This is a genomic window from Marinobacter salinexigens, assembly GCF_008370345.1.
Taxonomy (GTDB): Bacteria; Pseudomonadota; Gammaproteobacteria; order Pseudomonadales; family Oleiphilaceae; genus Marinobacter; species Marinobacter salinexigens.
Genome location: NZ_VTUU01000008.1, coordinates 57672 through 173014 on the forward strand (window position 1 = coordinate 57672; position 115343 = coordinate 173014).

The 115343-nt window shown below is 55.9% G+C and carries 106 protein-coding genes (2 of these 106 cut by a window edge); 42 read left to right on the forward strand and 64 right to left on the reverse strand.

The window, feature by feature from the left end:
- The 5 genes from FWJ25_RS15065 to FWJ25_RS15085 all read left to right on the forward strand — a co-directional run.
- Window positions 1–86 carry the final stretch of an ABC transporter ATP-binding protein gene (locus FWJ25_RS15065; RefSeq protein WP_149601090.1) on the forward strand. The gene continues 688 nt to the left of window position 1, outside the view, so only the last 86 of its 774 coding nucleotides appear in the window; its start codon lies off the left edge, out of view; it ends in the stop codon at window positions 84–86.
- A 55-nt stretch (window positions 87–141) separates the two neighbouring features.
- Entirely contained in the window at window positions 142–1020 is an 879-nt protein-coding gene (locus tag FWJ25_RS15070; protein WP_246166856.1) for an ABC transporter substrate-binding protein, read from the forward strand.
- Window positions 1010–3040 carry a Fe(3+)-hydroxamate ABC transporter permease FhuB gene (gene fhuB, locus FWJ25_RS15075; RefSeq protein ID WP_149601092.1) on the forward strand — a complete coding sequence of 677 codons (2031 nt, stop codon included), beginning with the start codon at window positions 1010–1012 and terminating at the stop codon, window positions 3038–3040. Before FWJ25_RS15070 ends, fhuB begins: the two co-directional genes overlap by 11 nt.
- A complete protein-coding gene (locus FWJ25_RS15080) occupies window positions 3027–3839 on the forward strand; it encodes a (2Fe-2S)-binding protein (protein WP_149601093.1) in 813 nt (270 codons plus the stop codon). Before fhuB ends, FWJ25_RS15080 begins: the two co-directional genes overlap by 14 nt.
- A gap of 200 nt (window positions 3840–4039) precedes the next feature.
- Complete coding sequence (locus FWJ25_RS15085) at window positions 4040–5161, forward strand: PQQ-dependent sugar dehydrogenase (RefSeq protein WP_149601094.1); 1122 nt, start codon at window positions 4040–4042, stop codon at window positions 5159–5161.
- On the opposite strand, the gene FWJ25_RS15090 is transcribed toward FWJ25_RS15085, so the two are convergent.
- Window positions 5155–5568: a GFA family protein gene (locus tag FWJ25_RS15090; RefSeq protein ID WP_149601095.1), complete on the reverse strand. Its 414-nt coding sequence runs from the start codon at window positions 5566–5568 to the stop codon at window positions 5155–5157. The two genes, FWJ25_RS15085 and FWJ25_RS15090, sit on opposite strands and share 7 nt — an antisense overlap.
- A 111-nt stretch (window positions 5569–5679) precedes the next feature.
- Here FWJ25_RS15090 and dkgB point away from each other — a divergent pair, with 111 nt between their 5' ends.
- Window positions 5680–6489 (forward strand): 2,5-didehydrogluconate reductase DkgB, encoded by an 810-nt coding sequence (dkgB, locus tag FWJ25_RS15095; RefSeq protein ID WP_149601096.1) that lies wholly within the window; start codon window positions 5680–5682, stop codon window positions 6487–6489.
- A gap of 6 nt (window positions 6490–6495) precedes the next feature.
- Here dkgB and FWJ25_RS15100 read toward each other — a convergent pair whose 3' ends face one another.
- The gene (locus FWJ25_RS15100) at window positions 6496–7266 is read right to left on the reverse strand and encodes a glutathione S-transferase N-terminal domain-containing protein (protein ID WP_149601097.1); all 771 of its coding nucleotides are present in this window, start codon (window positions 7264–7266) and stop codon (window positions 6496–6498) included.
- 286 nt (window positions 7267–7552) lie between these two features.
- On the opposite strand from FWJ25_RS15100, the gene dacB reads away from it, so the two are divergent.
- Window positions 7553–9106: a D-alanyl-D-alanine carboxypeptidase/D-alanyl-D-alanine endopeptidase gene (gene dacB, locus FWJ25_RS15105; protein WP_149601195.1), complete on the forward strand. Its 1554-nt coding sequence runs from the start codon at window positions 7553–7555 to the stop codon at window positions 9104–9106.
- Window positions 9107–9142: 36 nt separating this feature from the next.
- Here the strand turns inward: dacB and FWJ25_RS15110 are convergent, their stop codons facing one another.
- From FWJ25_RS15110 to FWJ25_RS15135, 6 genes are all read right to left on the reverse strand, one after another.
- On the reverse strand, window positions 9143–9391 hold the full coding sequence (locus FWJ25_RS15110; protein WP_149601098.1) for a DUF2798 domain-containing protein: 249 nt from the start codon (window positions 9389–9391) through the stop codon (window positions 9143–9145).
- 139 nt (window positions 9392–9530) lie between these two features.
- Complete coding sequence (locus FWJ25_RS15115) at window positions 9531–10301, reverse strand: SDR family oxidoreductase (protein WP_149601099.1); 771 nt, start codon at window positions 10299–10301, stop codon at window positions 9531–9533.
- A gap of 16 nt (window positions 10302–10317) precedes the next feature.
- Window positions 10318–11007, reverse strand: coding sequence for a histidine phosphatase family protein (locus tag FWJ25_RS15120; protein WP_149601100.1), 690 nt, complete (start codon window positions 11005–11007; stop codon window positions 10318–10320).
- Complete coding sequence (locus tag FWJ25_RS15125) at window positions 11007–12071, reverse strand: phosphotransferase family protein (RefSeq protein WP_149601101.1); 1065 nt, start codon at window positions 12069–12071, stop codon at window positions 11007–11009. Before FWJ25_RS15125 ends, FWJ25_RS15120 begins: the two co-directional genes overlap by 1 nt.
- Window positions 12072–12113: 42 nt before the next feature.
- Window positions 12114–12935: an SDR family oxidoreductase gene (locus FWJ25_RS15130; protein WP_149601102.1), complete on the reverse strand. Its 822-nt coding sequence runs from the start codon at window positions 12933–12935 to the stop codon at window positions 12114–12116.
- Window positions 12936–13295: 360 nt separating this feature from the next.
- Complete coding sequence (locus FWJ25_RS15135; protein WP_149601103.1) at window positions 13296–14504, reverse strand: acyl-CoA dehydrogenase family protein; 1209 nt, start codon at window positions 14502–14504, stop codon at window positions 13296–13298.
- 145 nt (window positions 14505–14649) lie between these two features.
- Here FWJ25_RS15135 and FWJ25_RS15140 point away from each other — a divergent pair, with 145 nt between their 5' ends.
- Entirely contained in the window at window positions 14650–15555 is a 906-nt protein-coding gene (locus FWJ25_RS15140) for a LysR family transcriptional regulator (RefSeq protein ID WP_149601104.1), read from the forward strand.
- On the opposite strand, the gene FWJ25_RS15145 is transcribed toward FWJ25_RS15140, so the two are convergent.
- On the reverse strand, window positions 15549–15905 hold the full coding sequence (locus tag FWJ25_RS15145) for a hypothetical protein (RefSeq protein WP_188093643.1): 357 nt from the start codon (window positions 15903–15905) through the stop codon (window positions 15549–15551). The two genes, FWJ25_RS15140 and FWJ25_RS15145, sit on opposite strands and share 7 nt — an antisense overlap.
- A gap of 180 nt (window positions 15906–16085) precedes the next feature.
- On the opposite strand from FWJ25_RS15145, the gene FWJ25_RS15150 reads away from it, so the two are divergent.
- Both FWJ25_RS15150 and FWJ25_RS15155 read left to right on the forward strand, forming a co-directional pair.
- Window positions 16086–17237, forward strand: coding sequence for an isocitrate/isopropylmalate dehydrogenase family protein (locus tag FWJ25_RS15150; protein ID WP_149601105.1), 1152 nt, complete (start codon window positions 16086–16088; stop codon window positions 17235–17237).
- A gap of 126 nt (window positions 17238–17363) precedes the next feature.
- On the forward strand, window positions 17364–18623 hold the full coding sequence (locus tag FWJ25_RS15155; protein WP_149601106.1) for an aspartate aminotransferase family protein: 1260 nt from the start codon (window positions 17364–17366) through the stop codon (window positions 18621–18623).
- A gap of 72 nt (window positions 18624–18695) precedes the next feature.
- On the opposite strand, the gene FWJ25_RS15160 is transcribed toward FWJ25_RS15155, so the two are convergent.
- Together FWJ25_RS15160 and FWJ25_RS15165 are read right to left on the reverse strand one after the other, a co-directional pair.
- On the reverse strand, window positions 18696–19265 hold the full coding sequence (locus FWJ25_RS15160; protein WP_149601107.1) for a YceB family lipoprotein: 570 nt from the start codon (window positions 19263–19265) through the stop codon (window positions 18696–18698).
- A gap of 150 nt (window positions 19266–19415) precedes the next feature.
- Window positions 19416–20642 (reverse strand): pyridoxal phosphate-dependent aminotransferase, encoded by a 1227-nt coding sequence (locus FWJ25_RS15165; RefSeq protein WP_149601108.1) that lies wholly within the window; start codon window positions 20640–20642, stop codon window positions 19416–19418.
- A 172-nt stretch (window positions 20643–20814) separates the two neighbouring features.
- On the opposite strand from FWJ25_RS15165, the gene FWJ25_RS15170 reads away from it, so the two are divergent.
- Window positions 20815–21795, forward strand: coding sequence for a D-2-hydroxyacid dehydrogenase (locus FWJ25_RS15170; protein ID WP_149601109.1), 981 nt, complete (start codon window positions 20815–20817; stop codon window positions 21793–21795).
- Window positions 21796–21863: 68 nt separating this feature from the next.
- On the opposite strand, the gene FWJ25_RS15175 is transcribed toward FWJ25_RS15170, so the two are convergent.
- The 4 genes from FWJ25_RS15175 to FWJ25_RS15190 all read right to left on the reverse strand — a co-directional run bounded on the left by FWJ25_RS15175 (window position 21864) and on the right by FWJ25_RS15190 (window position 27939).
- Window positions 21864–22529 (reverse strand): response regulator transcription factor, encoded by a 666-nt coding sequence (locus tag FWJ25_RS15175; RefSeq protein ID WP_149601110.1) that lies wholly within the window; start codon window positions 22527–22529, stop codon window positions 21864–21866.
- Between the two features lie 38 nt (window positions 22530–22567).
- Entirely contained in the window at window positions 22568–24517 is a 1950-nt protein-coding gene (gene acs, locus FWJ25_RS15180) for an acetate--CoA ligase (RefSeq protein ID WP_149601111.1), read from the reverse strand.
- Between the two features lie 343 nt (window positions 24518–24860).
- On the reverse strand, window positions 24861–26399 hold the full coding sequence (locus tag FWJ25_RS15185; protein WP_149601112.1) for a fatty acyl-CoA reductase: 1539 nt from the start codon (window positions 26397–26399) through the stop codon (window positions 24861–24863).
- A gap of 220 nt (window positions 26400–26619) precedes the next feature.
- Window positions 26620–27939, reverse strand: a complete 1320-nt coding sequence (locus tag FWJ25_RS15190) for a MinD/ParA family ATP-binding protein (RefSeq protein WP_149601113.1) — start codon at window positions 27937–27939, stop codon at window positions 26620–26622.
- 234 nt (window positions 27940–28173) lie between these two features.
- Between FWJ25_RS15190 and FWJ25_RS15195 the strand changes: the two genes are divergently transcribed.
- The 4 genes from FWJ25_RS15195 to FWJ25_RS15210 all read left to right on the forward strand — a co-directional run bounded on the left by FWJ25_RS15195 (window position 28174) and on the right by FWJ25_RS15210 (window position 34302).
- Entirely contained in the window at window positions 28174–30156 is a 1983-nt protein-coding gene (locus FWJ25_RS15195; RefSeq protein WP_149601114.1) for an HDOD domain-containing protein, read from the forward strand.
- A 24-nt stretch (window positions 30157–30180) separates the two neighbouring features.
- Window positions 30181–32361, forward strand: coding sequence for an EAL domain-containing protein (locus FWJ25_RS15200; protein ID WP_149601115.1), 2181 nt, complete (start codon window positions 30181–30183; stop codon window positions 32359–32361).
- Between the two features lie 234 nt (window positions 32362–32595).
- Window positions 32596–33249, forward strand: a complete 654-nt coding sequence (locus tag FWJ25_RS15205; RefSeq protein WP_149601116.1) for a class I SAM-dependent methyltransferase — start codon at window positions 32596–32598, stop codon at window positions 33247–33249.
- A 45-nt stretch (window positions 33250–33294) separates the two neighbouring features.
- Window positions 33295–34302, forward strand: a complete 1008-nt coding sequence (locus tag FWJ25_RS15210) for a DUF2156 domain-containing protein (protein WP_149601117.1) — start codon at window positions 33295–33297, stop codon at window positions 34300–34302.
- On the opposite strand, the gene murI is transcribed toward FWJ25_RS15210, so the two are convergent.
- Together murI and nudC are read right to left on the reverse strand one after the other, a co-directional pair.
- A complete protein-coding gene (gene murI, locus FWJ25_RS15215; protein ID WP_149601118.1) occupies window positions 34286–35137 on the reverse strand; it encodes a glutamate racemase in 852 nt (283 codons plus the stop codon). The genes FWJ25_RS15210 and murI overlap by 17 nt on opposite strands.
- A complete protein-coding gene (nudC, locus tag FWJ25_RS15220) occupies window positions 35134–35964 on the reverse strand; it encodes an NAD(+) diphosphatase (protein ID WP_246166858.1) in 831 nt (276 codons plus the stop codon). The genes murI and nudC overlap by 4 nt, the downstream gene beginning before the upstream one ends.
- Before the next feature lie 142 nt (window positions 35965–36106).
- Between nudC and plsB the strand changes: the two genes are divergently transcribed.
- Window positions 36107–38575 carry a glycerol-3-phosphate 1-O-acyltransferase PlsB gene (plsB, locus tag FWJ25_RS15225; RefSeq protein ID WP_149601120.1) on the forward strand — a complete coding sequence of 823 codons (2469 nt, stop codon included), beginning with the start codon at window positions 36107–36109 and terminating at the stop codon, window positions 38573–38575.
- A 12-nt stretch (window positions 38576–38587) separates the two neighbouring features.
- On the opposite strand, the gene FWJ25_RS15230 is transcribed toward plsB, so the two are convergent.
- The 6 genes from FWJ25_RS15230 to ppc all read right to left on the reverse strand — a co-directional run bounded on the left by FWJ25_RS15230 (window position 38588) and on the right by ppc (window position 45545).
- The gene (locus tag FWJ25_RS15230) at window positions 38588–39421 is read right to left on the reverse strand and encodes a class I SAM-dependent methyltransferase (protein WP_149601121.1); all 834 of its coding nucleotides are present in this window, start codon (window positions 39419–39421) and stop codon (window positions 38588–38590) included.
- Complete coding sequence (locus FWJ25_RS15235) at window positions 39421–39783, reverse strand: UDP pyrophosphate phosphatase (RefSeq protein ID WP_149601122.1); 363 nt, start codon at window positions 39781–39783, stop codon at window positions 39421–39423. Before FWJ25_RS15235 ends, FWJ25_RS15230 begins: the two co-directional genes overlap by 1 nt.
- An 86-nt stretch (window positions 39784–39869) precedes the next feature.
- Window positions 39870–40565, reverse strand: a complete 696-nt coding sequence (gene tsaB / locus FWJ25_RS15240; RefSeq protein WP_149601123.1) for a tRNA (adenosine(37)-N6)-threonylcarbamoyltransferase complex dimerization subunit type 1 TsaB — start codon at window positions 40563–40565, stop codon at window positions 39870–39872.
- A 22-nt stretch (window positions 40566–40587) separates the two neighbouring features.
- Window positions 40588–41238 carry an adenylate kinase gene (adk, locus tag FWJ25_RS15245; RefSeq protein ID WP_149601124.1) on the reverse strand — a complete coding sequence of 217 codons (651 nt, stop codon included), beginning with the start codon at window positions 41236–41238 and terminating at the stop codon, window positions 40588–40590.
- A 230-nt stretch (window positions 41239–41468) separates the two neighbouring features.
- A complete protein-coding gene (locus FWJ25_RS15250) occupies window positions 41469–42839 on the reverse strand; it encodes an HDOD domain-containing protein (RefSeq protein WP_149601125.1) in 1371 nt (456 codons plus the stop codon).
- A gap of 60 nt (window positions 42840–42899) precedes the next feature.
- Window positions 42900–45545 (reverse strand): phosphoenolpyruvate carboxylase, encoded by a 2646-nt coding sequence (gene ppc / locus FWJ25_RS15255; RefSeq protein WP_149601126.1) that lies wholly within the window; start codon window positions 45543–45545, stop codon window positions 42900–42902.
- 104 nt (window positions 45546–45649) lie between these two features.
- Here ppc and FWJ25_RS15260 point away from each other — a divergent pair, with 104 nt between their 5' ends.
- Window positions 45650–45883, forward strand: a complete 234-nt coding sequence (locus tag FWJ25_RS15260) for a hypothetical protein (protein WP_149601127.1) — start codon at window positions 45650–45652, stop codon at window positions 45881–45883.
- Window positions 45884–45951: 68 nt separating this feature from the next.
- Here FWJ25_RS15260 and FWJ25_RS15265 read toward each other — a convergent pair whose 3' ends face one another.
- The 5 genes from FWJ25_RS15265 to cysM form a co-directional block, all read right to left on the reverse strand.
- Window positions 45952–46296: a pilin assembly protein gene (locus FWJ25_RS15265; RefSeq protein ID WP_149601128.1), complete on the reverse strand. Its 345-nt coding sequence runs from the start codon at window positions 46294–46296 to the stop codon at window positions 45952–45954.
- 133 nt (window positions 46297–46429) lie between these two features.
- On the reverse strand, window positions 46430–47284 hold the full coding sequence (gene mazG / locus FWJ25_RS15270) for a nucleoside triphosphate pyrophosphohydrolase (RefSeq protein WP_149601129.1): 855 nt from the start codon (window positions 47282–47284) through the stop codon (window positions 46430–46432).
- Window positions 47281–49518, reverse strand: coding sequence for a GTP diphosphokinase (relA, locus tag FWJ25_RS15275; protein WP_149601197.1), 2238 nt, complete (start codon window positions 49516–49518; stop codon window positions 47281–47283). Before relA ends, mazG begins: the two co-directional genes overlap by 4 nt.
- A 48-nt stretch (window positions 49519–49566) precedes the next feature.
- Window positions 49567–50922, reverse strand: a complete 1356-nt coding sequence (gene rlmD, locus FWJ25_RS15280) for a 23S rRNA (uracil(1939)-C(5))-methyltransferase RlmD (RefSeq protein ID WP_149601130.1) — start codon at window positions 50920–50922, stop codon at window positions 49567–49569.
- A 27-nt stretch (window positions 50923–50949) separates the two neighbouring features.
- Window positions 50950–51843 carry a cysteine synthase CysM gene (cysM, locus tag FWJ25_RS15285; protein WP_149601131.1) on the reverse strand — a complete coding sequence of 298 codons (894 nt, stop codon included), beginning with the start codon at window positions 51841–51843 and terminating at the stop codon, window positions 50950–50952.
- 224 nt (window positions 51844–52067) lie between these two features.
- On the opposite strand from cysM, the gene FWJ25_RS15290 reads away from it, so the two are divergent.
- A complete protein-coding gene (locus tag FWJ25_RS15290; protein WP_149601132.1) occupies window positions 52068–54944 on the forward strand; it encodes an ATP-binding protein in 2877 nt (958 codons plus the stop codon).
- A gap of 7 nt (window positions 54945–54951) precedes the next feature.
- On the opposite strand, the gene pdxJ is transcribed toward FWJ25_RS15290, so the two are convergent.
- From pdxJ to rpoE, 13 genes are all read right to left on the reverse strand, one after another.
- The gene (gene pdxJ, locus FWJ25_RS15295; RefSeq protein WP_149601133.1) at window positions 54952–55692 is read right to left on the reverse strand and encodes a pyridoxine 5'-phosphate synthase; all 741 of its coding nucleotides are present in this window, start codon (window positions 55690–55692) and stop codon (window positions 54952–54954) included.
- Complete coding sequence (gene recO, locus FWJ25_RS15300) at window positions 55682–56410, reverse strand: DNA repair protein RecO (RefSeq protein ID WP_149601134.1); 729 nt, start codon at window positions 56408–56410, stop codon at window positions 55682–55684. The genes pdxJ and recO overlap by 11 nt, the downstream gene beginning before the upstream one ends.
- Before the next feature lie 7 nt (window positions 56411–56417).
- Window positions 56418–57335 (reverse strand): GTPase Era, encoded by a 918-nt coding sequence (gene era, locus FWJ25_RS15305; RefSeq protein ID WP_149601135.1) that lies wholly within the window; start codon window positions 57333–57335, stop codon window positions 56418–56420.
- Complete coding sequence (gene rnc, locus FWJ25_RS15310; protein ID WP_149601136.1) at window positions 57335–58024, reverse strand: ribonuclease III; 690 nt, start codon at window positions 58022–58024, stop codon at window positions 57335–57337. Before rnc ends, era begins: the two co-directional genes overlap by 1 nt.
- Entirely contained in the window at window positions 58021–58410 is a 390-nt protein-coding gene (locus FWJ25_RS15315; RefSeq protein ID WP_149601137.1) for a DUF4845 domain-containing protein, read from the reverse strand. The genes rnc and FWJ25_RS15315 overlap by 4 nt, the downstream gene beginning before the upstream one ends.
- 26 nt (window positions 58411–58436) lie before the next feature.
- Window positions 58437–59246 (reverse strand): signal peptidase I, encoded by an 810-nt coding sequence (gene lepB, locus FWJ25_RS15320; protein WP_149601138.1) that lies wholly within the window; start codon window positions 59244–59246, stop codon window positions 58437–58439.
- 11 nt (window positions 59247–59257) lie between these two features.
- Complete coding sequence (gene lepA, locus FWJ25_RS15325) at window positions 59258–61060, reverse strand: translation elongation factor 4 (RefSeq protein ID WP_149601139.1); 1803 nt, start codon at window positions 61058–61060, stop codon at window positions 59258–59260.
- A gap of 105 nt (window positions 61061–61165) precedes the next feature.
- Window positions 61166–63892, reverse strand: a complete 2727-nt coding sequence (locus FWJ25_RS15330; protein WP_149601140.1) for a bifunctional diguanylate cyclase/phosphodiesterase — start codon at window positions 63890–63892, stop codon at window positions 61166–61168.
- Between the two features lie 125 nt (window positions 63893–64017).
- Window positions 64018–65418 carry a DegQ family serine endoprotease gene (locus FWJ25_RS15335; RefSeq protein ID WP_438616573.1) on the reverse strand — a complete coding sequence of 467 codons (1401 nt, stop codon included), beginning with the start codon at window positions 65416–65418 and terminating at the stop codon, window positions 64018–64020.
- 156 nt (window positions 65419–65574) lie between these two features.
- Window positions 65575–66024 carry a SoxR reducing system RseC family protein gene (locus FWJ25_RS15340; RefSeq protein ID WP_149601142.1) on the reverse strand — a complete coding sequence of 150 codons (450 nt, stop codon included), beginning with the start codon at window positions 66022–66024 and terminating at the stop codon, window positions 65575–65577.
- The gene (locus FWJ25_RS15345) at window positions 66021–67022 is read right to left on the reverse strand and encodes a MucB/RseB C-terminal domain-containing protein (protein ID WP_149601143.1); all 1002 of its coding nucleotides are present in this window, start codon (window positions 67020–67022) and stop codon (window positions 66021–66023) included. Before FWJ25_RS15345 ends, FWJ25_RS15340 begins: the two co-directional genes overlap by 4 nt.
- A 42-nt stretch (window positions 67023–67064) precedes the next feature.
- Entirely contained in the window at window positions 67065–67625 is a 561-nt protein-coding gene (locus tag FWJ25_RS15350; protein ID WP_149601144.1) for a sigma-E factor negative regulatory protein, read from the reverse strand.
- A gap of 15 nt (window positions 67626–67640) precedes the next feature.
- Window positions 67641–68258 carry an RNA polymerase sigma factor RpoE gene (gene rpoE, locus FWJ25_RS15355; RefSeq protein ID WP_188093647.1) on the reverse strand — a complete coding sequence of 206 codons (618 nt, stop codon included), beginning with the start codon at window positions 68256–68258 and terminating at the stop codon, window positions 67641–67643.
- Window positions 68259–68462: 204 nt separating this feature from the next.
- On the opposite strand from rpoE, the gene nadB reads away from it, so the two are divergent.
- The 5 genes from nadB (at window position 68463) to FWJ25_RS15380 (ending at window position 72810) form a co-directional block, all read left to right on the forward strand.
- Window positions 68463–70067 carry an L-aspartate oxidase gene (gene nadB, locus FWJ25_RS15360; protein ID WP_188093644.1) on the forward strand — a complete coding sequence of 535 codons (1605 nt, stop codon included), beginning with the start codon at window positions 68463–68465 and terminating at the stop codon, window positions 70065–70067.
- Window positions 70068–70112: 45 nt separating this feature from the next.
- On the forward strand, window positions 70113–70385 hold the full coding sequence (locus FWJ25_RS15365; protein WP_149601147.1) for an FAD assembly factor SdhE: 273 nt from the start codon (window positions 70113–70115) through the stop codon (window positions 70383–70385).
- Complete coding sequence (locus tag FWJ25_RS15370) at window positions 70369–70860, forward strand: hypothetical protein (RefSeq protein WP_149601148.1); 492 nt, start codon at window positions 70369–70371, stop codon at window positions 70858–70860. Before FWJ25_RS15365 ends, FWJ25_RS15370 begins: the two co-directional genes overlap by 17 nt.
- Window positions 70857–71861, forward strand: coding sequence for a CAF17-like 4Fe-4S cluster assembly/insertion protein YgfZ (gene ygfZ / locus FWJ25_RS15375; protein WP_149601149.1), 1005 nt, complete (start codon window positions 70857–70859; stop codon window positions 71859–71861). The genes FWJ25_RS15370 and ygfZ overlap by 4 nt, the downstream gene beginning before the upstream one ends.
- Before the next feature lie 115 nt (window positions 71862–71976).
- A complete protein-coding gene (locus FWJ25_RS15380) occupies window positions 71977–72810 on the forward strand; it encodes an HDOD domain-containing protein (protein ID WP_149601150.1) in 834 nt (277 codons plus the stop codon).
- Window positions 72811–72813: 3 nt separating this feature from the next.
- On the opposite strand, the gene ung is transcribed toward FWJ25_RS15380, so the two are convergent.
- The 13 genes from ung to ffh all read right to left on the reverse strand — a co-directional run bounded on the left by ung (window position 72814) and on the right by ffh (window position 86454).
- Complete coding sequence (ung, locus tag FWJ25_RS15385; protein WP_149601151.1) at window positions 72814–73545, reverse strand: uracil-DNA glycosylase; 732 nt, start codon at window positions 73543–73545, stop codon at window positions 72814–72816.
- Window positions 73546–73548: 3 nt separating this feature from the next.
- Window positions 73549–75090, reverse strand: a complete 1542-nt coding sequence (lysS, locus tag FWJ25_RS15390) for a lysine--tRNA ligase (RefSeq protein ID WP_149601152.1) — start codon at window positions 75088–75090, stop codon at window positions 73549–73551.
- Between the two features lie 52 nt (window positions 75091–75142).
- Window positions 75143–76238 (reverse strand): peptide chain release factor 2 gene (gene prfB, locus FWJ25_RS15395; protein ID WP_149601153.1). Its coding sequence is split into 2 segments (ribosomal slippage): window positions 75143–76165 and window positions 76167–76238, totalling 1095 coding nucleotides; the frame shifts between segments, so codons are not numbered across the junction.
- Between the two features lie 236 nt (window positions 76239–76474).
- The gene (gene recJ, locus FWJ25_RS15400; RefSeq protein WP_149601154.1) at window positions 76475–78211 is read right to left on the reverse strand and encodes a single-stranded-DNA-specific exonuclease RecJ; all 1737 of its coding nucleotides are present in this window, start codon (window positions 78209–78211) and stop codon (window positions 76475–76477) included.
- Between the two features lie 6 nt (window positions 78212–78217).
- Window positions 78218–79618, reverse strand: a complete 1401-nt coding sequence (thrC, locus tag FWJ25_RS15405) for a threonine synthase (RefSeq protein WP_149601155.1) — start codon at window positions 79616–79618, stop codon at window positions 78218–78220.
- Between the two features lie 11 nt (window positions 79619–79629).
- Window positions 79630–80931, reverse strand: a complete 1302-nt coding sequence (locus tag FWJ25_RS15410) for a homoserine dehydrogenase (RefSeq protein WP_149601156.1) — start codon at window positions 80929–80931, stop codon at window positions 79630–79632.
- A 144-nt stretch (window positions 80932–81075) separates the two neighbouring features.
- The gene (locus FWJ25_RS15415) at window positions 81076–81822 is read right to left on the reverse strand and encodes a DsbC family protein (protein ID WP_149601157.1); all 747 of its coding nucleotides are present in this window, start codon (window positions 81820–81822) and stop codon (window positions 81076–81078) included.
- Window positions 81823–81942: 120 nt separating this feature from the next.
- The gene (gene xerD / locus FWJ25_RS15420) at window positions 81943–82845 is read right to left on the reverse strand and encodes a site-specific tyrosine recombinase XerD (RefSeq protein ID WP_149601158.1); all 903 of its coding nucleotides are present in this window, start codon (window positions 82843–82845) and stop codon (window positions 81943–81945) included.
- A 120-nt stretch (window positions 82846–82965) separates the two neighbouring features.
- Window positions 82966–83322 (reverse strand): 50S ribosomal protein L19, encoded by a 357-nt coding sequence (gene rplS / locus FWJ25_RS15425; protein WP_036131697.1) that lies wholly within the window; start codon window positions 83320–83322, stop codon window positions 82966–82968.
- Window positions 83323–83360: 38 nt separating this feature from the next.
- Window positions 83361–84107: a tRNA (guanosine(37)-N1)-methyltransferase TrmD gene (gene trmD, locus FWJ25_RS15430; protein ID WP_149601159.1), complete on the reverse strand. Its 747-nt coding sequence runs from the start codon at window positions 84105–84107 to the stop codon at window positions 83361–83363.
- Between the two features lie 3 nt (window positions 84108–84110).
- Window positions 84111–84638, reverse strand: a complete 528-nt coding sequence (rimM, locus tag FWJ25_RS15435) for a ribosome maturation factor RimM (RefSeq protein WP_149601160.1) — start codon at window positions 84636–84638, stop codon at window positions 84111–84113.
- 27 nt (window positions 84639–84665) lie between these two features.
- Complete coding sequence (gene rpsP / locus FWJ25_RS15440; protein ID WP_149601161.1) at window positions 84666–84905, reverse strand: 30S ribosomal protein S16; 240 nt, start codon at window positions 84903–84905, stop codon at window positions 84666–84668.
- 163 nt (window positions 84906–85068) lie between these two features.
- Window positions 85069–86454 carry a signal recognition particle protein gene (gene ffh, locus FWJ25_RS15445; protein WP_149601162.1) on the reverse strand — a complete coding sequence of 462 codons (1386 nt, stop codon included), beginning with the start codon at window positions 86452–86454 and terminating at the stop codon, window positions 85069–85071.
- A gap of 181 nt (window positions 86455–86635) precedes the next feature.
- Here ffh and FWJ25_RS15450 point away from each other — a divergent pair, with 181 nt between their 5' ends.
- The 4 genes from FWJ25_RS15450 (at window position 86636) to FWJ25_RS15465 (ending at window position 91906) form a co-directional block, all read left to right on the forward strand.
- Window positions 86636–87442, forward strand: a complete 807-nt coding sequence (locus FWJ25_RS15450) for a cytochrome C assembly family protein (protein WP_149601163.1) — start codon at window positions 86636–86638, stop codon at window positions 87440–87442.
- An 83-nt stretch (window positions 87443–87525) separates the two neighbouring features.
- Window positions 87526–88806, forward strand: coding sequence for an HlyC/CorC family transporter (locus tag FWJ25_RS15455; protein WP_149601164.1), 1281 nt, complete (start codon window positions 87526–87528; stop codon window positions 88804–88806).
- A gap of 146 nt (window positions 88807–88952) precedes the next feature.
- Window positions 88953–91169 (forward strand): DUF1631 domain-containing protein, encoded by a 2217-nt coding sequence (locus FWJ25_RS15460; RefSeq protein ID WP_149601165.1) that lies wholly within the window; start codon window positions 88953–88955, stop codon window positions 91167–91169.
- A gap of 5 nt (window positions 91170–91174) precedes the next feature.
- Complete coding sequence (locus FWJ25_RS15465) at window positions 91175–91906, forward strand: energy transducer TonB family protein (protein WP_149601166.1); 732 nt, start codon at window positions 91175–91177, stop codon at window positions 91904–91906.
- Between the two features lie 10 nt (window positions 91907–91916).
- Here the strand turns inward: FWJ25_RS15465 and grxD are convergent, their stop codons facing one another.
- Window positions 91917–92243 (reverse strand): Grx4 family monothiol glutaredoxin, encoded by a 327-nt coding sequence (gene grxD / locus FWJ25_RS15470; protein ID WP_149601167.1) that lies wholly within the window; start codon window positions 92241–92243, stop codon window positions 91917–91919.
- Between the two features lie 229 nt (window positions 92244–92472).
- Here grxD and argF point away from each other — a divergent pair, with 229 nt between their 5' ends.
- Both argF and FWJ25_RS15480 read left to right on the forward strand, forming a co-directional pair.
- On the forward strand, window positions 92473–93387 hold the full coding sequence (gene argF / locus FWJ25_RS15475) for an ornithine carbamoyltransferase (protein ID WP_149601168.1): 915 nt from the start codon (window positions 92473–92475) through the stop codon (window positions 93385–93387).
- Between the two features lie 3 nt (window positions 93388–93390).
- On the forward strand, window positions 93391–94464 hold the full coding sequence (locus FWJ25_RS15480; RefSeq protein WP_149601169.1) for an ABC transporter ATP-binding protein: 1074 nt from the start codon (window positions 93391–93393) through the stop codon (window positions 94462–94464).
- 6 nt (window positions 94465–94470) lie between these two features.
- Here the strand turns inward: FWJ25_RS15480 and glpK are convergent, their stop codons facing one another.
- From glpK to FWJ25_RS15495, 3 genes are all read right to left on the reverse strand, one after another.
- Complete coding sequence (gene glpK, locus FWJ25_RS15485) at window positions 94471–95952, reverse strand: glycerol kinase GlpK (protein ID WP_149601170.1); 1482 nt, start codon at window positions 95950–95952, stop codon at window positions 94471–94473.
- A 259-nt stretch (window positions 95953–96211) separates the two neighbouring features.
- A complete protein-coding gene (locus FWJ25_RS15490; protein WP_149601171.1) occupies window positions 96212–97780 on the reverse strand; it encodes an ATP-binding protein in 1569 nt (522 codons plus the stop codon).
- A gap of 66 nt (window positions 97781–97846) precedes the next feature.
- Window positions 97847–98587: a response regulator gene (locus FWJ25_RS15495; protein ID WP_149601172.1), complete on the reverse strand. Its 741-nt coding sequence runs from the start codon at window positions 98585–98587 to the stop codon at window positions 97847–97849.
- Window positions 98588–98835: 248 nt separating this feature from the next.
- Here FWJ25_RS15495 and FWJ25_RS15500 point away from each other — a divergent pair, with 248 nt between their 5' ends.
- Together FWJ25_RS15500 and FWJ25_RS15505 are read left to right on the forward strand one after the other, a co-directional pair.
- Entirely contained in the window at window positions 98836–99597 is a 762-nt protein-coding gene (locus FWJ25_RS15500; RefSeq protein WP_149601173.1) for a GNAT family N-acetyltransferase, read from the forward strand.
- A gap of 53 nt (window positions 99598–99650) precedes the next feature.
- The gene (locus FWJ25_RS15505) at window positions 99651–100481 is read left to right on the forward strand and encodes a lysophospholipid acyltransferase family protein (RefSeq protein WP_149601174.1); all 831 of its coding nucleotides are present in this window, start codon (window positions 99651–99653) and stop codon (window positions 100479–100481) included.
- On the opposite strand, the gene FWJ25_RS15510 is transcribed toward FWJ25_RS15505, so the two are convergent.
- The 4 genes from FWJ25_RS15510 to FWJ25_RS15525 form a co-directional block, all read right to left on the reverse strand.
- Window positions 100441–100911 (reverse strand): FKBP-type peptidyl-prolyl cis-trans isomerase, encoded by a 471-nt coding sequence (locus tag FWJ25_RS15510; protein WP_149601175.1) that lies wholly within the window; start codon window positions 100909–100911, stop codon window positions 100441–100443. The genes FWJ25_RS15505 and FWJ25_RS15510 overlap by 41 nt on opposite strands.
- Window positions 100912–100923: 12 nt before the next feature.
- The gene (locus tag FWJ25_RS15515; protein ID WP_149601176.1) at window positions 100924–103122 is read right to left on the reverse strand and encodes an acetyl-CoA hydrolase/transferase C-terminal domain-containing protein; all 2199 of its coding nucleotides are present in this window, start codon (window positions 103120–103122) and stop codon (window positions 100924–100926) included.
- Between the two features lie 130 nt (window positions 103123–103252).
- Window positions 103253–103576, reverse strand: coding sequence for a hypothetical protein (locus tag FWJ25_RS15520; RefSeq protein ID WP_149601177.1), 324 nt, complete (start codon window positions 103574–103576; stop codon window positions 103253–103255).
- A 224-nt stretch (window positions 103577–103800) separates the two neighbouring features.
- Window positions 103801–104838 (reverse strand): NADP(H)-dependent aldo-keto reductase, encoded by a 1038-nt coding sequence (locus FWJ25_RS15525; RefSeq protein WP_149601178.1) that lies wholly within the window; start codon window positions 104836–104838, stop codon window positions 103801–103803.
- A 114-nt stretch (window positions 104839–104952) separates the two neighbouring features.
- Between FWJ25_RS15525 and FWJ25_RS15530 the strand changes: the two genes are divergently transcribed.
- Together FWJ25_RS15530 and FWJ25_RS15535 are read left to right on the forward strand one after the other, a co-directional pair.
- A complete protein-coding gene (locus FWJ25_RS15530; RefSeq protein ID WP_149601179.1) occupies window positions 104953–106173 on the forward strand; it encodes a glycosyltransferase family 4 protein in 1221 nt (406 codons plus the stop codon).
- Window positions 106139–106711: a phosphatase PAP2 family protein gene (locus FWJ25_RS15535; RefSeq protein WP_149601180.1), complete on the forward strand. Its 573-nt coding sequence runs from the start codon at window positions 106139–106141 to the stop codon at window positions 106709–106711. Before FWJ25_RS15530 ends, FWJ25_RS15535 begins: the two co-directional genes overlap by 35 nt.
- Before the next feature lie 2 nt (window positions 106712–106713).
- Here the strand turns inward: FWJ25_RS15535 and dinB are convergent, their stop codons facing one another.
- Window positions 106714–107781 (reverse strand): DNA polymerase IV, encoded by a 1068-nt coding sequence (gene dinB, locus FWJ25_RS15540; protein ID WP_149601181.1) that lies wholly within the window; start codon window positions 107779–107781, stop codon window positions 106714–106716.
- Window positions 107782–108007: 226 nt separating this feature from the next.
- On the opposite strand from dinB, the gene FWJ25_RS15545 reads away from it, so the two are divergent.
- The 6 genes from FWJ25_RS15545 (at window position 108008) to minE (ending at window position 111570) form a co-directional block, all read left to right on the forward strand.
- Window positions 108008–108787, forward strand: a complete 780-nt coding sequence (locus tag FWJ25_RS15545; protein ID WP_149601182.1) for a PEP-CTERM sorting domain-containing protein — start codon at window positions 108008–108010, stop codon at window positions 108785–108787.
- A gap of 205 nt (window positions 108788–108992) precedes the next feature.
- Window positions 108993–109271 carry a DUF1244 domain-containing protein gene (locus tag FWJ25_RS15550; RefSeq protein ID WP_149601183.1) on the forward strand — a complete coding sequence of 93 codons (279 nt, stop codon included), beginning with the start codon at window positions 108993–108995 and terminating at the stop codon, window positions 109269–109271.
- A complete protein-coding gene (locus tag FWJ25_RS15555; protein ID WP_149601184.1) occupies window positions 109271–109651 on the forward strand; it encodes a HopJ type III effector protein in 381 nt (126 codons plus the stop codon). The genes FWJ25_RS15550 and FWJ25_RS15555 overlap by 1 nt, the downstream gene beginning before the upstream one ends.
- Window positions 109648–110433: a septum site-determining protein MinC gene (gene minC, locus FWJ25_RS15560; RefSeq protein ID WP_149601185.1), complete on the forward strand. Its 786-nt coding sequence runs from the start codon at window positions 109648–109650 to the stop codon at window positions 110431–110433. Before FWJ25_RS15555 ends, minC begins: the two co-directional genes overlap by 4 nt.
- A gap of 69 nt (window positions 110434–110502) precedes the next feature.
- On the forward strand, window positions 110503–111315 hold the full coding sequence (minD, locus tag FWJ25_RS15565; protein ID WP_149601186.1) for a septum site-determining protein MinD: 813 nt from the start codon (window positions 110503–110505) through the stop codon (window positions 111313–111315).
- Between the two features lie 3 nt (window positions 111316–111318).
- Window positions 111319–111570, forward strand: coding sequence for a cell division topological specificity factor MinE (gene minE, locus FWJ25_RS15570; RefSeq protein ID WP_149601187.1), 252 nt, complete (start codon window positions 111319–111321; stop codon window positions 111568–111570).
- An 18-nt stretch (window positions 111571–111588) separates the two neighbouring features.
- Here minE and FWJ25_RS15575 read toward each other — a convergent pair whose 3' ends face one another.
- Window positions 111589–112596: a DUF2804 domain-containing protein gene (locus FWJ25_RS15575; RefSeq protein WP_149601188.1), complete on the reverse strand. Its 1008-nt coding sequence runs from the start codon at window positions 112594–112596 to the stop codon at window positions 111589–111591.
- A gap of 137 nt (window positions 112597–112733) precedes the next feature.
- On the opposite strand from FWJ25_RS15575, the gene FWJ25_RS15580 reads away from it, so the two are divergent.
- The 3 genes from FWJ25_RS15580 to FWJ25_RS15590 form a co-directional block, all read left to right on the forward strand.
- A complete protein-coding gene (locus tag FWJ25_RS15580) occupies window positions 112734–113483 on the forward strand; it encodes an START domain-containing protein (protein ID WP_149601189.1) in 750 nt (249 codons plus the stop codon).
- A gap of 69 nt (window positions 113484–113552) precedes the next feature.
- Window positions 113553–114044, forward strand: coding sequence for a CBS domain-containing protein (locus tag FWJ25_RS15585; RefSeq protein ID WP_149601190.1), 492 nt, complete (start codon window positions 113553–113555; stop codon window positions 114042–114044).
- Between the two features lie 24 nt (window positions 114045–114068).
- Window positions 114069–115343: the 5' portion of a PhoH family protein gene (locus FWJ25_RS15590; protein ID WP_438616572.1), read on the forward strand. It continues 111 nt past the right edge of the window; the window shows 1275 of its 1386 coding nt (coding positions 1–1275); it begins with the start codon at window positions 114069–114071; the stop codon falls past the right edge of the window.

Below are 115343 nucleotides of genomic sequence, written 5' to 3' on the forward strand. Positions count from 1 at the left end.
ACAGCGGCGTACTTGAATCCATCTATGGCGTTGCTATGGGCGTTATGGAACGCGCACCCGGCCAGTGGGTGTCCTATGTGCACTGAGGGCAGGAGAATACCGGGCTGGCGCTCGTTTATAGCCGGACTATTGCTGTGCCTGGTGACAAGCCCGAGCCAGGCCACAAGCTGGCAACACGAGACTGGCACCCTGACTCTGGACGCCACACCTACCCGGATTGTCACCCTTAACTGGGCCGCAACGGAGGCCGTCCTGCTGCTGGGCATTACGCCCGTTGGGGTCGCAGACAAAGACGCCTATTCCTACTGGGTCCGCGAACCCGAACTACCGGATGACGTGCCCAATGTCGGTACCCGCACCGCCCCCAGCCTGGAAGCCATCGCCGAACTCAAGCCCGATCTGATCGTCACCAGTACAGAAATGGCCCCGGCGGCTGATCTGCTGGAGAAAATCGCACCGACCTACGTCATCAGTGTCTACAAGGACGGTTCCCAGCCGTTCGAAACAGCACGAAAAATGCTGGTAACTCTGGGTGAAATACTGGACCGCACAGCCCGTGCCAACGACGTTCTTCAGGGTATTGATCAAACACTGGCGCAACAACGACACCGGCTTGAAGAGCATGGCCTGAATGACAGACCCGTCGCCCTCGTGAACTTTATGGATGACCGCCATGTGCGGGTCTACGCCCCGAATGGTCTGTTCCAGACCGCCCTGGAAGCCCTCGGCCTTGAAAATGCCTGGCCTCATCCCGGAAGTTTCTGGGGCTTTTCTACAATTGGCCTGGAAGCCATTGCTCCCTACACCAGCAGCCGGCTGATTGTTCTGGAGCCAATCTGGCCGGGGCTGAAGGAACAACTGGCAGACAGCCCGTTCTGGACTTATCTGCCACCGGTTCAACGGGGCCAGGTCTATCAGATTGAAGCGGCATGGCCCTACGGTGGGGTGTTCCCGGTGAAACGTCTGGCAGTGGAGTTGACCGACGCATTGATTGCCGGGGGCAGCGACAATGTCCACTGATGTCCGCCCTCTTCCCGATTCGCCTCTCGCTTTACCCGGAAAGCTTCCTGTTTGGACAGCCATTCTCTGGCTGTTCGGGCTGACGGCTGCATCGATACCACTACTCGGTATCCTGACGCCTACAGAGCTGGTGTCCGCATTCTGGAGCTATAACAGCGACCAATACAGTACGGTTCTGGCCCATTTCAGCTGGGCACCCCGGGTTTCCGTCGCACTGCTGATCGGCTGCGCTCTGGGACTTGCCGGGGCAGTAACCCAACAAGTACTTGGCAACCCATTGGCGTCACCCTCCACATTAGGCGTTGAGGCGGGAGGCCAGTTTGGAATTACTCTGGCTACGCTGTTTTTCCCTGCGCTTCTGACCTTCAGCCCGGACCTTGCGGCCATTGCCGGTGGCCTTCTCGCTATCGGCCTCGTCATCGCACTGACATGGCGACTGGGCTTTTCACCGGTGACGGTGATTCTGGCCGGGCTGGTCATCACCTTCTTTATGGGGGCCCTCAACATGGCCTTCCTGCTGCTCAAAGGCGAGTGGCTTGGCAACCTGTTTATCTGGGGCGCCGGGTCCCTGGTCCAGAACAACTGGCAACTGTTTATGGACCTCTGGCCCCGGGTTCTGGTCATTGGTATCGCCCTTATTCTGCTCATGCGGCCGTTACAACTTCTGCAGCTGGGCCAGGCCTCCGCCAGCGCTCTCGGTGCACGTGTGGCCGCGGTACGCATGACTGCCCTGTTCCTGGTGGTACTGATGAGCGCAACCGTCGTCAGCCGGGTAGGCGTGGTTGCCTTTGTCGGCCTTGCCGCTCCGGTCCTGGCACGTCTGCTGGGGGCCCGCACCCTGCGCCAGAGATTGATCTGGAGCTCACTGCTGGGCAGTAGCCTGCTGTTACTGGCCGATACGCTCGCCCAATGGGCCTCGACCTGGGGCAACGGAGCTCTGGTGCCAACCGGTACCACAACCGCTCTGATCGGCGGCCCAATTATTCTCATTGCCTTGCAGAACGTCAGGAACACCCATCACATGCCCGGACAGGCGGCCAACCCGGCGGGCTTCCTGCCGGTTCGTCGTTCTACCCTGGCAACAGCCTCTGTGATCGGCGCGTTGCTGATCGCGGTATTCCTGGTATCCATGGGCTGGTCTCCCGGCCTCGACGAATGGCACTGGACGCCGGCATCGGAGTGGGGAGATGCCTGGGTCTGGCGCGGACCACGGCTGCTGGCAGCGGTGCTGGCGGGCGTAGCATTGGGGCTGGCCGGAACATTAATCCAGCGCATGACCAGCAATCCCATGGCGAGCCCGGAAATCCTGGGCATCAGCGGTGGTGCTGCCCTGGTGATGGTTGTGCTCGCTCTTGCAGGCATCCAGCTTGATCGTACCGGGCAGTTGGTAGCAGCCACAGCCGGAGCAGGAGCCGCTCTGGGCCTGCTCATCCTGCTGGCCCGCAAGCACCGCTTTGCCGGCAACCAGCTTTTGTTGGGCGGACTGGCACTCTACGTGTTCATGGATGCTGGAATTCGCATGGTAATGGCCTCCGGCAGTTCGGTAGCCACCGGTTTGCTGAACTGGATGTATGGTTCAACCTGGCTGGTCTCAGACCATGAAGCCATTGCGCTTCTCTCCCTGATCCTGTTGATCTGTGGCGGGCTGTTCCTGGTCGTGCGACCTCTGACCATTCTGCCATTGGGAGACAGCACCGCGTCCTCACTGGGGATTTCAGTCGGCAAGGCCCGCCTGCTCCTTCTCCTGCTCGCCGCGCTGCTGACGGCAGCCGCCACGGTGGTCATCGGACCACTGAGTTTCGTGGGACTGATAGCTCCTCACCTGGCAAGAGTCCTCGGCCAACAGACCGTCGGCCGCCAACTGGTGGTCGCAGCACTGGCTGGCGGGTTGCTACTGGCCGTTGCCGACTATCTGTCACGCACGGTGATCTTCCCCAACCAGTTGCCTGCGGGCCTTCTTGCTGCGTTGGTCGGGGGACTCTATTTCCTGTGGGGGTTGAGCCGTCATGGTCGCAGCTGAAGCCATGCCGTTGTCCTGGCCAGAGCGCTACAGCCAGCTACTGGTGGAGTCCGGTTTAGACTTCACAGAGGTTCTGGAAGAATCCGTACAGTCTCCAAATCTTGAACAGCCCGCCCTGTTCAGCCTGAGCCAATGCCTGGCAAAACCTGAACTCCTCCGTTCGCAACTGCGAAAGGACTACCCGGACACTGAAGATCCGCGTCAATTGCGTGCAGCTCTATCAGTGGTACATCAGGATCTGGCGCTGTCGGTTATTTCACCGCTGGTGATCAGGCTGTTTCTCCGGGGTGAAGCACCACTCCCCGACCCCGGCCGCATTTTTCTGGCTGCAGCGGGCGAACCATCGGCTACCTCGCGCTGGTTTCACGCAAGCCATGGCGACATGATAGGAGTTGAAGCGTTCATCTCCCGCATCGCAGCTATTGTGAACGACTGGTATCCGGTATTCAGGCAGGACCTGGGGGTCAGCCCCGGAGCTTACTGGAGCAGTGTGGGCCTGGCGCTAGGCGCGCCTTTTGCCGCGGTATGGAACCGGGCAAATCCGGAAGATCTCTGCACTCTGGCCAGCGAATGGCTGGAACGCTTCAGATGTGAGGCCAATCGCTACGTCAACTGGATTCCCTCGGAGTTCAACGGCGATACCTGTGCTTTGCCTCAGCGGAAGGGATGCTGCCTCAAGTACCTTCGCCCCGGCGGGGGCTACTGCGGAACTTGCGGCATCTACCGCAAAGAACGGTTGTCGGCCCTCAGGCAATCATCCCGTTGCCAACCACCAGGCCAGTGGCAACCACAAGAATAAAAATGCCGGCCCCTGCCGCGATTTTCAGTCCTTCAATCACTTCCTTTTCTACCGACATGGCATTCTCCCTGTGTGCAAAACTGAATGACAGATCAAACCTTTTACCGGATATTAAATGATAAGAATTATCATTTGCAACAATTAAAATGAACTATTTGGGGTTTGCTAACCTATACACAGGTAACCCGGAGAGTTTTCCCATGCCTACCTGCAAGCAGACACTGTTCATCAGTTACCTCCTGCTCACGCCCGTTCTGGCGTCAGCCAGTGAGACCTTCACAACGGACGAAGCGGATTTCCGACTGACCACTGTCGCCCGCGGACTGGAACACCCATGGAGTTTGGCTTTCCTGCCTGATGGAGACATTCTGGTTACCGAGCGGGAGGGCCGGCTTCGCAGAATTCATCAGAACCAGCTGGTCAAAGCACCGGTTGCCGGGCTTCCGGATCTGGTGGTATCCGGCCAGGGCGGATTGCTGGATCTTCAACTGCACCCGGACTTCGAATCGAACCATACCCTGTTCCTGAGCTATGCCCACCGTACAGCACAAGGCATGACAACCCGTGTGGCCAAAGCCACCCTCGAGGGAAATCGGCTCGTTGATGTCTCCGTCATTTTCGAAGCACTGCCCCGCTCAGGGACCTCACGGCATTTCGCCGGGCGAATGGCCTTCGACAACAGCGGGTATCTCTACATCGCAGTTGGCGACCGGGGCGACATGGACCGTGCTCAGGACACACAGGATGATGCCGGCGGCGTTCACCGCATTACCGTTACCGGAAGCCCCGCCCCTGGCAACCCCGGAATGGGCCGCTCCGACATAAACGACACACTGCTGACCTGGGGAAACCGCAACATTCAGGGAATGACGGTTCATCCTGACTCCGGCGCCATCTGGACCCACGAACACGGCCCTCGCGGTGGAGATGAAATCAACATTATCCGGCCAGGCACGAACTACGGCTGGCCGGAAATCACCTACGGCATCGGGTATACGGGACTCCCCATCAGCTCCCTGACGGAGAAACCCGGCATGGCTCAGCCGCTGCACTACTGGGACCCGTCCATCGCACCGTCCGGCATGGCGTTCTACACCGGAGATCAGTTCCCTGAGTGGCAAGGTGATCTGTTTGTGGGGGCGCTCAAAATGCGAAAACTTGTACGGCTGGAGATCCGGGATGGCAAGGTTCAGGAAGAGGAAGATATTCTTACGGGGCTGGGAGAACGAATTCGAGACGTCCGCAATGGACCGGACGGCTCTCTGTGGCTGCTGACGGATTCCAGCGACGGCAAAGTGCTCAGGCTGGATCCGGTTCAGTGAGGATCGTTGGTTCTTTCTGTTTTCTCAAACTGAGGCAGATCGTCGGTAATCTCGAACCAATCTGACTTGGACCCGACGAACACATGCTGGGCGGCGCTCTTGCCCAGCGGCTCGTTAATGACTCCAACACGAAGCCGGATGATACCGGGTATGGCGTCTACCCGGCTGTATAGCTGGCTGCCGCAACGATTGCAGAAAGCCCGATATTTACCGGGCCGTGATTCGAATTCGGTGATACGCTCTTCACCAGACACAACACGGAAGCGTATTTTCTGAACCGGCGCACTGGCTGAAAAGGCGCTTCCATGAGCACGACGGCATTGGCTGCAATGGCACAGTGCCACCGGTCCCATAGGGCCATCATATTCAAATGTGACATCACCACACAGGCACTTGCCGGTAAACATAATTGCGTCTCTTGAGCTGTTCATCGTGGCGCAGATGATACCGGCCAGGCAGTTGAAGAACCAGACCAGTGACACCACTTATAAAGTACCCATTTGCAACAGGAGGAGAGTATGCCGTTCAACACACTTCCCGGCATTGGCATGGGAACCTTCCGGCTCAGGGGAAACACTGCGCGCGAGGCGGTTAAAAGTGCCCTTTCTCTGGGCTACAGACACATAGACACGGCCCAGATGTATGAAAACGAGGCTGAGGTGGGAGACGGCATCACCTCGAGCGGCATTCCCCGGCGGGAAATCTTCATTACCACCAAGATCTGGCATGACCAGCTCCACGCCAGCGATCTGATCAACAGCCTGCATGACAGCCTGGCACGACTCAAAACCGATCACGTCGATCTTGCTCTGATTCACTGGCCCTCACCGGGTGATGCCGTGGCCATGGAGGAGTATCTGGGTGCCTTGAGGGATGCCCAGCGCGAAGGGCTTACCGATCATATCGGAATTTCGAACTTTACCTGTGCCCAGATGGACAAGGCGGTGGAGATACTGGGCGCATCCCGGATCCTGACCAATCAGGTGGAAGTTCACCCCTTCCTGGCCAACCGGAAAGTGGTTGAGCATGCCCAGACACTGGGTATTACCGTTACCGGTTACATGCCACTGGCGGTCGGCAAGGTAATGGAAGATGAGACCCTGATCCGTATCGCACAGGAACGCAACATCTCGCCGGCCCAGGTCGCTATCGCATGGGTGGCGTCCCGGGGCATCGTTCCGATTCCATCATCAACCAGACCCGCTCATCTGAAGGCCAATCTGGACGCTCTGAAACTGGAACTGACCGACGCCGAAATCGAGTCCATTAACGCGTTGGACCGTGGCGAGCGAATCGCCAATCCGGGCTTTGCCCCGGACTGGGACTGATGCACCTCAGCTGCCGTAGCAGGCGTCAAGGTATTTGAGGATGCGAGAGGATTCGAATAGGGATTCCCCGGTATTCGGGTCCTCCAGGTAGGGTACCTGGACTCGTCCATGTTGCTCGTAGAACGCATCCCGTTTCCCACCCGGTTGCGGCCTGTAGGCTCCCGGCTTGATGCGCTGACGGGCCGGGCCAATTTCGGTCCAGTGCTCTTTGCCAATATTGTGCAGAGTATAGGGAATTTCCAACTCGCAGAGTTTTTCCCGAACCAGGCGGGAAAACGGACTACCCTCAAAACTCCAGAGATGGAGCCCCTGCTCCGGACGTTTACCCGGCGAGGCATGCAAGCCCCGAAGTTCACTCACCCCCGAGCCCATGGAGCTCAATACCGGCTGCCAGGGCTTATGCCGGTATAGTTTCGGAACCGGACGTTTGCCGTACTCACGGAACAGATACTCGACAATATCGGCAGACTCGTAGAGTACCTTGCCGGTGTTCTCATCCACCAGCAGGGGGAAAAGCTGTTTCCCACCAACGGCCTCCGCCTCAGGGCGATATTGCTTTCCATCCTTCGGGCAGGGACGGATCTCGGCGTCCAGATGCAGCGCTGTCAGTGCTTCGCGTACTCGCCGGCAATACGGGCAGGCTTCAATATCGTAGAGAATCAGCGGCTTCTCCGGCTGTTCTGCAGCATTCACCACCAGGCATCCGCGCCAGGCGGTGAATGACGAGGTCGCAACTGACTCCAGAACGTTCACGTTGTGCCTTATAGCATTGAACATGTGCTTTCCTTGTTTCCGGTTCTTTGATTGCATTATCCCTTTTCCGGGCTGTCTTTAATTGGCCGGGGCGTCACAAATTAAATGTTGTCCAGCTAACCCCATGATTCCTAAGGGCACTTACATGACGTCACAAAAATTCAATATAAACAATGCCTCTACTGCCATTTTTTAACGTCATGTAGAGCTTTTCTGCATAGTACAACGACCAAAGATAGGCTAAGGTGAAGGGATAAAGAGTTAACGAATGGCCCTGGCAGGGTATGTGTTGAGGGTGAGGGTTACGGGAATGGGACGCGTTAAGCAAATACGCAGGACGGGCAACTCTGTATCCCGTTCTATACTCGCAGGCTGTGCCGCCACACTCCTGGCCGCAAGCCCTGCCCTTTCAGCGCAGGAAAAAGACACCGGTTTCCGTAATGCCCGTGTCTGGAACAGCGAGATGAGAGATTACGCTGAACAGGCCCTGCACAACGACCAGGCCCTGAGCGTCGCAGCTGTCCCTCTGAACGGCCCGGGCATTGAACAGTACATCAACGCCGACGAACTGATGAGCCCCGGCTCCATCATGAAGCTGGTCACCACCTACGCCGCCCTGGAAATCCTCGGTCCCACCCACCGCTGGGACACTGACTTCCTCACGGATGGCGAGATGGTGGGCGATACACTGCAGGGAAATCTCTATGTCCGCTTCGGTGGCGATCCCAAGCTGACCGTTGAACGTCTCTGGAGCACGCTCCGCGAACTTCACGATATGGGCATCACCAGAATTGAAGGTAATCTGGTTCTGGATGGTAGCTATTTCCGCGTGGATGGCGGCTTCCCTTCTTTCGAAGACAATGGCGACAACCCTCACAGGCCTTTTCTGGTTGAGCCATCGGCCTATCTCAGCAACCTGAACCTGCTGCATTTTCAGGTCCGATCAGACGAACGAGGCACTCAGGCCTGGACAACGCCTAGCCTGCCCGAAGTGGCGATTGATAACCGGGTGACCGCCATCGCCGAAGGCCCCTGCCCCAGCCGCAGGCGGTTTGAATGGGAACCGATCTTCCATAATGATCACCGGGTCACCGTTCGGGTAACGGGCGAACTGCCACAGGGTTGTCGAACAACCAGTTACCTGTCTCTACTACCTCACGAACAGTACAGCGCGTCGCTGATCCGTTCGGTGCTGGCAGAAACCGGAGTGACGGTAACGGGCGGCAACACAACCGGCGAAACCCCGGAAGACGCCCGACTGGTGATGAAAACTACGTCTCCGGATCTGGTCACCATGGTTCGAGACATTAACAAGTGGAGCAGCAACGTCATGGCTCGGCAGATGCTGCTGACCATCGGTGCGGAAAACCGTCAGGATAACGAAGACGACGACCGGGTTGCAGGAATCCGGGTTATTTACGACTGGCTTGAAGCGAAAGGTATCAATACGGCGGGTATGGTTATCGACAATGGCGCCGGCCTTTCCCGCCATGGCCGCATTACTGCCCGACAGGGGGTTGAGCTGCTGCAGCATGCCTGGAACAGCCCGTTCGCAGCCGACCTGATGGCATCCATGCCCATCACTGCCATGGATGGAACCATGGCCCGCCGGCTTCGGAACACCGGAATGGACGGCAGTGGCCGTATCAAGACAGGCTATCTGGAGAATGTGCGTTCAATCGCCGGGTTCACCCGCGATGAACAAAATACGACCTGGGCCGTTGTCGGTATGGTCAACAATGATCCGGCCTGGAATGGTCAGGCGGTACTGGACCGAGTCCTCTACTCTCTTCATTTCCGTCCGCCAACCGGAACGGCCATTTCCCAGGCAGACGCAGGCTCAACTGACACAACAGTTCATTAACAGCGCCTCCGCGCTTGCCAGAACCTAATCCCCGGATTATTTCTCCGGGGTCAGTCGGCGGAGTGTCGCTTCGGTCATCCGGCCAGCCAGTGGCGCAATAAATGTCACCAATGGAAATGCCACCGCCCAGGCGACCACCCAGGACGCCATCCAGCGCATAAAGAACCCGCTTCCCAGGCCCGTGTTAATCCAGGTAATGACTGCCGACATGAGGAGCGACATCATTCCCGACATATAAAAGCCAAAAACAAGTTGGCGTAAACGGCTTAGTCGGAAGTTACTCATGATTGCTCCTGTAGCGGCAAAAGCAGCGTGAATGGTCGGGCACGATGCATACCCGGTGGCGACAGAAGTTCGCATAATAATGAGCTTGCGAAACTTTTGCGACCATCCGTTTAGCTAACCGCACCCGCCCTATCACTGATCAGACCGTCAGGTAGCCACCATCGGAGTTAATGCAGGCGCCGGTTGTATAACTGGATGCACCGGAAACCAGGTACAGCACCGTGCCGGCCATTTCAGACGGATCAGCCACACGTTTCATGGGGATATGAGCCATTGCCTGTTTCTTGATGGCGTCGTTGGTTGTGAGGGCGCTGGCAAACTTGGTGTCGGTCAGGCCCGGCAGCAATGCATTTACCCGCACATTCTGCTGCCCAAGCTCCATAGCGAAGGACTTGGTCATGGAAATGACCGCAGCTTTAGTGACGGAATAAATCCCCTGGAAATGGCCGGGGTTAACACCGTTGACAGACGCAACGTTAACGATGGAACCTCCACCGTTCTTCTTCATCATTTGGGCACCACGGGCACACATGAAGAAGTATCCGCGGATATTCACATCTACCGTCTTCTGGAAGGCACCCACATCGGTATCTTCTACCGGCCCGAAATACGGGTTGGCGGCTGCGTTATTCACAAGGATATCGATCTTTCCGTGAGTCGTCCCAATGTGCTCCCAGATGCTCTCGATCTGTTCCATTTCGCCAATGTGGCAAGCATAGGCCTCGGCGCTGCCTCCGGCATCCCGGATGCTGCTGGCAACGGTTTCACAATCATCGATTTTGCGGCTGCTAACAATCACGTGCGCACCGTAATCCGCCAGAGTACGGGCGATACTTTCACCGATTCCACGACTCGCACCCGTGATCAGGGCTACCTTACCACTCAGGTCAAACAGGTCTTTGCTGCTCATTGAACTACCTCAATTGTTATCGGAATGTCACCAGGGCGGGGTCTTCCGCTTCCAGGTGGCTGTAATTATTGAAGACAGACAAGCTGCGACGGGGGCCGGAGTATAGAATGCGTGAGACACTGGTATTTGCGATCACGTTATTCATCGCCAGAGCTTTCTCATCCGACAGTTCCAGCAGGTGCTGGGCAATGACCGCAATGGGACCTCCAGAGGTCGACACCAGTATGTCACCGCCATCGGCATAACCCACCAGCTCGTCGAGAGATGAAATGACCCGTTGCTTGAATCCTTCCCAGGTTTCCGTGTATTCGCCGTCATGGTTACCGCTGATCCAGCGTGCCATAGCCTGCTCGAAGACCTGCTGAAACAGGCGGGCAGGCTTGGGAAACGCCGCCATATCCCGAGCCATGACCTGTCGATCGGCCCACTCGGGCCTTTGCCGCTCCACCACCTGCATGTGGTCAAACTCGTTCAGGCCTTTCACCGCCTGCATGTCAGGCAGGGCCTGACCGTAGCCTGCGGTGATCGCTTCAATGGTCTCCCGGTGACGTTCCATGTTGCCGCCAAAGACCGCATTCGGCACCACCTTGCCGGCCAACCATCGCCCTAGCACCTGCCCTTGCTCCCAACCTCGAGGCGAGAGCTGATCGTAGTTATCCTTGCCGAAACTGGCCTGGCCATGGCGAATCAGGTAGATGGTAGCCATTACAGGTCACTCTCCCCCATCAGCCGCAGACAACGCTTCTCCAGATAATTGGCAGCATGCCCAAAACCCGCAAACCGCTTATCTTTGGTCTGGCCGTGGTAATAGCGGTAGTAGATCTGCTGAATGATTACTGCGAGGCGGAACAACCCGTAGATCTCATAAAAATCGAAATTATTTGCCTGGAAACCGGACTTCTCCATGTAGTAATCGACCACTTCTCTTCGGGTCAGCATGCCTGGCCGGTGGGTCGGCTGGCGACGCAAAATCTGGAACGGGCCTTCATCGTCAGCCTGAATCCAGTAGGCCAGGCTGTTGCCCAAATCCATCAGCGGGTCACCGATGGTGGCCATTTCCCAGTCCAGAACACCGATAACTTCAAACGGGTTGTCCGGGTTGAGAACCACGTTGTCGAACCGGTAGTCGTTGTGGATGACAACCTGAGCAGTATCTGCCGGCATCTTGTCATTGAGCCAGCTCATCACTGTCTCAAAATCACCGACATCATCGGTGCGGGACTTGCGGAAGCGATCACTCCAGCCGCCAATCTGGCGCTGCACATAGCCCAATCCCTTCCCGAGCTTGTCCAGACCTGCGTCTTTGGCGTCCACCTTGTGCAGATCTACCAGCTTATCAATCACATTCAGGCAAAGCTTGCGGGTATCCGCTTCGTTCAACTCGAAATCTTTGGGGAAGTCCTGTCGGAGGATGATGCCTTTCAGGCGCTCCATCACGTAAAAATCGCAGCCCAGTACTTCATGGTCATCGCAGATGGCCACGATGTTCGGTACGTAGGGGTAAACCGGCTTTAAAGCCTGCATTACCCGGGCCTCACGCAACATGTCGTGGGCGGACCTGGCAATTTTTCCAAACGGTGGCCGGCGCAGTACGTAGGATTTGTCGCCGTAATCCACCTGATAAGTCAGGTTGGAAGCGCCGCCCGGGTACTGTTTGATGGTGGGGACACCGTTCAGACCGGGGATGGCCTGCTTCATAAACTGGTCGACAACGGCGACATCCAGTTCTTCACCTTCGCGGATATCCACTGCCTGGTCGATCTGTGTCATTCCTGTTCTCCTGTCATCCTGAGCTGCGGGGTACCCGGTTAATCAGGCCCTGGCCTTGCCACCCATCTTGCCCATCCAGCGTTTGCTTTCCTGATGCATCAACCAGTCAAATGCCCATGGAGCGTGACGCTTCAGAATCCACATCCGGCGCTCTTTGGCGTGAGGCAACACCCAGAAGTTCTTGTCCTTCACGCTTCGGAAGATGTCCTCCGCGACGTCGTCTGCCGTTATATTCGAGCGCTTCATCAGCTTGTTCACGTTTTGCTGCACACCCGGAATGTCGGAACGCATGGAGCTGGTGAGGTTAGTCTGGAAAAACGCCGGGCAGACGCAGCTGACATGGATGCCACCATCCCGGAGTTCCTGGCTCAGGGTCTCGGACAGCGCGATAACACCAGCCTTGGAAACGTTGTAGCTACCCATCAGCGGCGCCAGCATCAGGCCCGCCATGGACGCAATATTCACGAAGGCACCGGAACCCTGCTGTTTGAAAAGCGGAGTAAAGGCCTTGCAGCCCCTGACAACACCCATAACGTTGATATCAAGAATCCACTCCCAGTCGGAAATGGTGGTGTCTTCAATGGAGCCCGCGGAGGCTACACCAGCGTTGTTAACCACAATGTCCACTCCACCCCACTTCTGGACCAGTTCATCGCGAACCTTCTCGAAGTCGCTCAGGCGACGCACATCGCACTCCACGAAGTAGCCTTCACCGCCAGCGTTGCTGATCTCAGCTTCAACCTCAACACCCTGTTCAGGGCTGATATCCCCGATACAAACCTTCGCGCCCTCTTTGGCATAACGTAACGCGATTGCTCGCCCAAGGCCCGATGCGCCCCCTGTAATGAATACTCGCTGTGTCATTCTCGTTGTTCTCCGTTTGTTTTGGAGTTGTTCTTTTAATCCAGTCTTTTCCGATGAATTCGTGCCAGAGCTTCTGGTGGGAGTGCTTTTCAAAACCCGCTCCTTCGGCACGTCCATGTGACGCTTGAGCTCCGCCATCCATGGCTACGCACAGTTTTGAAAAGCACTCCCACCAGAAACTCCCAAACATTGTGCAGTCGGCGAACGAAGGCAACTGCAGTGCTCGCGAGAGCTGGCGGCAGGGCGGATCTGAAACTGTGCGGAGCCATGGATGGCGGAGCCCAAGCGTCACATGGACGTGCCGAAGGAGCGGGTTTCAGATCCGCCCTGCCGCCGGCTCGAAAACCACCTAAGCCAAATTCACTTGTACTTGCGAAGCTCCAGACGAGCAACCATTGCCCGGTGGACTTCATCAGGCCCATCAGCTAACCGCAATACCCGAGCATAGGCAAACAAGGCGGTCAGTGGGAAGTCGTCATCACTAACTCCCGCTCCACCGTGAATCTGAATCGCCTGATCAACAATCGTTTGTAGCATCGAAGGCACCACCGCCTTGATCATGGAAACTTCCTGCAGCGCCCCGAGGATTCCCTTGGTATCCAGGGCCCAGGCGCATTTGAGGGTCAGCAGGCGGGCCTGTTCTATGGACATTCGGGCATTGGCGATGATGTCCGGGTTACCACCGAGTTTTGCGATCGGCCGACCGAAGGCCTCTCTGGTCATGGCCCGCTTGATCAGCAACTCCAGGGTACGCTCGGCGGCGCCAATGGCTCGCATACAATGATGAACACGACCGGGACCAAGGCGTCCCTGGGCGATCTCAAAGCCACGGCCCGGGCCTGCAATGATGGCGCTTTTGGGGAGTCGAACATTGTCGAATACTACCTCTCCGTGGCCATAAGGCTCGTCGTAGGCACCAAATACCGGCAGCATGCGTTCTACGTTTACACCCGGGGTATCCAGAGGCACCAGAACCATCGAATGCTGGCGATGTTTGTGGGCTTCAGGGTCGGTAAGGCCCATGAAGATGCCGACCTTGCAGTCCGGATGACCAATGCCGGTGCTCCACCATTTGCGACCGTTCAGGACAACTTCGTCGCCCTCAACAATCGCAGTCGCTTCCATATTCGTAGCATCCGAGGAAGCCACACCGGGTTCGGTCATACAAAACGCGGAGCGGATCTCGCCGCTCATCAGGCGCGGCAGCCATTCGGCCTTTTGCTCTTCGGAGCCATAGTGGATCAGCACTTCCATGTTGCCAGTGTCGGGCGCGTTACAGTTAAAGATTTCCGGAGCGATGAAGCTACGCCCGGTTTCTTCAGCAATCAGGGCGTAATCCGAGTTGAGCAGACCGCAACCGTATTTGTCATCGGGGAAGAACATGTTCCAGAGCCCCTGGGCTTTGGCTTTTTCCTTCAGCTCCCGGATAACAGGCAATACCACCCAGCGGTTTTCCTGGGACGCCAGTTCCTTGTGGTACTGGGCTTCGATAGGATAAATCTCTTCCTTCATGAACTGCTTCACGCGGTTGAGATAATCCTGACCTCTCTCGGAAATGTTGAAATCCATCGACCGATCCTCGCTGACAAATCGGGGCAGCTGTGCCCGAAACGTTAAATAGGAGCTCAGTCTAGGGTCAGCCGAACTATTACGCGACTGAATTATTCTAATCGTTTATCATTAGCAGGACTTATCTGGAAGATGGATTTCCTGTATGGCCCTGAACCGACTCGACCTTAACCTGCTGCACGTTTTCGACACGATCTATCGCGAGGGTAGTCTGACCCGGGCTGCCAAGGCACTGCATTTAACGCAGCCCGCTGTCAGCCATTCGCTATCCCGACTGCGGGATCATTTTGACGACCCGCTGTTCACCCGGCAGGGCAATCAGATGGTGCCGACCCCCCTGGCGCGTCGGTTTCTCGAGTCCATGCGCCCGGGGCTCACTCAGATCCAGAGCGCGGTTAATCAGTTTCATGCATTCGATCCCGCCAATCAGCGAAAAACCTATGCCCTGGGCCTGAGGGACATTCTGGAATCCACATTCCTTCCCCAGCTAATGAAGCGCCTGGCACCTTACCCGGAGCTGGAGATCACCAGCCAGCGTATTGCCCGTCGGGATATGGAGACACATCTGGCAGCCGGCAAACTGGATTTTGCTGTCGACGTGCTGTTACCCGTCAGCAATCAGACGTCACATGAGCTTCTGCGTCGGGATCGGCTGGTGGTTCTTGCCCGAAAGGGCCACCCATTGATGGCGAACGGTCTGACGATGGAGAACTACCTGAAAGCGAAGCACGTGTTGGTATCTTCACGAACAGAGGGGCCAGGCATTGAAGATTTCGAGTTGTCCCGACTCGGGGCACACCGCAACATTCGTCTTCGCTGCCAGCATTACTTTGCCGCCTGCCGGGTAGTGGAAGAGACCGACCTGCTGCTGACCATGCCGGAAACCTATGCCCGGCTTATTGCTGAAAGGTCCGATATTTTACTGATGGCTCCGCCAGCGGAACTGCCATCCATCGACGTGCACCTTTACTGGCACAAAGCCTATGAGAAAGAGCCCGCACTGGTGTGGTTCCGACAACAACTCAGGGATCACGTGGACAGCGATCAGTAAGCGCCTACTGCCATAAGGAAACCGAAGAAACCCACTGCTGTAATACCAAGAGCGGCGGCCACAATCCCGAAGCCCCACCAGATAGCTGCTCCGTCCGATATGTCCACTCCGTGGCCCCTGAGGGTACGATAGAACGCCCAGGGGCCAAGCACGAATGCCCCTACCACGGCAAACAGCAGGCCAACGCTGATACCGGCGAAGGTCCAGGTCGCCAAGACTGTTGCACGATCCTGAACGTTGTCCGTCACACCATGGTGTTCAAGGAATTTCCTGCAGAAAAACCAAAGCAGCGCGAACAACGCGACAACAAATACCAGCCCGCCAATAAGGGTAATAATGCGATATAGCACAGTGTGATTCCTGTCAGTCGGCGGCATTGGCCGGCCGGGAAAACCATAGAGTCCAACGCCTTACATTACCCGCTAAAGCCCTCGCACGCTATTACCCACTTCGACGGTGGCATCCGCCGCTGCCACGACTACACTGGGGTTTGGTAACCGAATAGCCTGTTCGCAGAAGGAGTCACAGGAATGGCCGACACTATACGCATCGCAGTCACCCCGGGCGACGGGATTGGTCCTGAGGTGGTGGGCGAGGCAGTCAGATGTCTGGAGGCCCTCCGCACCAAACACGGATTGGACCTGGAGTGGACCCGCTTTCCCTGGCCCTCTCACGCCTGGCATGAAGAGCATGGCGAAGCCTGGCCAGAAGACGCCCTGGAGCAGTTGCAGAAATTCGACGCGATTCTGCTCGGTGCGCTGGGAGACCCCGGCCCCATGGATGATCCGGAGCGCTACCTTCTGCCTGACAGCATTTCCCTGTCGCCACTATTGGATATGCGCAAGGGCTTCGATCAGTGGGTCTGCGAGCGCCCTGCCCGGCTGCTTCCCGGAGCTCGGCAGTATCTGGCGGATGACCGCGCGAAAGACATCGACATGCTGGTGATTCGGGAAAATTCCGAAGGCGAATACGTGAGTCAGGGTGGCCGGCTTCGTAAGGGCACCCCGGATGAAATTGCGACCCAGATGGAAGTTTTCACCCGCAAGGCAACCGACCGCATCATTCGCTACGGTTTTGAACAGGCCCGATTGCGGGCAGATGACCGGGTCAGGGACGGACGGACGCGGACATTCCGGACGCTGGACGGACGAACCTGCGAGAGTCAGGTTTGCCTGATCACCAAGCGTAACGCACTGCGACACTGGGGTGATATGTACACCGAAGCCTTTGAGGAAATCAGCCAGGAATATCCCGACGTAGCAATCCACCATGAACTGGTGGATGCGGCATGTATGAAGTTTGTGCAGAGCCCATGGGCCTTTGACGTAGTTGTCGCCAGCAATCTGCAAGGCGACATTCTCACCGACCTTGCTGCGGTGCTGTCAGGAGGCATGGGGGTAGCACCATCCTGCAACCTTAACCCGACGGATCCGGACATGCCCTCGATGTTCGAACCCACGCACGGCAGTGCACCGGACATTGCCGGCCAGGGTCTGGCTGATCCGACAGCCATGCTGTTTACCACCGCCCGGATGCTCGAATGGCTGGGCCGCAAGGATCCAAAACTCGCCGTCGCCGGCGAGGCGCTGTTCAACGCAGTTGCCGCGGACCTGGCCGAACATTCCTGTCAGCGCCGGGGCACCCGCGAAATAGGCTCGGCTATCTGCCAGCGGCTGGCCTGAACAATCGCAGCAAAAAATTCTCTGAGCGATGAAATAAACGTCAATTAAATTCGCTATTTGGTTTTAAAAACCGGGAGATAGCAACTAGGCTGCTAGAGGAACCAAACACACTTCGGGAGGTATATCGTGACCGACCACAAAGGCAAGTTGTCACCACTGCTCAAGCAGGCTACCGGCATCACTGCCGCCAAAGGCGAAGGCGCCTACATTATTGATCCGGAAGGACGCCGGTATCTGGATTTCACTTCCGGTATTGGGGTTACCAGTACCGGTCACTGTCACCCGAAGGTCGTGGAGGCGGCCCAGAAACAGGTCGCCACGATGATTCATGCACAGGCAACAACTGTCATGAATCCCAGGCTCCCGGAGCTTGCGGAGAAGCTGGGCGAGTTGACCCCCGACCCACTCAATGCCTTCTTTTTCTCCAATGCAGGCACAGAAGTGGCCGAAGGTGCTATCCGGCTAGTTCGTCAGGTCACCGGCCGCCCGAACATTATCGTTTTCCATGGCGGTTTCCATGGCCGGACCATGGGCTCCCTCTCGCTGACCACATCCAGTGTTGGCTTGCGCGCCGGTGTCAGCCCGATGATGGGGGGCGTTGTCGTAGCCCCATTCCCCCACGCCTTCCACTATGGCTGGGACATTGAAGAAGCCACCGACTTCTGCCTGAAAGAGCTCGACCGCATTTTTGTCACTTATTCCGCCCCCCAGGAGACTGCGGCCATGCTGATCGAGCCGGTGCAAGGGGAAGGCGGTTATGTGCCCGCAAATACCCGCTTCATGAAGGGGCTTCGCGAACGCTGTGACAAACACGGCATCATGCTGGTTTTCGATGAAGTTCAGGCGGGCTTTGGCCGCAGTGGCAAGTTCTGGGCCCATGATCACTTCGGCGTAACGCCCGATGCCATCATGATTGCCAAAGGCCTCGCCAGCGGCTTCCCCATTTCGGCCCTGGCTGCTTCTGAAGAAACCATGTCCCGCGGTTGGCCAGGCTCCCAGGGCGGCACCTACGGCGGGAATGCGGTGTCAGCTGCAGCGGCCATTGCGACCATTGACGTCATCCGCGAAGAGGGCCTCGTTGAGAATGCTGATCGCATGGGTAAACGCCTCTGGGACAACCTGCACGTGCTCAAGAAGGATTATTCGGACATGGCCGATATCCGTGGCATGGGCCTGATGCTGGGCGTCGAGATGCGCAGGAATAACGCTCCGGATGGTGACCGGGCCGCCGGCATTCTCAAGGAATGCGAAAAGCGTGGACTGCTCATGCTGCGCTGTGGCCCCTACGGGGAGATCGTACGCTGGCTGCCACCGTTGATTGTTAACGAGGCCCAGATCGATGAAGCAACCAGTATCTTTGAAGAAGCTCTGAAAGCCACAGCCTGATCATTCGGTTCAGGAAAATGAAAAGGCAGACCGTACATGGTCTGCCTTTTTCATCAACAACCGCCAGACTGACTACTCCGCCATGACAAACTCAAGTTTTCCTGGCGCAACCCGGATATCCACCGGCATCAGGCCAAACATCTTCTGAGTGGGATCGGTTTCATCCAGCCGGTACACTGGAAACGTTTCCAGCATCTGAGCCACAACCCTCATCACATTGTCTGTGACAGGTGCCAGATCGCCCTTGAACAACGGCGAATCAATACTGCTTTCGAGCAACTGCAAACGACGGATATAGACCGCCTTCTCCTTGCTGTCGTATACCGGCGCGCCTTCCACCTTCAACGCAATATCCACCGGGAGTTTCGCCATCAGGGCATTCAGGGCAACCTGCCCCTTCACGTCGATGACGGCTACGTCACGACCATCCGGCCCCAACGTGATGTCCGCATCACTCAGGCTGAGGCTCAGGGGCGAACCGCTCTGTAACTGTTCCCGATCATAGTTGCTGACTACATCCTGCAGATGCCGCTCCAGTTCACCTTCGGAAATCGAATAGGGAGAGAAGCTGGCACACCCGCTAGTCATGGCCATCGCAACAAATCCCAGCACGGCCAGTCCTCGCATCAAGGTCTTTTTCATTCGTCGTCTCCATGAAATCTGAGTCAATCCTGCGCTAAGCGACGCATTCAGGCAACTGCTGAAAGGGAATAAACAGGGTTAATAATCCGAAAGGAATAGCCCGGACTGACCGTTAAGGGGTCAAGCCCGGGGCTCAACGGGCGGGAGAGGTCAGAATTGCTGTTTTGCCATCCAGGGAATAATCCGGTCAAACGCCTCTTCGAGTTTTTCACACGTCGTCGAGAAGCTGACCCTCACAGCATTAGTGGACTCTTCCCCGAAGGCATCCCCCGGAACTACACAAACCCCAGTTTCCTTGAGCATGCGCAGGGCAAGGTCCGAACCATCCACGTGGGGAGGCAGTTCGGGAAACGCAAAGAAAGCACCTCCAGGCTTGTAGCCCGTCATGAACGGTGTCTGCTCTATCAACTCCACCACCTTGTCCCGGCGCTCTCTGTAGATGTTAACCATATCCTGCACACACTGCTGATCACCCGTCAGCGCCGCCACACCGGCGAACTGAGACGGGGTGTTGGCCACCGATGTCGTGAACATGTGATAGCGCCGCAGGGATTTGATCGCAGCCTGGCTGGAGATGACCCAGCCCACTCGAAGCCCTGCCATGCTGTATGTCTTGGAGAAACTTGAAATACACATGATGTTGTCCAGGTCCATGGAACAGTTCAGGACGCTGGCAAAGTCATCATCATCAAAAATCAGGTGGTCATAGACCTCGTCGGCATACACCTGAATCCCGCGATAGGCGCACTCTTCCAGAATAGTCTCAACCGTTGAGCGCGGGTAAACAGCCCCGGTCGGATTATTCGGGTTATTCAGGATCAGGGCAAAGGTACGGGAACCCATGGCCCGGATGACTTCGTCCGGATCCAACTGGTGATCGTTTTCCGCGCGGGTGGGAATGAATTTCACTTCCCCACCATTCATCCGGATGAGGGGCGCATACAACAGAAACGAGGGATCCGTCACGAGAAACTGTCGGCCAGGCGCGGAAGTCGCCGAAATGGCGAGGTACATGGCCTCAGTGGCACCACTGGTGATCAGGATATTGTCCCGGGTCAGCTTGCGGTTGTAGCGCTTGCCGTAATAGTCGCGAAGTGCCACCAGCAACTCAGGCAGCCCGGCATCCATGGTGTAGCCAGTCTGGCCAGCATGGAGCGCATCCACGTACGCATCAACAATGTGCTTGGGTGTTGGCAGATCCGGCTGACCGATCGAGAGATGTATCACGTCCTTCATGGTCGCCGCCATATTTACCATCCGACGGATACCCGGCACCGGAATCGCCTGCATGGCAGGGTTCCAGCTGGCCTTGTGCTTACGATATTTCACCTTACGGGGTCTGTCCTGGCCGGTGTCCTTGTTGGCGGCTTCTGCCATAAAAACCTCCTGAAAACGGGGCAAATCAGAGCAAAACAAAGTAGAGCTTTCCTTTGCAGCCTAGTCAGTAAATTCTGGCTCTACAAGGGAAAATTTGACCCCACCCACCAGGCCAACCAGACTGTTATTATCCATGCTTCCTCATATCGACCATCAACCAGGCGGAGGATCAATGACTCAGCAGCAAAAACCCGTGGTGACCATTCTCACAGCCCCGGGTGAACCCGAGCCACCCGGAACCGAGGCCATCAGGGCCAGGGCCGAAGTACGCTTCGCCAGCGATGAAGTCACCCTGCGTGATACTCTGCCGGGAACAGACGTCATGATGGTGACGGATTTCCGGACCGAAGCACTGGAAGCAGCATGGCCTTGTGCTGACCAGTTGAGGTGGATTCACGCCACCAGTGCCGGTGTGGATGCGCTGATGTTTCCGGCCCTGATCAACAGCAAAGTGGTTGTGACCAACGCCCGGGGCATCTTTGATCGCACAATTGCCGAGTATGTTCTGTGCACCATCCTGATGTTTGCCAAGGACTTCCCGGCATCCATCCGGCTGCAGATAAACCATGAGTGGAAACACCGTGATACCGAGCGCGCGGAAGGCCAGCAGGTGCTCGTGGTAGGAGCTGGCTCCATTGGACGACAGATTGGTCGCCTGGTCAGCGCAGCCGGCCTGATTGCCCACGGCATTGCCCGAACCCCCCGCCACACCGATCCGGATTTTGTGGCAGTTCACGGCAACAATGAACTTCACGAACAGCTCGGCCACGCCGATTACGTCGTAATTGCCGCACCACTCACCCCCCAGACCGAGGGTTTGTTTGACGAGAAGGCCTTCAGCGCCATGAAAAACTCGGCAAGACTGATCAACATCGGTCGCGGGCCCATCGTAAAAACCGATGACCTGGTAGCAGCCCTTAACGCCGGAGAGATTGCCGGTGCTGGCCTGGATGTTTTCGAGGAGGAACCACTGCCGGAAGATCATCCCCTATGGGATATGGAAAACGTGACCATGACGGCCCATATGGCAGGCGATTTTATTGGCTGGAAACGCGCTCTGACGGATCAGTTCCTGGAGAACTTCGATCACTGGCACAAAGGACAGGCAATGTTCAACCTGGTGGATAAAGAGCTGGGATACGCAGGGAGTTAGGCCGTGATTTATAGAGCTGAAGGCAGGAGAGAGTCGCTCTCCCCTGCCTTCAGCGAACAACCTGTAAATCAGCTACCCGAAAGCGACTGATCCGAAGGATCGATTTCCATCTGCTGGATCGCAATAACCGCCTGGGTCCGGTTGCGGACACCCAGTTTACGGAATACGGCGGTAATGTGGGCCTTGATGGTCGCCTCGGAAACATCCAGATCGTAGGCGATCTGTTTGTTCAGGAGGCCTTCGGCCAGCATGCCCAGCACCCGGAACTGCTGCGGAGTGAGTGATGCCAGCTTCTCGGAAAAATCGGTCGCATCGGAATGCATCCGCTCAATCTTGTCGGCCACACCTTCCGGCAACCAGACATCCCCTTCCAGAACCGCCTGAATAGCTTCAGTAATGGTCGGCAGGGGCGCCGACTTCGGAATGAAGCCGGACGCACCATAGTCGATTGAACGACGCATAACCTGCAATTCTTCAGAGCCTGACACAACGACCACAGGCAATCCCGGGTACTGACCTCGCATGAATACGAGGCCGGAGAAGCCGTGGGCACCCGGCATATTCAGGTCCAGCAGGACCAGATCTGCATCGGGATGCGACTCAACCGCCGCCTGCAGTGACTTGATGCTGTCGACTTCGACTGTCTCGGCATCCGGTACCGCCTGATTGACCGCCTGTTTCAGTGCTGCGCGAAACAGCGGGTGATCATCAGCGACGATAATTGTTTGTGCCATTCAAACGTTCCTTACAGGTTAATGCTGCTCACCAGACGTTACTTGAATTCACGACTGCTGATGAGGTCATCCACCACACTCGGATCTGCCAGTGTAGAGGTATCACCCAGCTGGTCGTGCTCGTTGGCAGCGATTTTACGCAAAATCCGGCGCATAATCTTGCCTGAACGCGTTTTCGGCAGTCCAGGTGCCCACTGGATCACGTCCGGAGAGGCGATGGGGCCAATTTCCTTGCGTACCCACTGTACCAGTTCTTTCTTGAGTTCGTCGGTCGGCTCTTCGCCCTGCACCAGAGTCACATAGACATAAATGCCCTGCCCCTTGATGTCGTGCGGATAGCCAACAACCGCCGCCTCAGCGACCTTGTCGTGTGCAACAAGGGCACTTTCAACTTCGGCAGTACCCAAGCGGTGACCAGACACGTTCAGAACATCGTCTACACGACCTGTGATCCAGTAGTAGCCGTCTTCGTCACGACGGGCACCGTCGCCAGTGAAGTACATACCTTTGTAGGTGCTGAAGTAGGTTTGTACAAAGCGCTCATGGTCGCCGTAGATGGTGCGCATCTGGCCAGGCCAGCTGTCCAGCATAACCAGGTTGCCTTCGGTGGCTCCCTCAAGAACATTGCCATCGTTATCCACCAGCGCAGGCTGTACGCCAAAGAACGGCAGAGTCGCGGACCCCGGTTTGAGGTCTACAGCACCCGGCAGCGGGGTAATCAGAATACCGCCGGTCTCAGTCTGCCACCAGGTATCCACGATCGGACACTCACCGTTACCGATCACACGATGGTACCACTCCCACGCTTCCGGGTTGATCGGTTCACCCACGGAGCCCAGCAGTTTCAAGCTGTCGCGGGTGGTGCCGTTCATGCAGGACTCACCTTCAGCCATCAAGGCACGGATCGCCGTCGGAGCGGTATAGAGGATGTTGACCTGATGCTTGTCGACCACCTGCCCCATGCGGGAGCTGTCCGGATAGTTAGGCACGCCTTCAAACAGTAAGGTGATAGCGCCATTGGCCAGCGGGCCGTACAGAATGTAGCTATGACCAGTGACCCAGCCAAAGTCAGCTGTACACCAGTAGACATCGCCATCGTGATAGTCAAAGACGTACTGGTGGGTCATGGATGCATAAACCATGTAGCCACCGGTGGTGTGCAGTACACCTTTGGGAGCACCGGTTGAACCGGAGGTATACAGCATGAACAGCGGGTCTTCAGCGTTCATCGGCTCCGGAGGGCAATCGGCAGAGGCCGACTTCATAAGGTCTTCGTAACGCTCATCCCGACCTTCGTTCCAGGGGACCTCAGTGTTGCCAGTACGCGTAACAACCACCACTTTTTCCACATTGGCGGCATCTTCGGCCTTCAGGGCTGCATCCACGTTTTTCTTCAGTGGGATTTTACGACCACCACGAAGGCCTTCATCAGCAGTGATCACAAAGCGGGATTTACCGTTAACAATCCGGGCACCCAGCGCTTCCGGAGAGAAACCACCAAAGACCACCGAGTGGATTGCACCAATGCGCGCACAAGCCAGCATCGCAACAGCTGTCTCGACGATCATCGGCATATAGATGGTAACAACATCACCTTTCTTGATCCCCAGACCTTTGAGGGCATTGGCGAATTTACTGGTCTCCTCATGCAGCTCGCGATAGGTCACGTGGCGGGAGTCTGCGGGGTCGTCACCCTCAAAAATAATGGCGGTCTGATCACCTTTGGTCGCCAGATGACGATCCAGACAGTTGGCAGAGGCATTCAGCTGACCGTCTTCGAACCATTTGATGGAAAGGTTGTTGTAGTCGTAGGTGGTGTTTTTAACCTTGGAGAAAGGCTTGATCCAGTCAAGACGCTTGCCGTGTTCGCCCCAGAAGGTATCCGGGTCTTCGACTGACTGACGATACATTTCGTCATATTGAGTCCGGTTAAGAAGCGCCCGTTCAGCCACTTCAGGTGTCACCGGATATACCAGTTTATCAGTCATTGTGCTCCCCCTTTAAGTCAGAGTCTGTTGTCATTGTCGGTTTTTGGAATACAGAACGATCGGGTCTCTTGGGACCCTTAAGACGGATAGATGTAAGTTCAACATGTGTACGACTACACAATGAATTAGACTAACGTCCTAAACCATATAGGCTTTTAGCCCAATCTGGCCGGCAACCTACGGGAAAAGACAACATTTTCCGCGAAATGAGCAGCTTTTTTCAGAATAGTCGGAAAAGTGATATCTGCAACTGATTACTGGAATCACCCGTGATCAGGAATGGAGGCAGGCAAGCTGGCCTGGCCGCGTGGTGTCGGCCAGGCCAGTAGAGGGCATATCAGGATCAGGCTGCTTTCTTGCGGGCCTTGGCAGCGCGCAGGCTGTAAAGCTTGCGTTCCTTGAGCGCATAGCGGTTCAGGCCCGCGAGGTGAATCTTACGGAGGTAGAGCGCCCAGTCGATCTGACGTGCATCCACCGGGAACAGCTCCTTATCCACCTCACCCATCCTCTCGGCAAGAGCGGTCAGCTCTTCATTCTGGAATACATAATCCGGCGCCGTGTAGAAGCCAAAAATAGTCGCCAGTGAGCGGGTTGTGTCGAGATTTCTGAGAACCTTGAGCTCTCGTGTCTGTCCCAGCATCTTGAGCACGCGACTGGTTATCTTCAGGGGAATTCGGACACCACCCACAACCGTTTCAAACAGCCGCCTGTTCACCGCGATAAACGGTTTGCTCGGCTGCCGATAGAAGAGCTGATCATATTCGGCATAGTTATCCTTCGCTTCTTCCATGAGGTGATCGATGAACTCACCCAGCGTGACCGGATTAGAGCCTCCACTGCAGCACTGATAGATCCGATGCATTGAAGTTTCAGCAACGGCCTCTGCTAAAGCCATGACAATACTATTGGCGACCAGGTCAACCGGGATCACGTCGATGATACCGGAGCGTTTGCCCGGGAACAGTGTGACCTTCTCCCGAGCGTAGGCAAGGATGATAGCATCCGCGACCTTCACCCCCTCGATCCATCCCGGAGCGGGTTCTGCCAGGGCACTTTCAATGATTGAGGGGCGTACAATGGTCAGTGCGCGACCTTGCAGCGCTTTCATCAACAGTTGTTCACCCAGCCACTTTGTAAAGGTATAGGTGTCACTCCACCCATAGTGATTGGCTTCCTGGATACCCAGGTCAATCAGCTTTTTCTCTAGCGCCTTGCCGGAATAACGTGAACGAACATCGGCCACTTTATCTTCGAGCAGACGAACCAGTTCGTCGATCTCGTAAAAGCCAGCAGGATTACGGGGAATGTCCTCTCCGGCAGGCTTGATAACGGCCTCGGAAACCAGACCGGAATTCATGCCATTGACATAGCAGGTTGATACCTGAAGCACCGCCAGACTGTCGTTCTGACGCGCCATTTCCGCAATACTTTCCAGGCTTCGGGTATTGATACTCAAAGCCTTGTCGAGCTCTTCCCGAAAGTTAACGCTGGCTGCCGAGTTAATCACCGCATCCAGTCCTTTCGACAACGCCCGGAACTCATCCATGCCGAGCCCGAACAGCGGTTCGGTCACTTCTCCGGTGACACAGTGAATGCGCTCATCCACAAAGGTTTCAAAACCTTCGTTATCTTCGTGGCGCAAACGCTCAAATACCGATGAAGTCGCTATCTCGTTCATGAAACGACCACGGGCCTCAGGGTGTCGCTTGTTACCTCGAATCAACAGGTAAATACCACCGATATCGGGCACCGCACGTATCAGCTTTTCAAGAACAACCTTGCCCAAAAAGCCGGTCGTTCCGGTGATAAGCACGTGTTTTCCGCGAAGTTGCTTGAGTACCCTGGACGATGACTCTCCGGGGATGTGCTGCTGTGTTGCCATAGGAGAACTCCTTCTCAATAAGAGCGACAGCCGGTCCTACATCTGCCGGCAGGAGAAACTGTGAACCACTTGGAAAGGGCGCTGCATATTGCGGGCCACCACCGGAAATTACGCTCAATCTTTGCACAGTCGGGGTGACAGTACGGTGACATACAGCAAAGTTACGATACAAAACCCATTAAAAAAATGACGGGGAAATATGCAGGTGCCCGGAGGGTGCTCAGTCCCGGTCGCGTTGGCTGTTTCCAGCCAGTGACCGCAACAACTGATCAAGAGAGATGTCTGCAGGTTGCTCCTTTAAAGCCCTTACCAACTGGTCCTGTTCGCCAAAACTGATCCGGTCATATACAGGTTCTGGCAATAGGGTTCCGGCTTCCTCCAGCGGCGAGGCATGCTGATCAGCAGGGTGAATCTCGTCCGCCAGGTGTCGCAGGTGAGCAGCCAGGTGTTCCCTGCGCTCCGCCGTCAGACTTTCCCATTTCATAGCACCCAGACCGGTCTGGATAATTTCCACCGTATCACTGTCCAGGCTGCTCCCCAGCAGTGCAAACAGACGGGTAAACGCCTCATAACGCAGCATGGCATTGTTGGCTGACTCGGCCAGAGCTGCCTCGAGTTCGGCAACCGCACGCACACAACGTTCCTGCTGGCTGATCGACTTCGTGGCGCTCTTTACCGGACCACCTGCCACCCCCTGCTTGCGGGCGACACTGTGCCAATAGGCAGCAATACCGGCCTTGCGCCGGGGCGCACGGGACAACCGGACGTCGAGCATATCCACCAGAGTGTGGAACTGGCGGCAAGACGGATCGTTGATCGGCAACAACGCCACCGGTCGCTGGATGAGCACGGATTGACGTATGGTTTCGTCACGCCAGATACCCCCCAGATAATGGGGAGTGAAACCCAGATGACGTTGAGCAGCAGATTCCAGTCGCTGGAAGACAGACCGGGCCTGGCTCGCCCCTTGCGCCATATTCACCAGAATACTGGGTACCCGTTTGTAACCTCGACGCTTCATGACTTTCATCAGCGAAAACGCATCGGTCAGTGAAGCCGGGTCTGGAGTTACGACAATGCACGCCAGTTCTGCCGCGGCAATCATGTGCAGCCCCGCAGCTTGCAGCCCCGCAGCCGTGTCAGTGATCACGTAATCGTAGCGTCGTTCGAGTTGGGAAAGGGCTCGGAGTATCCGGAGGCTGTCGGACGGGCTCATGTCCATGCATTCCTGCACCCCCGATGCACCGGGCACGATATGCAAGCCATACTCGGCTTCGAGTAACGTGTCCTCCAACAGACACTCCCCTGCCATCACATTGGCCAGGGTCTTCTGAGGGTAGAGGCCCACCATGATGCTGACATTCGCCAGATCAGTATCGCCATCAAGAAGTAAAACCCGTTTGTTCTGACGGGCAAGCGTCAACGCCAGGTTGAGGGCAACCGAGGTTTTACCCACACCACCTTTTCCACCGGTGATCGCGATGGTTCTGGGCTGGTCTGGTTTGTGCTTCGCGGTATTCAGAGGCTTTCTATCCGACATCACAGAAAATCTACGTCCTTGAATGGAAAGATTTTCGCACTTTCACGTGTAAAATTTCTACACATATCACAAAGCAGATGATGTTTTGCTTAAAAAAAGATCAATAAGTATTTAATAACGACGGATAATTGTCTAAGCTCAAAAACGCAAATCAAGAATGAACAGTCCGTCAAATTCTGAGCGGGCAGTACAGAACGACCAAAACTGATGTAGATGGCTCGGCGGACACGTTTGATGCACATGGCTCCAGATATTCAGCTACCCAGTCTCCCCGAGGTTACCCTCCGGGCACTTGAGGCATGCCATCAGGACGAGAACTATCGCAAGATCAGCGATATCGTTTCCGCAGACACCGCGCTCGTTGCCCGCATTCTTGCGTTGGCAAATTCGGCACTCTACGGCCCGACTACCCGTATTCAGTCAGTAGACCAGGCACTGCTCCGGCTCGGAACACGGCGTTTTCATACACTGGTACTAACAGCTGCCCTGCGGCAATTACTGTTTGAGCTGGGAGGCGATGAATGGCAACAGCTCCGGCATTTCTGGCGCCATTCGCTGACCACAGCATTGACAGCCAGAGCACTGGCCACCCTGACCCGATATCCGGAGCCCGATGAAGCGTTCATGCTAGGCATGCTGCACAACATCGGAGAACTGATCGCGCTAAAAACTCCCGATGCGGAAGCCCGCCAACACTACTTCAATCACCAGTCAGATATTGCTGCGGATCTGGTGACCCGCTGGGGGCTGGGATCAGTAGCAGCAGATGCCATGCGCTTTCAACAGGCGCTGCCCAATGAATTGAAGGATGCCAGCCACCTGGTAAAACTGATCAGTCTTGCGACACGACTGGCATTATCGGATGCCGCTGGCATTGCCGCAGCAGCCACCATTTTCGGCCTGAACGAAGAGCTGACCAGAGAGATTAACCGCCGGATCAGCCATGAAGTCTCCGGTATGGCAGAATCACTCGGCATCCCTCTGGACAACGAATACGATGGCGAAACCGCAACCCGCAAACTGAAGCAGACAATCCTCCGGCAGGCTATGGCAAATCAGGCTCTGGGATTGAGTGAGCAGAAGGGACCCGTCGAGGACATTCTGGCAGAAACCGTTAATAGCCTGACCCTGATCACCGGCCTGCCCGCCCTGTGCTTCGGTCAATCCGATGACGATCTGGTGTTGCTGTCGGGCACCGTGGGAGATATACCCGATTTTTCCGTTTCGGCCCAACCCGGCGGTAGTGTCCTTACCGAAGCATTCGCATCCCGCCAGCCGATGTACCTGGGCGATCGCCCCCCCACTGTACTGGACCGCCAGCTTCTGGCACTGCTACGCGCACCTTCCCTGTTGGCCATTCCGGTAATCGCAGGGAATTCGTGTCCGGGTGTGTTTGCGCTGGGCACAGATGATCAGGGGATAGCTGCAACCAGAGAACTGGCATCATTGTTCACCCGCGAGCTGTCGGACGTTCTCCAACAGTACGACCAATCCAATGCAAACACAGATGGTAACGCTGCGCTGAATGAACAGATTGCCCGCGAGGCCATGCGCAAACAGGTGCATGAAGTCAGTAATCCGCTGACCATCATAAGACAATATATCTACCAACTCCGGAACCGACTGGACGATTCCAGCGTCAGGGAAGAGCTGGATATCATTCGGGACGAACTTGACCGCGCCGGAAACCTGTTGTTGCAGATGAGCCACTCCGGTTCCCGGCTCCCTGAGGATGACGTCACCGATCTGAATGAAGAATTGAACAATCTGTCACGAATTTTGGAAGACAGCCTGTTCGCTGACAGCGCACACCGCTTCAACGTGCTACCGTGCGATCAGCCTACACGGGTTCAGGCAAATGCGTCGCCCATCCGGCAGGTTGTCATCAATCTGGTCCGCAACGCCGCGGAAAGCCTCCCGGAAAGTGGCGGTCAGGTGGAACTGAAAACATCCGCTCCAGTGTGGCAAAACAATCGCAACTGGGTGGAGTTGGAGATAACGGATACGGGACCCGGGATTCCCAAGGATGTAAGGGACTCCCTCTTTGCACCGGTGCGCACCTCAAAAGGTGAAGGCCACAGCGGGTTGGGGCTAAGCATCGTAAAGCAGTTAATTGATGACATGGAGGGCATCATCGCTTGCAGGACAGGACAGGAAGGTACCACCTTCAGAATTCTGTTACCTGCCGCAAGCCATAAAAAGAACGATTCAGACTGACGTAGAAACAACGGACACAAACCGATGGCATCTGAACTAACTGATCAGCCTTTCAGTAACGGTCTTGAGGCAGCGGCAAGAATCCTCGTGGTAGATGACGAACCCCGTCTCCTCCGCTCGCTCTCGTCACTACTGCAGGAACGTGGCTACCATGTCACTGAGGCCCTCGGAGGCAGAAAAGCCTGCGAACTGGTGAATCAGCAGTCCTTCGACCTGGCGCTTCTGGATCTTCGAATGCCCGAGGTGGACGGCTTTGATGTGATGAGCCACATCGCTGATACCCAGCCTGAATGCGGCTGCATTGTTGTCAGTGGCGAAAGTTCCTTTACCGCCGTCAGCCGGGCCCTGCGCAGGGGTGCCATCGACTACATACGAAAGCCCTTCGACCCTGAAGAACTGCTTGCCACAGTCGAAAACGTCACCGGTAAACAGTCGCTGATTAAAGCCCACGAACAGGTTCAGTTCCGGCTGGAAAAGTCCGAAGCCCTGCATCGCTATATCGTCAACAGTTCCCCGGACATCGTTTTCATGCTCGATGAAAAGGGCCACGTCTGTTTTGTGAACAGCAAAGTTGAAAGCCTGCTGGGCTATCAGCCATCTGAGCTCTGCGGCAGGCATTTTCGCCATATTATCGATGACAGGGATCTTGCGCGGGGTACTTACGCCCTCAATGGTCCAAATATCACCGCAGACAATCCCAGAACACTGGAAGTCCGCCTGAAAACCCGCGGCAGCCGGCGGGCTACCCGGCATTTCGAGATCACCGCCTTCCCCATTGATCCACAATCCTGGCCCCACAGCGAAAACCCTCAAGAGAACTTCAACGGCAAAACCGCTCACTTCTATGGCACCGCAAGGGACGTCACCGAACGCAAGGAAGCCGAGGCCTTCATCAATTTCCAGGCCTACCACGATCTGCTGACCCGCCTCCCGAACCGAGCGCTCTTCAAGGACCGTCTTGAACTGGCCATCACCCATGCCCGGCGCAGTGGCCAAAAGCTTGCAGTCATGTTTCTCGACCTCGATCGATTCAAGGTCATCAACGACACTCTGGGACACGCGATGGGTGACCGATTGCTACAGGCCGTCACCCATCGGCTGGAGAAGTGTCTGCGCAAGGGCGACACCCTGTCACGCTTTGGCGGCGACGAGTTCACCCTGCTACTGCCTTCCATTCACAATCATGACGACGCCAAACAAATTGCGACCAAGCTGATCGATACTCTCAAAGCTCCATTCCAGTTGGGGGAGCATGAGGTCTTCGTTGGCGTCAGCATTGGTATCTCTGTCTTTCCGGATGTCGGCGAGACCATGGATCAACTGATCCAGAATGCGGACATCGCCATGTACCACGTCAAGGGCAAAGGCAAAGATGGTTACTGCTTTTTCTCGGACAGCATGAGCATCGATACCGCCAACCGTCTCAATCTCGAACGAGACCTGAGACAGGCTCTGGAGCGGGACGAACTACGTGTGTATTACCAACCCCAGGTTTGCGCCACAACCAACCGCATCGTCGGACTTGAAGCTCTGGTACGCTGGCAGCATCCGGAAAGAGGTTTGCTGTACCCCCGTGACTTCCTGCCCCTGGCAGAAGAAACTCAACTGATCGGTTTGCTCAGCGAACGGGTACTGGACAAGGCATGCCAGGATGTCGGCCTGTGGATTCGGTCAGGCCATCCTGACCTGCGCCTCGCAGTGAACCTGTCTCCGATTCAGGTGGAGCATCCGAAATTTGTCGAAACCCTGATGGAGACCGTAAAAGCCCACAACTTTCCCGCTGGTAACCTGGAAATCGAGATCACCGAGAATGTGATCATGAATGATCTGGAGCAGATCAGCCAAAAGCTGCGGGAACTGGCAGAGCTGGGTGTTCGTATCGCCATTGATGATTTCGGAACCGGATATTCATCCCTGAACTATATCCACCGTTTACCCATACACACCCTGAAAGTGGACCAGTCCTTCGTCAAAGCCATACGTGCCGGTGACGACGGCGCCTGCATCGTCAACGCCATCGTTGCCATGGCCCACGGCCTGAAACTCGAGATTGTCGCTGAAGGTGTGGAAACAGACGAACAGCTGGAGTATCTGCGGAGGCTGGGCTGTCATCAGGTTCAGGGCTTCTTCTACAGCCCGGCAAGACCGGCCCTTGATATAACCCGTACCCTCGGACAAAGCAACGCAAGGGCAGTAGCCTCCTAGCAAAATTATTGATTGTCCGACATTCCTATATGAAACCTTGACCGGGTTTGCAAAGTATTGCGGAACGTTACTTTGTGTATCCGGAAATGCGTATTGCTGCACATAATTCCCCCACCCTGTTCTCTAAGCTCAGTCACACAGTCGTTGATCACCGAAATTCCGGAATCAGAAAGCCGGAAATAAAGACAACAAAGGTGACAACATTTCGAGCAACAAGAACAGGCGGCAGTCATCATGCGCGACAAGTACAAGTACATTGGTCCGGTTTACGATTTCCTGAGCAATCTATATAGCGGCAAGAACATTCACCGCTGCAAAACCGCCATGCTCGACGTGGAAACCGTGAAGCCCGGCGACAGAATCCTGTTTGCCGGCGTCGGCCATGGCAGGGATGCCATCAGAGCCGCAGAACTGGGCGCGGACGTCACCGTGGTAGACCTGTCAGAGACCATGCTGCGCAAGTTTGGCGAAGCCCAGATCAAAGAAGCCCCGAGCCTTTCCATCCGTCGCATCCACAGCGACATTATGAAGGTTGATGAATTCGAACAGTACGACATGGTCGTCGCCAACTTCTTCCTGAACGTGTTCGACGAAGACATGATGGTCAAGGTATTGGAGCACCTGATTCGGCTCGGCAAAGCGGACGCCCGGGTGGTTGTCGGGGATTTTTGCTACCCCACGGGTAATATCGTAGCTCGGCTATTCAAGAAGCTTTACTGGTACATGGCGGTCTTTACCTTCTGGCTGTTTGCCAACAACGCCTTCCACAAGATCTACAACTACCCCGAACATATGCAACGGCTGGGACTGGAAGTCACTGACAAGAAGCATTTCAAGCTTCTGAACATGGACTGCTACTGGTCCATCCTTGGCCGCAAACAGGCTTAAACGGCCAGGCCACCCGTTCAACAACAATAACTGGGGAGCACAGACATGTCGGATCAGATTCTCGCCCTGGCCGGGCTGGGTGACCTCGCGGAAAGTCACTTCAGTTTTTCCGAGAGAGTCGGGTACCTGAAAAAATACGGGGTGCACTCGCAGTCGTTCTCCACGCTCCAACCGGGCATGCAGTACTTCGACCTCCCGGGAATTGGGTATGTGGCCTACATGCGCAAGTGGGGCGGAACCTTTGTCCTATCGGACCCTGTCTGCCCCGCTGACAAATTCCCGGTGATCCTTGAGCGTTTCCACAACCGCTTCCCGAATGCCTGCTACATCCAGGTGTCAAAGCAGGTCGTCGACTTCCTCCACCTGCGCTTTGGCCTCTATGGAACGCAGTTTGGCAGCGAATCCAGAATTGATCTTGGAAAGTGGTCCCTGAGCGGCAAGAAAAAGCAGATTCTCCGCACCGCCCTGAACCAGGCCGAGAAAAACAACATAACCGTGAAGGAGCGTTTCAGCGACGACCATACCCGAGAGATCTCAGAAGCCTGGATACGCACCCGGAAGTGCAAAAGCAACGAGATCCGATTTCTGATTCGCCCCATGGAGATGGAGTACCGGGAGAACGAACGCCATTTCTACGCTTATCAGGATGGCAAGGCTGCCGGATTCATCTACTTCGATCCGATCTACCACAACAACGAGATTATCAGTTACGTCCCCAATATCTCCCGCGCCAACGCTGACTTCAGGCAGGGAATCTTTTACACACTGATGGCGCACGCCATGGACGTCTTCAAGGCCGAGGGGGTTCCGTTTGTTGATCTGGGGCTGATTCCACTGTCTCTGGACAAGAATCCGGAGCACCAGGAAAGCAGGCTCCTGAAACGTCTTCTTCACGGGGTCTATGAGAAAGGCAATTTCCTATACAACTTCAAAGGGCTGGAATTCACCAAATCCCGCTTCCGCGGCGAAAGTTTCAAAACCTACTGCTGCCACCGGCGTTCCATTCCAGCACTGGAATTCCTCGCCATGTTTAAACTCACCCGACTGCTGTAACCCCATCCGGTTTTCCTGACCAGTAGCCCTGAACGTTGTCAGGGCACAGGTCCAGGCCCACCATAAAATCGGTCACCCCCTCCGGAACCGGCCCGGAAAACAGCGCGGCTCTTACCGGGGCAGCGGCAGGATGACTGGTACCGGAGGCACCATTCATGCTTTTTTCGTCAAGAAGGTGTTCCACCCTGCGAGCAATAGCTTCTCCGGAATCCACCCAGAAGCGCACATCCGGCAGAACCTGCCGGAGAGCTTCGAGAAGCAATGGATAGTGCGTGCAACCCAGCACCACGGTATCGACACCGGCTTCGCCAAATTCCGACACCGCCTCGGCCAGTGCCTGATGGGGTACTCCGATGCCACGCACCGAATTTTCAGCCCAACGCACAAGATCCGGGTGGCCGATCCGGGACACCTCACAGTGGTCAGCAAACTCCCGAATCAGGTTATCAAGGTAAGGCCTGCGGACAGTAGCGGGCGTTGCCAATACGCCAATTCGACCATTTCGGGTCGTCGCTGCAGCAGGCTTTATTGCTGGAACAACACCCACTACCGGCACCGGTATAGTCGCCCGGACATGAGGCAAAACCACCGTGCTGGCCGTGTTACAGGCAATCACGACGACATCACAGGAGAACTCGGCGAGGGCGCTGGAGATTAACGACTCACAGCGTTCAATAACCACCGACTCAGACTGATCTCCATAAGGAAACACCGCGTTGTCGGCCAGATAAACCAGTTCTACAGCAGGCAATTTCCGGCGAATGCAGGCAGCAACACTCAACCCACCCACGCCAGAATCAAATATCAGTACCCGAGGCTGATCACGGCCATTCAACGGGTCTGTCCTCCTTCATCTGCCAGTTCCTGTTCCATGGCCGCAATCAATGCTCCGGCAATAGTTGTCGTAGGGGGCACCGGTGGCGTCTGGCCTGGCTGGAACCAATCAGCATGCTCAATCTCATCTTCCTGAAGCACCAGGTCACCGCCAGCATAATCGGCAAAAAAACCGACCATCAACTGGTGTGGAAACGGCCAATGCTGGGACCCCCGGTAGCGGATATTGGTCACATCAAGACCGGTTTCTTCCTTGACCTCTCGCGCTACCGCACCTTCCAGGCTTTCACCCGGCTCAACAAATCCGGCAATGAGGCTATAGAAATGTCGTTTAGCCCGGGAGGATTTAGCCAACAGGTAACGATCATCCCGGCAGATGACCACAATCACACACGGGGCGAGTCTCGGATACCAGGGAATCTCACAATCGGAACACCATCTGGCACGTTCCTGCGGATGAAACCCTGTCTCTTGACCACACCGGCCGCAAAAGCGGTGATCAAGCCACCACTGCCAGACCTGAAACCCCATACTCAGCAGGTCAACAGGTGCATCGTCCCGCATCAGCATTGCCTCCCACAGGGTAACAGCCTCCAACTCGGGAATGTCGCGGCTGTCGATCCCCACAACGTAGACGGAGCGGCCATCGCGGTGACCGATAAAAACAGCCTCGCTGATGTCCCTCAGAGTTTCCATGGCTTCCGCAGGGACCAGCCAATCGTTCTCCGGTTTCATCACATTCGAGCCTGACACCAGCAATATAAAATCGCCTGCTGTCGGTTTTTCCGTGGACCAACCGGGGCGCCAATCTGCCTTTGATTCCGTCATTATCTGCATTTACCTGGGTGATAAGTGGGCCAAGCTGAAATGTAACATACAGCGGCTACGGTCAAGAATGGAACAGCGGCTTTCCGGCCTGAGCGCAACCAAGTAAACTTGGCCCCTGTTTCTGTTACCGGAGCCATCGTATATGCGAATTTACCAGGGCATACGCAGCCTGATCTTGACACTTTTCCGCAAAATACTGTTTTTGTGGGTCAGGACTGACGTCAGCGGCAACAGCCTTGATGCCCTGGGGCTGGATCCGGACAAGCCGGTCTGCTACGTGTTGCAGTATCGTTCCCTGTCGGCACGGCTGGTACTTGAACAAGAGGTTATTCGCGCGGGATTACCTGGCGCGTCACAAGCCCTACCTGTTAAAAACGGGCCATCCCATTCGTTTTTCTTTCTCTACCATCGCATCGGAGGCCTGTTCCGTCGTCGGCAGACGCCGGTTCCGACCCAGGAATTCCAGGCCCTGGTCGGTTATGGCATCAGCCACCCGGATGAGGATGTTCAGATCGTTCCAGTCTCCCTGTTCTGGGGCCGCTCTCCCGACAAGGAAAAGTCTCTGGTCAAACTCCTGCTCTCGGACACCTGGTCTGTCGCCGGCCGCCTGCAGAAACTGCTGATCATCATGGTTCATGGCCGCAATACCTATGTTCAGTTCAACCAGCCGCTCTCACTGAAGCAGGTTGTTGAAGAGTACCGCACATCAGAAGAACGGGCCGAGCGAAAACTGGCGAGAATCCTGCGCACCCATTTCCGCCGCGTTCGCCAAGCGGTACTCGGGCCGGACCTCTCCCATCGCCGCACGCTGGTCGGCGGACTGGTGCGGACTCAGGCCGTCAAGGAAGCCATTCGGGAAACCGCCGCCAAAGATGACATCCCACCGGAGAAAGTTCGGGCGAAGGCCTGGAAATACGCCGATGAGATCGCCGCCAGTATGTCCATTGTCACTATCCGTTTTCTGGAAGTAGTGCTGGGCTGGCTCTGGAACCGCATTTATAACGGCATCGCGATCAACAATATCCAGGTAGCCAAAGAGGTTGCACAGGACAACGCCGTTGTTTATGTCCCCTGCCACCGCTCACACATCGACTACCTGCTGCTGTCTTATGTGCTCTATAAAAACGGCCTGATGCCACCTCACATTGCCGCAGGCATTAACCTGAACATGCCAGTTGTAGGGCCAATCCTGCGTCGCGGCGGTGCTTTTTTCATGCGACGGAGCTTCAAGGACAATCCGTTGTACGCCACGGTATTTAATGAATACCTGCATGTCATGTTTTCCCGTGGGTACTCCGTGGAATATTTCGTCGAAGGTGGCCGCAGCCGCACCGGCCGGATGCTGCAACCCCGACCTGGCATGCTTGCCATGACTGTTCGCAGTTTCCTTCGGGATCATCGCAAACCGATTGTGTTCGTACCCGTCTATATCGGCTATGAAAAGGTCATGGAGGGACGCTCCTATCTCGGTGAACTGCGGGGCAAGAAAAAGCAGAAAGAGAGTGTGCTTGGACTGGCCAGGACGGTCCGGAAGTTGAGCAATTCCTTTGGCCGGGTCGCCGTAAACTTCGGTGATGCCATTCCTCTCTCTGACGTACTTGATCAGGTGCACGAGAGCTGGCGCAAAGAGGCCTATGATTCGGAATACCGGCCAGACTGGCTGAACCAGGCGGTCGATGAACTTGCCGTGCGTGTAGCTTCTAACATCAACGCTTCTGTAGCTGTCAATCCGATCGGCATGACAGCGACCGTGCTGCTGGGCACAGACCGCCTCGCCATGGACGAAGGCCAGCTGGTTCGCCTGATGGATCAGTTCGCAGGGCTACTGAAAGCCTTCCCGTACGCTGAGACCGTGACCCTGCCGGAAGGCAATGGCCGGGATTGGATTACCTACTGTGAAAACATGGGGCTGGTTGCACGGCAACCCCAGAAACTCGGTGACATCATCGCTCTGGAAGGCAGCAATGCCATCCTGATGACCTACTACCGCAATAACATCCAGCACCTGTTCGCCCTTCCCTCTCTGGTGGCCAGCCTGTTCGAGAACAAGGACTCCCTGCGCCGGGACAAAGTCGTATTCCTTGCCGGAGCGGCCTACCCTTACCTTCAGTCTGAGCTGTTCCTGAAGTACGGACAGGAAGAGGCAGAACGGGTCATCAACCAGTGGATTGATGTATTGATCGAGCAGGGCCTGCTCAAAGCGTTGCCTGATGGCCGGATTGGCCGGCCAGAGGAAGGCACCGAAGCCATGTTGCGCCTGCGGGTTCTCTCCCGGTTTATCATCCAGACACTGGAACGCTATCACATCGCTCTCGGTATTCTCCGCAAGTATGGTTCAGGGAAACTGAGCGCTGCCGAACTGGAAGAGCAAAGCACACTTCTTGCCGAGCGCATGTCGATCCTGTTCGGCTTGAATGCCCCGGAATTCTTTGACAAGAGCCTGTTCCGTAACTTCATCGCCAATCTTCAGAAGAATGGTGTGATAACGAATGATGAGAACGGTCTTATCTGTTACGGGGATGGCCTGGACGAAGTGGCCGAAGATGCGCGACTGGTTTTGAGCGTTGAAAAGCGCCAGGCCATCCAGCAGGTGACCATGCTTGGAGCCTGACTCAGCGTTAGCTTAGCCGCCGGGCAGCGCCCTGATTGAATAGATATCGTAACGACTGCTTTTGCCCTCAACGCGGGTCGTCGGTTCCCGACCGGGAATCGACGGCGCCTTTCGGGGGCGTTTAACCACCACCCGATAGGTCGCACACGCGAGCGCAGCCGACAACAGGGCCTCCGAATCATCATCGTCTCCCACAACCATCCGGAATAGCTGCATTTCCTTTTTCACCAGCGCGGATTTATCTCGATGGGGAAACATCGGGTCCAGATACACCACGTCTGCGGCTACCTCATCCGCCCGGGACAACCACTCAATACTGCTGCCCTGGCGCAGAGTCATGCGTTCAATAATTTGCGAGCACTCAACATTTAACGCAGCCCGCTCCAGACCATCGGCCAACAACGCATGGATAACCGGATTCCGTTCAAACAAGGTGACCCGGCAGCCCAGACTGGCAAGCACAAAGGCGTCCTGACCCAAACCCGCTGTTGCATCCAGAACGTGCAGGGTTGCCCGGGTTTTGTGTAAGCCAACGGCCTTTGCCACTAACTGGCCCGCACCTCCGCCATGCTCCCGGCGATAGCCCATCTTGCCAGTGACAAACTCTGCTCGTACCGGCCCGGGAGCCCCCTTGCCCGTCTGTTGCAGGCCAAGCCCCTTTTCATCGAAAAACAGCAGTAACGGAAAATCCCGGACATCCTTCGGGCGCACCACACCAAGGTTACTGACCCCGAGAGCAATACTCAGCGAATCGGCCCTGACGGCATCGCCAAGCGGGCTCCGGCCAATCGCAAGATCTTGCTGCCAGAGGTTTTTTTTGATTTCAGACGCGAGGGAATCAGACATCAGACCAGAATATCAATTCCGGATAACACGCCGTCGCCCGACTCTTCCTGCCCTGCAGAAGCCACGGAGGCGAAGGTTGACAGTGCTTTTGCGGTGGGGAGAGATACTTCATCGGCGCGGAAACGCTCCAGACGAGCGTCCTCTGCGGCACGACGTGCTTCTACACGGCGTTCCGGGCGCTCATCCGAAGATCGCGGGGTAGTGGTTTCCTGGCGTGCAGCACCAAGCTCCTCGCGGGCTTGCGTCGAGTCCTTTTCGGGAGAAGACGCCGGTGCACGAGCGACGTCGCTGCGCTCCCGAACCGGGTTATTGTTACCGGTCTGGTAACCGTAGAGTCCACCAGGATTGATACCGCCGATCATGGAAAGATACCGCTGGCTTAATAAACAACAAGCATGAGGGTAGAGTATGGAAGAATATGGTCGGGAAAGGAAGTGACCGCCCCCGACTATCTACCGGGCAGCTTATTCCAGGCGACTTCGTCGCGGATATAGACCGGCTGGGCCCTCTCGGCAGGGACAGTTTGCCCCCGTCCGAAGGCAACGGCTGCCAAACGAGCAACCCACGATGCCCTGGGCACCATGTATTCGTCGATTTCGGCAATAGCACCGGCTATTTCCGAAGGCATATCCTGGCGGAACTGCCACCCGGGACCAGCACCGACCCAGCTATCGGCATCGCCGCTCAAGGCAACCATTGAGGGCGGACAGACACGCTCTTCTCCCTGCAGAACAGGCAGGCCGTCCTTGCAGACGTAGCAGCCCCAGTAGACCTCGCCCATGCGGGCATCGAAGGCGACGGCAACCGCCGCACCGTCCACAAGGCCAAAGTGGTCTACCGCGCCAACCGCCACTGCGGCCAGGGAGGATATCGGCACAACCGGAATGTCCAGCCCCCAGGCCAACCCCTGCACCACACCTGTGGCTATCCGGATGCCTGTAAAGGAACCCGGGCCGCAGGCAAACGCCAGCGCGTCAAGGTCAGCTGGAGAAAGGCTCTGTTCGGCAAGCAGTTCCCTCACCATCGGCATCAGAAGCCGCGTGTGGCCACGGGGAGCGATTTCAAACCGCTCGCTGATTTCGCCATCAATAAGAAGGGCTGCCGAGCAGCCCTCCGAGGACGTATCAAGTGCCAGTAGTTTCACGGAAGTGAACGGCCTCGATCAGTTACTTGAGTTGCGACAGGATCTGGTCACGGATGCTGTCCAGGCTGCCAACACCTTCGACGCGAACGTACTTGGGTGCAGCAGCATCTTTACCAGCCCAGTCCTGATAGAAACCAATGAGCGGAGCTGTCTGGTCATGATAGATAGCCAGACGCTTGCGGATCGTCGCTTCCTGGTCGTCTTCACGCTGAACCAGAGGCTCACCGGTTTCGTCGTCCTTGCCTTCCACTTTGGGGGGATCATATTTAACGTGGTAGATACGGCCACTGCCCTCATGAACCCGGCGACCAGACAAGCGGCTTACAATTTCCTCGTCTTCCACGGCAATCTCGACCACATAGTCGATATCGATACCCTGATCCTTCAGTGCTTCTGCCTGAGGGATTGTGCGAGGAAAACCATCCAGCAGGAAACCATTTTTGCAGTCAGCCTGCTGAACCCGCTCTTCTATCAGCGCAATGATGATATCGTCAGAGACCAGGCCACCGGAGGCCATGACTTCCTTCACCTGAAGACCCAGCTCAGACTCCGCCTTAACGGCTGCCCGCAGCATGTCGCCAGTGGAAATCTGAGGAATCTCGAAGCGCTCAGTAATAAACTGCGCCTGAGTCCCCTTACCCGCGCCCGGTGCGCCTAACATGATGATTCGCATAACGCTGTGCTCCCAATTTAGTCATTATCATTTGAAAAGTTGCGGCAAACATTCTGATCTTTGCGACAACCTCTCCTCACTGCCTGAGCCCTCATTACAGACAGTCAAAAGGTACTCGCCGGAATCGGCGAACGCGCATTATACGAAGTCAGACCCTCCATAGAAAGTCGACCTCCGTATCATGCACTAATGAGGGGAGACCAGAGCCTGGGTTTTAGCTGCCAACAACGTCAGGAAGACAGCGAGCTCGCAAGCGCGTCCAGATCCGAAGATACCCGGTCAATCTCCGAATTGAGCTGTTCGAGCACCCAGGGCTCAAGACCAAGACTTGCTAGCAGGGAAGGTACATTGTCGTCATTGAATTCATCACCAATACCCCGTTGTTTCAACAGGGCATTGGCCAACTGAACCATCAAAACGTAATTTTCATGTTCCCCGTTGTAGCCCGCATGCTGATGCATCCCAGCCGCCTTGACAACCGGATCCGGCAACTGCCAAAGGCGATGGAGAATCCCGCCAATGGCGCCATGGCCAACCGCAAGAATCTGTTCATTCTCGCCATGACCAAACACCTGCTGTTCGAGCGACTGCATACTCGCTTCGGGGTTTGCCTCGCGCAAGCCATTAAGCTCCTCGAACTCGGCCGGGAACAGATGGCCAACCAGGAGCAGACCAAAGTTGTGGAGCAAACCGCACAGGTAGGCCAGCCCCTTATCGGCGGAACAATACTGCGCCATGTTCTGGCACATGAAGGCACAATACAGTGAGTGACGCCAGAAATTGTCCATTCCCAGCATGCCGGAACGCGGCACATCAAAGGCCCTGACAGAGGCAATGCCCAAGGCGACATGCGCAACCCGGTCGAATCCAAGCACCCGGGTGACCGCTTCCTGTACCGAGTTGATCTGCCCCGGATAATTGAACAGCGCAGAGCGGGCATACCGCATCACCTGGGCCGTGAGGCTCGGATCAAACTCAATCAGCTCTGCAAGCTCCCGGGCCGTCGCATCGGTATTCGACGTCAGGCGCAGGATACGAAGCGCCAATGCTGGCATGGGAGGCAGGCGATAGAGCTTCTGAAGTTTGTCAGCGACTTCTTCCAGAGTTAAAGCCTCACGACCGCCGTTAGCCGGGCCCCGGATGACCAGGTGGCCCTTCCGACTGCCCGCAAGCGCCAACCGGAACGAGCGGCCATCCATCTCGACCAGACTACGATCAGTCCCGCCGGTGAACAACGCTCGGTCGGTCAATGTGGCGTCCTCATCCACCAGCACCTGCAGGTCGTAGGCCGCACCAATGGGCGGTGAAAACCCGGGATCGCAGTCCGTGAACAGACGACTGGTCTGCCGGGCTGTCAGCGGCTGCAGCCGACGCCCTGTCAACTCCTGCACTGCTTCAAGATCCAGAGTACTGTCGAACTTATGCACTGCCATAACCACGCCACTGACATCAATCAGCAACGTGGCCTGAATGAAATCACCCTGAGGTTGCCCTGAGGCAATCACCGCAGCATCCAGGCTGGTCACCTGGTCAATCGGCAGTTCCGAAAAAGAGATACCTTTCCGGGCCAGAAATCCTTCCAGTCTTGCAGCTAAGGCCACCCACCTACTCCTGTAATGCTTAACACAGAGACAACCAATGCCCCGTTACCGCCCGATAGTTTACCCGGTATTGCGCATACCTGCTGCGATACCCGCCATGGTGACTTTCAACGCCCGTTCCACCAACTCGGGAACCTCTCCCTTGCCTTCACTTTCCCGGTCTCTCCGAAGCAGTTCTGCCTGGAGGTAATGCAAAGGGTCTGTATAAGGGTTACGCACACGCATGGAATGGGCAAACACAGGTTCAGCCTCCAGCAATTCGTCCTGCTTTTTCAATTCAAGCAGCCTGCGAATACAACCCTGCAAACGTTCCCTGAGATCCGCACCCAGGGCTTTCAGACCGGCGTCATCAAGCAACGCCTGCTCGTAGTAGCTGGCGATCCGCAGGTCGGCCTTGGCCAATACCATCTCAAGCATATCAACGTAAGTACGGAAAAACGGCCAGCCCTCCATCATAGCCCGTAATTTATCGAGACGGCCATCCTTTGCCGCCGCCTCCAGGGCCACGTCGCTTCCCAGCCAGCTCGGCAGCATGAGGCGCATCTGGGTCCAGGCAAATATCCAGGGTATGGCTCGAAGACTTTCCACTCCCCCAGTAGCCTTTCTCCGTGCAGGTCGGCTGCCCAGAGCCAGCTTGCCAAGGGCCTGTTCCGGAGTAACCTGCCTGAAATAGGGGACAAAATCAGGGTTCTCCCGAACCACATCCCGATAGGCTTTCAGAGACCTTTCCGTCAGCCAATCCATGGTTTCACGCCACTCGGGTTCAGGTTCGGGAGGCGGCGCAAGCGTTGCCTCTACAACGGCTGTCGTGTATAGCGTCAAACTTTGAATGGCCAGTTCCGGCAGTCCAAACTTGAAGCGGATCATTTCACCCTGTTCGGTAATACGGAAACTGCCATTCACCGACCCGGGGGGCTGAGACAATATCGCCCTGTTGGCAGGGCCCCCACCACGACCCACGGTACCACCGCGACCATGAAACAGAGTCAGATGAACTCCATACTGACGAGCGACATGCGTCAGTTTTTCCTGCGCCTGGTACTGAGCCCAGGCTGCCATCAGCTGACCGGCGTCCTTGGACGAGTCCGAGTACCCGATCATCACTTCCTGCAGCCCCTGACAATATTCCCGGTACCACTCAACCTCATACAGGGCCGCCATGCTGTCCGGCGCGCCACGAAGGTCATCCAGCGTTTCAAACAACGGCACGACGCGCATGGGGTACTTCATGCCCGCTTCCCTGAGCAAAAGAATGACGCTCAGAACATCCGAAGGCGTACTGGCCATTGAAATGACATAGGAGCCGAGCGCCTCAGGCGTCTGCTGGGCGACCACCTGACAGGTTTCCAGCACTTCCCGAACCGAATCGGAAGGTTCCCAGTGTCTCGGCACCAGAGGCCGACGTCCCTGCAACTCCCTGATCAGAAATTCCTGACGCGCCTTTTCGGGCCAGGACAGGTAATCCCCGAGCCCGAGATAGTCCACCATCTCGGCAACAGCTTCTGCGTGCCGGGACGCTTCCTGACGGATATCGAGACGTATCAGCGGTAGCCCGAAGGTGTGGGCCCGGCGGATGGTGTCCAGCAACGGACCATTAGCAATGCTTTCAAGCCCGCACTCAACCAGCGAGCGGTAGCAAAGTTCCAATGGTGCCGTGAAATCTTCATTTTCAAACAGAATATCCGAAGCATCCGCTGGCTTACCTTTGATACTGGCCTCCGCCCAGTCACGGGTGCGAACCAGTCGCTCCCGAAGTTCGCCCAGAACCTGACGGTATGGCTCACGGACGTCGCCTACCCTTTCCCGCAATTCATCACTCGCCTGCCACATGGAGAGCTCTGCACGCAAGGCTCCGATATCCCTTAGATACAGATCCGCCGCCATCCAGCGACCCAGCAGGAATACTTCCCGGGTCACATCGTGAGTAACATTGGGATTGCCGTCCCGATCGCCGCCCATCCACGATGCAATACGGATGGGTGTGGCGTGAATAGGAAGACCTTTGCCGGTGGCGTCGACCAGCGATGCATCAAGGCTTCGTAAGAACCGCGGCAACGCTTCCCACAGGCTGTTTTCGATAACCGCAAAGCCCCACTTGGCTTCATCCACTGCGGTCGGCCGTTCGTGGCGGATCTCATCAGTATGCCAGGCTTCGGTAATCAGGCGGGCAATTCGGCTGATGATCTCATCCCGCTCCGCAGGCATCAGATCATCGTGGTCAAGCCGGGCCAGACATTCAGATACCTCGTCATATTTCATGATCAGGGTACGCCGCGCCACTTCGGTCGGGTGGGCGGTCAGTACAAACTCGATACGCAGGTCCGCAACCCGGCGGTGAAGCTCTTCCGGACTAACCCCACCTTTCCCGAGGCGGTTAAAGACATCACTCAGAGATTCCACCATCAGATCAGACTGGTGCCCCCGTTTGCGACGAATCCCGTGGTACTGTTCGGCGAGGTTGGCGAGGTTCAGAAACTGGTTGAATGCCCGGGTAACAGGCAATAGCTGGTCGTCAGTCAGATTACGCAACAGGCTGACCAGACGTTGCCCTGACCCACTTTCCTGTCGCCGGTCGGCTTTCGCAGCCGCTCGGATTTCTTCAATCAGCTCATAACACTCCTGCCCGGGATGCTGCTGGATACTCTGGCCCAACAGCTCACCCAGCATACGTACGTTCTCTCGAAGATCGGGATGTAGCTCGGTCACATTGGCGTCCTTTTAAATTGACGGAGGCGAAGTAAACTTACGATACTAAGGAACAGACGAGAAAGTCTATTGGCGATTAAAGCCTGAGACCGCAAGGAGTTTTCATGAAAGTAACTGATTTGCCGAAGCATTGGGAACAGAAGAAAGAGCCGGTCGAACGGACCCACGACTACAACCTTCGGTTGCCGCTGGAAGATGCTGCACGGATTGCCGCACTGGCAGAACTCTATCCAGACCGGAGTGAAAGCGACATCCTGAATGATATGATCGCAGCTGCTCTGGACGACCTGGTGCGTCAGAGCCCGCTGAAGGACAAACTGGAAAGCAAAGACAAGTGACCGCGCGGAGTGGCAATAGCCACTCCAGCTGTATTGACTGACTGTCGTTTTTTACACGACAGCAGGAGTCAGGCTACCGACTCCAGCAGGTTCGCCTTGAGCCTCTGGATATGCTTCTGGCTCAAGCTCACAAATCTGGGGGTCAACCCCTGATCCTCATAGATCTCAAAACCATCCTCATCGTAAGCCACCACCTTGGTGCCTTGAACATAGGGGAAGCTGGTTTCCATCTCATCCAGCGATGCCGAGATCAGATCCCTCATGAGATCCTGTGGTGATTTCATCGGATACAGCGCTGCAAGTTTTTCCAGGCGCTTATGATGCTGGTCGGATAACGCCATGAAATAGGCGTCTCGGGTCAGCCGACCGCGTGCGTGCTTGTCCCAGTACTTGACCAGATCCTTGATTTTCATGGTGCCCTCACTCCTGCATCTTTTTGATGGCGCACGGCGCACAGAATCAGTGCGACCGTTTCCGGAAGTGTAGACGAAGGCATTCAATGAAGGGCCAGAAAATTGGTAACGGATTGTACTTACCGGTGACAGACTACGCCTGGCCGTTACCGCTCTTCTCAACGCCTTTCACCGCCTGCCACACGGCATCCAGCGCCTCCAGAGACTCCTCGTCCATATTGCGGCCCTCGGATTCCAGCACCCGTTCGATCGCCCGGAACCTGGCATCAAACTTATGGTTGGTTCGATTCAGAGCCCGCTCAGGATTAACTTTCAGGAATCGTGCCAGATTGACGCAGACAAACATCAGGTCACCCAGTTCATCTTCAACTGCATCGTGATCCCCCGTGCCCGCTTCGGCTTCGGTCCAGGCCTCTTTCAGCTCTTCAATTTCTTCGTGCAGCTTGTCAAATACAGGACTGATGTCGGGCCAATCGAAACCATGCCGGGCTGCCCTCTTCTGCAGTTTTTCCGCTTTGGCGATTGCCGGTAAGGTCTGGGCAATACCATCAAGACGGCTCGGAGGTAAATCAGAGGGAGGAACCATAGCCCGTTCCTCAGCCTTGATCCTTTCCCAGCTCTCCTTTATCCATGCATCATCCGGACGGTTGTCCGGATCCACACGACTCTCAAGGGTACCGTCCGGGAACACATGAGGGTGACGCCGAAGCAGCTTGCACACCAGGTTGTCTACCACGGCCTCAAAATCGAAATGGCCATCCTCTTCGCCAAGACGGGCATAAAAGATCACCTGAAAAAGCAGATCTCCCAGCTCATCCTTGAGGTGAGGAAAGTCCTCCCTTTCAATGGCATCCGCAACCTCATAGGCTTCCTCGACAGTATGCGGAACAATAGAACGGTAGTCCTGCTTTGTATCCCAGGGGCAGCCCGTATCCGGGTCCCGCAAGCGGGCCATCAGGTTTTTCAGGTCTTCGATGGAATAGCTCATACCCGCTTACGCCTCACATCGATGATGTTCGGCAGGTTACGGATCTGTGCCAGCAACCGGGCCAACTGCTCCAGGCTGGAGATCTCGACCGTTACCGTCATGGTAGCTGTGTTTTCATCCTTGTTGGACAAAGTGTTCAGGGCCAACACGTCACTCTTCGAATGGGACAGCACCTGGGTAATATCCCGAAGAAGGCCGGACCGGTCATACGCTTCAATCTCGATATCCACCGGATAGACCGCAGCCTGGCGACCACCCCAACTGACTTCGATAATGCGATTGGGCTCAAATTCCTTGAGGTTCAGGAACGTCAGGCAGTCCTGCCGATGGACTGTCACCCCCCGACCTACGGTGATGTAGCCTCCGATTTCATCCCCCGGCAGCGGCTTACAGCATTTCGCCACCTGAGTCTTGAGTTTGCCCACACCCACGATCTGGATATCCGACTCTGTATCGTAGGGCTTGTGGCGCTGAGTGCTCAGCTTGAGGTCGAGTTGTTCTGTTTTAGGCTCCAGCATCTGCTGGGCCACATTTGCAACGTGGGCAGGCCGCAAATCACCCGCACCGACAGCCGCGAACATATCGTCCGCATCCTGATAGTTCACCTTCCGGGCGAGGTCATTGAGGTTAACGTCATAGAGAGACAGGCGTCTGAATTCGTCTTCCAGAATCGCCCGGCCGTCTACAATATTGCGGTCCCGATCCTGCTGTTTGAACCAGTGCGTCACCTTTGCCCTGGCCCGGGATGTCTGCACATACCCCAGGCTCGGATTGAGCCAGTCCCGGCTGGGCGCGGGATTATTAGCCGTCAGGATGAAAACCTGATCCCCGGTCTTGAGCGGATAGGTGAGCGGCACAATCCGGTTGTTGACCCGGGCACCACGACAGGCATGGCCGATTTCGGTGTGGACACGGTAGGCAAAGTCCACAGGCGTGGCCCCTTGGGGCAGATCCACAACATGGCCTTCTGGAGTAAAGACGTAGACCCGGTCAGAGGCCACATCGGTCTTCAGGTGATCCGCCAGGCCAGAGATATCACCCAGCTCTTCCTGCCACTCCAGCACCTGCCGGAGCCAGTTGATCTTGGCATCGTAGCCGGTGGATTTGTTGCCCCGATCGGTGCCCTTGTAGAGCCAGTGTGCACACACCCCGAGTTCCGCTTCCTCATGCATCTGATGAGTACGGATCTGAACCTCCATCACCTTGCCTTCGGGGCCGATCACGGCTGTATGCAGTGATTGGTAGCCGTTTTCCTTGGGGTTGGCAATGTAGTCGTCGAACTCGTTCGGGATATGGCGCCAGAGACTATGCACAATGCCCAGGGCCGCGTAACAATCCCTGACTTCCGGAACCAGAATACGTACCGCACGAACATCGTAGACCTGAGAGAAGTCGATACCCTTGCGACGCATCTTCCGCCAGATGCTGTAAATATGTTTGGCCCGGCCCGATAGCTCGCCTTCAATACCTGATGCTTTCAATTCCTTATCAAGGGAATCAATAACCCGCGTGATATAACCATCCCGATCGAGCCGCTTTTCATCCAGCAGCTTGGCAATTTTTTTGTAGGCCGTTTCATGCAGGTATCGGAACGAAAGATCCTCCAACTCCCACTTGATGTGACCAATCCCAAGACGGTGAGCCAGTGGCGCATAGATATCGAATACTTCGCGAGCCACACGCATGCGCTTTTCTTCCGGTGCATTCTTTACCGCCCGGATAGCACTGGTACGCTCTGCCAGCTTGATCAACGCCACCCTGACGTCATCAATCATGGTCACCAGCATTTTACGCACGTTATCGAGTTGACCTTCACTCTGGCCCAGCACATTACCCTTGAGCGGGTGATGAATGGAGGAAATCGCAGCCATCTGCTGCACACCAGTGATCAACCCGGCAACCTCATCACCAAATGCCTTGCGTACATTTTCCAGGGGGATACGCTCTTCCCGCACCGCACGGTAGAGAATAGCGGCCACCAGGCTGGCCTGGTCGAGATGAAGTTCAGCCAGAACCTGTGCCATTTCGACGCCGGTGTGGAAACTGCTGGCGCCCGGAGCCCACAGCCGGTCCTCCCGAAATGCCTGCACATCGATGGCCGCAGCCATTTCACAGGCCTGCCGGAACTGCTCTTCATCCTCAAGACGGGTCCGGGCAGCGATACCCTGAACCCACTGTTCGATGTCGATCTCACCGTCGCCGGTGATGGCGTAATCTTCGCGAACTTTTACCATATCGGTCTTGTTTTCCTGGTTTCCCGCAGCCATCCCTGACTACGTCGTTCATCCTTTGGCTGGATCCCGCTCGAACAGGGCGATGGACTCAACATGGGTGGTGTGCGGGAACATATCCATCACACCGGCACGCACCAGGCGATAGCCGTTGCGCACCATGACACCTGCATCCCGTGCCAGCGTTGCCGGGTTGCAGGACACATAAACTATTCTGTTTGCGCCGAACGCTGTCAGGTACTTACAGATTTCCTCGGCACCAGACCGGGGCGGGTCAATCAGGATCTTGTCGAACCCTTCTTTAGCCCAGCTCTGTCCGGTGAAATCTCCGTGCAGGTCCGCACCGTGAAAATCGACATTATCGAGGCCATTGAGTTCCGCGTTTTCGCGCCCGCGGACCACCATCGCATCGTCCCCTTCCACACCAACCACCCGGCCGCCTTTGCGCGCCAGAGGCAGGGTAAAGTTGCCAAGACCACAGAACAGATCGAGAACCCGCTCACCGGGCTGGATATCCAGCCATTCCACAGCCCGGTGTACCATAGTGCGGTTCAGGCCCGCATTGACCTGGGTAAAGTCCATGGGATGAAATTCCATGGTCAGGTCGAATTCTTTAAGCTGGTAGGTCAGGCGTTCATCCCGGGGCTTCGATACTTCCGGCCAGATCCGGTGAACCGTGTCCGGGCCTTTCGGCTGGAGGTAAATATGCAATTCATGGGCCTGCCCAAAGGCAAGCAGCTTGTCCCGGTCACCGTCACTCAGGTCGTCCATGTTACGGAAAACCATCGCCGCCACTTCGTCACCACAGGCGACTTCTACCTGAGGAATACGGTCGTAGGCATCCATACTGCCAATCAGTTCCCGCAACGGCTGAATACGGTCACCAATCCGCGGGTCCAGCACTGCGCACCGGTCAATATCCGTCAGGAAGGTGCTGCGCTTTTCGCGGAAACCGACAAGCACAGACTCCCTGGCCTTGACGTAACGAACACCTAGACGGGCTTTGCGCCGGTAGCCCAGGGTATCTTGAGACCTGAGAGGTTCGATCCACTCTTCCGGCTCGATGCCCCCGAAATGGGCAAAGTGTTCTCGCAGGGTATCTTCCTTGAACCGGATCTGGGCGTCACCGCTCATATGCTGCAGGCTGCAACCACCACAAAGGTCCGCAAACTCGCAGGGGGTGTCCTGTCGCTCAGGGGCAGATTCGAGAACGTCCACCGTTCTGAGTTCATCAAACTTGCTGCGGCTGGTGACCATTTTGGCCATCACGATCTCGCCGGGAAGGGCACCGTCCACAAACTGGGCTTTCCCATCCTGACGGGCAATACCCCGGCCATCGTGGCTCAGGGTTTCAACTACACAGCGCACGGGCTCCTTGGGAAGCACCTTCCTGCGACGTCTGCTCATACAAACTTCTCTGTTAGGGAATTCGGTTCAGGCGCCCGGAAACACACCTGTGGACAGGTACCGGTCACCGCGATCACAGATAATGGCTACGATCACTGCGTTTTCAACCTGTTCGGACAAACGGAGGGCGGCTGCAATAGCCCCACCGGAAGATACTCCGCAGAAAATCCCTTCTTCGGAGGCCAGAGCCCTCATGGTCTTTTCCGCTTCTTCCTGTCCGATATCCAGTACCTGATCTACCCTCGGAGCTTCGTAGATCTTCGGCAGGTACTCTTCCGGCCAACGTCGTATACCGGGAATGGACGCCCCATCGCTCGGCTGGAGACCAATGATCTGGATGTCAGAACTACGTTCCTTGAGATAGCGGGAAACCCCCATGATGGTACCGGTGGTGCCCATGGAACTGACAAAATGGGTGATCCGACCCTGGGTCTGCTCCCAGATCTCCGGCCCCGTGGTTCGGTAGTGGGCCAATGGATTGTCAGGGTTGCTGAACTGGTCCAGCACTTTACCTTTGCCCTCGGCTTCCATTTCCAGCGCCAGGTCCCGGGCACGCTCCATACCCTCTTCCTGGCTTACGGTGATGATTTCGGCACCGTAAGCCCGCATTGAGGCTCGCCGCTCCTCGCTCATGTTCGCAGGCATGATCAGCACCATGCGATAACCCTTGATGGCCGCTGCCATGGCAAGCGCGATACCGGTATTACCGCTGGTGGCCTCGATCAACGTGTCTCCGGGGCGGATTTCACCCCTCACTTCGGCTTCCTGAATCATGCTGATTGCAGGACGGTCCTTGACCGAGCCCGCAGGATTATTGCCTTCCAGCTTGGCCAAAACGATGTTGCTGGTTTGCCCGGGGAGACGTTGCAGGCGTACCAGGGGGGTATGCCCGACATAATCTTCAATCGTGGGAAAATTCATTTCATTGCCCTGTGGTACACTTTTGGCTTCGCATGATACGCGTTATCGTCGCCGTCTCCCAAATACAGCTTGTCGCTATATCCATGACCGGTGGCTATAACCGCAGAGAATTTCCGGAGGAGCTGAGATTAACCTCTCAGCGATCAGCCTCCTGTTCATCTATTCTGACAAGGACGTGATCCCGCATTGTCAGCGGGACCCGGGCAATCAATCAGGAAAAGGATATGCGGCGCTGGGGCATTCGCAAAAAAGTATTGGTGGTAACCCTCGTTCCCACCCTGATGACAACACTCTTGCTCGGAATGTTCTTCACCTACAGCTGGGTGAACAACATCGAAAGCCTGCTGAGAGATCGTGGAGAGTCCCTCTCCCGACAACTGTCGGCAGCCTCCGAATACGGCCTGTTCACAGCCAACAGAAGCCTTCTGAGCAGCCTGTCCAATGCCCTGCTGGAAGAACAGGACGTCCGCTCAATCACTTTCTTCGACGGCAGTGGCAGCCGCCTGCTACATACGGGCCCCGGGGGGTCCGACACTATCAGTGTTGATGCACTGCCCGAGGAAGATGCAACCCGCATCAGCCAGCAGACGAGCACCCGTTTCATTACGCCGGTCTACATGCAGGACCTGATGATCGAGAGCATGCTGGACCCGGATGCCCGCCAGAACCTGTCGCAACGTCGCGAGCCAGTTGGCTGGGTTGCGGTCGAGATGTCTCACATCCGTACCGAGAAGGAAACCTACAAAGCGCTACTTATCTCCCTGTTGCTGATCCTCTCGGGCGTTCTGGTCAGCCTGGCGATTGCCATGCGGCTCAGCCGTGCCTTCACCGATCCGGTGTTTGAACTGAACGCCGCCGTTGCCAAATTGAAGGAAGGCAAACTCGATACCCGTGTGCACACAGGCGCAGGCCCGGAATTTGAACAGCTCGAATCCGGCCTGAACGCCATGGCGTCCGAGTTGAGCCAGGCTCAGGCGGAAATGCAGCAAAACATTGATCAGGCCACAGAGGATCTTCGGGAAACCCTCGAAACCATTGAAATCCAGAACATCGAACTGGACTTCGCCCGGAAGGAAGCGCTGGAAGCCAGCCGTATCAAATCCGAATTCCTGGCCAACATGTCCCATGAAATCCGGACACCACTGAACGGCATTATCGGATTCACTGAACTTCTGCTTAAAAGCCCCCTGCCCCGGCAACAAAGGGATCATCTGAGCACAATCCGGAAGTCCTCAGAAATTTTGCTGACGATCATCAACGACATCCTCGACTTTTCCAAGATCGAGGCAGGCAAGCTGATACTGGACCGGGTTCCTTTCCAGCTGCGGGACGTGGTGGAAGAAGTCATGGTGATGCTTGCTCCGGCGGCGCATTCCAAGAATCTGGATCTGGTGCCTCTGGTGTACAACGATGTACCGGATAACATCATGGGCGACCCCCTGCGGGTCAAACAGGTGATCACCAATCTGGTCAACAATGCCATCAAATTTACTCAGACCGGAGAGGTGGTGCTTCGGGCAAGCCTTGAGGAAGAAGACAGTGAAAATAATAAGGTATCGCTGCGCCTGAGTATTACGGATTCCGGTGTCGGACTTTCCCGGGCCCAGCAGCAGTCACTGTTCAATGCCTTCAGTCAGGCTGATGCATCCACGGCTCGGCAATACGGCGGTACCGGGCTCGGGCTTGCGATCTCCAAACGCCTGGTGGAGGAGATGGGGGGCAAGATCGGGCTCGAAAGCGAACTGGGCAAGGGTTCCACATTCTGGTTTACTCTGACCTCCGAGTTGTCCGCAAGCGGCGAATCCGTCTCGCCGAAAGACGCCCTGCGCGGCGAACGCATTCTCTATCTGGAGCAGCAGAAAACTACCGGTCTGGCCGTCGAACATATGCTCCGGGATTGGGGCATGACGGTGGATCGCGTGAATTCGCCCGCTACCATGCAAGAACAGATTGAAGACGCCCAGAAGAGCCAGTCCGGCTATGCCCTGGCCATCATCGGCATTACCCGGCACCTGCTCAGTTCAAACCAGTATTGCAGTCTCCTTCGAACGCTGGAGATCGAGCGAGATTGCCGAACCCTGTTGCTGACGCCTACCCTGGAGACCCACGACACGCCACTGTCGGGGCTTACCAGTGGCCACCTTACCAAACCGGTCTGCCGGGACGCTCTCTACGATGAACTGCTTCTGTTGGTGCATGGCATCAATGCTGGCAACCGGAACCCCCAGGACGAGGTGGTTCCGATCAATTCCCTGCCTGCAGGCAGCGTACCACGGGTGCTCGCGGTCGATGACAACGAGGCCAACCTGAAACTGGTGATGACCCTGCTCAAGGATCATCAGATTGAGGCAGAAGGTGCGGCCAGCGGATTCGAAGCATTGAGCAAAGCCCGCCAAAAGCCCTTTGACCTGGTATTCATGGATCTTCAGATGCCCGGCATGGACGGTGTGGAAACCACGACCCGACTCCGGGAGATGGATCTGCCCGGGCACCGTACACCGATTATAGCGCTGACTGCCCACGCCTTGGCCGACGAGCAGGAACGCCTGACCCAACAGGGGTTTGATGGCTACATGGCCAAACCCATCAGTAGCAGCCAGCTAACGGATACCATCAGGGACTATACGGGCTATATCTGTGAGACCGTACAAACCGGCCGGCAAAGTCAGTTACCGGAAATCAGAGACACTCGTCGAGCACTGCGCCCTTCAACCCGCAAGATGCAACAGGACTGCGTCAGCGTTGAAGAAAGCATCCTGTTAGCAGCCGGAAAGGCGGATCTGGCGGAGGAGCTGTTCAGCATGCTGCTGGAACAGATGAGTGCGGATATGGTTCAGATTGAAAAGCTCTGGAACAGTCAGGACATGGAAGAATTGCTCGAATGTGTTCACAAGCTCCATGGTGCCACCCGCTATTGCGGCGTGCCGGAACTCAGGCTGTCCGCCAATCGCCTTGAAACGGCCCTGAAGTGCTCGGCACCTGATACCGAGCACCAGAAGAATCAGCTGATCGCTGCCATCGAACGCCTGAATATCTGGAGCGAACAAACTGATTGGCAGCAACTGTTTCGAGAGAAACGGCCTAAGGCCGAAACATCCTGAAGCTTGATCAGGCCCGGCCGCGGGCCTTGTCCAGAATCGCCTTCATATCGCGAACGGCATCTTTCAGACCGGTGAATACAGCCCGGGCAATAATGGCATGGCCAATATTGAGCTCGTTGATACCGGCAATCGCCGCTACTCGCTCGGTATTATGATAGTGCAGGCCATGGCCGGCGTTGACGATCAGCCCTTTCTTGCGAGCGTAGGAAACCGCGTCTGCAATGATTCTGAATGACGCTTCAACCTCATCAGGTGTCCTGGCTTCGGCATACTCACCGGTATGCAACTCCACCACAGGTGCGCCACACCGGACCGCTGCGTCAATCTGGACCGGATCCGGATCAATAAACAGGGACACCTCAGCACCGATCAGAGCAAGCCGCTCGCAAGCCTTCGCTACCCGGGCCTCCTGCCCCTCAACGTCTAGTCCGCCTTCCGTCGTCAGCTCCTCCCGCTTTTCAGGAACCAGACAGACACACTCCGGGCGGACCTGTTCTGCAAACGCCAACATCGCGTCCGTCACCGCCATTTCCAGATTCATCTTGGTCTGGAGAACTTCCCGCAACAGCAGCACGTCCCGATCCTGAATATGGCGCCGGTCTTCCCGGGGGTGGATGGTGATGCCGTCCGCTCCCGCCTCTTCCGCAAGCAGCGCTGCCTGGACCGGGTCTGGATATCGGGTTCCCCTGGCTTGGCGCAGGGTCGCTACGTGATCAATGTTGACGCCAAGCAATACTCTAGGATTCATGTCGTTCTCCACGAAGGTGACTGAACAGGCTACGACTGTGCAGTGGCTTTCCCTGCAACAGATAATCAGTTAATACCCGCATGACCCGTTTGGCGAGCCGCCGGCTGGTATCGGAAACCAGGTCGCCATCTGCGATTGCCAGCAATACCTCGCCTGGCAGTTCCCGCAGACGCACCCCCCCGCTCGGCTCGGACACGATGCCCTGCTCCGGATCATAGTAATAGGACTGACCGGCGACGACAGGCTCTCCAGTATCAGTACTCAGCGCCCAGGCAAACCCAAACCCGAGAGACTCGGCAAATGCTCCCTCGAAACGTCGGAGCACCGGCTCTATGTCCGTGGTGGATGCAAGTTCCGCAATCGCGTCGATGTAGGCTGCAAAAAGGGTAGGATGAGGGTCTGCTGCGGGCAATATACGCTGCAACAGTTCATTAAGATAAAGCCCGCTGTACAGCGCCGCGGTACGTTTCAGCTCAGGGCCGGAGCGAACATCCACCTGGGTCAGGTTTTTCAGATCTCCACGCCCCCCCCAATCCAGCATGAGAGGCAAAAATGGCTGCAACTGGGCCTTAAGCGGGCTTTTCGCGCTGTTGGCGCCCCGGGCAATGACCGTCATACGCCCGTAATTAAGGGTAAAGACATCCACCATCAGGCTGGTCTCACGCCAGGCCCGACGGTGAATCACATAGGCGGGCTCTTGTCGCTCCAGCCCTCTCATAGCGGCCTCAGAGGTCGTTCATACCAAGACTTTTCAGTGCCCTGTCGCTGTCAGCCCAACCCCGTTTGACCTTAACCCACAGCCGTAACATGATTTTGCTGTCGAACAGGCGCTCCATATCGGTACGGGCTTCCTGTCCAATGCGGCGCATCCGCTCACCCTTGTCACCAATGATGATCTTCTTCTGGCCTTCACGTTCAACCAGAATCAGCGCAGAAATATGCAGGGTCTTGCCTTCCCGCTTGAACTCTTCGATCTCCACCGCCACAGCGTATGGCAGTTCGGCTCCCAATTGACGGGTAATTTTCTCCCGGACAATTTCGGATGCGAGGAAGCGCTCACTGCGATCGGTAATCTGATCGTCCGGATAGAAATGGATACTTTCAGGAAGGTAGCGGCCAACAGCCTCTTCCAGAGGCTGCAGGTTGGTTTCCCGCAGTGCCGACAGCGGAATGATCTCGGCGAATTCCCGCTTCTTGGAGAGCATGTCCAGGTGCGGCAACATGGCTTCCCGGTTGGTTACCTTATCCACCTTGTTCACCGCAAGGATCACCGGGCAACTCAGCTTGCTCAGCTTTTCCAGCACCATTTCATCCGCCGTGGTCCAGTTCATCTGATCCACAACAAACACGACAACATCAACGTCAATCAACGCTGACGTAGCTGCCTTGTTCATATATCGGTTCAGAGCTCGGGGCTCATCCTCGTGCATACCCGGCGTATCAACATAGATCGCCTGTACCGGCCCCATGGTCTTGATACCAAGCACCTGATGTCGGGTGGTCTGGGGCTTACGAGAGGTGATACTGAGTTTCTGGCCAAGAATATGGTTGAGCAATGTGGATTTGCCCACGTTCGGGCGCCCTACTATGGCGACAAATCCACAACGGCTGTCCGGATTCTCCGGGCGGGTAATATCGTTCATCACTGGTTCTCCACACCCAACTCACGCAGAGCGTTGCGCGCCGCCTGCTGCTCCGCAATACGACGACTGCTGCCGGTACCCGTCGTCTTGCGATCAAGGGACGGCAATGCGCAAGACACATGGAACGTCTGGTTATGGGCCTCACCGTCCACGGAGATAACTTCATAACGAGGCAGCGGATACTGTCGGGACTGCAGGAATTCCTGCAAACGTGTTTTCGGATCTTTCTGGGTATCCTGAAGATCCAGTTTAGACAGTCGCTGTTCAAACCACTGCAGAACTTTTTCTCGACAGGTGTGAAAATCACTGTCCAGGTAAATAGCACCGATAATCGATTCGACCGCATCAGCGAGGATCGACTCCCGGCGAAAACCACCGCTTTTCAGTTCCCCGGAACCCAGCCGAAGATAGTTGCCGAGCTCGAACTCCCGTCCGATTTCCGCCAGTGTCACCCCTTTGACCATCCGTGCACGCAAACGGCTCAACTGGCCTTCCCGTGCTTTTCTGAAATTGAGGAACAAGTGCTCTGCAATCACCATGTTGACGATGGAATCGCCCAGAAACTCCAGGCGTTCATTGTTCTGATTGCCGTAACTGCGGTGTGTCAACGCAAGCAACAGGCGCTCCGGTGAATTGAACTGATATCCGATGCGCCGCTGCAGTTGTTCTAGGTCAGGTTGGGAACTCACTTGCCCTTCATCTCGTATTTGTGCTGGAAGTGAACCACGGTGTCCACGTTCCTGAAAATGTTATTGCGGACCTCGTAGTCCACATTGATGATCACCAGTTCGCCATCTTTTTGAACGGTGATGTTCTTGGCTTCAAAACCACGAACATTGTTCACACTCAGGCGCTTGTTGATCAGGGTTCTGACCTGTGCCGGCCCCATGTTCGAGAGGCCGTCAGTACCTTCAAGGCTTTCGAGGGCTTCCTGGATAGTCAGGTCATCCAGGTATGCCGGGCCGACTTTAATGACCAGTGTCAGCAGGCTGCCGAAAAACAACACCATGATCAGGATAGTCAGTGCACCTGCACCGGCTTGACGGTTCATGGCAGAGAGATTGTTTTTCTTCATGGTTACTGCACTCCAGATTGTCGGAATTATTCGATCCCACCTACACGATCAAAGGATGGCAGACTGGTAAGCGATTTCCAGTGCATCCAGATCGCAAACGCCTTACCAACGATCAGGTCGTCGGGAACCATGCCCCAGTACCGGCTGTCGTTGCTGTTATCCCGGTTGTCCCCCATGACAAAATAGTGACCATCGGGAACGGTCCACTCCCCCTCTCCGGACGCACCAGGCCGGCCGAGTGTGTGGTAAATATCGTGCTCAACATTACCCAGCTCTTCCCGGCGACGCTCCACCGGAGGCAAGCGGGCGATAAACTGGTTCTCCACCCGTTCACCATTAATGAATAGCTGTTTGTCGCGATAGCGGATCTGGTCGCCGGGAAGACCAATCACCCGCTTGATGTAGTTGGTCTTGCCGTCTTTAGGATAGCGAAACACCATGACATCACCACGCTGTGGGTCTCCCATCTCGATGACTTTGGTTCCCACCACCGGCAAACGGAACCCGTAGGAGTATTTGTTCACCAGAATGAAATCGCCGACTTCCAGGGTCGGCAACATGGAACCTGACGGAATCTGGAACGGCTCGATCAGGAATGAGCGCAGCACCAGCACGATGGCCAGAACCGGGAAAAAAGACCGGCTGAGATCCACCAGGTACGGTTCTTTCGGCTCTTCTGCCTCGGCCACTGAAGCATTGTCCGTCACACCCGGCGGGTTTCCGCTGGCTTTGGCTGCTGCCACACGACGTTCACGTAAAAACAGTTTATCCGCCAGCCATATCAGACCCGTCGCAAAGGTCAGAACAACCAGAACCAGAGGAAAATCGATATCCATTCAGGTGCCTTTTATTTGTCGACTTGCAACACGGCCAGAAACGCTTCCTGGGGAACCTCCACGTTACCCAGTTGCTTCATGCGCTTCTTGCCCTCTTTCTGCTTCTGCAGCAGTTTTTTCTTCCGACTTACGTCACCGCCATAACATTTGGCCGTGACGTTTTTGCGCAGCGCCTTGACAGTCACCCGGGAAACCACCTGATTACCGATGGCGGCCTGAATGGCTATATCAAACATCTGCCGGGGGATCAGCTCTTTCATTTTTTCGATCAGCTGGCGGCCTTTGTAGTGGGACTGATCCTTATGCACGATCAATGCCAGCGCATCCACACGGTCGCCGTTGATCAACACGTCCAGCCGTACCAGGTTTGCAGGCTGGAAACGCACAAAGTGGTAATCCAGGGAGGCAAAACCGCGACTCGCAGATTTGACCCGGTCGAAGAAGTCCATGACCACTTCAGCCATGGGCAACTCATAGGTGACCTGAACCTGGCTCGACATGAAGTGCATGTTCTTCTGAACACCGCGCTTCTCTTCGCACAGAGCAATCACATTACCCAGGTGGGCCTGCGGAACCAGAATATTGGCTTCCACGATGGGTTCGCGCATTTCTTCGATGGACCCAATATCCGGCAGACGAGAGGGGTTGTCCACCGACAACGTCTCACCCTGCCTTGTAACCACCTCATAGATAACCGTTGGCGCGGTGGTAATCAGATCAATGTCGTACTCGCGCTCCAGACGCTCCTGAATGATTTCCATGTGCAACATGCCAAGGAAGCCACAGCGGAAGCCAAAGCCGAGTGCGTCTGAATTCTCAGGTTCGAAGAACAGAGACGCATCATTGAGGGTCAGTTTTTCCAACGCATCCCGGAAATCGTCGTAATCGTCGGCGCTCACCGGGAACAGGCCAGCGTAAACCTGCGGTTTGATCTTCTGAAAACCCGGCAGCATCGGCGTTTCTTCGGCAAACTTCTGGTGCACAATGGTGTCACCCACCGGTGCGCCATGAATATCCTTGATACCAGCGACCACAAAACCTACGTCGCCGGCCTCCAGGATATTGGTATCCGTAGGCTTGGGATTAAAAATACCGACCTTGTCAGCATTCCAGGCCTTACCGGTCGACTTGATAACGATCTTGTCACCCTTTCTCAGGGTTCCTTCCGTTACACGCACCAGAGACACAACGCCCAGGTAGTTATCAAACCAGGAGTCAATAATCAGCGCTTGCAGGGGAGCACTTCGATCCCCTTTGGGGGGCGGAATCTTGGCAATCAGGTCTTCCAGTACGTCTTCAACGCCCAAGCCGCTTTTGGCACTGCAACGTACCGCTTCGGAAGCTTCGATACCAATGATGTCCTCAATTTCCGCGGCTACCCGTTCCGGCTCTGCCTGAGGCAAATCCATCTTGTTCAGTACCGGAACCACCTCGAGACCCTGCTCGATCGCGGTGTAACAGTTAGCCACAGACTGGGCTTCCACACCCTGACCGGCATCCACCACCAGCAACGCACCCTCACAAGCATACAGAGAGCGGGATACCTCATAGGAGAAATCCACGTGCCCCGGGGTATCAATGAAATTCAGTTTGTACTCCTGACCATCACGGGCCTTGTAATTCAGCGTTACGCTCTGGGCCTTGATGGTGATCCCGCGCTCGCGCTCAAGATCCATGGAATCCAGCACTTGCTCAGCCATTTCCCGGTCTGTCAGGCCACCGCATGTCTGGATAAAGCGATCAGCCAGGGTAGATTTACCGTGGTCAATGTGAGCAATGATGGAGAAGTTACGGATTCGGCTCAGTTCAGTCACAGACGATGGATACTCATAAAAAGACGAAGGATTGAGCCCGGAGAGGCCGCTACCGGAGTCCGGGAACGGCGTGATTTTACCGGTTACCGGCTACTATTACCACGTTCAGGATATGAGCGGCCTTTCATACTGACGAATCAGGAAACCAATCAGTGCATCTTCATCCAGCGGATAGCTGAACAGATTGCCCTGACACTGCGCGCACCCGGCGGACTTCAGGAAGCTTAGCTGTTGCGGCGTTTCCACCCCTTCAGCCACCACCGTAAGGTGCAGTTTCCTGGCCAGGGCGATAACCGCGGAGGCCACGTCAGTGGCGCTGACGTTATATGGGATATCCCTGATAAACCGGTGATCAATCTTGATCACATCGAGAGGGAGTTGCTGTAGCGCGACCAGAGAACAGGAGCCTGTCCCGAAATCGTCCAGAATCAGGCAAACACCCAGGTCATGCAGTGCCACAAGTAACTCCCGGAGCATCCGGGGGTCTTCATTCAGCAATTCCGCCGGCATTTCCAGCTCGAGACGCTCCGGCGAGACGCCGGTTTCGGTGATGACCTGACGAATCATGTCGAGAAACCCTGAATCCGTCAGCTGGCGAACCGACAGATTGACCGCCATTTTCAGCGATTCGAACCCTGCCCGCTCAAGCGCCTGAACCTGAATACAGGCATGACGGAGGGCGAGTTCGCCCAGCCGAATGATCAGCCCTGTCTCTTCCGCCAGGCCAATGAACTGCTGGGCCGACACCAGCCCCTTTTCAGGGTGGTGCCAACGCAGGAAGGCCTCTACACCAATCACCCGCTGGGACTCCAGATCCACTTTCGGCTGGTAATGCAGCACAAAGCGGTCGCCATCCAGCGCCGTCGCCAACTCTTCCTGTTGCAGCAGGCGCCGTGCAGCCTTGATATTCATAGCCGGAGTGAAGAACTGATAGGTGTTGCGGCCCAGTTCCTTGGCCCGGTACATAGCCAGGTCAGCGTACTTCATTAATGTACCCGAATCCTCACTGTCGTGAGGAATCATGGTGATACCGATACTGACCGTAATGCCGACTTCGTGATCATTCAGGCGAATTCTCTGGCACAACCTGCGCAGAATCGTCTCCGCCACCTTACCCGCAGCGTCGGACCCGCTGATACGGGACAGCAAAACGACGAATTCATCTCCCCCGAGGCGAGCCACCGAATCCTCTTCCCGGACACAGCCCTCCAGCCACTGCGCGACCTGACGCAGCAACTCATCGCCAGCATCGTGGCCGAGGGTATCGTTGATACGCTTGAAACCGTCCAGATCAAGAAACATCAGGGCAGCAGGCTCACCGCTACGTCGGCAACGGCGTACGACGTGATTGAGTCGATCCCGGAAAAGCTGCCGGTTCGCCAGACCTGTCAACGGATCGTAGAAGGCCAGACGATGCAGTTCGGACTGGGCAGCCTTGAGCTGGGTCAGATCCCGCAAGCTGAGCACAACCCCATACACGCCAGGTACATTCAGCATGGCTGTGAACGTGCCTTCCATGTCTCGCCACTGGCCTTCCGAATCCCGAATACGCGCGCGGATCACCGGCATCTGCTTGCCCGGCGCCTTTACGGCGTCATCAAATCCTTGCTGCAGGTGGGGCCAGTCGTCTCCATGCACCAGACCTTCAAACTCCAGGGACTGCACTTGTTCAGGATCAAAACCGAGAATATCCAGGCTTGAGGGGCTGGCGTACGTAGCTTTGCCCTCACGATCAAGTACCAGGGTCACATTCGCAGCGCCCTCCGTAATGGCCCGGTAGCGCCCCGCGCTCACCTGCGCCATCAGCCGCGAACGGACAAGCGCCAGCACAAACAGGTTAAGCAGAAGACTGATAATCAGACCGCATCCCAGCACGATGGGCGGCCGGGGATCTGAAGCAAGAAAATCAAACGCGGGAGTCGAACGGGTCTGCAGAAGCCAATCACGCCCGCCAGCCGTAACATTCTGCTCCATCTGGAAGCTGAACTCATTGTCCAGAGACCCCAGATTGGAGCCGTACATCAGATTTTCCCGCTCGGCGACGCCGGAATCATAAATCCGCACATCAAGGAACGGTGAGATCAGACCAACAATGCCGTCGATCAGGTTGTTCATACGGAACGCACTGAACACGTATCCGGATAGCATCATCCGACGCTCTGCAGGAATCTCCGGCACGTCTCCGCCCTGGTAAACCGGGTAATACATCAGGAAACTCGCCTGATCTTCTGCAAACTCCTCCTGCACCAGTACAACCTTCCCGGTGATGGTTGGAATCGCTTCGTCCCGCGCCCGCTCCATGGCACTACGGTGAACCGGATCACTGAATGCGTTATAACCCAGGGCACGACGGTTACGTTCGGTCCCAGGCTCAAGGTAGACCATCGGGTAATAATAAGGACCGGTTCCCAGGGGATTCACCAGATAGTCCAGCACCCCTTCGGCACGAACGGAGGCAATATGGTCTGCCATCTGGCGAACCCCTACCCGACGTACATAACCAATGCCCTGAATACCCGGGTAATAACGATTGATATCGACTTTATCAATGTATTCACGCCACTGTTCCCGAGAAACATCACCTGATACGGCAAACAGACCTGCACTACCGGCAAGTACCTGTTCGTAGTTGAGGAGACGCTCCTCAATGGCGGTTTTCAACTGAAGGGACTGATTACGGAAACGGGCCTCAGTGCGGTCTTCCACCAGACGGATCGACAACTGCCATAACAGTACAGTGACCACAACTGCCACCAGGAATACAAGCCAGGCAACCCAGGCATTCCGGAATTCAAGCAGCTGTCTGAGAGAAATATCCTTTTTGTGCATCATGCGATCAGTCCATTCCCTGGCCGAGCTCTATTGGAAATTCGGAGAAGTATAGCAAAGGCCCCCGGAAGTGTCGCTCACGACACCACGCGGGGGCCTTGTCACTGCAGTTGTCGATTCAGTTCAGGTCAAGGCTTCATGACCAGGTAACTTGCCCGACCTTCACGGATCACCCGTACGGATACCGCACGGTCATCCGGCAAAGCTTCGACCACGCTCCGGAACTCTTTGACCGAAGTGACTTTCTTGCGGTTAATTTCGGTGATGACATCCCGGGGGCGGATACCAGCCTGATAGGCCGGCCCCGGGCCCACCTGCATCACAACAACACCACCCTTCAGACCCAGAGCATCCGCCATCTCTGCAGGAACGGGCTCAACCGTCATACCCAGAGGGGCTGCTGACGAGTTGTCGTTATCAGCCTGTTCGGCAGGCTGCTGCTGACCGCCCTGATCGGGAAGCTCGCCGATTTTGACCTCGATATCCATTTCATCGCCGTTGCGAAGCACCGTAAGGCGCGCGGTGTCGCCGACAGCGGTACGGCCCACCATCGGAGGAAGATCCGACGAAAGCTGAATTTCATCACCGTCATATTCAAGGACGATATCGCCGGATTGCAGGCCTGCCGCCTCAGCCGGGGACCCTTCCATCACCTCGGCCACCAACGCACCCCGCGGGCGGCGCAGGCCGAAGGAATCCGCAAGATCCTTGCTCACCTCCTGAATCAGCACACCGAGCCATCCGCGGGAGACCATACCTTTGTCACGGATCTGCCGAAACACATTCATGGCATCATCGACCGGGATCGCAAAGGAGACCCCCATAAAACCACCTGAACGGGTGTAAATCTGGGAGTTGATCCCGACCACTTCGCCATCCAGGTTAAACAGCGGACCTCCGGAGTTGCCCGGGTTGATTGCGACATCGGTCTGGATAAACGGTACGTAGTTCTCGGATGGCAGTGAGCGGCCAACGGCACTGACAATGCCGGCGGTCACCGTGTGGTCGAAACCAAATGGTGAACCAATAGCGAACACCCATTCACCGACTTTCAGTTCCTTGGAACTGCCGATCTTCACCACCGGCAGATCGTCTCCATCCTCAATTTTCAGCACGGCGACATCCGAACGGGGGTCCGTTCCTATCAGAGTCGCGGGCAACTCTCGACGGTCGCTGAGCCTTACCGTTATTTCATCTGCACCTTCCACGACATGGTTATTGGTCAACACATATCCATCGTGAGAAACAATGAAGCCTGAGCCCATGGACTGGCGCGGCTGGGCATTGGGACTGCCGCCAAACGGCGACTGCTGCCCACGGAAAAAGTCCTGAAAGAATTCCGGTAGTTGCTCGAGCTGGCGCTCGTCGAAGGGCATCCCCCGAAAACGGGAGCTCTGCGCTTTGGGCGTTGTCGTAGTACTGATATTAACAACCGCACTGGAGTTATCTTCTACCAATTCGGTGAAATCCGGCAGCTCCCGGGCAGAAACGCCCTGGCTCCATAAAACCACCATCATGACCGACAGCATCACCAACGCTTCCAGCCCCCGGGCCACCGGATAGGAACCTAACGGAGCAGAAAGCACCTTTGACGTTCTAGGCATGTTGAATCCCCTGATAATGAATACATCAAGTCTTTATCTTGATCTCGTAGGAGCGTATTTCAACTTACAAAACGGTAGGATTTATAGACAGGTATTGGAGACTATCCGATTGACTCGGAGCAACCGGGGTTCATACTGCTGCTGTTTGTTCTTCTGCAGCTTCCGGCTGCAAAACAGACCGGCAACCAGCCCGGACACAGCACCGAGGATTGACCACCCATCGGAACCCCCAGAGAGTTGATGCGCCAGCATGCTTCCCACGATCATCAGCAGCAACGGAACCGCATAAACAATAACAGACGCGCCCAGCAAGGCTTGCTCATCAATACCGATGGTTACCTCATCCCCGACAACGGCATCCACCGAATTGAGGACCAGCACCTGATTAGCCCGCCCACTCGTTGCACCAGCCAGAACCCGCTGCCCGCAGCCGCTGCGGGCGGCACAGCTCTGGCAGGCACTGGTGCGAATGGTCTGAACCCAGGCCTGATTACCCTTGAGGGCGATGACTTTACCGGTTTCCGTAATCATGGCTGCCTCGAATTAAGCGCCAGTGACGACGTATCAATCTCGACAGATTCGGCCACCTGCTTCGCGGTTTGCGGAGGCACCTCCCCCACCACTGTCACCAAAAAACGGGTGTTATTATCCCCCAAGGCCCTCATGTAAACCGTCGTCGCTCCAATTCGGGAAACACCAGACGGCATTCTGACGGCCCCCTCAGGCTCCACAAACACCGAAAATGCCGCCAACCCATCGGAGAACGCCACCGCGTGGCCACTACCGGCCCGGGGAGCTGCCGCTGGCACAAACCCCTGGGGCAACCAGCCCAGATGCCACCCGTCCATTTCCTGCGACAAATGCTCTGGTGCCTCCCGGGCTTTCAAATTACGAGAGATTTCCTGGCCATCGGTCTGTATCTCGAATTCGCTGTCCGGGATGTCATTGGTAATTTCCAGAGTGGTGTACTGGAAGTGCTCCAGCACCTTGCCCGCCACCTCGCCAACATTACTTTTCACCAGCAAACCGGTATTTTTCTCCAGCCACAGGCGATGGCTGTAGCGATAACCGTCTTTGGCCGTCAACGCGACAATCACGGTGCTATACCCAGCCACGCGATCTTCGCCGACGAGTTCAGCCTTATACCATTGACCCAATGGCACCTGCTGACTGGTGAACGCTTTGGCAAACGGGCCGGACGGTATGACCTGATTCAGCCTGACCCGCCCCTGCCGAGGCAACACACAGACCACATCCGTGCCCTTTCGGACGATTTCCCCGCTACCACCATCCTGTATGACCAAACGTTCATGCACCTTGCCATCCTGATAGCGGTGGGCAATCCGCATCGAGTGAACCTGATCGCCTCTGGCATAGACAAACACACCCTTGTAGGACGTCATATTCAATGCAGCGCCCATCTGATCAAGCCAGTCGACAGCTGACCGTCCGCCGGAACCTGCTGCAGAAACCGGCATGGCGGCACACAGTAAAACCACTCCGAAAACCCGGACCAGCCTGCTCATCATGGTCTCTGCCCCAGCACTCAACATGTTTCCAGACACCCCGGATTAATAGCCACTACCGCTGGCGCTAACCATCCGCGCATAGCCCACCGACCCCCGCCCCGCACCAACACTGTTGTGCTGGGCGTGTTCCAGAAGATACCGGCTCATGTGCTCCCACTGTTCTTCATCCAACCCCTGCATGGCAAATTCCTGCTCAGCTTTCGGAGCCGCTGTCACTGGGCCAGGTGAGCCAACTGCCGCCACCGGGCCGTCAACAGCTCCGGTGGACTCCCAACCGGCACCGGCACCAAACCCGACAACCAGAGCCACCGCCACCATGGCAACAGCAGGCCAGCGCCAGCGGCGCGATGTTTTATCCTGTTTAACACCCGCCGTTACCGATGGTCGGGGGCGGCCATCCAGAGCTTCCCGAACAGCACTACTCACATCCACTGCATCTGCAGGGGCGTGACCGTGATGCATCAGGTCACGAACCTGCTGCCATCGGCGCCACTGATCGCACACGTGAGCCTGGGAATCGTGGGACAACAGACGACGGACCGACAGTTCATCGGCTTCGTCATCCATCATGGCTGATAGTGTTTCTCTGAGACGGTCATCCATAGGATGCAACCTCAATTACGTCACTGAATGGTTTAGCAAGGGACCCAGATGGCGATCCACCGCATCCCGGGCCCGGAAAATACGGGAACGCACGGTACCGATCGGGCACTCGAGAATTCCGGCAATGTCTTCATAACTCAAGCCATCATATTCGCGGAGCAGGAACGCAGACCGCAAATCCTCCGGCAACTGTGAAATGGCATCTGCCAGCGCCTGCTGTAACTCTTCCCGCTGCAGCATACGCTCCGGCGAAGCGACATCCCGGAGCCGCCCTCCGTCATCAAAGTTTTCCGCTTCGGAGACATCAGCACTCCCCTGCGGGCGACGCCCCCGGGACTCCAGATAGTTCTTTGCGGTATTGACGGCGATACGATAAAGCCACGTGTAAAAGGCACTGTCGCCACGAAATCGTTCGATTGCCCGGAATGCCTTGACGAACGTTTCCTGGGTCAGATCCATCACTTCCTGACTGTCGTAGACATAGCGACTGATGATCGACGCCACTCTCGACTGATATTTGACGACCAGCAGATCGAAAGCCGCCCGATCACCGTTACGCACCTTGCGTACCAGTTGAAGGTCGGTCTGACTGTCGGTGCGATCACCCTGTCGCTGATCGGTATCAGGAGTCATGGACGGTGTGCCGGTGTTCCCTGTTTTAATGGCCAGTTGACCGGCCTGTACGAGGTTTGCTTGAGTCATTGTGCGCTGTCCGGCGTCCATAGATTACCCCGGCAGTACCGCTATCGAAGCAGTCTACCCTGTTAGGCGAAATAGACAGCAAGCACAAAGTTTAGTTCAATAGTCCCCCTCATTATGGCCCGCGATCACGACCCAATGCCACAGTCCTACGAATTTGATGTCCTGATAATCGGCAGTGGTGCTGCCGGCCTGACCGTTGCACTAAACCTGCCGACGCACCTCCGGGTCTGCGTATTGAGCAAGGCCGCCATCTCCAGCGGCGCCACTCTGTGGGCCCAGGGCGGTATCGCAGCGGTTCTCGATGACGATGATTCCATTGAGGATCACATAACGGACACCCTGGCCTCCGGCGCCGGGCTATGCCATGAGGATGCGGTCCGCTTTACCGTCGAGCACGGCAAAGAAAGCATTGACTGGCTGATCAACTCCGGCGTTGATTTCACCCGGGACGAGAATGCCGACTATCACCTGACCCGTGAAGGCGGCCACAGCCATCGCAGAATCATCCATGCGGCTGACGCCACAGGCCATGCTGTATCCACAACGCTGGCCGAGCAGGCTGAGGCACGCCCTAACATCGAACTGATGAGCAGCCGGGTTGCTGTCGACCTGATTACCAACCGAAAACTGTCGCTGCCAGGCAATCGCTGTGTGGGCGCCTACATTCTGAACCTAGACACCAATCACGTAGAGCTGTTCCGGGCCCGGTTTACCGTCATTGCGACTGGCGGAGCTTCAAAAGCCTACCGCTACACAACCAACCCGGACGGTGCCTCCGGGGACGGGATTGCCATGGCCTGGAGGGCAGGCTGCCGGGTGGCAAACATGGAGTTCAATCAATTCCATCCAACATGCCTGTATCACCCCCACGCCAAGTCGTTCCTCATTACTGAAGCGGTTCGTGGCGAGGGCGGCGTATTGAAACTGCCGGACGGCAGTCGTTTCATGGATCGCTTTGACGACCGTGCCGAACTGGCACCACGGGACATCGTTGCCCGCGCAATCGACCACGAAATGAAGCGCCTGGGGGCCGATCACCTTTACCTGGACATCAGCCACAAACCCGCCGACTTCATCAAACATCACTTCCCGACCATCTACGAGAAGTGTCTGGGCTTTGGCATCGACATTACCCGGGAAGCGATTCCGGTGGTACCAGCTGCCCACTATACCTGCGGCGGTATCATCTCCGACGAACGCGGACGCACTGACGTCAACAACCTGTACGTGGTTGGAGAGGCTGGATTCACCGGCCTGCATGGCGCCAACCGCATGGCCAGCAACTCACTTCTGGAGTGCCTGGTCTACGGCCGCTCAGCCGCAGCGGACATCACCCGAAGAGAGTCTGATATACCCGCCCCCCCGGACGCTCCGGACTGGGATGAAAGCCAGGTACGGGACTCTGACGAAGACGTTGTCATTTCCCACAACTGGGATGAGCTACGCCACTTCATGTGGGACTATGTGGGCATTGTCCGCACCACCAAGCGACTGCAGCGGGCAAAACACAGGGTGGACCTGTTATCCCGGGAAATCAGCGAGTTTTACAGCAACTATCGGGTGTCCAACGACCTTCTTGAGTTGAGAAACCTGGTCACCGTGTCAGATCTGATCATCTGCTCCGCCCTTCAGCGCAAAGAAAGCCGGGGGCTGCACTACACGCTCGATTACCCTGACCTGCTCAGCGACGCCAGGGACACGATTCTGGTACCGACAACCTACCGAACCCCGGCGCCGTGAACCCGGCATCACGCACCTTTTGACACCAAGCCAACGGAAACTTTTATGTCCGAACAATCCCCGTCTTCCGACAACCCAGAATTCAGCCGCCTGTGGTGGCACAGCCGCAGGGGCATGCTGGAGCTGGACGTTCTGCTGATTCCTTTCGTGGAGAATGTATACCGGGATCTGTCACAGGAAGACAAGGCCCGTTACCAGAAGCTTCTGAGCTGCGAAGACACCGATATGTTTGAGTGGTTCATGCAACGGAGTCGCCCGGAAGACCCGGACCTGCAACGCATGGTGGACATGATCCTGAACCGTGTCCAACCGGATTGATCTTCAGCTCTCACCTTCCATTATCGCAGGGCTGTTAGGGACTGCCCCCTGGCTGCTCCTGCTGGCCTTCATCGCGATAGCCGGAGCAACCGGCTCGCGGTGGTTGTGGACGCTGGCGCCCGCCGCTATGCTCGGTGGTATCTACCAATATCGTCACATCGGCCTGCTCAGAACGCCGTCGTCCGTCGTATTACTCAGGCTTGAGGAAGGACGACTCCACAGCGGTCTGGCAAATGGGCAGCAGATTGAGGTGCAACCGTCAGGCAGCAGCCGTATTGGTCCGTGCCTGACGCTCTTGAAACTGCAGCCCGTCGACACCAGATTCTCTGCATATTCCTGCCTGCTCGTGGCTGGCAGTCACTGGTGGCCTGGCAATGTCACGGAAGATGAGTTTCGCAAATTGAGAGTGTGGCTGAGACTGGGTAGACCCCGGCACATACAGGCAACAGAATCCAAGACCCGGAGAATTCCATGACTGATACAGAGACAGCAGTCTCAGCAAAGAGCCAGCTTACCAGCTCGCCACTGCCAGACATCGGCTGGGCAAATCTGAAAGACCAGGTCATCGTGCGTATCAGCGGCCCTGGCACCGACAAGTTTCTGCAGGGGCAGTTCAGCCAACATCTGGATGAGGTTGTCTCAGGCCACTCTCCACGTGCTGCCGCCGCCACCCCCAAAGGACGAACCTACTGCCTGACCCGAATGGTTCGCGATGGCGACGATGTCTTGTTGTCCCTGAGAGTAACTCTTGCTGAGCCAACGCTTCAGCAGTTACGCAAATACATGATGCTGTTCCGGGGAACCTCCGCCGAGGTTCAAAACACCGCTATGATTCGGGGAATCCTGGGCGACGAACTGGCCAGAAATCTGGCTGGGGACGCTGTCGAATCACTTCAGGAGCCCGGCGACAGTGTCGCGCTGGAATCCGGCTACCTGATCAGAGTCGAGCCCACAGCTGAAGGCCTGCAGCGCTTCGAGTTCTGGCAACTGGCATCAGCCCCTGCCAACCTGGACCCAGTACGGGAGGTCTCTCTTGAAGACTGGCAGGGGTCGGAGGTCGCAGCCGGCATAGCCTCGCTGACCGAGTCCTCTGTGGAAGCTTTTGTCCCGCAAATGCTGAACTGGCAACATGTTGGTGGTGTGCATTTCAAGAAGGGGTGCTATACCGGCCAGGAAGTCATTGCCCGGATGCACTTCCTGGGGCAACTGAAGAAAAGTCTGTTCAGGGTTGCTGCCCATAATGCCGACTCGACACCACGACCAGGGGGCCGACTGCTGTCCGGTGACCGGGCTGTTGGTGACGTAGTCAATTCCGTCGCGTTCCAGGACGGCCACCATGAACTACTCGCCGTAATTCGCCACGACGCCATCAACGGGGAACTGACACTGGAAGATAGCCCCGGAGCCGCCCTGACGATTCTGCCACTGCCGTACACAGTGCCGGAGAGGGATAATGCCGCCCCTATGGATACATAAGTTGACAGGCAAAAGCGCCGTAATTTGCTATAAAGATGTCACGTAGCGAACGATATAAGGGACCAACGCTTCTCTTATCCCGCTCCCGTTTCAGACCAGTGGACCATGACTGACCATGTCGAATATTGTCGAAACCATTAAAACCGATCTGATCACCGCCATCGAAAATGACAAACTGGTGCTTCCAACCCTGCCGGAAGTCGCCCTGCAAGTCCGGGAAATTGCCGAGTCTGAAGATTCAGCGATCGCCGATCTGGTGAAGGTGATCAGCAATGACACCGCGCTCTCTGCCCGACTCATCCGGGTGTGTAACAGCCCCCTGTTCCGGGGTAGCCGTGCCATAGAAAACCTCAACATGGCAGTCAGCCGCCTGGGTATGGCCTACACCAGCAATCTGGCCATGGGCCTGGCGATGGAACAAATGTTCCAGGCCACCTCCGACATGGTAGACAAACGACTGCGCGCCACCTGGCAGACCAGCACCGAAGTGGCGGGTATCTGTCATGTTCTCGCGCAGCACTACACCAGGCTCAAACCGGATCAGGCGACCCTGGCCGGTCTGGTGCACCTGATCGGTGTTCTGCCGATTCTCCGCTACGTCGAAGACAAGGACATCCAGATCAGTTCCATCATGCTGGACAACGTTATTGACGAGTTACACCCGCGGATAGGTTCCACGATCCTTGAAAAATGGGACTTCCCGAAGGAGTTGCAGAGCGTGCCGATGGAGTACGCAAACTTCCAGCGCGAAGCGCCCTCGGCGGACTACTCTGACCTGGTGATGGTGGCCAACCTCCAACTGGTCGCCGGCACCGATCATCCATGGACAGAAATGGACTGGAATACCATCAGTGCCTTTGACCGGCTGGGACTCGACCCGAACATCGACATGAGTGAGGAAGAAGACCTTAACGCCCAGATGGAAGCGGCGATGGCTCTGCTGCAGTAAGGTTTACTTGCGATACCGGGCAAGTAGCTCGGCCTTGGAGGGCAGTGCCCAATGAATGGGTGGCTGCCCTTTTTGCTGCAGCCATTCGTTCGCCCTCGAAAAGTGCTTGCAGCCGAAGAACCCACGATAGGCGCTCAACGGTGAAGGATGAGGCCCATCAAGCACCAGATGCCTGCTGCGATCAATGTGTTGTCCCTTCTTTTTGGCGTAGCTACCCCAAAGCAGAAACACGACCCCCTCGCGTTCCCGGTTGATGATTTCGATCACCTTGTCAGTAAAGGTTTCCCAGCCTTTACCCTGATGAGCTCCAGCCTGGGACTGAACAACCGTCAATACGCTGTTGAGCAGCAGCACACCCTGATCTGCCCACGGCTGCAGGCAACCATGATCCGGAGGGGCAATGCCAAGATCCTCTTGTATTTCCTTGAAGATGTTGACCAGTGACGGTGGTGTTTGCACATCAGGGCGCACAGAGAAACACAGCCCATGGGCCTGTCCCGGCCCATGGTAGGGATCCTGCCCCAATATCACCACGGACACCTTATCCAGAGGCGTACTATTCAGGGCATTGAAACAGAGATGGCTGGGTGGGAAGAGAACTTTCCCGGCTCGCTCTTCCGATGCCAGGAAGTCCGCCAGCGTCTGCATATAGGGCTGACGGAATTCACCTGCGAGATGCTCGGACCACCCCCGGTCCGGCCTTAGCTGACTTGCCAGAGCCTCAACCGGGGACATGGTTTACTCCTCGCCTTCTGGTGCGTGATGCTCAGCCTTGTGCTCCGGACGCATATGCGGGAACAGGATAACGTCACGAATGGAGGGAGAGTTGGTCAGCAGCATAGTCAGACGATCAATACCGATACCTTCGCCGGCTGTGGGCGGCAAGCCGTATTCCAGAGCCATGACGTAGTCTTCGTCGTAGAACATGGCCTCATCATCACCCGCATCCTTCTCTGCAACCTGGGCACGGAAACGCTCAGCCTGATCTTCCGCGTCGTTAAGCTCGGAGAACCCGTTGGCCAGCTCCCGGCCACCGACGAAGAACTCGAACCGCTCAGTAACGAACGGATCACTGTCCTTACAGCGAGCCAGAGGAGACACTTCCTTGGGATAGTCGGTGATGAACGTCGGCTGGATCAGCAGATGCTCGGCTGTCGCCTCAAAGATCTCAACCTGGACCTTACCCAGCCCCCAGGTGTCCTTGAGCTGAATACCCAGATTCCCGGCAACACGACGGGCACTGGCTTCATCACCCAACTGGCCGGCCTGGATATCCGGGTTATGCTCAAGTATCGCCTCGACCACGCTCATTCGCTTGAACGGCTTACCGAAGTCGTATTCGACGGTTTCCACTTCACCATCCGCAAGTTCGCGGGTGTTCACTACGGTAGTGGTGCCGAGAACGTCCCGGGTGATCTGGCGCAGCATATCCTCGGTAAGGTCCATCAGATCCTGATAATCTGCGTAGGCCTGGTAGAACTCCACCATGGTGAATTCCGGATTGTGACGGGTCGAAAGACCTTCGTTCCGGAAGTTCCGGTTGATCTCGAATACCCGCTCAAAGCCACCAACCACGAGGCGCTTGAGGTAGAGTTCCGGAGCAATACGCAGGTACATATCAATGCTAAGGGCATTGTGATGAGTCACAAACGGACGTGCGGTCGCGCCGCCCGGGATCACCTGCAGCATGGGGGTTTCTACTTCCATAAAGCCACGGGCGTTGAAGTAGCTTCGCATGCTGTTGATGATTCCGGTACGCACCTGGAAGGTCTTCCGGGTTTCCTCATTCACCATCAGGTCCACGTACCGGTGACGGTAGCGCGCTTCCATGTCGGTCAGGCCCTTGTGCTTTTCGGGCAGCGGGCGCAGGGACTTGGTCAGCAGCACATAGTCTTCCATGGTTACGTAAAGGTCACCCTTTCCGGACTTCGACAAGGTTCCGCGAACGCCAATAATATCCCCAAGATCCCAATGTTTGGTTTCCTTCTGGACCTCTTTGGCAGCGTATACCTGAATGCGGCCAGTCATATCCTGAACAACCTTGAACGCTTTGCGGTCAAGCATCATGCGGCCGGCAACAGCCACCTTGATATCCAGCTTTTCCAGTTCTTCCTTGCTCTTGTCACCGTATTTCTCCTGCAGTTCTGCAGCGGTGGCATCGCGACGGAAGTCGTTGGGGAACGGATTGCCTTCGGTGCGCATGTCGGCCAGTTTGGCACGGCGCTCGGCAATCAGCTTGTTGTCCTCGTGCTGGGTAGCGCTCTGGGTTTGCTCAGTCATTTTGGCTCACTAAAATCGGGATTGAATCCGGTTTAACGGTTGATGGCGCCGCTTACAGCGCCATCTTCAGGCTGGCTTCGATGAACTTATCAATGTCACCGTCCAGCACCGACTGGGTGTTGCTGGTTTCTACCTTGGTCCGCAGGTCCTTGATCCGGCTATCATCAAGAACGTAGGAGCGGATCTGGCTGCCCCAACCAATATCGGCCTTCGCGTCTTCCGCCTTCTGTTTCTCGGCGTTACGCAACTGCATTTCGCGCTCGAACAGCTTGGCCTTGAGCTGCTTCATGGCCTGGTCTTTGTTCTGATGCTGACTCCGACCAGCCTGACAGGCCACCACAATGCCCGTCGGGTTGTGGGTCAGTCGAACCGCAGATTCGGTACGGTTAACGTGCTGACCACCGGCACCAGAAGCCCGGTATACGTCCACCCGGAGGTCTGCCGGATTAATTTCGATCTCGAAGCTGTCATCTACTTCAGGAGAGACGAAAACCGACGAGAATGACGTATGGCGGCGATTGCCGGAATCGAACGGTGATTTCCGTACCAGACGGTGAACACCGGTTTCCGTCCGCAGCCAGCCGTAGGCGTAGTCGCCCTGAATATGAATGGTGGCACTCTTGATACCTGCCACTTCACCTTCCTGCAACTCGACGATCTCGGATTTGAAACCACGGCGCTCGGCCCAGCGCAGATACATCCGCAACAGCATGTTCGCCCAGTCCTGGGCCTCGGTGCCGCCGGAACCCGCCTGGATATCGAGATAGGCGTTGTTGCCGTCCATCTCGCCTGAAAACATGCGTCGGAATTCGAGCTTCTCGAGGTCTTTATCAAGCCCCAGAAGGTCGCTCTCGATCTCTTCCACTGTACCTTCGTCGTCTTCCTCGACAGCCATCTCCAGCAGGCTTTCGGCGTCGGCCAGCCCGTTGGTAAGGTTATCGATGGTTTTGACGATCAGCCCAAGGTCAGATTGTTCTTTACCAAGCGCCTGAGCCCGCTCCGGGTCGTCCCAGACGGTGGGAAGCTCAAGTTCCCGCTCTACTTCGACCAGTCGTTCACTACGATGATCGTAGTCAAAGATACCCCCTGAGCGCTTCAGTGCGCTCGCGAAGCTCTTTGATCTTCGTCACTATGGGATTAATTTCCATGAATCCTTTACTCGCTATGGAATATGGTGAGTAAAAACAGTGGGCGGATTCTACCGGAATTTCGCCGGTAAATCAGCCGGGGAAACCGCTACACACTTTGCTCGACCGTTAAATTTGCAGAGTGTCCGGTAGCCGTGGGGGTGGGGATGCTTTTCTGCCGGGAAAAAGATGTCTGAGCGCAGCGAGTTGCTTTTTCCCAGAAGAAAAGCATCGCCACCTCCGCGGCTAACTCCAGACTAGGCAGGCAAGGGCTCCAGATAATCGATAAGCAACTGGAGATTGGTTCTGCCACGGAAGGTGTTGGCATCTGGTTTATAGACCACTCGGGCACCGGTTTTCGTGTAATCCGGTACGTCAGGGCCGGTATTAAACGCTATGCCGTCAATGATGCCGCTGTTATCCATAGGCTGAAGGACAAGCTTCAGGTGGTTTTCACCAACAATGCGCTGACTGACGACACGGAATTCTCCATCGAAAACAGGCTCCGGGAAATGCTGTCCCCATGGCCCTGCCCGCTTCAACAGGTTGGCAGTGTCGAGGCTGAGTTCACCGACACTTAGCGGACCATCAGTCACGATAGACGCTTCCAGGTCTTCGGCCTCAACAGAATCCCGCACGGCCTGATCGAAGGCGTTACGGAAGGCTTCCAGATCGTCTTTGGAAATAGTCATACCGGCGGCCATGGCGTGGCCTCCGTATTTTTTCATCATGCCGGGATGGCGCGCATCAACAACGGCAAGGGCATCACGGATATGGAGGCCAGGAATGGATCGTGCCGAGCCTTTGATATGCTCGCCGTCGTCATCAGGCGCAAAGGCGATGGTCGGGCGGTGGGTCTGTTCGCGGATTCTGGCTGCCAGAATACCGATAACACCCTGATGCCAGTCCGGATCAAATAACGCCAGTCCCCATGGCAATCCCTCTATATCCAGAGACATGGACGCGAGCAGGTCCTGAGCCTGGGCTTTCATTTCCTTTTCGATATTCCGGCGTTCGCGATTGAAGGTATCCAGCTCTTTTGCCAGTCGGCGGGCTTCATCGGGGCTATCCGCCAACAGGCAGGCAATACCGATACTCATGTCATCAAGGCGGCCAGCCGCATTCAGACGCGGGCCGACCACAAAGCCCAGATCAGTGGAACTGATGGCGGTGTAATCGCGGCCAGCCACGTCCAGCAAGGCCAGAATACCCGGCCTCGCTTCGCCCTTGCGGATCCGGCGAAGGCCCTGCTCTACGAAGATACGGTTATTGTGATCCAGCGGAACCACATCCGCGACGGTGCCGAGGGCCACGAGATCAAGCAGGCTGCCAAGATTTGGCTCGGGATTGGGCAACTGGCCCGTCTCCCGCAGGTGTTTCCGCAAAGCGGTAAGCACGTAGAACATGACGCCCACGCCCGCCGCATTCTTGCTCAGGAAGGGGCAGCCAGGCTGATTGGGATTCACAATGGCATCAGCATCCGGTAGCACCTCGCCCGCGAGGTGGTGGTCGGTGATGACGACTTTGATGCCAAGATCCCGGGCAACTTTCACGCCTTCAACAGCGGAAATCCCGTTATCCACTGTGACCATCAGATCCGGAAGGTCACCGTCCTCTCTCAGCCGCTCAATAATGCCAGGGGTAAGACCATAGCCGTCGGAAAACCGGCTCGGAACGCGGAAGTCGATATTCGCGAGGCCAAGCATGGACAGCCCAAGCATGGCAACAGAGGTACTGGTGGCACCATCAGCATCGAAATCACCGAGCACCAACACCTTCTGCCGGGTCGCAATGGCCTCTGCAAGCAGCTCGACTGCGCGGTCGATGCCTCGCAACTCCATAGGCGACGCCAGATGTTTGAGGGTATAGCTGAGCTCATCATCTGAACGCACGCCCCTGGCGGCATAAAGACGACGAAGGAGAGGAGGGAGATTATTCCCCCAGCCCGGAAGGACATCCGGCTGGGGGCGACGCAGGATCTTTTTGGGAGTCATACCCGATCAGGCATTTTTCCAGTGTTCCGCAATGAAGCCCTGAACACCTGCAACATCGTTGTCCAGGACGGTATAACGCTCTTCCCGCTCAAACAGATCAGCCATGTGCGGAGGCAGTTGCGGTTTGACCGACAGACCGGACTCGGCAATGGCATCCGGGAATTTCGCAGGATGTGCAGTACCGAGCGTGATCATCGGAACCGATGTGTCACGACGACAGTTACGGGCAGCTTTCACACCGATGGCGGTATGAGGGTCCAGCAGGTACTCGTTCTGCTCAAACACTTCACGAATGGTGTCACACGTGGTCTTGTCGTCCACCGCATCACTGTCAAACAGCTTGCGGGCATGACGCCAGCGATAATCTTCAATACTGACAGGACCCTTGGCGGCATTCTCCAGCAGTTCCTTGACCGCCGCACCGTCACGACCGTGCAGGTCGAACAGCAGGCGTTCAAAATTGCTGGACACCATGATGTCCATACTCGGAGACAGAGTGTGCTCCAGCTTGTGCTGCTCGTACCGGTTGCCACTCATGAAACGATGCAGAATGTCGTTACGGTTGGTGGCAATAACCAGCTGGGAAATCGGCAGCCCCATCTTCTTGGCCAGGTAACCTGCGAAAATATCGCCAAAGTTACCGGTGGGCACCGAGAACGCCATGCTGCGATCCGGACCGCCAAGTGCCAGAGACGCCTGGAAGTAGTAGACAATCTGGGCCATGATCCGCGCCCAGTTGATGGAGTTTACCGCTGCCAGCTGCGTCTTACCGCCAAGGAACGACTGATCACCAAAACTCTCTTTGACCATCCGCTGGCAATCGTCGAAGTTACCTTTAACCGCAATATTGTGGATATTGTCGCCAAGTACCGTCGTCATCTGGCGGCGCTGCACCTCGGATACCCGTTGGTAAGGATGCAGGATAAAGATATCCACGTGTTCGCAGTGACGGCAGCCTTCGATCGCTGCAGACCCGGTGTCACCGGAGGTAGCCCCCATGATCACCACATGCTGTTTGCGCTTCTCGAGCACATAGTCGAGCAGACGTCCCAGCAGTTGCAGGGCAAAATCCTTGAATGCAAGGGTCGGGCCACGGAACAGCTCCATCACCCACTCGTTGGTATCCAGCTGAACCAGCGGAGCTACTGCCTGATGCGCAAATCCGGCATAGGTTTCGGTCAGCATCTTGCGGAAGTCTTCTTCCGGTATCGCGTCATTCACAAACGGATACATAACGTTGAATGCCAGCTCACTGTAGCTCAGGCCACGCCAGCTACGAATCTCTTCCAGGCTGAAATGCGGGAGTGATTCCGGAACATAGAGCCCACCATCGCTGGCCAGGCCAGTCAGGAGAACGTCTTCAAAGCCCAATGCGGGCGCTTCACCCCGCGTACTGATATATCTCACGTGCGTACCTGTCAGTTAAAGTTTTCAGCGCGGATGCGAACCACCTGGCCGTCAATATCAGACAGCCCTTCGAGCTCTTCGATGGAGCGGTTCATCTGACGTTCCTGAACGGTGTGGGTCAGGATAATGACCGGAATCCGACCATCCTTGAGCTCCGATTCTTTCTGCATGATCGACTCGATATTGATGCCGTGCTCGCTGAGCACTGAGGCAATCTTGGCGAGCACACCCGGGCGATCCAGCGCGGTGATCCGCAGATAATAGGCAGACTGGATGTCTTCCATCGGCAACACGCTGATATCCTCGAGCGCTGCCGGCTCAAATCCAAGGTAAGGCACCTGGTGTTTGCTGCCGCTGGCAACAACACGGGCGACATCCACCACATCGGCGATCACAGCAGACGCTGTGGCTTCGTCGCCGGCACCCGGCCCGTAGTACATGGTCTGTCCAACCGCATCGCCATCCACCAACACAGCATTAAGAACACCGTCAACCTGTGCAATCAGGTGACTCTGTGGAACCAGAGTCGGATGCACCCGAAGCTCGATCCCCTCTTCCCGGCGTCGGGCAATACCCAGATGCTTGATCCGGTAACCCAGCAATTCAGCGTGGGCAATATCGTACGGGGTAATTTTCGAAATCCCCTCGGTAAATCCTTTCTCGAACTGAAGGGGAACACCAAAGCCCGCAGAAGCCAGAATGGTCAGCTTGTGGGCAGCATCAATACCTTCCACGTCAAAGGTAGGATCAGCTTCCGCGTAGCCCAGTTCCTGAGCTTCCTTAAGCACCTCGGAAAACTCCCGACCTGCCCGCATTTCGGTGAGAATGTAGTTCCCGGTTCCGTTGATGATACCGGCGATCCAGTCAATCCGGTTCGCAGACATCCCTTCCCGAACGGCCTTGATGACCGGGATACCGCCCGCTACTCCCGCCTCATAGGCGACAACAACACCGGCTTTTTCCGCTGCTTCGAAAATCTCGTTACCGTGAACAGCAATCAGCGCCTTGTTGGCTGTAACCACGTGTTTGCCATTGCTGATGGCCGCCAAAACCAGCTCCTTCGCTACTTCATAGCCGCCAATCAGTTCAACGACGATATCAATGGACGGATCGTTGACCACATCAAAGATGTCGGTAGAAAAGGGTACGTCTCCCAGTTCCAGATCATTGCGGGGACGACGGCTGGCAACCCGTGCAATTCGGATGTTGCAGCCACTCCGGCCGGCAATAAGCCTGGCGTTACGGGTCAAGACATTAAATGTACCGCCGCCAACGGTACCCAGTCCGCAGATTCCGACACTGACGTCTTTCAAACTCTCACCTCTGATCCCGAACGGGCGCTGATAAATTACAGTGGGCTCATAGTATACCGATTCAGTTGCCCTTGAATAAGCCCTGAATCGGTAGCACTTGAAATACCGGAGGGAACCGACTCAAAGAACCGGTAAAAATCAACTTCAGAGCAGCCCAAGACCCTTGGCCAGGTTATCTGCAGGTACGTAGCCGCGGACCATTGTGCCATCTTCAAGGACAATCGCCGGCGTGCCCGTGACACCCACCTTTCCACCCAGTTGGTACTGTTCAAGAACCGGGTTATCACAGGTTGCGGGAGCCACATTACGACCTCCCTTGGCATCATCCATGGCCGCCTGCTGATCCTCTGAACACCAGACCGACTCGTACTTTCTGAATGAAGCTGTATTGGGACCAGAGCGCGGGAACGCGTAGTAATTTACAGTGATGCCATAACCGTTGAGCTGGGGCACCTCATTGTGAAGTTTGCGGCAATAGGGACAGTCAATATCGGTGAAAACGCTGATGACCGCTTTTTCCTCACCATTGGCCGGGAAGCTGATTACGCCCTTGTCACCGAAGCTTTCCATGGTCTCACGACGCTGCCCCGTTCTGGCTTGCTCGGTGACGTTGGAGATTCCGCTGGTGGTAACTTTCAGCATGTCACCGGTAAAGAGATACTGGCCATCTTCAGTGGTGTAGATAGTTTCGCCGTTATTACTCTGAACCTCGTAGAGCCCTTTAGCTTCGGACTCCCTGACCGATGAGACTTTCAATCCCGGCACTGCCGCTGCCAGGCGTTCGGCGATAGCGTCTTCAACGTCTCCAGCAAACACCGGAGCCGCCAAAACGACACCCGCACCCACCATCATGGCAAGAGCCATGGATTTCATGCTTTTTCTGGCAACCATACTTCCATCCAGTCAAATGGGAATTCAGCCCGCCCGGCTCTCGCGACAGGGCCATAATAATTGGTTATGCGACACCTTCAGGCCGCAAAAGTTCAAACCACCATACCAAAAAACGGAGGCTCATCCACGCGGATGATGAGACTCATGCAATGCCTGCAGCCGTTGACGGGCAACGTGGGTATAAATCTGGGTAGTCGAGAGGTCTGCGTGCCCCAATAACATCTGAACCACCCTGAGATCCGCCCCATGATTCAACAGATGGGTTGCAAAGGCATGACGCAGGGTATGGGGAGACAAATGCTTCCGAATTCCTGCCCGGGCTGCGTATAGCTTGATCCGATACCAGAATGTCTGCCGGGTCATAGCTGTCGGTCGACTACCGGGAAACAAGGCATCGGAGGTGCGTCCTTTCAGCAGCTCCAGCCTGGCCTGTTTCATATACCGCAACAGCCAGTCTGCAGCCTCCTCTCCCATAGGCACCAAACGCTCTTTATTGCCCTTACCGACAATGCGAATGACACCCTGCCGGAGATTAACCTGATCTACCCGCAGCTCCGTCAATTCGCTCACACGGAGGCCACAGCCGTAGAGAATCTCCAGCATGGCACGGTCCCGCAGTTCTATAGCCAATTCCGGATCAGGTTCACTGAGCAGTGCATCAACATCTTCCTCAGTCAGGGAATCCGGAAGTCGACGAGGCAAACGAGGACTCTCGATCCGCAGTGTTGGGTCCTCAGCAATCACACCCTCCCGCAAGAGAAACCGATAGAAACGCCGAATCCCCGATAGACGCCGGGCAGCTGTTGATGCCTTGACTCCCTCAGCCAGGCCTTGAGACATCCAACCGAGAAGATCCGTACGCCCGGCCGCAACCAGCAAAGGTGCGCCAGGCTTGGCCTCGAGCCACCTCGACAGCCGCCCGAGATCGCTTCGATATGCCTGCCGGGTCTTTTCCCCAAGCCCATCTTCAAGCCACAGTGCATCCGTAAATCTGGAAATGATCTGCTCGTCCTCTTCCCTCATACCTGGCCGGTTTCCTTTCATCCGCAGAACATGCAAACCCACGTTATCCATCATAACAAACAGAAAAGGGCAGCCCGAAGGCTGCCCTTTTCAAAAGCGAACTGCTCAGCAATTTGCTGATCAGCCGAGCTTTTCCTTGATGCGAGCTGCCTTACCAGACAGGTCACGCAGGTAGTAAAGCTTGGCCTGACGCACGTCACCACGACGCTTCACGCTGATGCTGTCGATCAGCTTGGAGAAAGTCTGGAAAGTACGCTCAACACCAACACCGTAGGAAATCTTACGTACGGTGAAGGAGGAGTTCATGCCACGGTTACGCTTACCGATAACAACGCCTTCGAACGCCTGCAGACGCTCACGGTTACCTTCGGTTACACGAACCTGAACAACCACGGTGTCACCCGGCGCAAATGCTGGGATTTCCTTGGTCATCTGTTCTGCTTCAATCTGACTGATGATGTTGTTCTTGCCGCTCATCGTAATGCTCCTGATACCCAATCTCTCAGTGTCCTGAATCACTCAGAGACACCCGGTTCGTTCAAAATTTCTTCCAGCAGCTCACGCTCTTCGTCCGTAAGTACCCGTCGTTCCAACAGGTCGGGGCGTCGCTCCCGGGTTCGCCTCAGCGACTCTTTGAGTCGCCAACGCCGGATCTGTTCATGGTGACCGCCCAAAAGAACCTCCGGCACCGCCTGACCTTCGTAAACTTCGGGCCGGGTGTAGTGCGGACAATCCAGCAATCCGTCAGCAAATGAGTCCTGCTCTGCTGACTGCGCATGACCCAGCGCTCCGGGGATGAAGCGTGTTACCGCATCAATGACAGCCATGGCTGCCAGCTCGCCACCGGAAAGAACAAAATCACCCAGTGACACTTCCCGATCGACTTCCGCCGATATCAGACGCTCATCAACGCCTTCATAACGACCTGCAACAAGAATCAGACGTTCTTCAGCAGCCAGCGATTCCACAACTGACTGATTCAGCGTCTCTCCTTGTGGTGACATGTACACCACGCAGGCCTTACCGGGCGCAGACTCTCTGGCCGCATGAATAGCATCTCTGAGCGGCTGAATTTTCATCAGCATGCCAGGGCCACCACCATAAGGCCGGTCGTCCACTGTGCGATGCCGGTCATGGGTAAAATCCCGGGGATTCCAGCTCTGGAATGTCAGAAGACCATCCCGAACCGCCCTACCGGTTATCCCATACTCCGTTACCGCACCGAACATCTCCGGGAACAGACTGACTGCGCCAATCCACACCCGTCAGAACTCCGGATCCCACTCTACAACCATACGACCACCTGCCAGATCCACCTTCCTGACAACCTGGTCAGGGAGATAGGGCAGCAGACGCTCGCGCTGATCAATAGAGTCAGCCGAAGCTCGCACTACCAGAACATCATTGGAACCAGTTTCCATCAGATGGTGAACCTTGCCCAGGCAATCCCCATCAACGGTGAAGACATCAAGACCTTCAAGCTGGTACCAATAGTACTCGCCGTCAGCAAGTTCCGGAAACTTATCGATTGAGACCTTGATATCAGCGCCACGATAGGTCAGCGCCACATCCCGATCATCAATGCCTTTAAGCCTGACGACGATCCCCTGCCCTTGGCGGCGACCCTCTTCAAGCCTAACCGGAATACGTTTGCCATCCAGCTCCAGAACCCAGTCCCGGTACTGCAATATTCCTTCTTTGGGATCAGTATAGGAATAAACCTTAAGCCATCCCTTGACCCCAAACACCGAGGTAATCTGGCCGATCACAGTTTCCTGCGAATGCTGTGTCATGCCACAAACCCCGGTTCAGTATTGCTATTAGCCAGCAGCTTTCAGCAGCTGAGCTACACGATCGCTAGTCTGGGCACCCTGGCCAAGCCAGTAGTTAACGCGATCCTGATCCACACGCAGACGCTCTTCCTGACCACGGGCTACCGGGTTGAAAAAGCCTACACGCTCAATAAAACGACCGTCGCGAGATTTGCGGCTGTCGGTCACTGTCAGATGGTAGAACGGGCGCTTCTTAGAGCCGCCACGAGCCAAACGGATTGTTACCATTTAACCAATATCCTGTTCTGTTGTACGAACTTTGTACGATTCTCGCTCGACTTGAGACAGCCGACGAGAAGACCCATACTCGAAAGGGCCGCTATTCTATTCTAAAAAAGCGCCAAAGAAAACAGGGAAACGCGCGGTTTCCCTGTTTTCTGTATAAGGCCTTTTACATACGGCCAAACGGAGGCATTCCACCACCACCGCCCGGCGGCATCATACCACCAAGACCGCGCATCATATTAGCCATACCGCCCTTCTTGCTGAACTTCTTCATCATCTTCTGCATCTGCTTGTGCTGCTTGAGCAGACGATTAACATCCTGAATCTGCGTCCCGGAACCTGCCGCAATACGACGTTTGCGGGCATTATTGATCACATCCGGATAACGACGCTCTTTCGGTGTCATCGAGCAAATAATGGCTTCCATCTGCCCCATGGACTTGTCGTTAACCTGCTGCTGGGCCACCTGAGCCATCTGCCCCATGCCGGGCAGCTTGTCCATCAGCCCGCCGATGCCACCCATGTTTTTCATTTGCTGGAGCTGATCACGGAAGTCCTCAAGATCAAAACTCTTTCCCTTCTTGATCTTCTTGGTGAGCTTCTCCGCCTTTTTCTGATCCAGTTTGCGCTCAGCCTCCTCAATAAGAGAGAGCACATCCCCCATCCCGAGAATCCGGGAAGCCACACGGTCCGGATAAAATGGCTCCAGGGCGTCAGACTTCTCACCCACACCCATAAACTTGATGGGCTTGCCAGTGATATGGCGAACAGACAGTGCAGCACCGCCACGGGCATCACCATCAGTTTTGGTCAACACAACACCGGTTAGCGGCAGCGCATCATTGAACGCCTTCGCGGTGTTGGCCGCATCCTGCCCCGTCATGGCATCAACCACAAACAGGGTTTCAATCGGATTAACCGCTTTGTGCAGGCGACCGATTTCACCCATCATCTGCTCGTCCACATGCAGACGACCGGCAGTATCCAGAATCACCACATCTACATGCTTCTTACGCGCCGCAGAAATGGCACCCTCAGCAATATCTACCGGATCCTGGTCTTCAGAGCTGGGAAAGAACTCAACACCCACTTCTCCGGCCAGGGTTTCCAGCTGTCGGATAGCCGCCGGGCGATAGATATCCGCACTGACCACCATGACCGACTTTTTCTGCCGCTCTTTAAGGAAGCGGGAGAGTTTTGCCACCGTTGTGGTTTTACCCGCACCCTGAAGACCCGCCATCATGATGACCGCCGGCGGCTGGGTAGACAGGTTCAGGGACTCGTTTCCGGCCCCCATCACCTTTTCCAGCTCCTGCTGGACCACCTTCACGAACACCTGACCCGGCGTCAGGCTTCGCTGAACCTCCTGGCCGATCGCCCGGGAGCGAACACCTTCGACAAAGTCCTTCACCACTGGAAGTGCGACGTCCGCCTCAAGCAGAGCCATCCTTACTTCTCGCAGAGTTTCCTTGATATTGTCATCGGTAAGCCGCGCCTGGCCTGAAATTTTGCGCAGGCTACCGGAAAGTCGGTCTTGAAGGTTTTCAAACATGGTGCTCTTCCGTACCCCGGATAAATTGAGTGCATGGATCCCAGAGCCACACAGGACTCCTTGATTCCAGTTGCATAATCGCGACATTATAACCAGACTATCGCCCTGAAACGACCAACCCGGTCAAATCGGTGACAAAGCACACCGACATTCTGTTAGCACAGTGGTCAATAAGGAAGTCATGGGAACGCTGATTCTCGCGGTTACCTCTCTATTTCTTTACAGCGTCGGAACCGCATTGCAGGCTTTGCATTTCAGGGGACGAGTGCAAAGTAATGCCGCGATTACCACTCTGATCGGCATTCTCGCCCTTGTCAGCCACGGGCTCCTCATCGCCCAGACCGTCCACCATGACGGTGGCTTCGATTTCAGTTTTTTCAAGAGCTCCGTACTGATCTCCTGGATCATCGTCTTTCTATTATTAGGGCTCAATTTACGGAAGCCGGTGGAGAACCTCCTGCTCGGCGTGTACCCGCTGGCCACCCTGACCATCATCATGGCGCTGATAACCCACACGCCATCGAGACTCGTTTCTGACGACAGCTACGGCATGCTCTCCCACATCGCCCTGTCGGTAACAGCCTACAGCCTGTTCACGCTGGCAGCCATCCAGGCCATCCTGCTTTATTTCCAGAACCGGCAGCTCAAGCACAACTACAACAGCCTGCTGGTCCGCAATCTTCCGCCACTGCAGACGATGGAGTCCCTGCTGTTTGAACTGGTCTGGGCGGGCGTCGTTATGCTGACCCTGGCCATTGGAACCGGAGCTCTGTTCGTCAAGGACCTGTTCGCCCAGGACCTCGCCCACAAAACCATCTTCTCACTGTTATCCCTTCTGGTGTTCGTTTCTCTACTGGTCGGACGCTACACAAAAGGATGGCGCGGTATGACGGCAAGCCGCTGGACACTCGCCGGCTGCGCACTGCTAATGCTGGCCTTCTACGGAAGCAAGTTTGCACTGGAACTGGTCTTCCACAAGGGGGGCTGAGGCCAAGTCAGTCAGCCACCACTTGACACCGACCTCAGGCAAACCCTATTTTCCCCTCTCGTCAGTTTTAAAGGACTCCTCTCTTGAACGAAACATCGCTTACTGCGCTGTTCATTCTGCTTATCGGCCTTATCCTGCTGTCCGGTTTCTTCTCAAGTTCCGAAACCGGCATGATGTCCCTGAACCGATATCGTCTGAAACACCTTGCAAACACAGGCCACAAAGGTGCCCGACGAGCCCAGAGCCTGCTACAGAGGACCGATCAGCTCATCGGCGTCATTCTGATCGGCAACAACTTCGTCAACATTTTCGCCTCATCCATCGCCACCGTCATAGCCATGGAACTGTGGGGCGATGCCGGCATTGCCATTGCCACGCTGTTGCTGACAGTCGTCATCCTGATATTTGCCGAGGTCACCCCAAAAACGCTTGCTGCCCTGTTCCCTGAGAAAATTGCGTTTCCGGCCAGTTTTATTCTGGGCCCCATGCTGAAACTGCTCTACCCGATTGTCTGGGCCGTCAACCTCCTTACCGGCATCATACTCAAACTCCTTCGGGTATCACCGGACGATGCCGCAAGCGACCACCTGAGCCGTGAGGAACTGCGAACCGTGGTTAACGAAGCCGGCGCCCTGATTCCAGCCAAGCACAAAGATATGCTGGTCAGCATCCTGGATCTGGAAAAGGTGACCGTCAACGACATCATGGTGCCGCGAAACGAAGTCGTGGGCATAGACCTGGACGATGACACCGACACCATACTTCGCCAGCTTCGCAGCAGCCAGCACACGCGCCTTCCTGTATACAAGGGCGATATCAACAACATCCAGGGCACACTGCACCTGCGCAACGCATCCAAACTCCTGCAGCAGGAAGACATCAACCGCGCAATGATCATGCAGCTATGCCAGGAACCCTACTTCATTCCTGAAAGCACACCTCTAAACACCCAACTGATCAACTTCCAGAAAGGTAGACGTCGGTTCGGCATCGTGGTCGATGAGTACGGCGATGTACTGGGACTGGCAACACTGGAAGATATTCTCGAAGAAATTGTCGGGGACTTCACGACGGACTACGCTGCCACAAGCCCGGACATCATTCCCCAGGACAACGGCACCTTTATTATTGATGGCACTGCAGCCGTGCGCACCATCAACAAGACCCTCGGCTGGAAACTTCCCACTGACGGCCCGAAGACCCTGAACGGACTGATTACCGAAACCCTGGAGAACATTCCTGACACCAACGTCTGCCTCAAGGTCGACGGCCACCGGGTAGAAGTACTCCAGATAAAGGATAACGTGGTGAAAGCCGCCATAGTCCACCCTAAAAAGCGGAAAAAGCGTACACTTGGCCTTTAAACACCGGCTATTTTTTTGACAGGCACCCAAGGTTAACTTTTAATCATGTTCAGTTGCCGAAAAATGCGGTAAATTTGTACAATAACCAGAATAGTAAATATTCAAGCTCGGTCATGTATCCGGTTGAGGCGTAAAAGGAGTCTGCCATGAACAAGCAGTCCGGCATACATTACCTCCGCGAACACAGGGAAGCTGGCAGCAACAAACCGGTCCCCATGGAGGTTACCCGCATCCGCGACACTGTCGTCGCCGGACTGGGAGATCTGCTGCAGGGAGCATTTGATGCGGTTGATGACTCTCTGTTTGAGCTCGCCAATAACGCGCGCAGCAACAATGAGCAAAACCGCTACTTCGAAGCGATGCGGGAAATTCGCATCAAGCGCAAAGGCGTGGAAAAGCATTTCCAGAATGCCGTTTCCCAATTCTTTGCCAATCCTCCCCATGCAGGACAGATTCAGGAAGAGTCGCTGAGCAAACAGGCGACCGTCGATACCCTGTCTCTCGTGGGCGATGAAGACCTGGAAGAACAGGTTGCCCTCAACGCCATGATCACCAAGGCCAAGGCGCATTTCCAAGGGCCGCTGCTTCAACTTCAGACCCGGTTCAGCCAGGTTTATCCCGGCGCAACGGAAGACTCGCCCGTCAACCCGATGGCACCGGAACATCTATGCAGCGCCTTTACCGAAGCTATCCAGGCACTGGAAATCCAGATTCGTGAACGTCTGATCCTGCTCAAACAGTTTGACCGCTATGTTGTATCGAACCTTGGCATGCTGCTTGATGAAGCCAACCGCATCCTTATCCAGGCGGGCGTTATTCCCAATTTCCGTTACCATGGAAAATCGGGCAAAACTCAAACAACCAGCACCAGTGCCACGCAACCGGCAACTGACAGCAGCGCATCCGAATCGGCCACCAGCACTGAGGACGAGCACGAGAACATCCTGTTCGATCAGATCAGACAGATGCTTGCCCTTCAGCGAGCTAATGCTGGCATGCCCCCCCGACATACTGACCCAAGGTTACGAGTGGTGGGCGGAGCCGAACTAACCGACCTTCTGAACTCATTGCCTCTGATCGATGCACTCCCGAGCGGCGACAACCTGAGCGCTGGCGAACCTGTCGCTATCGACCTCCGCCAGGTGGTTCAACAGTTGCTCGCCAGGGCAGATGCTGGCGATGGCCGCGAGCCGGCCCTGAATGAATTTGACGAAGACCTTATCAACCTGGTGTCCATGCTGTTCGAGTTCATACTGGATGACTACAACCTGTCAGCGCCGGTACAAGTGCTCATCAGTCGCCTTCAGATCCCTATTCTGAAAGTTGTCATGCGTGACAAGACCTTCTTCAGCCAGGCTACACACCCGGCCCGGCGCCTGCTCAACTCACTGGCAAGGGCGGGTATCGGCTGGAGTACCAGTGACGAAAAAGCCAAGGACAAGCTGTACAACCAGATCCATAACATCGTTCAGAGAATTCTTAATGAATTCACTGGCGACGTGGCCCTGTTCGATACACTGAATCAGGAGTTTGAACAGTTCCTTGAGAAGGAAAACCGGAAGGCCTCACTTGTAGAGCAGAGAACCCGGGAATCTGAACGCGGTCGCATCAAATCCCAGAAAGCCCAGGAAACCGTTGATACCCTGCTCAAGGAAAAGCTTGCCCGATACAAGCTGCCCGACCCCATCTACGACATCCTGATGAACGGCTGGAGCCGCTTCATGTTCCTGGCCTACCTGAGAGACGATGTAGAACATCGCTGGCACGAGGCCGTTCGCACGGTGGACGATCTCATCTGGTGCCTTCACCCTCATCAGGAAGATGAAGAACGCGATCAATGGGTCAGAGTTGTCCCAAGCCTGTTAAAAACACTTCGGGCAGGCCTGGAAGAGGTGTCTTACAACTCTTCTCGTCTTGATGAAATGATGGGGCACCTGAAACACGAGCTTGCCGAAGCATTCCGAACCAATGCCGCCATAGAGGCCCGTCAGGACTCACCGTCTGAACCGGAGCCGGAGGAAGAGATTGCAACGGTTCACCAGACAGCCGTTGAACGCCAGCAAGAGCTGGAAGAGGCCGCCATCTCCGAATACATCACTCAGATTGACGGTATCCAGATTGGCAACTGGGTGGAATTCCGCCTCGTCAATGGTGCCAGCTTCCGCTGTAAGCTGTCAGCCATTATCGAGGAAGCTGATTGCTTCGTATTTGTTAACCGCATGGGCCTCAAAGTTATTGAAAAAACCCGTGTTGAGCTGGCTCACGAGATGCGAAGGGGCAGACTGACGCTACTGGAACAAGGTGCACTGATCGACCGGGCACTTGACGCAGTAGTTGGAAGCCTGCGGAGCAAAACCGCCTGACATCGATGCAGCACCAGGGCACCACCTACCAACTCCCGGCGGGTTATCGGTTCACCCTGGCGCTGTCTTCGGCGCTGCTTGCTCACATACTGCTACTCTCGGGCTTGCCATCGATCATCGACCAACCCGAGCACGCCCCTCCTACAGTACAGATCGAGCTCGTAGCCGCCAGCCATACCACCCCACGAGCAAGTGCACAGAGCACGAGTGAGCGCCAACCAGAACCAGATCTGAAACCATCCGAACATTCGTCAGCACCACAGCTCTTGCAAAAGCCCGCCACGCATGACGCGCCGAAAAAGCCTCAAAAAACCCAAAACCTGTCGGCAAATCGCAGTGAACGCGTAAAAGACAACGGAGCCCCGCAAGCATCTCAGGCGCCTTCGAAAGCGCAAAGCGGAGCCGAGGACCAGGCAACCATTATCAGCCAGTCACCGGGTGAAACAGACCCTTACCTCGTTGAACTGCAGCTGCTTATAGCGAAAGAGCTGGAGAAGGTAGGAGGATATAAAGTGTCCATTCTACCCGAACCGGTCACCATCAGGATTCAACTGAATTTACTGGATAATGGCGCCCTGACCCGGGCAAGAATCGTCAAACCGACAGGAAATACCAGAATAGACAATGCCGCCTACAAAGCGACTCTTGCTGCCAGCCCGTTCCCGGAACCGCCGACTGACAACAAGAACCAGAACCGCTTTGAAGTCGAACTCAAGTTCTCTCCCAAGCGGCTCTGAAACCTCAAACTCAGGCTTCGGCCTGCTTCACAGCATCCTTAACAGCCTGGGCAAGCTCACCGTTTTCTGACATCTCAAGAACAATGTCACAACCGCCAACCAGCTCTCCATTGATGTAAAGCTGTGGGTACGTCGGCCAACTGGAATAGACTTTCAGGCCTTCACGCAGTTCCTGATTGTCCAGGATGTTAACAAACGCAAAACGCTCACCGCAGGCCATCAGAGCCTGGACTGTCTTGGCAGAAAAACCACACTGCGGAGCCTGGGGTGTTCCCTTCATGTAGAGAATAACCGGGTTTTCTTCGAGCTGGCTTTTGATCGTTTCGTTGATGTCCATGAACTTTACCTCAGATAGAAAACAGAATTGCCGCAAGGCAACGGACGATGGCCCTATTGTACACTTCCCGTCCTGCGCCCACCAAACACAGCTTTTGACCCAGGCTATGCCGCCAGTTACGGCGTTGTCATCCCCGCCATGAAGGGCTAGACTTGTGACCCCATTTTTTCGGTAAATTTTTCACACAGAATCCCATATTACCGGGCTTCGTTGAGACAAGGGCCTCACCATGGCGGCGAGACATTTTCTGACACTGAACGACATGACCACCACCGAGCTGGAGAGCCTGGTGGACCACGCCAGCACATTGCGCAAAGAGTGGCGACAAGGCACCGTTCGGGACAGTCTGAAAAACCGCGTACTGGCAATGATTTTCGAGAAATCATCCACTCGTACCCGGGTATCCTTTGAAGCCGGTATGACCCAGCTTGGTGGTTCGGCCATGTTCCTGTCCCCGCGGGATACACAACTTGGGCGTGGCGAACCGATTGAGGATTCCGCGATCGTCATTTCCAGCATGGTCGACGCGGTCATGATCCGTACCTTTGCCCATGAAACCGTCGAGCGTTTTGCCGCAGCATCCTCAGCGCCGGTTATCAATGCCCTGACCGACGAATTCCATCCTTGCCAGTTGCTCGCGGACATGCAGACCTATCGCGAGAAGCGAGGCAGCATTCGGGGCGCCAAGGTAGCCTGGATTGGAGATGGCAACAATATGTGTCACTCCTACATGAATGCCGCTACCCAATTCGACTTCCACCTGAACGTCGCCTGCCCTGAAGGCTATGAGCCCGATGCAGAATTACTCGAGCAACACAGCGATCGGGTCACCATTTTCCGCGAGCCGGCAGAAGCAGCCCGAGGCACCAACCTGCTGGTGACCGACGTCTGGGCATCCATGGGTCAGGAAGATGAACAGAAGGCTCGTGAAAAGGCTTTCCAGAACTACCAGATCAATCCGCAACTGATGTCTGTTGCAGATAAAGATGCGCTCTTTATGCATTGCCTTCCCGCGCACCGGGGAGAAGAAATCTCGGCCGATATGATGGAGCATCCGAGCGCCGTTGTATGGGAAGAAGCAGAGAACCGTCTGCACGCCCAGAAGGCCCTCCTCGAGTTCCTGATCCTGAATCGCCTGGACTGATTTATGACCGCTCACACCCCCTCCCCGGCAGACTGGCTGCTCGAAGTAAACAACCTGTCCTGCGGATATGGTGGGGACTCAGTGGTCCGGAATATCAATTTCGCCTTGAGTCAGGGAGACATCGGCTGTCTTCTTGGCCCCAGTGGTTGCGGTAAAAGCACCATACTTCGGGCGCTGGCGGGATTTTTACCACTGAACAGTGGCGAGATCCGGCTGCAGTCCCAGGCCATCAGCCTTCCAGAACGGACGCTACCTCCTGAAAAGCGTAAAATCGGCATGGTGTTTCAGGACTATGCCCTGTTCCCTCATCTGACGATCTCAGACAACGTGGGATTTGGTCTCCACAAGATGGGAAAGGCCGAAAAACGACAGAAAGTCATGGAGTTGCTGAAAGTGGTCCACCTTCAGGATCTCGCCGACAGCTACCCCCACGAACTCTCTGGCGGCCAGCAGCAGCGAGTTGCACTGGCCCGGGCGTTGGCTCCCGAGCCCACACTGATACTTCTTGACGAGCCGTTTTCCAACCTGGATGCCGACTTACGCCGCCGCCTGAGCCTGGATGTGCGGGAAATCCTCAAAAACCGTGGCATCAGTGCCATCCTGGTCACTCACGACCAGCAGGAGGCCTTTGCCATGTGCGATCAGGTTGCGGTACTCAGGGATGGCAGTATCCAGCAGTGGGATGTGCCCTACAACTTGTATCACGAGCCCGCCAACCGCTTTGTGGCAAGCTTCATCGGCCAGGGCGGTTTTGTTCCGGGTAAAGCCCTGGGGCCAGACACCATTGAATCAGAACTGGGCATCATTCATGGCAATCGGGCTTACAAATGGGAGCCCGGCACCCTCGTCGATGTTCTGATCCGGCCTGACGACATCGTCTACGACCCGGAATCCGGGTTACGCCCCAAGGTTATCGAAAAAACCTTTGCCGGCACGTCTACTTTGTACCGCTTCCACTGCTCGAAGGATACAGAGTTTGAAGCCTTGTTCCGCAGCCATCTGGATTTCCATATGGGTGAGAATGTACCCGTGAGGGTCGAGGCGGAACACCTCATCGCCTTTGAGCGTTCCGCCTGAACAGACTCAGTTGCTGCAAACCCGCTCGACAGCATCCAGCCAGCCCGCGTAGAGGGATTCCCTGAGCGCAGGCCGCATGGCTGGCTGGAACTCTCGCTCACATTCCCAAAGCTCGGAAATCTGATCGAGACTTTCATACACGCCCACCTGAAGCCCGGCCAGATAGGCGGCCCCCAGTGCCGTGGTTTCTGTCACTCTGGGGCGATCAACAGCAACGTTGAGAATATCCGCCAGAAACTGCATAACCCAATCATTCACCGCCATCCCCCCATCTACTCTAAGTGAGGCCAGACGGGCACCATCGTTGCGAATCGCCCGAACCAGATCCTTGGTCTGATAACAGACTGATTGCAAACCGGCGGTCACGATTTCCCCAATCCCCGTGTCACGGGTCAGCCCCATGATGGCGCCACGGGCATGAGGGTCCCAGTGTGGCGCACCCAGGCCGGTGAACGCAGGCACCAGGTAGACCGGATTTTCCACGCCCACCGTCTCTGCGTGTACCGACGACTCACTGGCGTGCTCTATCAGCCGCAGACCGTCCCTGAGCCACTGCATGGCCGCTCCGGCAATGAAAATACTCCCCTCGACTGCAAAACAGGGTTTGCCGTTCAGCCGGTAGGCTATGGTGGTAAGCAGGCGGTTCTCAGACCTCAATGCCTGGTCACCGGTATTCAGTATCAGAAAACAGCCGGTGCCGTAGGTGCTTTTTGCCATTCCAGGCCTGAAGCAGGCCTGGCCGATCAAGGCTGCCTGCTGGTCCCCGGCAATCCCGGCAACGGGCACCGACGCCCCAAACCACTTGTCCAGCGTTGAACCATAGTCCGCTGCGCAATCCAGGACCTCCGGCAGTAATGTCTTCGGCACCCGGAATAGCGCCAGAAGCTCATCATCCCATTGTTGCTGATGGATATTGTAGAGGGCTGTGCGAGATGCATTGGTGGCGTCGGTAAAATGCGACTTTCCGCCGGTGAGATTCCACAGGAGCCAGCTGTCGACGGTTCCAAACGCCAGCTCTCCGGCTTCTGCCCGCGCACGCGCACCGTCAACGTTATCGAGTATCCAGGCGATTTTGGTTGCAGAGAAGTATGGATCGATCAGCAAGCCGGTGCGTTCGACCACAGCGTTTTCGTGCCCGTCTGCCTTCAGCTTGGTACATACCGACGCGGTCCTCCGATCCTGCCAGACAATGGCATGATAGATGGGGTCACCCGTCGACCTGTCCCAGATCACGGTGGTCTCACGCTGGTTGGTAATGCCAATACCAGCAAGCTGATCTGCCGTTACCCCGGCATCCTCCAGCGCACCCCGGCACACAGACAGGGTGCTGTTCCAGATCTCCGTGGCATCGTGCTCAACCCAGCCATCATCAGGAAAATACTGGTGAAACTCCTGCTGGGCGACCCCCAGACTTTGCCCGCGTTCGTCAAAGACGATGGCGCGGGAGCTGGTCGTTCCCTGGTCGATAGCAAGCAGATAACGCGTCATGCAACTCTCCAATCCGTTTTTCACGAAGTGTAACAGTCACAAAGGCGTCGGAAGAGTAACCAAGGCAAGAAACGGGAAGAAAGGCATAAAAAAAGGGCTGGAAACCAGCCCTCAAATGACGAATGAAACAAGGAAAGTTCGTAAGAACTACAACCTCAAAAGTCATCCCTTACACTTTCCATTATCGGGATCCTGCCGACGCTTTCAGTAACGGTTGTGTAGCAGGATTGTTACATCTGGTGATGCAATGAGCGTTCCGTCACAAAACCGAGTCATCTGCCTTCTTTCTCGGCCAGACCAGGCTGAAACGGGCACCGCCCAATGACGGACTTTTGCTCACAAACGCCTGACCGCCGTGCCAGTACAGAATCCTGCGAACAATCGACAATCCCAACCCGTACCCACCGGAAGTTCGGGTGCGACTGTCATCCAGGCGAGCAAATGCGGTAAATACTTTCTCCCAGTCGGCCTCCGGAATACCGGGGCCATCATCCTCGACATCAACCCGACAGTTATCCTCGTCGATATGGCAATGCACCAGAACGCGACTACTGGCATAACGACCGGCGTTGCCGACCAGATTCTGAATAGCACGGTGAATATAACGGGGTTCAATATCTGACAAAGCCCATTGCTCCGATCCTTCGTCGATCTGGGAATCAATTGTCAGCGCCGGGCGGATCAGCTGTTGTTCGGAGACAACCTGACGTACAAGATCGGTGACTGACCCTTCCTGTAATGAGAATACGGGGCCGCCCTGTTCCAGACGGGCGTATGTCAGGATCTCATCAATCAGCTCATCCAGCTCCTGGATATCACCATCAATACCATCAAGCTGCTTCTGCAGCCCGGCTTTGTCCTGACACTCTTCAATCATCTGCACCCCGAAACGGATCCTGGCCACAGGCGTACGCAGTTCGTGAGACACCGCATGGATCATTTCACGCTGAACCTGGACCAGCCGCTGTATATGCTCGGCCATACCATTGAACGATTTGGCAAGCCGCGAGACCAGGCTGCTATCCCCTCCTTCGACACGAGCCCCCAACTCTCCACGGGCAATCCGGACTGCGACGGATTCAACGGTACGGAGGTTGCCGTCGATCTCCCGCACGGCAAGAAAGAGCGTAACCGCCAGCACAGCACCGACAACGGACAACAACAGGAATACCACCTGCCAGGCCCAGGGCGCATAGGCCGGAGGCATATCAACCTGCAGCAGCTCACCACTGGACAACCTGATCATGACATGCCCGGCATCATCATCCTGAAAAAACACCATGGAGGAATCAGCCACACGCTCCAGCACCTCTGCGGATGGCAGGGAGGAAGCATCCTCTACCGGACGGATGCCAACCTGCAGAGCATCAGACAAGCTCCGGACGACCTCATCACGATCATCAACACTGGCCATCGTGAGGTGCCAACGGACAATCAGTGCAACAGCTTCTGAAATATCCCGGTAGAGCTGATCGACCCTGAGCTCAAGCACCTCACCATTTGCACCCAATACCAGCAACCGCGTGCCAGCGCTGTTGTTCAGGGCCACCACCTGCCCATAACCAAGGCGCTCACGTGCAATCGGCGAGAGCTCAAGCTGCCGGGCATCCGAGATGGTGAAATCGTACAGCGGCGCCATCCAGTGGTAGCGCTCCTCAGGCACCGGAGACGCAGCCAGCCAGCGCATCAGCGGCTCGGGAAACTGTTCCTGCCAAACCTGGGATCTTACGGAGTCAATGCCCTGAAACAGGCCTATACAGAGAACGATGACCAGCCCGGTCAGCCCGGCCAGTCGAAGATAGAGATTGAGGAAAAGCTTCAGGGGCATGGCACCTACCCTGGCACGAAGAACTGGAGCCGGCAGTCAAGGATCACCAACTCCAGAGACCGGATATCAGGCTTCCTTCACGAAGAGGTAGCCTTTACTGCGTACGGTCTTGATTCTGCGGGGATGGATCGGATCATCACCGATCTTGGGCCGGATCCTTGAGACCCGGACATCTATGGAGCGGTCCTGGCCGTCGTACTCAATCCCCCTGAGGGCCGTGAAAATCTCTTCCCGGCTCAGCACCCGTCCGGCGTTGCTCGCCAGCAACCAGAGCAGGTCAAATTCGGCGCTGGTGAGGTCGATACTTTCGTCGTTCAGCCACGCTTCCCTCATGGAACGGTCGACGACAAGATCGTTAAACTGGAGACGAACCGGCTCTTCGCCGCTTCCCTCTTCAGCAGAACCCTGACTGTTTTCGGTAACCCGACGCAACATCGCACGGATACGAGCCAGCAGAACACGCGGTTTGACCGGCTTACCGATATAGTCATCGGCGCCCATTTCCAGACCCAGAACCTGATCCAGGTCGTCCGTACGGGCAGTCAGCATGATGATGGGGCCAGTGTAGGCCGGACGCACGCGGCGGCAGATGGACAAGCCATCTTCCCCCGGCAACATAAGATCCAGCACCACCAGGTCCGGTTTTTCGTTACGGATGCGTTCAACCGCCGCACCCCCGTGGGTTTCGAGAGACACCTGCAGCCCGTTACTTTCGAGATATTCACGGGTCAGCTCTGCCAGCCGCTCGTCGTCTTCGACAATGAGAATACGCCAACTTTCGTTTGTCTGTTCCACGCCGCCATCCATCTCTGGTTATGTTCTTCCGGTTTATAGATCTCTCGTTCCACCTGTCGGTACAGGCAACCTCATGTAACACCAATTATACATGCTATTCAGAAATATACATGGATCAGTTGATTCGTTACACCATGTGACATTCAGCACCACTGGCCTAATCTGCCATCCACTGTCACAGACACGTCACTCTCTGGTCACCGATGTGTCACACCGGCTTCATAGGCTTGTCGGGAAATGGAAACAAAAGAGACCATGCCATGACCGCACAATCCGTTAAGGCCCGACGCAGCGCCCGCCAGCTCAAAACTGACATGACCCGTTGTCCCACTCAGGTTGAAGCCGCCCAGCGCCTGCGATACAGGGTGTTCTCGGAGGAATACGGTAGTGATCTCGGAGCTGAAATCCCGGGTATCGACGCCGATGCTTACGACGCTGTATGCGATCATCTGATCGTGACCGACATGGAAACAGGAGAGCTGGTCGCAACAACCAGAATCCTGCACCAATCCAATATCGGCCCGGTTGACGGCTTTTATTCCGCCGGCGAATTCGACCTGACCGCCCTTGAATCCCTGCCGGGCACGGTCGCCGAACTGGGACGCACATGCGTTCATCCCGACTACCGTAACGGCGCAACTATCAGCCTTCTGTGGTCCGCTGTTGCCGAATACCTGATTTCACACAATGTAGACTATATGATCGGCTGCGCCAGCATTGGCATGTCAGATGGCGGACTGAAAGCCTGGAGGATCGCCCGGCACTTGCAGCAGGAGTATCTGGCAGATGAACACTTCCGGGTATCTCCGCTGAGGGAACTGCCACACCTGACACATACAACCGTGGCAGAACGCTCCGTCGACGTCCCACCGCTCATTCGGGCTTATATGCGACTGGGCGCCAGAGTCTGCGGAGAACCCTGTTGGGACCCGGAATTCCGTTGTGCCGACTTGCTGGTTCTGCTGGAAGTCGACAAACTCTCCGCCCGCTACAGCCGGCACTTTATGGGCAAGGCTTCCTGAGTTGATTTCCCCCGGAGGGGGAATCAGGCAAACAGACAGACGAGGGACAAGCAATGGGATGGCTGAGGCTGATTGTCAGATTAACAGCGTTTGTACTGTTCCTGCTGGCTACCGTCACTCTGGCGATCGTTCTGCTTATCAGCGATGCAATCACCCGCAGGAAGATTGACCGCACGCCCTGGGCAAAACGCTGTTTCCGTGTCGGCTGCCGAACGCTGGGCCTGCGGATCCATGTCCACGGTGCCCCAGATCAGGAGAACGCCCTGTTCGTCAGCAACCATATCAGTTGGTCAGACATCCCCATTCTTGGCAGCCTGACACCCGTTCGGTTCCTGTCCAAAGCAGAAGTCGGCCAGTGGCCGGTCATCGGTTGGTTAGCGCAGCAGGCCGGCACCCTGTTTATCAAGCGCGGTGGAGGTAAAGCCAGACAGATTCGCCGTACGATTTCCGAGCACCTCACCGACGGAGAGTCGGTGTTGATATTCCCGGAGGGAACCACCAGTTCCGGGCTGAGCGTGCTACCCTTTCACGGATTACTGCTCGGCGCAGCAGCAGATGCCCGCACAGCCATTCAGCCGGTCACGATCAGCTATCGTCGTGACGGACGCCCGGATCATCTGGCTCCTTTCATTGGTGATGACGACTTCCACACCCACATGTTCGCCATGCTTCGACAGCCTTCGGCGAGGGTGGACGTAGTGTTTCATGCGCCGGTTCACGCTCCTGCCGGAATCGACAAAGCAGAAAGAAGCACCTCAGAACTATCCGCACAACTCCATGAGACGGTGCTCGCAGGACTGAAACGCATCCATGATGGCGAATTTGACCACGAGCCTAAGCCGGTCAGAATAGCGGACGACCCTGAGCTATCTCATCCTCAGTAGCTTCGCGGCGCCCGACAATCTCGAGATCGAAGTACAGAGTGAATCCCGCCAGGGGGTGGTTGGCATCTACCTTGATCAGGTTGCCATCAATCCCGACCACCTGAACAATCTGCGCCTCATCACCCGTATTGGTCTGGAACTTCATACCGACTTGCAGGTTTTCCACACCCTCGAACATTGAGCGGGGAACTTTGCGTACCAATTCTTCCTGGTGCTCGCCGTAAGCCAGTTCCGGCGGCACGGTAACTTCCAGGCAGTCTCCCACGTTGCGATCTTTGACCGCTCTCTGGATACCCTCGATGATATCGGGTGTTCCGTAGATAAAGTGCAGCGGCTCGCTGCCTTCAGATGTATCGACAAGCTCTCCGACACGGTTCTTGAGAATGTAGTGAACGGTATAGACGGCTGGTCGGTTCTGTGAAGCATCCATGGATATTTCGGGCTACCTGTTGTTTGTCGGTGAATCAGTTATCTGAAGACCATGTACCACCAGACCGTAATCCAGTTTTTCTTTTAACCCGGAGGGGTTGCGAAGCCCCATGCGTTCAAGCAAAGAGCTGTACCGCCCATCTTCGTCCCGGGTTCTCAAAGCCTTCCAGAGGACTCCAAGTTTACCACGTCGGGTCGCCGTTGCGGCCTTAAGAGCGTTAAGGGCTCTCCCTAACCTCAGCTCCTCATCGGTAAAGTCCCGCCCAAATGGAAACGCCGGGAACAATTCACTGCTTCCAGTAACAGAAACCGCCGCATGCACGCTCTCTGGCGTGTTGTTACACCATTCTGGCGGCAACCGGAAGGACGCATCTACTTTGCCCGCCTTCTGAGCCTGCTTCAGCAGCCCCTGCTGAAAGCGGGAATCCGCAATGCGGATAAGGCGCAGATAAACTTCCTCATCGCATTGGCCCCGAAGATCCGCAATGCCGTACTCGGTAATCACAATATCCCGCAAATGACGAGGAATGGTGCAGTGGGCATAGTTGAAGACAATATTTGAAACCACACGGCCTCCGGAATGGCGAGTCGCCCTCAGTGTGAGGATGGACCTGGCGCCAGGAAGCTCATGAGCCATAGCCACAAAGTTATACTGGCCACCAACGCCACTCACCACACGGCCGTCATCCAGCCCATCAGAAACGGCCGCGCCGCTCAGCGTATACATCATCGCAGAGTTGACGAAACGCCCATGAACCCTCTGGGCAGCCTTAAGTTTCTGATCCCCGTAGGTATGGTCGTACAACTGGTTAACGAAGTTCACACTGGTCATACAGATACGGTCACGATCCTTGTCCGGAAGATCCCTCAAAGCCTGATAGAACTTTTCCGGGCCAACATAGAACCCACCATGCATAGCGATCCCGCCCTTGAGTCTGCTGCCCAGAGCCAGACTGGCGATCAATTCCCGGGCTTCGGCACTATCGAGATCCCCTTCAACCGAGTGCTCCCCGATCCGCAGCCGCCCTCCCTTGAACTCGACGCTATCCTGCAGAATCCCCATGGACACCAGCAGGCTTACATCGCGGGCCCTCAAAGGAGAATCGACCAGCTTTTCCCGTCTCAGAACATCCAGGCTTTCCATGCTCACCCGGGTACCCAGATCCCCCCGGTTGAGCAGGGTCTGCAAGTCCACCTGATCAAACACTTCACGGGTCAGGATACCGGCATCCATGAGGTAGACGAAGCCGTCCACCATCATTTCACTGCACCCGTAAAGTCCCTGTTCAAATGGGCCGCTTCCGCCGTATTCACCCACAACGGGGAATCGCTCCGCTACCTTCAGGTGATCATATACCGCAATCCAATCGTCGTTTTGCCGGTGGCGCAGAATGGCGCTGTGAACAAGCGCAGCCCCCAAAGATCCGATGCCCACCTGAAGCGTTCCACCGTCTTTCAACAACGCACTGGCGTAAAAACCAATCAGGTGATCTTCCGGACTGACCGCCATCGCCGGCGCAGAAAACAGCGGATAGTCACTGGCTGGATGGTCCAGCACAACGTCGAATTCAGATTCATCAATCGCCGCGTGATGCCCCATAAATGGCAGGTTCTGATTGGTTTCAGCCACGAGGGCGACAGGGGTTCCGCTCGCTTCCCTTTGCCTCAGCAGGGGAATCAGGTCCAACGACAAGTCTGGGTTGCAGCTCAGACTGACTTGCCCCAGCTTCCCTACAGCGTCGCCAGGAGAGACCATCTGCCCGACCACGTTGATACCCTGAGCCATCAGGTCTCTGACCGCGTGGGTATAGTTGCTGCTTACATAATGGCGCTGCTGTGACCGGTTATTGAGATAACTACCGGCCTTAAAGAAAAATTCGGAGACACGGACATTGGAGGGAAGACGGTTCGCTGACACATCACGGGCGTAGGCAAGTTCGGGAATCTGGCCATAGAGCCGCTCAACAAACGGGCCCATGAACCGTTTTTCCAGGGATGAACTCCCCTTTGGCGCCAGCAGCGACAGCGCTGTCACAATATGGAGAGAGATATCCGGATCAGCCTTGGCACGTTCATACAATGCGTTGACAAAGCGGACCGGTTTTCCCAGCCCCAGAGGCAACCCTAACGTGATATTTTTGCCCACCCGCCTGATGACTTCATCAACACACGCTTCCGCTTCGTTCAGCCGATGGCTCTTCACTTCCGTCATCGCCATGCTCCTTCCAGGTCACAAAACTGTTGTTATCGAAGGATGATCACACGGGACCGGTACGCAGACAATGCGCCATGTCAGGATTTTCGAGGGTTAGCAGCAGGAATCGGGAAATACAGGGAGGGGGTCAGAAATTCCACTTCAGGTTCAGGCACGCACCTTCGTTAAGGAAGGCAATACCATGGTCTGGCTGTGCGGGTTCAGAGGCATAGCGCTTACCGTGGTCCTGGCGTCGGGTCATCGAGAGGGTCAGCAGCTTGGAACCAAGAGCACTGACAGCTTCAGACGGGTCCCGATCAAAATCACCCGACATGCGCTCCTGAAGCTCGTAGACATCTTCCGTGGTCAGGTTTTCATTGAGGTCCTCAAATACGCGCTCGGCGGCATCTGCACGAACCACAAAGGCAACCATGTTGAGAGCAAGCAGTGCGACAAAAATGCGAATAATCATGACACGTCTGACGACCTTTTGACTGGCGAAAAAATCAGCAAATCCCTAGTGCTAAAGTCTAATCATTGTGACGGATAAAAATGTGAATTTGCACACAATGGCGCCAGTAATTTGTCACCACCCTCAGTCTTTTTTGTCAACTTTTTATCCCGAACTTTGCAGTTTGTAACCGTAAAGAGCAGGAGGCGCTCCGGAACCCTTCCGGAACGCCGCACCGCAGGCCATTATGGACAGGGATATGTGAACTCTTGATGAATAGTCTCAATTGCCTCAAGCACCTCGGCACTAAGCTCCAGATTTGCAGACCCGAGGTTCTCCCGCAACTGATCCATCGTGGTTGCACCAATGATGTTGCTGGTCACAAAACTGCGGCTATTCACATAAGCCAGCGCCATCTGTACTGGTGACAGATCATGCTTGCGGGCAAGTTCCACGTATGCACGAGTAGCATCCATACCTCGCTCCCCGCTATAACGACTGAACCGTTCATACAGGGTCAACCGCCCTTTCTCCGGCCACTTACCCCCAAGGTATTTACCCGAGAGCATTCCGAATGCCAACGGCGAGTAGGCCAGGAGTCCCGTTTGCTCCCGATGGGCAAATTCCGCCAGGCCAACTTCAAACGTGCGATTCAACAGGCTGTACGGGTTCTGAATACTGACAACCCGAGGCCACTCATTCTCCTTCGCCAGCCTCAGGTACTCCATCGTTCCCCACGGCGTCTCGTTGGACAGGCCCACATGGCGAATTTTTCCCTCTTTCACCAGTTCATTCAGTGCGCCAAGCGTTTCCTCAATAGGTGTAAACGCCTCATCCGCTTTATGGGAATACCCCAGCTTGCCGAAAAAGTTGGTATTCCGGTCTGGCCAATGGACCTGGTACAAATCAATGTAATCTGTCTGAAGGCGCTTTAGGCTGGCATCACAGGCTTCCCGGATATGCTCCCGGATCAAACGTGGTCCGTTCCGGAGATAAGTCAGCCCATTACCGGGCCCGGCCACTTTCGATGCAATAACCAGATCGTCCCGCCGGCCACGCCTGGCCAGCCAGTTGCCCAGACAGGCCTCAGTGTGCCCCTGCGTCTCTGCCCTCGGAGGCACAGGATACATCTCAGCGGCATCGATAAAATTCACCCCTTCGGATGTCGCATAGTCCAATTGTTCGAAGGCGTCCTGTTCAGTGTTTTGCTCTCCCCAGGTCATGGTGCCCAGGCAGATCTGGCTCACATCAATATCGGTATTTCCTAGCTTTCGGGTTTGCATAGCATCTCCGCTTCAGAGTGGTGAACAGGTAAAGGGAATGTCACGGGACTGTCGCATAACTGTCATGACGCGTTTCCATAGTAGAAACATGACAAAGGGAGCACAGGAAGCATCGTGACCGAGACCAATCGGGCAAGCCGACGCCAACAACACATTACCATCGTTTCCGAGACTTTTCCGCCGGAAATCAATGGGGTCGCCAACACTCTCCGGCATTTGTGCCAGGGGCTGATGCAACGCGGCCACAAGGTCACGGTAGTGCGCCCCCGGCAACGTCACGAGTCAAAAGGCGAAGTGGCTGACGCCGGAGACGCCCTGTTCACAAGAGAACACGTCGTTACCGGCCTTCCGCTGCCCGGGTATGCCGATCTGCGTTTTGGCCTGAGTACCGGCAGTGCTCTGAAACGCCTCTGGCGAACCGACCGGCCAGACGCCATTTATGTCGCCACACAGGGCCCTCTAGGGATCGCTGCAGTATCTGCCGCACGCAAGGCAGGCATTCCCGTCAGCTCTGGGTTCCATACCAATTTCCATCAGTACAGCCGCTATTACGGCGTCGGCATTCTGGAGAAATTATTGTGCAGCTACGGTCGCTGGTTCCACAACCGGACGGCCATCACTCTGGTGCCTACCCGAAAAATGCAGCAAGTCACTGCGATGATGGGTATCAAACCAACAGGACTGTGGAGCCGCGGTGTTGACTGCGGCCGGTTTACACCCCACAAACGCGATGAAGAACTCCGCAAAAAGTGGGGACTTGAGGGTAATGACAGAGCCGTCCTTTATGTAGGGAGACTCGCTTCCGAGAAGAATCTCCGCATGGCGGTGGCCTGCTATGAACGCATCCGCGGCCTCCATCCCCAGGCGAAGTTCGTACTGGTTGGTGACGGCCCGCTCCGCAGACAGCTGGTCGAGAAACACCCGGACTACATTTTTTGTGGAACCCAGAGGGGTGAGGATCTGGCCCGGCACTATGCCTCTGGCGACCTCTTCCTGTTTCCCAGCAAGACCGACACGTTCGGCAATGTGGTGCTTGAGGCAATGGCCAGCGGCCTTGCCGTCGTAGCTTATGACGATGCCGCCGCCAGCGAACACCTTCGCCATGAAGAAAATGGCATGAAGGCACCACTTGACGATGATGAAGCCTTCGTTGACAGCGCACTGAGGCTGGCAGATCAACCCACCTTACTTAGCCGTATTCGGGCGCAGGCCAGACTGGATGCCCTGGAGCTGAGCTGGAACGCACAAATCGAACAATTCGAACAACTGGTGTTCAAGCAAAATACAAAGGCGAAATACCATGCAACCAACAAGCAAAGCATCTCGCTTCTTTGACCTGGTAGATCAGCGTGAATACGCCTTCTGCCAGGCGATTAATCGCGCGGTCCGGTTCCGGCCGGTGCTCGGTTACTTCCAACTGGTGAGCAAACTCGGGGATGGGTGGTTCTGGTATGCCCTGATCCTGTCAATGCCCTTTTTTGTACCTCAGACCGGCCCCGGGCTGGCTCTGCTCATGGCCCTGACCGGCCTTACCTGCACCCTGACCTACAAACTCCTCAAACGCTGGCTGATCCGGGAACGCCCCTTCATTTCCTTCCCGAGCATCAACTGCGGCACACCTCCGCTGGACCGTTACAGCTTTCCGTCGGGCCACACACTTCACGCTGTATGTTTCCAGACCATGCTGTTCATGACGGTACCCGTACTGGCACTCACCATCCTGCCGTTCACCCTCAGCGTGGCAGCTTCCAGGGTTGTTCTGGGACTGCACTACCCAACCGACGTGGCCGCAGGGGCCCTGATTGGCGGCGCTATGGGTTATGCATCAATGAAATACCTGTTCGACAACGCGGTAACGCTTTTCCTGGCCTGAGGTCAATCAAACAGCCTTAGCTGGGTGACCGGAGCATCATCATTGCGAAAACGCACGCCGAGCCCCAGCAATCGAACCGGGCGATCTGTCTCACCCACCAACTCCCGGAACAGCGGCAGGTAGTCATCAAGCTGAGGTACCGCCACCTGCTCGCGAACGCGTTCCAGCGTGTGGGTCGAAAAATCACTGTACCGGATTTTTACAAACAGCTTATGGATGGGTTTGGACCCACCCTTTCGGGCCAGCCGACGCTCGAGTTCGGCGACCAGATCAACCATGACGGTTTCGCAGGCAGAACGATCTGGAAGATCCTGGGAGAATGTTCGCTCCACACTGACGGACTTGGCTACACGAGCCACGACTACTTGCCGCTCATCCCGCCCATGTGCCATTTCATGCAAGCGGTAGCCCTGTTTGCCAAACCGCTCCGTCAGAACCTCCGGGCCAACGGATTGCATATCACCACAGGTTTCTATACCCATCCCGTGGAGTTTCGCGGCCGTCACTTTACCGACGCCAAACAGTTTTTCGACCGCAAGCGCACGAACAAAATCGGCCACATCGTCAGGACGAATGACAAACAGGCCATCCGGTTTTTTCCAGTCACTGGCGATCTTCGCCAGGAACTTATTGGGTGCGACACCTGCTGACACGGTGATACCAACCTCTTCGCGAATTCGCTCCCGAAGATATCTGGCCATCAGCGTCGCGCTGCCACGATGCTCGGTGACATCGGAAACATCCAGAAAGGCCTCGTCCAGCGACAAGGGCTCCACCAGATCGGTCAAATCACGAAGGATTCCCATAACGTGCTGTGAAACCGATCGGTACCGGGGCATATCCGGCGGCACCATAACCAGCCCAGGGCACAAGCGCCGGGCTTCACTGGCCGGCATCGCGGAGCGCACACCAAAAGCCCGTGCTTTGTAGTTACAGGTGGCAACCACCCCGCGACCACCATCGCCACCCACCGCCAGCGGCACATCACGCAACGACGAATCGTCACGCATCTCCACCGACGCATAGAAGCTGTCGCAGTCTACATGGATGATCTTGCGTTGCCCGCTCACCGGCCTTTCCTCACCCGAATTCCCCGGGCAGTTAATGACACCCCTAAATGTCAGTGCATTTTACATCTTTATCACAGCGCGCACCGACACCCCAGAACAACTTCAACAAAATCAGATACCTGAAATAACAGGCCCGATTAATGCTTAGACACCAATACGGTGCGGGTTTCCCTTACATGTGTAAAGGCTGACCCAGCTGACAACAAGTTATGACAAGGAGAATGTTATGTCCCTTACAGCAAGAACCCTGAAAGCAACCGCAGCGGCAGTGGCCCTGACCGCTGCATCCGTTGCCAACGCAGACGTTATCCGAATTGACGAAACTGCCTTCACGCCGGATGCTGGTCTGATTACCTTCAGCGAGTATTCCATCGGCACCGTCAATCCGACATACAGCCCTGCTGACTACGGCGGGGGCGCTGGTGCGCCGACCGTCAACTTCGGCGGCTTCTTTACCGGCCAAAGCCTGGGTGGTGCGGGCGACTGCCCTGCAGGCGCGGCCCTTACCGGCTGTGTCATTGGCACTCCGACAGCTTCACTGTCCCTGGATCCGACTTCCCCGGACACCTTCATCACCACTGACGGAGCTAACCCGACTTCACCGGTCCTCTCCGGCACCCCACGATTCAATGGCGCTATCTCCATCCTGTTTGACACCGACCTTGCAGGTGTTGGCCTCGATGGTGGCTATTTCGACGCCATCGGCGGCACCGCCATTACCGCGTTCGACCGGGCAGGTAATATCATTGGTTCCGTTCTGAACGAAGGTCTGGGCATTGAATTCCTGGGCCTGGTAACTGAAGACGGTTCCAATGCCATTGCCGGCCTGCAGTTCAGCCTGGTTGGCGCAGAGCCCGCCGGTTTCGCCATCGACAACCTGCGTTTCGGTACTGGTGACCAGATCGACATTCCGCCTGTCGCCGGCGTTCCTGAGCCGGGCAGCATTGCCCTGCTGGGCCTGGGTCTGATTGGACTGGGTCTGAGCCGCCGCAAAAAGCAGGCCTGATCTACCGTCGACAACGGTCGACGATATATAGCCCGCCCGAAGCCCCTACCAGAACGGTAGGGGCTTTTTTGTAACTTTACAGAGCCGTCATACCGCTGCAAACCATTCGAAACTTACGGTACCATGCCAGATACCAGGGTAGGCCAGTCCCACAGAGCCCTGGCCAGTCACGAACCGAGAAACGCTTGCAACATACGGTAAATCAATGAGTACGCAACTTCCTGAGCAGATCGAGACCGAAATCCAGGCTGCAACATTTCGTCGCCTGGTCCAGCATCTCCGCGACAACACCGATGTTCAGAATATCGACCTGATGAATCTCGCTGGCTTTTGCCGTAACTGCCTGTCCAAATGGTACCGGGCAGAAGCAGGTGAACGAGGCTTCGACATTTCCGATCCCGAAGCCCGGGAAGAGATATACGGCATGCCCTATGAGGAATGGAAAGACCTTTACCAGAAAGGCCCCAAGCAGGACCACAAATAATGAACGTCAACGAAGCGGTACGCATCCACCTGTCTTCCCTCGAGGCTGGCCACGCAGAGTTCGATGACACGCTCGTACTGATCGAACGCTACTTCGAGTTCCAGCCGACCGGCTTTCACAATGGCCCCCTGTTCAATGCACAAGGAGAAAATGCCGGTTCCTGTCGCGTATTCGCATTGGGGCGCCACTGCAACCTGACTGAAGACGAGACCCTGAAGCTGTTTGCGCAACACTATCAGCAGGTACTCGGGGACCCCGCTGGCGACAGCCACGGCAATATCCGCCAGTTCATCAGTTCAGGGTGGTCTGGCATCCGTTTCGAGGAAGAGCCCCTGCGGCTTCGCCCTGCTCCCATCATCACGGAAGAGACGAATTCATGACCGATACCGCCACCACTGGGGTAAAACAGGGTTTTCAGCTCAAGAGCGCCAACCTATCGATGACAGCCATTGAGCTGTATTTCTTCGAGAAGGACGATTTCGAGGCAACACTGCGAGACAAAATCAGTCAGGCCCCGGGCTTCTTCAAGGATATTCCCGTCATCATCAGCATGGAAAAGTATGAGGGGCTGGACAGCGAACTCGACTTTTTCAGTATCATTGGCACCTGCCGCCGACACAGCATTCATGTTGTGGGCGTGCGCGGGGGCAACGATGACCAGCGTCGACTGGCCCGTGGAGCCTCTCTGGCCCTGATACCCGGTAGCCAGCCCCGGGGCCGATCCGGTGATCAGGAAGCCGCGTCCGGAGCCAATCAGGAAGAGGCACAGGAGCCCCCGTCCGAGACTACACCCGGGGCCCCTGCAGCAGCCCCATCATCCGTGGCTACGGCAACGCGGATCATTAGTCAGACAGTACGCTCAGGACAACAGATCTATGCCCCGGAGGGTGATCTGGTGATTCTTGCTCCGGTTCAGGCCGGTGCTGAAGTACTGGCGGCAGGGAATATCCATGTATACGGCCCGCTGCGCGGACGTGCGTTGGCTGGCATCCACGGAGAAGAAAGCGCCCGGGTTTTCTGCCAGTCACTTGAGGCAGAGCTTGTGTCCATCGCCGGACACTATAAAATCTCCGAAGATCTTCAGGACAATGGTTGGAAAAGTGCTGTACAGATCCAGCTCAGGGACGACCTGCTGGTGGTAACGCCACTGGACAAGGCCTGATGGGAAATAATAACTCGACCGGATTATTCGGCAGACACGACGAATCCACCGCGAAACAGGAATGTAACCTTGGCTAGAATTATTGTCGTTACTTCAGGAAAGGGCGGCGTTGGCAAGACAACGACCAGCGCTTCTATCAGCACAGGCCTTGCCAAGCGCGGCCACAAGACCGTGGTTATTGATTTTGATGTAGGCCTGCGTAATCTCGACCTGATCATGAACTGCGAACGCAGGGTCGTTTACGACTTCGTTAATGTGATCCAGGGCGAAGCTACCCTCAATCAGGCACTGATCCGGGACAAACGGGTCGACACTCTCTACATTCTTCCGGCGTCCCAGACCCGCGAAAAAGAAGCCTTGACCAAAGAAGGCGTGGAACGGGTTATCAACGAGCTGTCTGAAACCTTTGACTACATCGTGTGCGACTCTCCCGCTGGTATCGAACACGGCGCCCAGATGGCTCTGTACTATGCAGATGAAGCCGTTGTGGTGACCAACCCGGAGGTGTCTTCAGTACGTGATTCCGACCGTATTCTCGGCATTCTGCAAAGCAAATCCCGCCGGGCAGAGATGGGCCAGGATCCGGTCAGGGAGCACCTGTTGCTAACCCGTTACAACCCGGCTCGAGTGGAAAAAGGTGAAATGCTCTCCGTAGGTGATGTTGAGGAGATTCTTGCCATTCCGCTTCTGGGCGTCATTCCCGAGAGCCAGGTGGTTCTCAACGCTTCCAACCAGGGGGTTCCAGTAATCCTGGAGGAAGAAAGTGATGCCGGACAGGCATACGACGATGCCGTCGCACGCCTTCTGGGTGAGGAGCGGGAACATCGCTTTATGACCTCCCAGAAGAAAGGCTTTTTCTCACGGATGTTCAAGGGGGGCTAAGGGATGAGTTTCCTCGATTACTTCAAAGGCAAGAAAAAGAACACCGCCAACGTCGCCAAAGAACGTCTTCAAATCATCGTTGCCCACGAACGTGGCCAAAGGGAGCAGCCGGATTACCTGCCGAAATTGCAGCAGGAAATCCTGGAAGTGATTCGAAAGTACGTTCAGATCAGCGACGACATGGTTCAGGTGGAGGTGGATCGCAACGACAGCTGTTCCGTACTGGAACTGAACGTGACCCTGCCAGAGCGATAAGCCAGCCACTTCGCCCGCTTACCAGCGGGCGAAGTGATCTTCCATCAGTCCCCTCACCCCTTTTACCGGGATAACCTGCCCGCTATCATCAACGACCTGCCCCTCGAAAGTCCCGATAAACTGTCGGAAATTAGAGGCAAGAATCAATGCGTTCAATCGTTCTTTGCGTACACCTGAAGGTGTAAATCGCAAATCCACCCGACCATCATCCGTGGTCACAGCCCAGTCTTTCTCCGGCTGGTAGCGGTCGAATGAGAATCGGGCAGCGCCGAGTTTTATGCAACGCCCATTGATCCAAAGCGCATTTTCAGTCACCCCTGTTTCGTTAACCCCGGAAGCAAGGTTTAACCCCAGAGAATGGCCACTGGCCAGCTTGCCCGCAATACAGGCCCAGTTCCAGGCGGTTTCACGGCGCATGAAACCACAGCTCCAGTCGATGCTTCCCCGAGAGGATTCATCACATCGCCAGATATCCTGTCCCCAGCGAATCTCACCGTCGACCGGCAATCCGGCAGATTTTCGGGTGAAAACCCATCCGTTGTAGCCCGCGGGAGAAACCAGTCGCAGCGGATCCAGATCATCCTTCAGTTCCAGGTCGACCTCTATCCCGCCAGGCCCTGAAACCGAGACATTGCGGCCGCCAACCCCCGGTGTAATGTTGATAGACAGATCACCCTTGGAAAATGATGCCACCCCCTGCTCAGGTGCAGGCTCAATGCGGGTCCCTATGGCCAGGGGCTGGAGAAAGGACTGCTCACGAAGGGTCCCGCTCTCGAAATCATAGAGGTAGAAAAAGCCATTGCCCACCAGCTTGAGATCGACCAGAGCCAGGCCAAACACCCAACCCGGCGCCTGAACGCTAATAAACTGAAACTGATTGAAGCCCCAACGGCGGGCAAGCCTCGACCGTCGGCGATCCATGACCGTGCGCAGGTCATAGTCGAGGTAGTTGATGTGTTCAACGGCCTCATCCAGCAAGCCGGTTAGCGGTCGTCCATTCGAATTGATCAGGTTTTTTATTGTCATGTTATTCGTCAGTTCGGGCCAATTTCCGGGGCAGGATCACCGGTAAGTTACCTGGTTCACAATCCCCTGCTTACGTGGCCATTCCAGCCATGTCCTCATGCTAGACTCGGGCCACCATATTCAGGGAAGTGTACCGTATGAGAAACCCCGGGGCCCATTGCCTTGCAGGCAGGAATTCAGCATTTGGCGGTGGAATTTGCGCAACAGTCCTCATCGTGGTGCTGGCGATACTTGCCGCAGCCAACGCGAAGGCAGAATTACCAGCTGAAAACGCCGATGGCTGGGAGCTACGCAAGGAAGACGGCAACATTCGCGTTTATACCATCGAACAACAGGACTCGAGTTTCAAGGCGTTCAAAGCCGTTGCTGTTCTCGACACCCCCCTCGAAACTCTGATGGCCGTTATGATTAATCCTCGCTCATGCGTAGAGTGGGTTCTCAACTGCAGCGAGTCCTACGCCTTCGGGAAAGGGAACTTCAGCGACCGGTATGCCTACTCTGTCAACGATATGCCTTGGCCGGTGACTGATCGGGATTATGTGCTGCACATCCGCACTCAAGGCAACAGGGCAAGCGGCGTAGTTATTATGGAGCTGAATGCCACGCCAAACCAACGGGCTGAAAGCAGCAACCGGGTTCGAGTTGATCGCTCTGACACGCTGTACCGTTTTGAGGCCAAGGGGGAAAAAACCCGGATGGTCTGGATCCAGCATACCGACCCCAATGGCGCCCTTCCTGGCTGGCTCGTCAATTCTCTCCTGATCGACATCCCAATCAAGTCCATACAGTCACTGGAACGGGTCGCCAAGGAGGATCAATACCAGGGATTCGGTCTGGTGTATGACGAATCCGGAACATTGATAGATGTTCAGCCATCAGACAGTTAAGGGGATGACGCCATCCCCGCGACGAGCTAAGCTTTAGCAATAGCATTCACCAACGGAAGGCCCCGCTCGATGACTGTTCTCGCTTACGAGATCATGACCCCCAGTATCAAAGCCGTTCCCCAATCCTGGACCATGGACCGCCTCGCACGCTTCCTCACCGATAACGAAATCACCGGCAGCCCAGTCACCGATGACAAAGGTGATATCGTCGGCATCGCAACCCTGAAGGACATCACCGAGTTCCGCTGGAACGCTAACCGCTCGGAAAACGATGCCGAACTGACTCCCGAAGAAGAAGCCGAAGCCAGGCGGCTGCGCATGGTCATTTTTGAGGAAATGGGCAAGGTGCCGGTGGAAGTACGAGACATCATGACCCCCATCGTCCTTTCCGTTGATGAACAGACCCCGGTAAAAGACATTGCCGACATCATGATGCGTGAGCATCTGCATCGGATTTTTGTCAAAAAGGACACAAAAATTACCGGTATCATAACAACTTACGATATGCTGAAATTGATATCAGACCAGCAGCTGGCTAACCGCTGCGCCGGGAACGACTGAGCCACCAGAGAGGTAGCGCGCCCTATGCCCAGAGCACCGCAAGCTCGCAAGAAGATGTATGTCCTCGACACCAACGTCCTGATCCACGATCCCAACGCCCTCCTGAATTTTGAAGAACACGACGTCATCATCCCGATGACGGTCCTGGAAGAACTCGATAACCTCAAGTCCGGCAAGCAGGCCGTTGCAGCGGATTGCCGACAGGCCATCCGGAATATCGACAAGTTGTTGGGCGATGCGTCACCCAAAGAGATCGAGAAAGGCGTACCGATTGTTCGAGCCAAGAAAGCGGCCCCCCTGGGCAGACTGCTCATTCTGATGAGTGCGCAGCATGTGGAATCCCACTCCCTGCCAGAGCACCTGAACGACAACAAGATCATCAACACGCTGGCCGCACTACAGGAAAAGCACAAATCCAAAGACATCATTCTGGTCAGTAAAGATATCAACATGCGCCTCAAGGCCCGTGGTTTCGGTGTAGAGGCTCAGGATTATCATAATGACCAGTTACTGGACGACATTGACCTGCTGCCCACCGGCTACAAAGAATTTCCAAACTCCTTCTGGGATACCATCGAGAAAGTGGAGACGGTGCAGCGGGAAGGGGTTACCGAACACATTCTCAAACGCGAAGGTGACCTGGCCAAACTGAATATCAACGAATTCGTCATTGACGAGCAGGGGTTTGTCGGCAAGGTATCTGACCTGAGCGATACCCAGATCATCATCCGCGACCTGCACCAGCATGATCTGATGAACGAGGAAGTCTGGGGTCTGGTCCCCCGGGATATCTACCAGGCCATGGCGCTGAACCTGCTTCTTGATCCGGACATTCACCTGGTCAATCTGACCGGCTCGGCGGGGTCTGGCAAAACCATTCTGGCACTGGCGGCCTGCATCGAAATGACCGTAGCCAGCAAGATGTACAAACGCATCATCGCCACCCGCTCCACTCAGGGACTCGACGAAGACATCGGTTTCCTTCCAGGTACCGAAGCCGAAAAAATGGAGCCCTGGCTGGGTGCCATCGTGGACAACCTCGAAGCACTGCACGAGGATGATGAGAACATGACCGCCAGTGTTGACTACATCCTCAGCAAGGTGCCGCTGCACTTCAAGTCCATGAACTACATCCGTGGTCGCAGTTTTCAGCACAGCCTGATCATTATCGACGAGTCCCAGAACCTGACGCCGCACCAGATCAAGACCATCATTACCCGAGCGGGTAACGGCTCGAAAGTCATCTGCCTGGGCAACCTGGCACAGATCGATACGCCCTACCTGAGCGCACTCAGTTCA

Excerpts from the sequence above, each read along its gene's own strand:
- fhuB (WP_149601092.1), top strand. The coding sequence starts at position 1,010 with ATGTCCACTGATGTCCGCCCTCTTCCCGATTCGCCTCTCGCTTTACCC.
- FWJ25_RS15080 (WP_149601093.1), top strand. The coding sequence starts at position 3,027 with ATGGTCGCAGCTGAAGCCATGCCGTTGTCCTGGCCAGAGCGCTACAGC.
- FWJ25_RS15085 (WP_149601094.1), top strand. The coding sequence starts at position 4,040 with ATGCCTACCTGCAAGCAGACACTGTTCATCAGTTACCTCCTGCTCACG.
- FWJ25_RS15090 (WP_149601095.1), bottom strand. The coding sequence starts at position 5,568 with ATGTTTACCGGCAAGTGCCTGTGTGGTGATGTCACATTTGAATATGAT.
- dkgB (WP_149601096.1), top strand. The coding sequence starts at position 5,680 with ATGCCGTTCAACACACTTCCCGGCATTGGCATGGGAACCTTCCGGCTC.
- FWJ25_RS15100 (WP_149601097.1), bottom strand. The coding sequence starts at position 7,266 with ATGTTCAATGCTATAAGGCACAACGTGAACGTTCTGGAGTCAGTTGCG.
- dacB (WP_149601195.1), top strand. The coding sequence starts at position 7,553 with ATGGGACGCGTTAAGCAAATACGCAGGACGGGCAACTCTGTATCCCGT.
- FWJ25_RS15110 (WP_149601098.1), bottom strand. The coding sequence starts at position 9,391 with ATGAGTAACTTCCGACTAAGCCGTTTACGCCAACTTGTTTTTGGCTTT.
- FWJ25_RS15115 (WP_149601099.1), bottom strand. The coding sequence starts at position 10,301 with ATGAGCAGCAAAGACCTGTTTGACCTGAGTGGTAAGGTAGCCCTGATC.
- FWJ25_RS15120 (WP_149601100.1), bottom strand. The coding sequence starts at position 11,007 with ATGGCTACCATCTACCTGATTCGCCATGGCCAGGCCAGTTTCGGCAAG.
- FWJ25_RS15125 (WP_149601101.1), bottom strand. The coding sequence starts at position 12,071 with ATGACACAGATCGACCAGGCAGTGGATATCCGCGAAGGTGAAGAACTG.
- FWJ25_RS15130 (WP_149601102.1), bottom strand. The coding sequence starts at position 12,935 with ATGACACAGCGAGTATTCATTACAGGGGGCGCATCGGGCCTTGGGCGA.
- FWJ25_RS15135 (WP_149601103.1), bottom strand. The coding sequence starts at position 14,504 with ATGGATTTCAACATTTCCGAGAGAGGTCAGGATTATCTCAACCGCGTG.
- FWJ25_RS15140 (WP_149601104.1), top strand. The coding sequence starts at position 14,650 with ATGGCCCTGAACCGACTCGACCTTAACCTGCTGCACGTTTTCGACACG.
- FWJ25_RS15150 (WP_149601105.1), top strand. The coding sequence starts at position 16,086 with ATGGCCGACACTATACGCATCGCAGTCACCCCGGGCGACGGGATTGGT.
- FWJ25_RS15160 (WP_149601107.1), bottom strand. The coding sequence starts at position 19,265 with ATGAAAAAGACCTTGATGCGAGGACTGGCCGTGCTGGGATTTGTTGCG.
- FWJ25_RS15165 (WP_149601108.1), bottom strand. The coding sequence starts at position 20,642 with ATGGCAGAAGCCGCCAACAAGGACACCGGCCAGGACAGACCCCGTAAG.
- FWJ25_RS15170 (WP_149601109.1), top strand. The coding sequence starts at position 20,815 with ATGACTCAGCAGCAAAAACCCGTGGTGACCATTCTCACAGCCCCGGGT.
- FWJ25_RS15175 (WP_149601110.1), bottom strand. The coding sequence starts at position 22,529 with ATGGCACAAACAATTATCGTCGCTGATGATCACCCGCTGTTTCGCGCA.
- acs (WP_149601111.1), bottom strand. The coding sequence starts at position 24,517 with ATGACTGATAAACTGGTATATCCGGTGACACCTGAAGTGGCTGAACGG.
- FWJ25_RS15185 (WP_149601112.1), bottom strand. The coding sequence starts at position 26,399 with ATGGCAACACAGCAGCACATCCCCGGAGAGTCATCGTCCAGGGTACTC.
- FWJ25_RS15190 (WP_149601113.1), bottom strand. The coding sequence starts at position 27,939 with ATGTCGGATAGAAAGCCTCTGAATACCGCGAAGCACAAACCAGACCAG.
- FWJ25_RS15195 (WP_149601114.1), top strand. The coding sequence starts at position 28,174 with ATGCACATGGCTCCAGATATTCAGCTACCCAGTCTCCCCGAGGTTACC.
- FWJ25_RS15200 (WP_149601115.1), top strand. The coding sequence starts at position 30,181 with ATGGCATCTGAACTAACTGATCAGCCTTTCAGTAACGGTCTTGAGGCA.
- FWJ25_RS15205 (WP_149601116.1), top strand. The coding sequence starts at position 32,596 with ATGCGCGACAAGTACAAGTACATTGGTCCGGTTTACGATTTCCTGAGC.
- FWJ25_RS15210 (WP_149601117.1), top strand. The coding sequence starts at position 33,295 with ATGTCGGATCAGATTCTCGCCCTGGCCGGGCTGGGTGACCTCGCGGAA.
- nudC (WP_246166858.1), bottom strand. The coding sequence starts at position 35,964 with ATGACGGAATCAAAGGCAGATTGGCGCCCCGGTTGGTCCACGGAAAAA.
- plsB (WP_149601120.1), top strand. The coding sequence starts at position 36,107 with ATGCGAATTTACCAGGGCATACGCAGCCTGATCTTGACACTTTTCCGC.
- FWJ25_RS15230 (WP_149601121.1), bottom strand. The coding sequence starts at position 39,421 with ATGTCTGATTCCCTCGCGTCTGAAATCAAAAAAAACCTCTGGCAGCAA.
- FWJ25_RS15235 (WP_149601122.1), bottom strand. The coding sequence starts at position 39,783 with ATGATCGGCGGTATCAATCCTGGTGGACTCTACGGTTACCAGACCGGT.
- adk (WP_149601124.1), bottom strand. The coding sequence starts at position 41,238 with ATGCGAATCATCATGTTAGGCGCACCGGGCGCGGGTAAGGGGACTCAG.
- FWJ25_RS15260 (WP_149601127.1), top strand. The coding sequence starts at position 45,650 with ATGAAAGTAACTGATTTGCCGAAGCATTGGGAACAGAAGAAAGAGCCG.
- FWJ25_RS15265 (WP_149601128.1), bottom strand. The coding sequence starts at position 46,296 with ATGAAAATCAAGGATCTGGTCAAGTACTGGGACAAGCACGCACGCGGT.
- mazG (WP_149601129.1), bottom strand. The coding sequence starts at position 47,284 with ATGAGCTATTCCATCGAAGACCTGAAAAACCTGATGGCCCGCTTGCGG.
- relA (WP_149601197.1), bottom strand. The coding sequence starts at position 49,518 with ATGGTAAAAGTTCGCGAAGATTACGCCATCACCGGCGACGGTGAGATC.
- rlmD (WP_149601130.1), bottom strand. The coding sequence starts at position 50,922 with ATGAGCAGACGTCGCAGGAAGGTGCTTCCCAAGGAGCCCGTGCGCTGT.
- cysM (WP_149601131.1), bottom strand. The coding sequence starts at position 51,843 with ATGAATTTTCCCACGATTGAAGATTATGTCGGGCATACCCCCCTGGTA.
- FWJ25_RS15290 (WP_149601132.1), top strand. The coding sequence starts at position 52,068 with ATGCGGCGCTGGGGCATTCGCAAAAAAGTATTGGTGGTAACCCTCGTT.
- pdxJ (WP_149601133.1), bottom strand. The coding sequence starts at position 55,692 with ATGAATCCTAGAGTATTGCTTGGCGTCAACATTGATCACGTAGCGACC.
- recO (WP_149601134.1), bottom strand. The coding sequence starts at position 56,410 with ATGAGAGGGCTGGAGCGACAAGAGCCCGCCTATGTGATTCACCGTCGG.
- era (WP_149601135.1), bottom strand. The coding sequence starts at position 57,335 with ATGAACGATATTACCCGCCCGGAGAATCCGGACAGCCGTTGTGGATTT.
- FWJ25_RS15315 (WP_149601137.1), bottom strand. The coding sequence starts at position 58,410 with ATGAAGAAAAACAATCTCTCTGCCATGAACCGTCAAGCCGGTGCAGGT.
- lepB (WP_149601138.1), bottom strand. The coding sequence starts at position 59,246 with ATGGATATCGATTTTCCTCTGGTTCTGGTTGTTCTGACCTTTGCGACG.
- FWJ25_RS15330 (WP_149601140.1), bottom strand. The coding sequence starts at position 63,892 with ATGATGCACAAAAAGGATATTTCTCTCAGACAGCTGCTTGAATTCCGG.
- FWJ25_RS15335 (WP_438616573.1), bottom strand. The coding sequence starts at position 65,418 with ATGCTGTCGGTCATGATGGTGGTTTTATGGAGCCAGGGCGTTTCTGCC.
- FWJ25_RS15340 (WP_149601142.1), bottom strand. The coding sequence starts at position 66,024 with ATGATTACGGAAACCGGTAAAGTCATCGCCCTCAAGGGTAATCAGGCC.
- FWJ25_RS15345 (WP_149601143.1), bottom strand. The coding sequence starts at position 67,022 with ATGATGAGCAGGCTGGTCCGGGTTTTCGGAGTGGTTTTACTGTGTGCC.
- FWJ25_RS15350 (WP_149601144.1), bottom strand. The coding sequence starts at position 67,625 with ATGGATGACCGTCTCAGAGAAACACTATCAGCCATGATGGATGACGAA.
- rpoE (WP_188093647.1), bottom strand. The coding sequence starts at position 68,258 with ATGACTCCTGATACCGATCAGCGACAGGGTGATCGCACCGACAGTCAG.
- nadB (WP_188093644.1), top strand. The coding sequence starts at position 68,463 with ATGCCACAGTCCTACGAATTTGATGTCCTGATAATCGGCAGTGGTGCT.
- FWJ25_RS15365 (WP_149601147.1), top strand. The coding sequence starts at position 70,113 with ATGTCCGAACAATCCCCGTCTTCCGACAACCCAGAATTCAGCCGCCTG.
- ygfZ (WP_149601149.1), top strand. The coding sequence starts at position 70,857 with ATGACTGATACAGAGACAGCAGTCTCAGCAAAGAGCCAGCTTACCAGC.
- FWJ25_RS15380 (WP_149601150.1), top strand. The coding sequence starts at position 71,977 with ATGTCGAATATTGTCGAAACCATTAAAACCGATCTGATCACCGCCATC.
- ung (WP_149601151.1), bottom strand. The coding sequence starts at position 73,545 with ATGTCCCCGGTTGAGGCTCTGGCAAGTCAGCTAAGGCCGGACCGGGGG.
- lysS (WP_149601152.1), bottom strand. The coding sequence starts at position 75,090 with ATGACTGAGCAAACCCAGAGCGCTACCCAGCACGAGGACAACAAGCTG.
- recJ (WP_149601154.1), bottom strand. The coding sequence starts at position 78,211 with ATGACTCCCAAAAAGATCCTGCGTCGCCCCCAGCCGGATGTCCTTCCG.
- FWJ25_RS15415 (WP_149601157.1), bottom strand. The coding sequence starts at position 81,822 with ATGGTTGCCAGAAAAAGCATGAAATCCATGGCTCTTGCCATGATGGTG.
- xerD (WP_149601158.1), bottom strand. The coding sequence starts at position 82,845 with ATGAGGGAAGAGGACGAGCAGATCATTTCCAGATTTACGGATGCACTG.
- rplS (WP_036131697.1), bottom strand. The coding sequence starts at position 83,322 with ATGAGCGGCAAGAACAACATCATCAGTCAGATTGAAGCAGAACAGATG.
- rimM (WP_149601160.1), bottom strand. The coding sequence starts at position 84,638 with ATGACACAGCATTCGCAGGAAACTGTGATCGGCCAGATTACCTCGGTG.
- rpsP (WP_149601161.1), bottom strand. The coding sequence starts at position 84,905 with ATGGTAACAATCCGTTTGGCTCGTGGCGGCTCTAAGAAGCGCCCGTTC.
- ffh (WP_149601162.1), bottom strand. The coding sequence starts at position 86,454 with ATGTTTGAAAACCTTCAAGACCGACTTTCCGGTAGCCTGCGCAAAATT.
- FWJ25_RS15450 (WP_149601163.1), top strand. The coding sequence starts at position 86,636 with ATGGGAACGCTGATTCTCGCGGTTACCTCTCTATTTCTTTACAGCGTC.
- FWJ25_RS15460 (WP_149601165.1), top strand. The coding sequence starts at position 88,953 with ATGAACAAGCAGTCCGGCATACATTACCTCCGCGAACACAGGGAAGCT.
- FWJ25_RS15465 (WP_149601166.1), top strand. The coding sequence starts at position 91,175 with ATGCAGCACCAGGGCACCACCTACCAACTCCCGGCGGGTTATCGGTTC.
- grxD (WP_149601167.1), bottom strand. The coding sequence starts at position 92,243 with ATGGACATCAACGAAACGATCAAAAGCCAGCTCGAAGAAAACCCGGTT.
- argF (WP_149601168.1), top strand. The coding sequence starts at position 92,473 with ATGGCGGCGAGACATTTTCTGACACTGAACGACATGACCACCACCGAG.
- FWJ25_RS15480 (WP_149601169.1), top strand. The coding sequence starts at position 93,391 with ATGACCGCTCACACCCCCTCCCCGGCAGACTGGCTGCTCGAAGTAAAC.
- glpK (WP_149601170.1), bottom strand. The coding sequence starts at position 95,952 with ATGACGCGTTATCTGCTTGCTATCGACCAGGGAACGACCAGCTCCCGC.
- FWJ25_RS15490 (WP_149601171.1), bottom strand. The coding sequence starts at position 97,780 with ATGCCCCTGAAGCTTTTCCTCAATCTCTATCTTCGACTGGCCGGGCTG.
- FWJ25_RS15495 (WP_149601172.1), bottom strand. The coding sequence starts at position 98,587 with ATGGATGGCGGCGTGGAACAGACAAACGAAAGTTGGCGTATTCTCATT.
- FWJ25_RS15500 (WP_149601173.1), top strand. The coding sequence starts at position 98,836 with ATGACCGCACAATCCGTTAAGGCCCGACGCAGCGCCCGCCAGCTCAAA.
- FWJ25_RS15505 (WP_149601174.1), top strand. The coding sequence starts at position 99,651 with ATGGGATGGCTGAGGCTGATTGTCAGATTAACAGCGTTTGTACTGTTC.
- FWJ25_RS15510 (WP_149601175.1), bottom strand. The coding sequence starts at position 100,911 with ATGGATGCTTCACAGAACCGACCAGCCGTCTATACCGTTCACTACATT.
- FWJ25_RS15515 (WP_149601176.1), bottom strand. The coding sequence starts at position 103,122 with ATGACGGAAGTGAAGAGCCATCGGCTGAACGAAGCGGAAGCGTGTGTT.
- FWJ25_RS15520 (WP_149601177.1), bottom strand. The coding sequence starts at position 103,576 with ATGATTATTCGCATTTTTGTCGCACTGCTTGCTCTCAACATGGTTGCC.
- FWJ25_RS15525 (WP_149601178.1), bottom strand. The coding sequence starts at position 104,838 with ATGCAAACCCGAAAGCTAGGAAATACCGATATTGATGTGAGCCAGATC.
- FWJ25_RS15535 (WP_149601180.1), top strand. The coding sequence starts at position 106,139 with ATGCAACCAACAAGCAAAGCATCTCGCTTCTTTGACCTGGTAGATCAG.
- FWJ25_RS15545 (WP_149601182.1), top strand. The coding sequence starts at position 108,008 with ATGTCCCTTACAGCAAGAACCCTGAAAGCAACCGCAGCGGCAGTGGCC.
- FWJ25_RS15550 (WP_149601183.1), top strand. The coding sequence starts at position 108,993 with ATGAGTACGCAACTTCCTGAGCAGATCGAGACCGAAATCCAGGCTGCA.
- FWJ25_RS15555 (WP_149601184.1), top strand. The coding sequence starts at position 109,271 with ATGAACGTCAACGAAGCGGTACGCATCCACCTGTCTTCCCTCGAGGCT.
- minC (WP_149601185.1), top strand. The coding sequence starts at position 109,648 with ATGACCGATACCGCCACCACTGGGGTAAAACAGGGTTTTCAGCTCAAG.
- minE (WP_149601187.1), top strand. The coding sequence starts at position 111,319 with ATGAGTTTCCTCGATTACTTCAAAGGCAAGAAAAAGAACACCGCCAAC.
- FWJ25_RS15575 (WP_149601188.1), bottom strand. The coding sequence starts at position 112,596 with ATGACAATAAAAAACCTGATCAATTCGAATGGACGACCGCTAACCGGC.
- FWJ25_RS15580 (WP_149601189.1), top strand. The coding sequence starts at position 112,734 with ATGAGAAACCCCGGGGCCCATTGCCTTGCAGGCAGGAATTCAGCATTT.
- FWJ25_RS15585 (WP_149601190.1), top strand. The coding sequence starts at position 113,553 with ATGACTGTTCTCGCTTACGAGATCATGACCCCCAGTATCAAAGCCGTT.